Raw genomic sequence first — 114,410 nt, 5'->3', positions numbered from 1 at the left:
ATCAAGACCGCCGGCCTTGCCACCGGCCTGCATATCGAAGCGCGCGACGGGCGTTGGCACCTGCAGGTGCAGGCAGTGCCCGCCGACGCGCTGTGGAACTGGCTGCTGCCCGTGCTGGCCGATCCGGCCATCGAACTGCAGCAGCTGCAACTGACACGCACAGGGGATGCGAACATGCCGGCGGCACGGATTTCCGGAAACATCGTGATGGTGGCCACCGCGGGTGCCCATCCATGAGGGCGATGCGTAGCTTTGCCTGCAGTACCGCACTGGCCCTGATCGTGTGCATGGCCCACGCACCGGCGCTGGTACTGGCGCAGGACGCCCGTGATGAGCCGGTGCAGTTGAACCTGGTCGACACCGATATCGGTGGCGTACTGCGCATGGCAGCGCGCTTCACCGGGCGCCAGTTCCTGGTCGATCCACGGGTGACCGGCAAGATGACAGTGGTTTCCGATGGCCCGGTCAGCCGTACCCAGGCCTACCAGTTGCTGCTGGGCGCACTGCGCATGCGCGGCTTCGCCGTGGTCGAGAACGGCGGCGTCAGCCGGGTGGTGCCGCAGGCCGATGCCAAGCTGCTCGGTGGCCGCGTTGGCAGCGGCGGTGCGGGGGGCGAGGTTGCCACGCGCACCTTCGCGCTGCGCTACGAGAACGCGGCCGCGCTGGTGGCGGTGCTGCGGCCGATGATCAGCCCGGACAATCCGATCACTGCCAATCCGGGCAACAACACGTTGGTGATCACCGACTATGCCGATAACCTGGAGCGCATCGCGCGGGTGATCGCCAGCGTGGATACACCGGCCGGCATGGACACCGATGTGGTGAAGCTGCAGCAGGGCATTGCCGTTGACGTCGCGGCGATGGTCGCGCCGCTGCTGGATGCGCAGGGCGCCGAGCCCACCCAGAAGGTGGTGGTGATGGCCGACCCGCGCAGCAACAGCGTGCTGCTGCGGTCGAGCAGTCCCGGGCGCACCCGCCTGGCTAGGCAGCTGGTGGAGAAGCTGGACCGTGCCCAGGATGAATCCGGCAACCTGCATGTGGTCTACCTGCGCAATGCCCAGGCCAACCAGCTCGCGGGTGTGCTGCGTGGCGTGGTGGCCGGGCAGAGCGATGCACCGGCGATGGGCAGCAACGAAGGCATCACACCACTGCCCGGCGACGCCAGCCGCTCCACCCCCGCGCAGCCGTCGCAGCCGCAGCAGGCCAAGCCCGGAGGCAATGCGCTGGAATCGCAGCGCCTGGATCCGAGCCGCCGTGACCCGATCGATGCAGGAAGCACCGGCTTCAGCCAGAACGGCATCTCGGTACAGGCGGACGTGGCCACCAACACGCTGCTGATCTCCGCCCCCGAGCCGGTGTACCGCAACCTGCGCCGGGTGATCGACCAGCTCGACCAGCGCCGTGCACAGGTGCTGGTGGAAAGCCTGATCGTGGAGGTCAACCAGACCGACGCGGCCGAACTGGGCGTGCAGTGGATGCTGGGCAATGGCCGCACCTTCGGCGGCACCCACTTCGGCGGCACCACCGGTGGCAGCGGGTTGAACACCAACGCACGCACCACCCTGGACGTGCTGCCCAAGGATGGCCTGAAGATCGGTGTGATCGACGGCACCATCAACCTGCCCGGCGTCGGCCAGATCCTCAACATGAAGGCGTTGGCCAACGCGCTGCAGAGCAAGGGCGGTGCCAACATCCTGTCCACGCCGAACCTGATGACGCTGGACAACGAAGCGGCCAGCATCATGGTCGGCCAGACCGTGCCGTTCGTCAGTGGCCGCTACGTGACCGACGGTGGCGGTGGCAGCAACAACCCGTTCCAGACCATCGTGCGCGAGGACGTCGGCCTGAAGCTGCGGGTGCGCCCGCAGATCTCCGAGGGCGGCACGGTGAAGCTGGACATCTACCAGGAAGTCAGCAGCATCGACGCGCAGAGCGCGAACAGCACGGCCGGCATCATCACCAACAAGCGCGCCCTGGATACCAGCGTGCTGCTGGACGATGGCCAGATCATGGTGCTGGGTGGCCTGCTGGAAGACAGCGTCAGCCATGGCCGTGATGCGGTGCCGGGGCTGGGAAAGATCCCGGTCCTGGGCGCCTTGTTCCGCAGCGACACGCGCAAGCGCGCCAAGACCAACCTGATGGTGTTCCTGCGCCCGCACGTGGTGCGTGACCCGGCCGCCGGCCAGCGCCTGACCCGCGACCGCTACGACTACATGCGCAACGCGCAGGCCGGCGCGCAGCCGGTACAGAGCTGGGCCTTGCCGGCGCTGTCGGCACCGCAGCTGCCACCGCAGGACCTGTCTGTACTCGGCCAGGGCAATGCACGCGATGACCAGGGCCAGCCGCTGCAGAACAGCAGCCTGGCGGCGCTGTACCCGTCCGGTGACGGCGATGCGCAGCTGGTGCAGTTCGCGCAGGGGCTGGACCCGGCGCGTGCCAGCCAGGGCGTGGCGCAGGTGCGTGCACTGGGCCTGCAGGCCTATGCCGAAGCGACGCCCGGCGAGAGCGGGCAACGCCTGCGCGTGCGATTGCCGCGCGATCCGGCGACGCTGGACCCTGCGCTGCAGCAGCTGCGCGGGCTGGGCTATACGCCGGAACTGGTGATCGGGCCGTGAGCGCTTCCGCGCCGCTGCCGTACGCCTGGGTGCGCAGCCATGGCGTGATGCTGTCCGAAGTTGGCGGCGAGCCCGTGTTGCTGGGCACCGCCGACACCGCAGCGTGGGCCGTGGCCGAGCTGCGCCGCCGGCATGGCCCGCTGCCGTTCCAGGCGCTGGATGCTGCGACGTGGCAACAGCGGTTGGGTGAGCAGTACCGTGACGGCGGCGATGCCGCTGCCGTGGTGGGTGCCGCCGAAAGCGAAGTCGATCTGGACCGGCTGATGCAGGACATGCCGGAGGTCACCGATCTGCTGGATGCGCAGGACGATGCGCCGGTGATCCGCATGATCAACGCCCTGCTGGCGCAGGCCGCACGCGATGGTGCCAGCGATCTGCACATCGAGCCGTTCGAGACCCATTCGGTGGTGCGCTACCGCGTGGACGGCACCCTGCGCGACATGGTGCAGCCGCGGCGCGCACTGCACGCGGCGCTGGTATCACGCATCAAGATCATGGCGCACCTGGATATTGCCGAGAAGCGCCTGCCGCAGGACGGGCGCATCGCCATCCGCGTGGGCGGGCGGCCGCTGGATATCCGTGTCTCCACGGTGCCGACCGGTCATGGCGAGCGTGCTGTGCTGCGCCTGCTGGAAAAGGATGCCGGTCGCCTGCAGCTGCAGCGCCTCGGCATGGCCGATGACACGCTGGCCATGTTCACCGGGTTGATCCGTCAGCCGCACGGCATCGTGCTGGTCACCGGGCCGACCGGCAGCGGCAAGACCACGTCGCTGTACGCTGCACTTGGCCAGCTCGACAGCAGCACCAGCAACATCCTCACCGTGGAAGACCCGGTGGAGTACGACTTCGCCGGCATCGGCCAGATCCAGGTCAACGCGCGCATCGGCATGAGCTTTGGCACCGCGCTGCGTGCGATTCTGCGCCAGGACCCGGACACCATCATGATCGGCGAGATCCGCGACCTGGAAACCGCGCAGATTGCGGTGCAGTCGTCGCTGACCGGCCACGGCGTGCTCGCCTCGCTGCATACCAACGATGCGATCTCGGCGGTGACCCGCCTGGCCGACATGGGCGTGGAGCCGTTCCTGCTGGCCTCGTCGTTGCGCGGTGTACTGGCGCAGCGGCTGGTGCGGCGGCTGTGCACGCAGTGCCGACGTGCCGATGTGGACGGCGAGGGCCGTGCCGTATGGCGTGCGGTGGGCTGCGCAGCCTGCGCCAACAGCGGCTATCGGGGGCGAACCGGCATCCATGAACTGTTTGTGGTCGACGACCGCGTGCGCGCACTGATCCATGAAGGGCAGGGTGAGCCTGCGCTACGCGAGGCGGCCCGGCGGGCCGGCATGCGGACCCTGCGGCAGGATGGCCAGCGCTGGGTCGACAGCGGGGTAACCACGCTGGAAGAGATCCTGCGCGTCACCGGCGACGATTGAGGCCTGCATGGCACTGTTCGACTACCAGGCTGCCAACGCGCAGGGCCGCATCGAAAAGGGCCAGTTGGATGCCGACAGCCCGCGCGGTGCTCGCCAACTGCTGCGCGGGCGCGGGCTGACCCCTGTGCAGGTGAGTGCGGCGCGCAGTGCCGGCAGTGGCTGGGGCGCTCGCCGGTTGTCCGCCAGCGAGTTGGCCTGGGCTACGCGCCAGCTGGCCAGCCTGTTGGCGGCCAGCCTGCCGCTGGAAGGCGCATTGAGTGCGGTGATTGAACAGGCCGAGCGCCCGCACGTGGCCCAGGCACTCACCGCCGTACGCGCCGACGTGCGTGCCGGCCAGCGCCTGACCGTTGCGCTGGCCGCGCGGCCGCGCGATTTCCCGCCGATCTATCGGGCGCTGGTGGGCGCAGGCGAAGACTCCGGTGACCTGGCGCGGGTGATGGAGCGCCTCGCCGACTACATCGAAGAACGCAACGCGCTGCAGGCCAAGGTACTGACCGCGTTCATCTATCCAGCGGCGATCAGCCTGGTATCGGTGGCGATCGTGATCTTCCTGCTCAGCTACGTGGTGCCGCAGGTGGTGACCGCGTTCGTGCAGGCGCGGCAGACGCTGCCGATGCTGACCCAGGTGATGCTGGCGGCCAGTGCTTTCGTACGCAGCTGGGGCGTGTGGGTGGGGCTGGGCATCGCTGCGCTGGTGGTGGCATGGCGGTTGGCCCTGCGCAGGCCCGAGCTGCGCCTGCGCTGGGACGCGATGCTGCTGCGGGTGCCGATGGTCGGGCGCTTCGTGCTGGGCGTGAACAGTGCGCGCTTCGCCTCGACATTGGCGATCCTGCTGGATGCTGGCGTGCCGCTGCTGCGTGCGCTTGAAGCTGCCCGGCAGACCCTGGGCAATGCGCTGCTGGCGCGCTGTGCCGACGATGTGTCCGCGCGCGTGCGCGAAGGTGCCGCGCTGGGTGCTGCGTTGAAGGTACAGAAGGTGTATCCGCCGATCCTGGTGCATCTGGTGGCCAGTGGCGAGAAGACCGGTTCGCTGGCGCCGCTGCTGGATCGCGCCGCGCAGACCATCTCGCGCGAGATCGAGCGTCGCGCGATGGCACTGACTGCGTTGCTGGAGCCGACCATGATCCTGGTGATGGGCGGCGTGGTGCTGACGATCGTGTTGGCGGTGCTGATGCCGATCATGGAAATGAACCAGTTGGTGCAGTGATGCGCAACGCGCATCACAGGTAGAGTCGACTGTTAGTCGACCAGCGCGGAGATCGAGTGCATTCAGATCGTTCCCGCGTGCGAAAAGCAGTCGACTAACAGTCGACTCTACCCAGTCGATTCGATCCAGCCGATCCCATCGGGTCGATTCAATTCAGTCGATTCAATTCAGTTGATTCAATTCAGTCGATCGGGCGGCGTCGCTGGAATGTGGCATGGGTCGATTCTCCACACAATCCTCCACACCTTTTTTCGATCTTCCACAGGTTTCTTAAGCGGCCTGTCATCGGCGCGGACCAGCATGGACACGTCGCCGCAGAGTGGGCTGGGAGGCCCTCGGCGGCAGCAGGCGTGTAGTGACCGTTCCTCCCTTGGCGTTTCCCTTCGCAGTAAACCCTTCAGGAGAAGATCATGATCAAGTACAAGACCCTGGCCGCGCTGGTTGCCACCGCGCTGCTCGCTACCGTTGGCGCCGCCTCCGCGCAGACCGTTACCGGCGGCGGTGCTTCGCTGCCGGCCGACCTCTACAAGGGTTCGTCCGACAGCATCCTGCCAGCGAACTTCACCTACGCCGTGACCGGTTCGGGCACCGGCAAGAAGGCCTTCCTGGAAAACAACTCGCTGCTGTTCTCGACCACCGGCACCGTGCACTTCGCCGGCAGCGATTCGGTGCTGAGCAGCACCGAGCTGAGCACCTACACCACCAACTTCAACCAGCCGACCAACGCCAACCGCTACGGCGCGCTGATCCAGGTGCCGTCGGTGGCCACGTCGGTCACCATTCCGTTCAACAAGGCCGGTTCGGCGGTGGACCTGAGCGTGGCGCAGATCTGCGGCGTGTTCTCGGGTGCGATCAGCGACTGGTCGACCATCGATGCCAACCGCAGCGGCCCGATCCAGGTGGTGTACCGCCCGGAAAGCAGCGGCACCAGCGAAATGTTCAGCCGCTTCCTGACTGCGGCCTGTGCGGCTGAGAACGCTGGTACCTCGAACCTGGTGGGTGGCAAGTTCGCCATCAAGTCGACCTTCGCCGACCTGTACAAGCGCGATGCCAACGGCAACCTGCCGGCGTTCCTGGTGGCCGCGCCGGCCACCGGTGGCACCTCGCTGTACAACGCTGTCTACGCTGCTGAAGGCCGTATCGGTTACGTTGGCCCGGACGTGATCCCGAGCGTGACCGACGCGACCAAGGTCGCCAAGGTCAAGGGCTTCTCGCCGGATCAGGTGAGTGTGCAGGCGACCCTGGACACCGTCGCTCCGCCGACCGGTACCGCTGCCGAGGACCCCGCCAACTGGGTGCCGGTGTTCGGCAACCCGTCGGCCGGCTATCCGATCGCCGGCTACACCAACCTGGTGATCGGCCAGTGCTACAAGGATTCGAGCGTCGCCACCAGCCTGCGCGGCTTCCTGGCCCGCCACTATCCGGCGACCTACACCGTCGCGTATGAGAAGTCGATCACCGACCACGGCTTCATCCCGCTGACCAAGGCCTGGCGCGATGCGATCCGCAACCGTTTCGTGCTGGCCAGCAGCACTGCCGGCCTGAATAATCCCAGCACCTGCGCCGGCATCGGTCGTCCGCTGTAATCCGCAGCACGGGTTGAATCCTGCTTGACCCGACGCCGGCCCCTGGGCCGGCGTCGCCATTTCCGCGACGGTGCGGCCGCCGCAGTGTTTCGCTGTCGGCTTCGTGTCACGTGAACCGTCTATCAGTGGCAGGGCATGCGTTGCGCGTGCCTCCCCGATCGTCGCCGCAGCCGCGGCCCACCAGGTTGATGAGGTTCCGATGTCGCACCCGCTCCCGTCCGCTGTTCATCCGGCCGCGCCGATGCGCCGCAATCATCCGATGGCGTGGGCCATCGCGGTCGCCTTGGGCAGCATGGTGGCCCCGGTCAGCCAGGCGCAGCAGGCGTTCAGCCCGGGCTGGTTCGCCGAGCGGGGCGCGGCCCAGGGCAGCGCGGCACAGAGCGGCCGGATGCCCAACGGGGTGCCGATCCAGTTCCAGTTGCCGGCCCAGCAGCAGGATGCAGCACGGCAGAAGCTGCAGCAGTCGATCGACAACCTCGGTACGGCGGCGCAGGCGATTGCCCTGCAGCAGCGCCTGCAGGAACAGGCGCGGCAGGCGCGCCGCGAGGCTGGCTTCATCGTTGCTGATGGCCTGGGCAAGGATGGCCTGAGCGTCGACCAGAACCCGCTGACCCGCGGCTGGCTCAATGCGCGCGACGCAATCCAGTCGCAGGGCAGCGACGGGCGGGTGCAGGTTACGGTCGAGCAGACCGCGGACAAGGCGATCCTGAACTGGGAGACGTTCAATATCGGCGGCAACACCACGCTGAACTTCCTGCAGAACCCTGACTGGGCAGTCCTGAACCGCGTCAATGATCCGCAGGCGCGGCCCAGCCAGATCCTGGGCCAGCTGAAGGCCAATGGCACGGTGTTCGTGGCCAACCGCAACGGGGTGGTGTTCGGCAACAACAGCCAGGTCAATGTACGCAATCTGCTGGCGGCTGCAGCACGGATCAGCGATGCGCAGTTCCGTGACAACGGCCTGTACAGCCCCGACGCCAGCAGCAGCGCGCTCAGCGATGCATTTGGCAAGGTGATGGTGGAGCAGGGTGCCCGCATCGCGACCCATGAGCCGACCAGCGCGACGCGCGGCGGTGGCTACGTGCTGCTGGCCGGGCACAGCGTGGAGAATGCTGGCCATATCGAGGCGCGCAAGGGCCAGGTGCAGCTCGCTGCCGGTGACAGTTTCGTGATCCGGCGCGGCGTGGGTACGGCGACCAATACCAGCTCCACCACCCGCGGCAATGAAATCGCGCCGCGCTTCGTCGCTGGCAGCACGGCGGGCAGCGTGCGCAACACCGGTCTGCTGCGCGCCCGCGAGGGTGACGTGACCCTGGCCGGGCGCAACGTCGAGCAGGCCGGTGTGGCCGTGGCCAGCACCACGCTGGCGCAGCGCGGCACCGTGCATCTTCTGGCTTCGGCCAGTGATGCCGGCAGCAGCGTCACGCTTGCCGATGGAGCCACCACGGCGGTGCTGGTCGAGGACGATGGCAAGGCCACGGTGCTGGATACGCAGCGCAACAGCCTCATCAAGGAGTCGGCAGAGCAGGACGCGATCCGCGCCGGCGCGCGCTCGGCGACCTTCGACAATCTGTCCCAGCACAATGATCGCCGGGACCAGTCGCGGGTGGAGATCGTCTCGGGTGGCAACATCCATTTCAGTGCGGATTCGCTGACGGTTGCCACGGGCGGCCAGATCATCGCCGACGCGGCAGCCCGCAGCTACGTAGACGACGCGGCACGCGTGGATGTTTCCGGCGCAGTGGGCGTACAGGTGTCGATGGAAAGCAACAATGTCCAGGTCAAGGTGCAGGGCAACGAACTGCGCGATGGCCTGGACAACCGCGACAGCGGCAAGCTGACCAGCAGCGAGGTCTGGGTCGACCGCCGCAGGCTGGTCCACGTTCCGGCCGGTACCGGGGGCTACGCGGGTGAGCGCTGGTACGCGGCGGGTGGCCTGCTGGAAGTGGGCGGCTACCTTGACAACCAGGGGCACTCGATCGGCGAATGGGCCGCGCAGGGAGGCACCGTCCTGCTGGGCGGCAGGGAAGTGATCACGCATGGCGGCTCACGCATCAACCTTGCCGGTGGCAGCCTGGATGTGCAGAGCGGCGTGATCCGGCAGAGCTGGGTGCGCGGCGTCGATGGCCAGGTCTACCGCCTTGATGACGCGCCGGCGGAGATGCGGTTCGATGGCCTGTACAGCGGCCATGAAGTAAAGCAGGAGCGCTGGGGCATCACCGAGACCTTCCGTGATCCGATTGTATTCGCGGCGCAGCGTGTCGATAACGGATACACGGTCGGCCGCGATGCAGGACGCCTGATCATCTCCGCACCGACCGCGGTACTGGACGGAAAGGTTGAGACGGCTACCTTCCAGGGCGCGCAGCAGAACCGCAGGCCGGATACCGCGCTGGAGGGTTATGCGCAGGCGCAGACGGCGGTCGCGCGCAATGCGCAGCTGTACCTGGGGCGCTACGACGGCCAGGGCCGCAGCGGTGTGTTCGGCTCGGATGTGCGCCTGGATGACAAGGCTCGGACGAAGGCCGCGTGGTCGCTGCTGGCCCCGGTCAACGAAGAGAGGCGTGGCACCGTGTGGCTGGATATCGCAGAGCTGAGTGCCCAGCAGTGGGGACGGATCGACCTGGCGACCGCTGATCGCATCCGCATCGACGGCAGCCTTCGGCTTCAGGCAGGCGGACAGCTTAACCTGACCGGCAGCGAGGTGGAACTGGCAGGCGACATCGGCATCGCCGGCGGCCAGCTGTCGGCGGGCAACCTGCTGGATGTGCAGGGCCGGCCGACGGCGCTGCTGCACGATGGCCGCGCGCGCACCGCCATCGCCGACGGCACGCGGATCGATCTCTCCGGTGAATGGAGCAATGCGTCACTGGCGATGCCGCGCGACGCGAGCGGTGCCTGGACGGATGGCGGCCGCCTGAGCTTGAGCAATAGTCATGACGTGGCCGTGGGCGCCAAGGCAACGGTTGGCGTCGAGGCCGGTGCTGCGCTGGACCTGCGCGGCAAAGCCCATATCGGCAAAGGCGGCAGCGTCAGCCTGCAGGCGAACAGCAGTACGGTGACGACCGACGGCAGTGGCCGGGTGCAACTGGGCGACGGAAGCCGGTTCAGTGGTCGAGGACAGGGCGGTGGTTCCTTCTCGCTGGGGACCGGTGGCCAGGTGCGGCTGGGCGATGCGGACCTGACGGGCACATCGCTGCGACTGGACCCCGGCCTGTTCGGCAGTGGCTTCGCGCAGTACGACATCAATGGCCACCACGGTGTGGAGGTGGCCGATGGCGCGCGGCTGGTCGCTACCCTGCCAGGCCTGCGCCTGACCCAGGACGCGCGGATGGCGACCGACCGGGCGTCCGCACTGGCAGCGTGGGACGCGCCGCTGTACAGCGCCGATCCGTCGAGCGGGCGCGTCAGCCAGCGCGCGGGTGCGAGCATCAGCCTGCGTTCGGAGCGCAACAGCGTGGGCGGTGACCTTCGGGTTGGCAAGGATGCACTGGTGGCGGTCGATCCAGGGCAGACGATCTCGCTGCTCGGTGCAGGCAACATCGATGTTGAAGGCACGCTGCGCGCGAAGGGCGGCCGCATCCTGATCGACGATGTGCGCCCGGAGAACGCGCTGTACGCCGGGCAGCGCACCGAACGCACCTGGCGTTTCGCCGAAGGCGCGCTGCTGGATGCCGATGCAGACGCGATGTCGCTGCCCGATTCCAGCAGCCGCCTGCGCGGGCAGGTGCGCGCAGGTGGGCGCATCGAGATTGGCGGGGCGCTGGACTGGGAGACCACCGCATTCGTCGACAACCGACCACCGGAAGCCTTCGTGGTGGTCGAACGCGGTGCGCGCCTGCAGGCGCGGGGCGCGTCGGCCGAACTGGACATCGATGGCCAGGGCCGCGTGCGCGTGGACAGCGACGGCGGGCAGATCGTGCTGCGTTCGGCCAACGCGCTGTACCTGGACGGCGGGATGGACGCGGCCGCCGGTGGTGCCGGCGCACGCGGGGGCACGCTTGGCCTGGCCTTTGGCGGGAGCATCCACGCACGTGGCGCCAGCGACGAGGTACTGCGAGCGCGTGCGATCAGCCTCAGCCAGCACAGCGCACCGGCGCAGCCACTGCCGGCCGCATTGGAATATGGCCACGCCGCGTTGTCGGTCGAGCAGCTGCAGGCCGGCGGTTTCGACAACCTGTCCGTGTTCGGTGACATCCGCGCGGTCGGCGACGTCGACCTGCGCCTGGCCCAGAGCCTGCGCATCCACGGCCAGGGCACTTCGAGCCTGGGCATGGCCGTGGATGCCGGGCTATCGTCTGGGCTGCGACTGAGTGCGCCCTACGTTCGCCTGGCGCAGGCACGCTGGCGCCAGATGCCGGGCGAGAACCTGCAGGGCACCGCCGCGGTCGCTTCGTCCGGGCCGGAAGATCACGCGCTGGCGGTGCAGGCAGAGCTGATCGACATCCGCGACGTCACCTGGCTGCCGGGTTTCAAGCATGTGGCGCTGGAAAGCCGCAGTGACGTGCGCCTGACCAACGGCATTGCCAGCAGTGGCAACACCAGCGCGTTGATGACGGCTGGTTCGATGGACGTGACCGCTGCGCGCCTGTACCCCACCACAGGCGCGGTTGGCACGCTGGTGGCCGGCGCGTCGGCGCAGACCGTGCAGACCGCTGATTACTGGGCCGATCCGGATGCCGTGCTGCGCATCCACGGCACCGGTGCGGACACGAAGCCGGCGCCGGAATCGGCGCTGGGTACGCTTCGCCTGGTGGCCGCCACGGTGCAGCAGGGCGGCAACGTACAGGCGCCGATGGGCACGCTGCAGCTGGGTGGCCTTATCCAGAACGGAACCGTCGGCAGCCAGGTGGAACTGCTGCCAGGCAGCGTCACCTCGACCAGTGGCGCCGGCTTGTCGCTACCCTATGGTGGCACCGTCGATGGTGTCGACTGGCGGGTCGGTACGCGCAGCCTGGGTTCGCTGACGCCGGCCGGCATCTCCTCGATGGGGGTGACCCTGAAGGCGAATGAGATCGAGGTGGCGCCGGGGGCCCTGCTGGACATGTCCGGCGGTGGTGAGTTGACCGGTGCCGCCTTTGTGTCAGGACGCGGTGGCTCTGTCGACGTGCTGCGAACGGCGTTGGCCGACGCCAATCCGCGCTATGAATTCAGTGCGTCGGGCAACCCGGTGTATGCGATCGTGCCGGGACGCGCCGGGACATTTGCCCCCAGCGGCGAGGAAGGATTCGCCGCACCGGCCGTGGGCCAGCAGATCACCGTGCCGGCGGGCGTGCCCGGCCTGGCGGCAGGCACCTACACGCTGATGCCGGCCAGCTATGCGCTGCAGCCCGGTGCATTCCGGGTTGAGCTGGGCGCCACCGGCACCTCGGGCATCGCGCAACCCATCGCGACCGGTACCGGCACCTGGCGTGTGTCCGGGCAGCAGCGCACGGCGCTGGGCGCGGCAATCTCGCCGTTGCTCACCGACATCCTGCTGACCCCCGCCGCAGTAGTACGCCGGCACTCGGGCTACAACGAAACCTCCTACAACAGCTTCGCGCAATCGGTGGCCGACCGCCGCGGCGAGTCGCGTGGCTGGCAGACCATCGATGCGCTCGGGTTGACCCTTGCGTTGGGCGAAGGCGCAGGTCGTGCAGACACGCCTGCCATCCGCTTCGCCGGCACCGCGCGGTTCGGCGCCGCCACCGACAACGGGCGCGGCGGCACGCTGACAGCCACGTTGGCCAGCCCGGCGGTCGGTTCACTGGAGATCGTCGACGGCGGTGCGCAATCGCAGGCGCGTGATCGCGGTGCCACCTTCAGCGACGACGCGCTCAATGCCTTCCTGCCGGCGCGGATGATGATCGGCGGGCAGTTCAACCAGGAGGCCTCGCAGGTGGCGGTGACCGGCCAGGCGCGCAGCGTGGCGATCCGTTCCGGCGTCACCTTGAACGCACCGGAAGTGCTGGTGGCAGCGGCCTCCGGTGGCAGCGGCGTGCTGGTCGAGGCCGGTGCGACCCTCGATACACTGTCGTTCGCATCCGCCAACGCGAATGCCAGCGCGACCCTGCCTTACCAGGTCTCCGGCGGCCTGCTGGCGGTGTCCAACCAGCGCCTGAACCTGATCACCGGCACCACCGGGGTGGAGGCCGGTCCAGTGGCGATCGACATCGGGGGGTGCCAGACGGCGTGCGACGGCCAGACCCGGCTGGTTTCCGATGGCAGCATCGCGGTAGCGACCGATGGCGCGCTGCAGATGCGCGACTCGGCCAGCTATGGCACCCGTCAGCTCGGCCTGAGCATGGCGGCGCTGAACCTCGGCAGTGCCGAAGCGATCGCCCTGGCCGCTGCGGCAGGGGCGCTGCCCAGTGGCATGACCATGAACCAGTCCGTGCTACAGCAGCTGCTGCGCGGCAATGATGCCACCGGCGCGCCGGCGCTGGACACGCTGAGCCTGGTCGCGCGGGACTCTGTCAACGTGTTCGGCAGCGTCGACCTGGACGCGCGCGACAGTGCCACCGGCCGCAGTGGCCTGCAGACGCTCGTGCTTGGTGCGCAGGCCATCCGCGGCTACGGTGCTGCGACTGACCGGGCGCGCATCCTGGTGGACACGCTGGTCTGGGACGGCTCATTGGCGGCGAGTCAAGCGCCGGGCAGTGACGCGTCGGTGCCGCCGGCCGATCCGATGGTGAACCGGCTCGGCGCCGGGCAGCTGGACATCTTTACCCGCCAGCTGCAGCTGGGGCGGGCGCCATTCAGCCGTCCCAGCTCTGAAGTACCTGCGAACCGGCAGGTGCTCGGATTCAGTGCGCTGAACCTGAGTGCTTCGGAGCAGCTGTCGTTCTCCGCGCAGGGCACGCTGGACGTGTTCCAGCAGCGCGGCGACTATCTGGCCGACAAGGGCTGGCAGTACAGCGGAGGCAGCCTGGGTATCGATACACCGCTGTTGACGGCCGATCCCGCCGCGCGGCTGCGCGTGCGCACCGGCGGCGACTTCCGCCTGCAGGGGGGCACCGGCAAGGCGGGTGGCGATGCACTGGGCAGTGAGCTGAGCATCGACGCCAACCGGATCACGCTGGACAGCACGATCGCGCTGGCGTCCGGACGGCTGTCGGCGAACGCACGCCAGGGCATCACGCTTGGCAGCCGGGCCGCGTTGGATCTGGCCGGACGCAAGGTCTCGCTGTACGACGTGGACAAGTTCAGCTGGGGCGGCGATGTCCTGCTGTCCAGCGACACGGGTGACATCCGCGCCGATGCGGCCTCCCGCATCGATGTTTCCGCCCGCAACAACCGAGGCGGACGCCTGACGGTCACCGCAATGGCCGGCCGAGCCGATCTGGCCGGTGTTCTGCAGGGTGCCGCCACTGGTCGCTACGATGCCGGTGGCACGCTGGTGCCCTACGACGGTGGCGAACTGGTGGTGCGGGCACGCCAGCTGCAGGACTTCGCCGGCCTCAACCAGCGATTGACCGCCGGCGGCGTCGTCGGCGGTCGCAGCTTCCAGATCGGTGAGGGCGATCTGCGGATCGGCGACGAAGTGAAGGCGCGCCGGGTCGATATCAGCGTCGATGCGGGCAGCCTGACCGTGGCCGGCCGCATCGATGCCAGCGGCGAGCAGGTCGGCAGCATCCGCCTGTACGCCCGCGATCAGTTGCAGGTGGACGGCACGTTGGACGCGCACGGTACCGGCCTGCGCGTGGACAGCCATGGCAAGATCATCGACAGTCCAAACCGGGCCACCATCACGCTGGGCAGCGCCGAAGGTGCCGTCGGCCTGGGCAGCGCGGCGCAGCTGGACCTGCGTGCGGGCAGCGATGTTACCGTCGGTGGACGTCCTGGCCAGAACGATGGCACCCCGCGCGGCACGCTGAAGATCGATGTGCCGCGGCTGGGCAGCAACGACGCGGCGATTGCCGCGGCCACCGGCCTGCGCATCGATGGCGCGGCCGACATCCAGCTCAATGGTGTTCGCCGCTACGACGATGCGCCCCTGGCAGCCACCGCTGACGTGCGCGGCAACCGCGCGCAGCTGGTCACCCAGCAGTGGCTGGACCAGGTGGTCGATCCGCACAGCGTGGCCTGGATCGATGCTGCGCTGGACAACGCGGATCTGCAGCAGCGCACGCGGGCGCTGGGCGATGTCCGCCTTCGTCCCGGCGTGCAGGTGCTGGCGCGGCGCAGCGACGCCAACCCGGACGGCGACCTGACCATCGCCGGCGACATCGATCTGTCCGGCTACCGCTACGGGCCCGAAGCCAACCGCGCCGATCCATCGCGGCGTGGCTTCGGCGAATCGGCCTCGCTGGTGCTGCGGGCCGAAGGCAACATCAACGTCTACGGCAGCATCAACGATGGGTTCGCACCGCCGCCGTCCACGCCGGATGAGGGTGGCTGGCAGCTGTATGAGGGTCGCAATGGCAGCGCGGGGCAAACCCCCTTTGGCGGCGGCCTGGTGGTGCCGGTGGACGGAGTGAAGCTGCTGCCCGGCACCGAGTTCCAGGCCGGCACCCGCCTGAACTATGACGTGCCGGTCGAATCGGTAACGCTTCCGGTCGGTACCGTGCTGCCCGCGCCGATGGTGATCTCGCAGAACCTGCGCCTGCCAGCGGGCACGGTGCTGAGTGCGGCGGTGACCACCGACTCCGGGCAGACGCTGGCGGCGGGCACCGTGCTGCAGCAGCCGCTGGTGCTGGCGGCCGGTGCGCGCCTGGGGGCCGGCTTCCGCCTGCGCAGTGCCGTACAGATGGCGGCACAGGAATGGCCCGCCGGCGCGACGCTGCCGGTTGCGTTGCGCTTGGCACGGGAAGTCGAGCTCAAGGTGGGCGCGTACATCCCATCGTTGACCAAGGTGGAGTTGCCCGGCAACGGGCCGGTGAATCTGCGGCCGGCCGATGCCGGCGGCAACCAGGGGCGCAACTGGGCGCTGGCGCCGATGCTGGCCGAGGGCACCACCTCCTGGGACCTGACCGTTGTTGCCGGTGCCGATACCGGGGCAGCCGACCCACGCAGCCGGCGCTGGGGCAGTGAAGGCAGCGTGGTGCTGGCCGACACCCACCAGGGCTCGATCGGTACGGTCAAGACCGAAATCATCTGGGTGGGTGATCGTGCGTTGACTGAGCGGGCATCGCTGGACTGGATCGGCGACACCTCCTATGCAGGCCGTCCGATCGCGGAGCTGGCCGACATGTTCGGCTTCACCGAAGACGAGTTCTGCGCGATGTCGGCCGACTACTGCGGCCCGGCCCCCCGCCAGGTGGCCGCGCAGGGCTCGCTGGATTACTGGGGCGACGAGTCCTACGTAGGCACCCCTGCGAAGGACTTTGCCGCGATGTTCGGCATGACCGAAGACGAGTTCTGCAGCACGGCGCCCACCTACTGCGCCGGCGGTGGCACGCAGACCGAAGTGACCACCTACGGCAAGCGCGCGGGCACGCCGGCCTGGAGCGTGCTGCGCACCGGCAAGGGTGACCTGGAACTGCTCGCTGCCGGTGATGTCGTGATGAAGTCCGGCTTCGGTGTGTACACGGCGGGCACTCCCACCACGCTGGGCGAGGGCCGCGACGCTGCCTTCAATTCGCCCCGTGCAGCAGCCCCCAGGAACACCGCACTGCTGGGGCCGAACCTGGTGCCGGGCAGCTATGATGCTGCGTTGGCCGACTACCGGGCCTGGTATCCCGATCATGGTGGCAACCTGCGCGTCGAAGCCGGGCGCGATATCGTCGGTGACGTCTGGACCGCGCGCGCAGAGTCGGGCACCAGCGAGCGCGACTGGGCGCTGTACTCCAGTGCCGCGGTCGGCAATTGGCTGTGGCGGCAGGGAACCGGCAGCACCACCGGCGTGGAGCCGGTGCCGACCAGCTGGTGGGTGAACTTTGGCGCCTACACCAACGTGTCCGCTGCTGCTGGCGCCTCTCCGCGGATGGTCGGCTTCACCGGTTTCGGCACATTGGGCGGCGGCAACCTGACGCTGGAGGCCGGGCGTGACGCCGGCGTGCGCGATGCGATAGGTGACGCGCTGGACTCGACGATCGCACCGCGCTCGGGAGCGATCATCGCGGCGGTGGGATCGACCGGCCGGGTCAGCGATGGCCAGCTGCACCTGACCGGCGGCGGCGACCTGCAACTGCGTATCGGTGGCGCACTGAATCCGAATCTGCGGGCGACGTTCTCCAGCCTCAATGCCTCCAGGGCGGGACAGAATCTCGACCTCAACGGTACCTTCAGCAATCTGCGTGGCAGCCTGCAGCTGGATGCGGGACGCATCGGTGCAATGGGCGTCACCCTGGAAAGCTACGCGACGCTGGGTCAGCAGCGCGCGGCAGACCTGTTTGCGCCCGACGCCGCCCGCGCGATGGGCGGGCCGGTGCTGGTGCTGGGCGATGCGGTCGCGCAGCTGCAGGCGCGGGGTGACGTCGTGCTCGGCGGCGTCGCCGATGCGGGCCGGGTTCCGCTGGCCAACTACAGCGCGGTGCTGCAGGATGATGGCGCGCGCGCTGCAGGCAGTACGTGGTTCTCCCTGTGGACCGCCAACACGGCCGTGGATCTGTTCAGTGCCGGTGGTGACCTCGCGCCAGGCCTCGCCGGGCCGGAAAACGTGACGGGCAGCAATCTGTGGCGCGAGCAGGTCCAGCTTGTTGTGCGTGGCGGTGATGATCTGCTGAATTACTGGCTCTATCCTTCGCGTTTCAGCGCGATTGCTGCGCAGGGTGACATCAAGCTGGACCGGATCAGCACCACGCCGGGGACGCAGGATGTGATCCTGCTGGCACCCTCGGCGACAGGACGGCTGGACGTCCTGGCCGGTAGCGGCATCTTCGCCCAGCCTGGCGCGACCCAGATCGCGCGCTCGGCCAGTGACGCGCGCCTGCCGGGACCCTTCGACCCGGCATTCATGGGCGAGCAGGGGGATTCCGCAGGTAATGTGACCCGCTCGCGGCACAACCTGTCGGTCGACGGCAACATTGCATCGCCGGACGCGTCGCTTCCGCTGTTTGCGTTCGGTCCGAATACTCCGCTGTCCTCCGTGTCTGCGGCCCTGGCGCCGAGCCGTTTCTACGCGGTGCAGGGCGACATTATCGGCCTGGCCACCGGCGCCCGGCGCACGCTGAATCCCAACGCGGGGCAGCGCACGCAGTTGAACTGGTTCGAGGCCGCCGGCGCCGTGCAACTGCGGGCAGGCCGGGACATCCTCGGGGTGTCGATGACCGCGTTGAACACCGCGCCCACCGACATCACGGTGGCGGCGGCGGGCCGCGACATCGTGCATCTGAACGCGACCATCGCCGGCCCCGGCAACGCCGAGATCAGTGCCGGCCGCCAGCTGCGCCAGGAGGATGCGGGCAGCATCGTCAGCCTCGGTGGCATCGTGCAGGGCGACACCCGTCCCGGCGCCAGCATCGCGCTGACGGCCGGCAACCAGCAGATCGACTTCGCGGCCCTGCGTGCCCGTTATCTGGACCCAGTCAACCTTGCCGATCCCGCGCAATCGCTTGCATCGCAGCCGGGCAAGGCAGTCAAGGTCTACAACCAGGAACTGAAGCAGTGGCTGCAGCAGCGCTTCGGCGTGGCTGCCGACGGCGACGGGGCGCTGGCCGCGTTCGATGCGCTGCCGCAGGAACAGCAGCGCATCTTCCTGCGCCAGGTCTATTACGCCGAGCTGCGCGAAGGTGGACGGGAATATACCGATGCAGAAGGGCCCCGCTTCGGCTCCTACCTGCGCGGGCGCGAAGCCATCGCCACGCTGATGCCGGACAGGAATGCGGCCGGTGCGACGATCGACCGTACCGGCGATATCCTGATGTACGGTGGCTCCGGCGTGCGTACCGAGGCGGGCGGCAACATCGAGCTGATGGCACCGGGCGGGCAGATCGTGGTGGGTGTGCAGGGTGTGGTGCCGCCGGCCAGTGCCGGGCTGGTGACGCAGGGGCAGGGCGATATCCGCCTGTTCAGCCAGGACAGCGTGCTGCTGGGCCTGTCGCGGGTGATGACCACGTTCGGCGGCGACATCCTGGCGTGGTCGGAGCAGGGTGACATCAATGCCGGTCGCGGTTCGCAGACGACGCTGCTGTACACGCCACCGCGTCGCGTCTATGACGGCTGGGGCAATGTGATCCTGTCGCCGCAGGCCCCGGCCAGCGGTGCAGGCATCGCAACGTTGAACCCCATTGCCGAAGTACGACCGGGCGACGTCGACCTGATCGCGCCGCTGGGCACCATCGACGCGGGCGAAGCGGGTATCCGTGTCTCCGGCAACATCAACCTGGCGGCGTTGCAGGTACTCAATGCAGCCAACATCCAGGTGCAGGGTGAGAGCAAGGGCCTGCCGGTGTTGGCCACGGTGAACGTGAATGCGCTGGCTTCGGCCAGTGCGGCAGCGAACAGCGCCAGCCAGGCCGCACAGGATGTGATGCGCAAGAGCCAGGATGATGCACGGCGCAACCAGCCGTCGGTGATCAGCGTGCAGATCCTCGGCTTCGGCAGTGGCACCAGCAGCATCAACCCGCCGGCGCGTGGCAACACTGCCAACAGCGGTTATGACGCCAACAGTGCCTTCCAGTTCCCGCAGGCAAGTCGCGACGAGGGCACGCAGCGCCGCTAGGCATCGCACGATCCCGGCGCGTGCCGACCTTGATCGGCAGTAGATCCACGCCATGTGTGGATGCCGCTGGACTGCAGGAACAGACAGCATCGGGCCAGCCGCCACGGAACGGTGGCGGCCCCAGCCAGGACGGCACGGAGGGCAGGGAGCGGCCATCAGCGGTGAGGACCACCGACACGGCGCCGCCGGGTGCAGGAGAGCACCCGGCGGCGGGCTCGGCAGTAGATCCAGGCCATGCGTGGATGGCTGGACCAGCCTCAGTGCCGACCAAGGTCGGCACCCACCAAAGCAGGCCGGACAGTAGAAGCCGCTCGGCAATAGATCCGCGCCATGCGTGGATGGCTGGGCCAGCCTCAGTGCCGACCAACGGTCGGCACCCACCAGGGCAGGCCGGGCAGTAGAAGCCGCTCGGCAGTAAATCCACGCCATGCGTGGATGGCTGGGCCAGCCTCAGTGCCGACCAACGGTCGGCACCCACCAGGGCAGGCCCGGCAGTAGAAGCCGCTCGGCAGTAGATCCACGCCATGCGTGGATGGCTGGGCCAGATTCAGTGCCGACCAAGGTCGGCACCCACCAGAGCGGGCTTGGCAGTAGATCCACGCCATGCGTGGATGCTCTGCCTGGAAGGAATCCTAAAGCTCCAGCACGCGCCGGTAACTCAACGGCCCACGCCCATCGCGCAGGCCCAACCGCAGTTCCAGCCCGGTGGCCGGCAGCACCTCGCCTTTGCTCGGCAGCAGCGCCCACCCGGCGCCCGGCTGCCAGGCGCGTACCTCGAATCGCTGCACATCCTGCGCCACCGCGATCCCCTTTGACGGATCCGGTGCGGGCAAAGGGTAGCGATCCGTCGCAACGCCACTGGCCCGCCACAGCGTGCTTCCCTGTCGCCACCAGCGAACACGTTGCCAGCGCAACCCGTCGCTGCCCAAGCTGCGGGTGATTTCCAGCGCAAAGCTGCCATCCGGATGCCGTTCGCTCACCAGCGAAGGGGGTAGCAGGCGCTGAGGCTGATCCGCCGGGCGCACCGCGCCGTTCATCAGCGCGTCGTCGGCACGCATCTCGATGTCGCGCTGGAACTGCTGCAGCACGCGCAGCGCCGTCGTGGTCTCGGCATCGGCCCGGCGCAGGCGTTGGTCGCTGCTGGCCACGCTGTCCAGCGCACGCCAGCAGATCAGTGCCAGCACGCCCATGATGGTGATCGCGATCATCACCTCGATCAGGGTGAAACCTGCTGCGGAATGCTTCATTGCGCCACCGTCCACGGCAGCTGCATCCGCGCCAGCGATTGCCGCGGTGCATCTTCGGCCACCACGCTGAGTTCCAGTTGCGGCTGTCCGTCACTCCCTGTGCCGATATGCTGCAGCACCAGGAAACTGCTGCGCCCCTGCACGCAGCGCTGCCGTGCATCCTGCGGCGGCTGCCCGGCCAGGCGCAGCTCCTGCCAGCGGTCCTGCGCACACATCAGTGCCAGCCGACGGTCGCGCAGGCGCGATTGATCATCGGTCGCCACCGCCACCGAACGCATCACCGCCGCCAGCGCAATCGAAACGATCGCCAATGCGATCAGCACTTCGATCAGGGTGAACCCGCGCATGTTCCGCTTCACTGCACGACCTGCAACTGTCCGCTGCCATCATCACGAAGACGCAGCTGGCGGCCCTGCAACGACAGCCTCAGCTCCCACGCCACGCCGATCCACTCCGGGCTCAGTTCAATCGGCGTGGTCGGTTGCACCGCGATGCCCGCCGGTTGCCATTGCTGCGGACGCAGAAGGTCATCGCGCTGCAGGTCAACCCAGCGGGTGCCTTCGCGGCGGCTGAAGCGGTAGCCGGCGGCGTCGGCCTGCCAGCGCAGGGGTCGGCCATCGATGCGCGCCTCGTCGCGCGCCACCTGCAGGCGCTGCGCCAGCCGTTCAGCTTCCTGCCGCAGCTGGCGCGCGGGGTCGAGCAGGCTGCCCAGGCCAAGGCCGATGCCCGCCGTGCAGATGCCGATGATCACCAGCACCACCATCAGTTCCAGCAGGGTGAAACCACGCGGCACGTGCTGCATCGACGTTGCCTCCTGTCCAGGTCGATGCCTGCCAGCGTAGGCCCGCATGATGAAACAAAAGCGTCAGCGGCAGCTGCTAGCGTGGGCAGACACGAACGTGGCGATGGTGCGGAACATGGATGGCAGGCGCTGGGATCGCAATCGCATGTTGACCCTGCTGGCGGCGACGCTGCTGCTGGCGGTGGTGGCCTATTGGGGCGTGACCCTGTCTGCGGTGGCGCCGACGGCGGCGGCCAGAGAAACGCACGCAGAGGCCCCTGCACGCCCCCTGTTCGATGCAGTGGCCAGCCTGCCGCTGGTGCGGTTGCTGTCCCCTGGTGCGGTGCAGACCGAGGTGGTCGTGCTGGGCGTGATGGCCGGCGACCACGCGCCGCTGGCGCTGCTTTCGGTGGATGGCCGTCCTGCCGAAGCCTACGCGCCGGGCCAGCGGTTGGGGCCCTGCACGGTTCTCGCCAGCATCAGCGCCAACGCGGTGGAGCTGAACCAGGCGGGGCAGTTGCGCAGCCTGCCGGTGCCTGAGCTGCCGCCGGTGCCGAGCGATGGCATCGTGCCCGCGGCACCGTAGTGCCGAGCCTACGCTCGGCTGCGTCTGGAAGAACAGTCGAGCCTGGCTCGACTCTACAGAATCCTGCCGAGCGATAGCTCGACCCTTCAAATCCTGCCAGGCGTGGGCTCGGCCCTACGGGCGCGCAGGCTCATCGCGCCGGACGCTGCGGTACCACCGAACGACCAAAGGCATCGCCCATGCGCTGTCGCGTGCCTTCGAGGTTGTACTGCATCAGCTGGTTGCCCGGCTGCCGCATCAGCCGTTCGGCCTCAGGCAATGCCGGTGACTTCGCCGCTTTCGATGCCGGCGCCAACTTGCGCTGCAGGCAGTCCCAGGCCGGAATGCGCTCGCCATTGACCTGTACTTCGATGCAGGGCGCGGCGTCTTCCTGCTTCTTCGCCTCGTCGGCGCGCACCGGGGCCAACACCAGCAGCAAGGCAAGGGCGAGGGCAGCGCGCAGTTCCACCATCAATGATTCACGCATCTCGAATCTTCCGCAGCAATCGACGTTCTGCAATGAAGACGTGTGGAGAAGGCAGGGTCCGCCTGCGTGCGTTGCGGTGCCGTCAAAAGATGACAGTGCTGTCACAAAACTGTTGGCGGTTTTGACGCGACGTACACGTCCTGTTGGTAGACCCACGCGCCGCTCCATGGCCCTTTCCTTCGATACGACGCGATGCCTTCGATGACTCCTGTTCCGTGCCGAGCTGTCCGCCTCCCGCTGCGCCTGCATCCGCTGGTGCTGGCCCTGGCGGCGCTGCCGCTGCCGCTGTCCGCGCAGGAGGCGGCGCCCGCGCCCAGCGTGAACATCAATGAGTACATCGTGCGCGGCAACACCGTGCTCGATCCGCGCCAGATCGAACGCGCGGTCGAGCCCTTCCTCGGACCGGGAAAGACCCTGGCCGATGTCGAGAAGGCACGCGATGCCGTCCATGCGCTGTACCAGCAGGCGGGCTACCAGTCGGTCTACGTGGAGCTGCCCGAGCAGCAGGTCAGCGGTGGCGTGGTGCTGCTGAAGGTACAGCAGACACCGATTGGCCAGCTGCGGGTCGTGGGGACGAAGCACGAATCGCCCGAACGCATCCGCGAACGCGTACCGGCACTTGCCGAGGGCAAGGTGCCGGACTTCGACCAGGCGCAGAAGGAACTGACCGCACTGAATGAGGGCGGGCGTCGCCAGGTGATGCCGCTGGTGCGCGAAGGCCAGGTGCCGGGCACGATGGATGTGGACCTGCAGGTCGAAGAGAAGTCGCCGTGGCGTGCCAGCGCGTCACTCAACAACGACCACAGCGCCGACACCGAGAAGCTGCGGCTGAGTGCGTCGCTGGCCTACGACAACCTGTGGAAGCGGGGGCACAGCGCCAACATCGGCGTGTACCTGGCGCCGGAAGATACAAAGCAGGCCAAGGTGTTCTCGGCCTCGTACACGATGCCGTTCGAAGGCACGCCGTGGAGCCTGGAAGCCTCCGGCTACAAGTCCGACAGCCGCGTGCTGAACGCGGGCGGACAAGTCGGTACCGGCACCGGAACCAATGTGATCGGCAACGGCCATTCGATCGGTCTCAAGCTCAACTATCGACTGGCCGGCAGCAGCCAGTGGTGGCGCCAGCTCAGCCTCGGCGTGGACTTCAAGGACACCGAGGAAGACACGCAGATGGGCAAGGAGAGCCTGAAGACGCCGCTGAAGTACGCGCCGATCACCCTGGGGTTTGTCGGTGTGCGCCAGGGCGAGCAGGATCAGTTGAGTATCAACACGCAGCTGGTGGCCGGTACCCGTCGTCTGTTCGGCTATGGCAGTGATGCCATCGGGTTCGGGCAGAAGCGCTACTGGGCAGACCCGAGTTTCGTCGCGTTCAAGGCGGACGTCGCCAACACGCACACGTTCAGCAGCGACTGGCAGTGGTATGTACGCGGCTCGTTGCAGGTGACCGATGCGCCGCTGGTGTCGGCCGAGCAGTTCGCCGCTGGTGGCATGTACACCGTGCGCGGCTATCTGTCGGCCGAGGCGATCGGCGATTACGGCGGCCTGGCCAGCCTGGAATGGCGCACCCCGGCATGGTCGCCGTGGAGCGGCACGGATCTGCGCGTCTACAGCTTTGCCGATGCCGCCTACCTGCGCCTGCGCCAGCCGCTGCCCGAACAGCGTGACAAGTACAACCTGGCCTCGGTGGGCCTGGGCGCGCAGCTGCGCCTGGGTGAACACCTGCAACTGCGCCTGGACTACGCCTGGCCCTACGCCGATGGCCCGGTCACGCGCAAGGACGACCCACGCCTGCATTTCAACATCAGCACCAGTTACTGACCCTTCCCTTGAACATGCGTTCTCCGGAGACCCTTCGCATGGACCGTTTGCTTTCCCGAGTGTTGTTGCTGCTGGCCGCGCTGGTTGCGCTGCCGGCCGCTGCGGCCGATGCCAATTGGTGGCAGGCCGAATGGAAGTACCGCAAGCCGATCACTGTCGACGCCGGCCCGCAGGGCGCGGGCCTGGCCGGTGATCCGGGTCGCACGCCGCTGCTGCTGCGCCTGCACACCGGCAACTTCGGCTTCGACGGCACCCAGGATGCGGGCAACGACCTGCGCTTTGTCTCGGGTGATGGCCGCACCGTGCTGGCCCACCAGATCGAACAGTTCGATCCCAAGCTGGGCCTGGCGCTGGTCTGGGTGGACGTGCCGGCGGTCAGCGCTGCGGCACCGCAGACGATCTGGATGTACTACGGCAATGAAAAGGCCCCCGCCAGCGGCAACGGCCAGCAGGTGTTCGATCCGGACTATACGCTGGTCTACCACTTCGCCGAGGCCAATGCGCCGGCACGCGACACCACCGCTTATGGCAACAATGCCGGTGCCGTGGTGCCGCCATCGGAAGGCTCGGTGATCGGCCGCGGCGTTCAGTTGGGTGCAGCCCCGCTGCCGCTGCCGGCCAGCGCATCGCTTGCGCAGGAGGCGGGCGCGCCGCTCACTGTTTCGGCCTGGATCAAGCCAGGCAGCAACAACGCTGCACAGGCGATCTACGCGCGTCGCGACGGTGCGTCCGAACTGGTGCTGGGTATCGAAAACCGGGTCCCGTTCGTGCAGCTCAATGGCCAGCGCAGCACGCCGGCGCAGCCGGTTCCGGAAGGGCAGTGGGCGCATGTGGCGCTGACCGCAGAGAAGGGTGCACTGCAGTTGTACCTCAATGGCCGCGTGGTCGCCCAGCTGAGCGGCGAGCTGCCGGCGCTGACCACCGCGCCGGTGGTGGGCGCCGATGCGCCGGGCGCGGTGCAGCCGCTGGCCAGCTTCGAAGGCGCGCTGGATGAGCTGCGTATCTCGCGCGTGGCACGTCCGGCCGCGCTGCTGCTGGCCGATGCCACCGCGCAGGGCGCCGACTCGCGCCTGATCAGCTACGGCGCCGACGAGCAGTCCGCCGGGCAGAGCCACTTCGCCTTCATCCTCAAGGCGATGCCGTTCGACGCCTGGGTGGTGGTCGCCATCCTCGGCCTGATGATGCTGCTGTCGTGGGCGATCATGATCGCCAAGGGGCGGCACTTCGGCCGTACCAGCAAGGCCAATGCAGTGTTCACCGAGAGCTTCGGCAAGCTGTCGGGTGTGCCGCTGCGCACCCTGTCCGACATGGACCGCCAGGGCAAGGCACCCACCGCGATGCACGACGGTTCGCTGTGGCGCATCTACCAGGTGGCCATCGATGAAATGCAGCAGCGTCACCAGCGCGACGGCAATAGTGGCTATCTCAGTGGTGCCACCATTGCGGCGATCCGCGCCTCGATGGATGCGGTGATGGTGCGCGAGCAGGAAGCGATGGCCCGGCGCATGAACTGGCTGTCGACCACCATCGAAGGCGCGCCGTACGTGGGCCTGTTCGGTACCGTGATCGGCATCATGCTGGTCTTCGTGGTGGCGGCAATGGCTGGCGCGGTGGACATCAATTCCGTGGCGCCCGGCATGGCGGCGGCGCTGCTGTGTACCGCTGCCGGCCTCGGCGTCGCGATCCCGGCGCTGTTCGGCTACAACTACCTGGGCGCGCGTGCCGAAGCGATCGGCGCGGACATGGCGGTGTTCATCGACGAGTTCGCCGCACGCCTGGCCGAAGAGCAGGACGGGCGCGGCCCGGCCGCGGTCCAGGGCTGAGGGGCGCGCCATGGGCCAGAAGGCGAAGTTCGGCATCAAGAAGCGCGAGAAGGGCATCAACGTGACGCCCTTCGTCGACGTGCTGCTGGTGGTGCTGGTGATCTTCATCCTGACCAGCAACGCCTCCATCCCCGGCATCGAGGTCAACCTGCCGAAGGCCAGCAACAGCGTCGCGCTGGAGAAGCCGAAGACCAAGGCGATCACCATCGACCCCAGTGGACAGGTGTTCCTGGATGCCTACCCGGTGACGATGGCCGAACTGGAAGACCGGCTGCGCACCGAGCGCGCGACCACGCCGGATTTCCCGGTGATCGTGCGCGGTGATGCGCAGGTGCAGTACGCCCGCGTGGTCGAGGTGCTGGACCTGCTGCGGCGGCTGGAGCTGGCCCAGGTCGGCCTGGTCACCGGCAAGGCGCAGGGCTGAGGCATGACGGCCCATCAACCCCCTCGGCCGGAGCCCGGCATGCGCGGTCGCCAGTTGCTGGTGACCGTCGCGCTGGTGCTGGCCGCGTTGCTGGTGCTCGGCATCGCCGTGTGGTGGATGCTGTTCAGGGACACTGCCAGTACCCGTCGGCCGGTGGTGCAGCCGCCGATGCTGGCGCTGCCGCCGCCCCCTCCGCCGCCGCCGCCACCGCCGGAAAAGCCGCCGGAACCCGAAACGCCGCCGGAAGAGACCATTCCCGAGCCGGAGCCGCTGGATCAGCCGACGCCGGCCGAAGAGCCGACCCCGACTCCGGACAATGCCGACCCGGTAACGATGGATGCCGATGCGCAGGCCGGTGGTGACAACTTCGGTATCCAGTCCGGCAGTGGCGGCGGTTCGTCCGGCGTTGGCCGTGGTGGCGCCGGCAACGCTACCTACGGCCGCTACCTGGGCTACCTGATGCAGCAGGCGATCTCGCGCGATGACAAGGTCAAGCGCCTGGCGTTCCAGCTGCAGGTGAATGTGTGGCTGGCCAACGATGGCCGCCTGGAAAAGGTCGAGCTGGTGCGCGGCAGTGGCAACGAGGAGGCCGACGCGGCCGTGCTCGATGCGCTGCGACGCATCGGCAAGGTCGACCAGGCACCGCCGCCGTCGCTCGATTTCCCCGCCCGCGTGCTGATCCAGGGCCGCCGGCCCGGGGCCTGATTCCCGACCTCCGTGATTTCCCTTCTTTCGATGAGAACCGTGATGAACGACCACGTCCGCGCACGAACCGACTCCCGCCGCCTGCGGCCGGCCCGACGGGCGCTGCTGTGCTGCGCCGTGCTGCTCAGCCTGGCCGCCCCGGCCGGTGCGATGGCCGCCGAAACCACCATGGTCAAGCTGATCAAGGGCTTGATCGCCAGTGGTGCGCTGAAGCCCGAAGACGGCCAGGCACTGCTGGTGCAGGCGGAGGCCGAAGCAGCGGCCGCCCAGCGCGGTACAGTCGCCGCGCCCTCGGCCGCCAGTGGTGGCGTGGCCCTGGAGGCCGGTGACGTGCGCGTGCCCTACGTGCCGCAGAGCGTGCGCGACGGCATCCGTGATGAGGTGCGCCAGGACGTGATGGCGCAGGCGAAATCGGAAGGCTGGGCGGCACCCAACGAAGTGGCCGAGTGGACCAAGCGCATCAAGGTCACCGGTGACATGCGTGTGCGCAGCGAGTCGCGCTTCTACTCCGAGCGCAACAGCGACATCGTGAGCAACTGGTCGTCGATCAATTCCGGCAACGGCTTCGACACCAACACCAACACCAACCTGCAGCTGCCGCCGCTGCTGAACACCCGCCAGGACCGCCGCAACCTGTGGCGCATCCGCGCCCGCCTGGGCATCGAGGCCACCATTGGCCAGCACACCACGGCCGGCGTGCGCCTGGCCAGCGGGAGCAGCAATGGCCCGGTGTCGACCACCGAGCAGCTGGGTGGCGGCCTGAGCAAGAAGGACGTGTGGCTGGACCAGGCCTGGCTGGCCTACAGCCCGGCGGACTGGGTGACGGTGCGCGGTGGCCGCTTCGGCAATCCGTTCTGGACCAGCGACACGCTGTTCTCCAACGACCTCAACTTCGATGGCCTGGCCGCGAACCTGAAGTACGACTTCAACGGCGGGGATCTCGATCTGTTCGGCAACCTCGCGGTGGTGCCGCTGGAGTACACCTCCGACAGCTCGCCCAGCCAGAGCCGGGTCAAGACCCCGAATGAGAACAAGTGGCTGTCCGGTGCGCAGGTAGGTGTGAACTGGCGCTTCAATGACGAGAATACGTTGCGCGCTGCATTGGGCTACTACGACTTCAAGAACATCAGCGGCCGCCTGTCCTCACCGTGCGCCCTGTACGCGGGTGCGGTGGGCTGTGACACCGACTGGTCGCGCCCGGCGTTCATGCAGAAGGGCAACACCCTGATGCTGATCCGCGACATCGCGCGCAATCCGCTGGACCCGGCCAACACGCCGACCCCGCAGTATGTCGGCCTGGCCTCGGCCTTCCGCCTGGCTACCTTGAACCTGCGTTGGGACACGCAGCTGGCACAGGGCGTCGGTCTGCGCCTGGACGGCGATTACATCCGCAACCTGGCCTACGACAAGCAGGCCATGTTCAGTCGCGCCCAGAACGGCATCGTCAACAACTACGGCGCCGGCGGTACCGCCAGCATCCACACCTTCCGCAGCGGCGACACCGCCTGGATGGTGCAGGCCACCTTCGGAGCCACCGAGCTGAAGGAGAAGGGTCAGTGGCAGGCGCTGCTGGGCTACAAGCACATCGAGGCCGATGCGCTGCCGGACGCCTACAACGATCCGAACTTCCACCTGGGCGGTACCAACGCCCGCGGCTACTACGTGGGCGGTGCCTACGCACTGGACGCGCGCAGCTGGATCAGCGGCAAGTGGATGGCGGCCAAGGAAGTGTCCGGTGCGCCGCTGTCGATCGACGTGTTCCAGCTGGAGTTCAACACCGGCTTCTGAGTGGCGGCGTGATGCGGATCACGTAGTGCGTGGCGGGGGCGCAGCGATGCGCCCGTCTAAGGAAAGGAGACCACGCGTTGTTCAAAAGGAGGAGTGGATGAGCCGTCGCAAGCTGTTCGAGAGTCCCGAACCGTCCAGCCAGATGCTGGGTGTTGGGCCGGCCTATGTTTCCGTCGAGGGCCTGCGCCAGCACCTGGCCGAGTTCCTGCTGTATGCAGGCCGGCCGGTGGTGATCATGCGCGGGCGCAGCGAGGTGGGCTATTTCCTGCCGGCGCGCTGCTGGCGCCAGCGTGACGATGATCCGCTGGCCGCCGCTGCCGCCGACCAGCTGCTGGAAGCGGCCGGTTTCCAGGCCGAAGACATCCAGCAGGTGGAGCAGGAATTCAACGCGATGCGCCAGCGCACCGTGCTGCATTCACGGCGCTGAGCTTTCGCCTCTACAGTAGATCCACGCCATGCGTGGATGGGGTTACGCTGCAGCCCCACGCTCACTGGTGATGCGCGCACCCTCGCGCATCACCAGGGTCACCGGGGTCTTTTCCACCACCTCCAGCAACCGCTGCCACTGCGCATCGCTCAGCTCGGCGCTGGCATGCAGCACGCGGTGCACATGGAAGCGACCATCCGCGTCACGTTCCGAACGCAGCTCGGCATGGAACTCGCCCAGTTCCCAGCCCTTGCGCTGCGCGTACATGCGCAGGGTGATGGCGGTGCACGCCGCCAGCGAGGCCAGGTACAGGTCGAACGGTGCGAAGCCCTTGCCCTGGCCGCCCAGTGAGGCGGGCTCGTCCGCATCCACAGCGAATGTGCCATTGCTGATGTGGTGCAGGTAGTTGTCGGCGGTTGAAACAATGCGTGCGTAGGCCATCACGTTCTCCATCTATCTGTGGCGTCGAGCCATGCTCGACTGCTCCAAAAGGCGGCGCCAGCCGGGACCGGCGCCGCCACCCAATCACTCGGTACGATCGTACGAGAACTGGATGCCTGCCGTACCACCGGTTTCAATGAAGAGGTTCATGAAGGCCGGCACCGTTTCCGAACGGGCCCAGTCGCGCTGCAGCTCGCAGAACAGCTGCGGCACGCTGATCAGCTCGCCACCGGCCTGTTCGATGCGGCGCAGTGCCGCATCGTGCGCGGCCAGCGAGGTACCGCCGACGGCGTCGGCCACCACATACACCTCATAGCCTTCCTTCAACGCATCCAGGGCCGGGAAAGTCAGGCACGCCTCGGTCCACAGCGCGGTCATGATCAGCTTGCGGCGGCCGGTGGCTTCCACCGCCTTGCGGAACTCGATGTCCTCCCAGGAGTTGATGGTGGTGCGGTCGTAGGTGGGGTAGTCACCCAGCACCTTGCGCAGCTGTGGAATCGGCGGCTTGTTCAGGCCGGTCTTGACGTTTACCGTCGAATGCACGATCGGCAAACCATAGGCGACGGCGGCTTTGGCGGTGCCGACGATGTTGTTGACCAGCAACTGGCGGTCCATCGAGGCGATGGAGTTCACCTGCACCGGCTGGTAGTCGATGATGATGAAGGCGGAATTCTGCGGGGTCAGCAGATGATCGCTGGCCGGGTCGCGGATCGGTTCACTGGACATGGTGGGTCTCCATTGCAGGAGCGGCGCGAGGCCGCGGGGGAATGCCCGGGGGCGGGCAGGGGCAGGATGGCAGGGCAGGGGACGCGGCTATTCGGCGTCCAGGGCGCCGCTGTCGTGGACGATGCGGCCGCCGACCAGGGTGAGCAGCGAGCGCAGCGAGTGGATGCGACGGGCCGGCATGGTCAGGTAGGGTTGGTCGAGCACAGCAAGATCAGCCAGCTTTCCCGCGGTGAGAGAACCGCGCTCGTCTTCGGCAAACGACAGCCAGGCCGCATTGCGGGTGAACAGGCGCAGTGCCGCATCGCGGGTGATGAGGTTGTCCTCGCTGCGGCGCACGCCTGCCGGTGGCTGGCCGTCAACGTGGTACTGGATGGCCTGCCAGACGCCTGCCACGCCGATGCGGGTGGAGTCGGTGCCACCCGCCACCGGAACGCCGAGCGCCATCGCGGCCCGCACCGGGGCGCTGGACGCCGCAACCTGTGCCGTGTTGGCGGCATGGATCGCGGTGGTTTCGAAGTACGGTCCCATCTGTACGCTGTAGGCCAGCCCGAGCCGGGCCATGCGCTGCAACGTCCGCTGTGACCCGGTGTTCAGGTGCGCGATCGCCCAGCGCAGCGGCCGCAGGTCATGATCGCGCGCCACCACCTCGAAGGCGTCCAGGATGGCATCGGCGGCATCATCGGTATATGCGTGGATCTCCAGCGGGATGCGCCGCTCCGCGGCCAGCCGGGCGACCTCGATCAGCTCCTGCCGGGCCTCGGCCGGCGGATCGAAGCCAGGCCCCATCAGGACGCCGTCGTTCATGGCGGTGACCAGGTTCTCACCCAGGCCGAGGAAGGCGATGTCGCCATCGTCGTGCCGGTTCGGACGGAACGCCATCACGTTGCGGAACCACTCGGCTTCATCACCGTGGATGCCGGCCGGAATGCGGTAGCCGGCGCGCAGCGTCAGCCCGCCCTGGTCGCGTAGCTTGAACAGGGGTTCGTAGGACGATGGTGGGCCGGCGGACGGATCGATGAATCCGGTCACGCCCTGCGCGTTGAGGGCAGCGAAGAAGGTCCGCAGGCTCTTTTCGTGATCGGTGCTGGCACTGATCTGCGCGAACAGTGCATTGAATGGACCGATACCACCGGACAGGCGGCCGGTGGCCTGTCCGTCATTGTCGCGCTCGACGATGATGCCCGGGGGCAGGCGGGGCTGCTCGCCCTGCAGATCCAGCGCTGCGATGCCGGCACGGTTGAGCAGGGCGTAGTCGTACAGATGCTGCACGTAGACCGGCCTGTCCGGCAGGGCGGCATCGAGCTCGGCGCGGGTCGGGGCCCGGCCCTCCGCGAACTGTTCGGGATGCCACGCACCGACCACGGCGGCCCATTGCCCGTCAGGCTTGCGCTGGGCATCGCGCTGCAGCCGCTGCAGCGCCTCGGACAGCGTGGGAGCGTCGAACCAGTAGGTTTCGAAGGTGAACGTCTGGCCGCCACGGATTGCGTGGATGTGCGTGTCGATCAGGCCCGGAACGACGGTGCGCCGTTGCAGGTCGATGACCCGGGTGCTGGGGCCGATATGACGTTGCATGGCGCGGTCACTGCCGACCGCCAGGATTCGCTCGCCGCGGATGGCAAGCGCGCTGGCGCGTGGCGTATTGCTGTCCTGGGTCAACAGCAGGCCATTGCGCAGCACCAGGTCGGCCGGCTCGGCCGCTGCCGCCACGGTTGGCAGCACAAGCATGAAGAGGAGGAGCAGTACGCGCATGGAAGTGTCTCGCTCTGGGGGGAGGGGGCAATCGCCGCGGGGCGCTGGGGTGGCGGAGGCATCCAGTGCTTCCCCGGTGATGTGGATCCGCCATCGGCGGGTTGTTGGGGCGTCGCGGCCTCAGTAGCGCCAGAGCGCCTCAAGGCCGATGAAATGGACGGTGTCGGCGCGCCCGGTGTCCCGGATGAAGCGACCCGGCCTGAAGATCGAATAGGCCGCTTCGACGCTGAGCTGGCGGGAGATCTCGCGCCCCAGCACCAGATCCGCCTGCGTGCCGATGTACCGGGCGCGGCTGTTGCCTGCCGGCCGCAGCAGGTTTCCGGCAACGCCATACACGCCGTCGCGCACGCTCTGCCGCCAGTAGAATACGGCTGCACTGGCCAATGACCAGCCACCACCCAGATCCAGTTCCAGCGAGGGGTGCAGGTTGATCAGGTTGCTCGGGCCGACCTGGCCGCTTTCGCCGAAGTACTTGCCCTTCGGGAACATCATGTTGAAGGTCTGCAACGCGCGATCGTCGGGGTCACGGTCGCCGCTGATGATGTTGGCCTTCAGGCCGAGCCGTGGCGACAGCGGCCACGCATCGAAGCGATGGCGCACATCGCTGGCGACCGACCACGCACGTACCGGCGCGCCGGCGAAACTACCGTACTGGAAGAATCCCTCCAGGTCCCAGCTCCATCCGTTGCGACGACCCGACCAACGGCTGCCAAGCGTATTGCGGGTTTCGGCACCTTCTCCCTGATCGTAGCGGGCGTGATCGCTGGACAGGCCCAGGTAGTAGAGATCCAGGCCGGTATCGCAGTGGTTTCCGGGGTCCTGGAAGGTGGTGTACACGCCCCACACGCGCCGCTGCGGATCACCACGGTCATTGAAGGAACCCATGGCATTGCGTACCGGGCGCAGCAGGAAGGCTTCGGTACGGGAGTGCGACGTCAGCCACGCGAGCAGGCCACCATCGAATGCGCGCAGGACATTGGGTCCATAGCGCACCGAAACCAGGCGCTCGCTGCCGTAGGCCAGTACCTGCCGGCCCACGCGCAAGGTCGCACCTGCGTCGCGCGAGGGCAGCGAAAGATCGACGAAGCCCTGCAGGACCTCGGCGCCGGTATCGTCCACCGGGCCGATGGTGCTGTCGTCGCGACGGGCATGGGTCAGGTTGAGTTGGGTGAATACCCTCGCATGCTCGTTGAGCTTCAGATCGGCGTACGGCAGCGCACGATAGAGCGCACTGCCGTCGCGCTTGACAGGTGCGTGCCCGAACTCATTACGGGTGTAGTGCTCGTAGCGCGCACGCAGCTCGGCGCCGACGGTCAGGCTGCCGGATGCACCGAACGGCATCCATTTTCCCTTCTCCCACCAGGCGCCGGAACGGAAGGCCGGATCCTGCAGGTAGCGGTAGTCTTCGCTGTAGCGCCACGGATCGATGGCGGGTGGTGACGGCACGATCTCTTCCGCGCCGGCCGCAGCGGCGAACAGGGCGGCAAGCGCGCCCATCGAACGCGCCGCGATGCCTGCTGCAGGGAAACCTGGCCAACGCATGATCGCCTCCTATGCAGGCTGGAAGAAGGAAGGGCAAAGCAGGGCGGCGGCGCTGCGGCGCACCGCCCCGCATGGCGTCAGCTGCGCTGCGAATCCAGCTGTTCGTGGTTCTTCTGCACGTCCTGCGCCTTCAGGTAGCTTTCGATCAGCAGCTGGTAGTTCGGGAAGATCTTCGTGTAGACCTCGGCCCACTGCTGGGCATCGTCGCGGTTCCAGGTGCGCTGGATCTCCGAGGCCACCGCGGCGGTGTCCATCGGCACCACGCCTGCCTGCACCACGCGGGCCAGGGTGATCTCCTCGGCCATCTTCGAGTAGGTGCCGGACGCGTCGATGACTGCGAACACCTGGTAGCCATCGGCAACGGCGGCGATCGACGGGAAGGCCATGCACACGCTGGTGATGGTGCCGGCAATGATCAGCTGCTTGCGGCCGGTGGCCTTCACCGCGGCAACGAATTCCGGGTTGTCCCAGGCGTTGATCTCACCCTTGCGTGCCACGTACTGGGCATGCGGGGCCGCGTCGTGGATCTCCGGGATCAGCGGGCCGTTCGGGCCCTGCGGAACAGAGGCGGTGGTGATCACTGGCATCTTTGCCAGCGTGGCCATCTTCGCCAGCGCGGTGGCGTGGGCGCGCACGCTGGTGAACGGCATGTCACCGATGGTCTGGAACAGGCCGCTCTGATGGTCGATCAGCAGCATCGCAGCGTTGTCCGGATCGATCACCGGGCGGGCACCGTTGAAGTTGGCGGGGGTACTCATGGTCAGTCTCCTGGAGAAGGTGGGCGATGGCCCGGAAGGTGCGGCGGGCCAATGCCCGCCGCACTGAAACGATCAGTGCGCGATCTGGCCGAAGCGGCCGCTGTTGAAGTCGTTGACCGCCTGCGCGATCTCGGCTTGGCTGTTCATCACGAACGGGCCATAGCCCACCACCGGCTCGTCGATCGGTTCACCGCTGAGCAGCAGCACGGTGGCGTCGCTGTCGGCGTCGACGAACACGTCCTCGCCGCTGCGGTCGAAGGTGACCAGCTGTGCCTCGCCGACCGGCTGGCCGCCGTTGATCCGCACCGTGCCCTTCAGCACCACCAGCGCCAGCGTGCGGCCATCGGCCACCGGCAGTTCGGCGTGGTGACCCTGGCGCAGGCGGATGTCCCAGACATCCATCGGCGTGTGGGTGCGGGCCGGGCCGGCATGACCGTCGAAGCGACCGGCGATGACACGCACGCGGCCGGCGCCTTCAGGCAGTTCAACCGAGGGGATCTGTGCGTCGAGCAGGGTCTGGTAGCCCGGTGCACCCATCTTGTCCTGCGCCGGCAGGTTCACCCACAGCTGGACCATGTCCAGCGTGCCGCCGCGCTTGCTGAACTCCGGTGTGTGGAACTCCTCGTGGAGGATGCCGGAGGCCGCGGTCATCCACTGCACGTCACCCGGGCCGATGGTGCCGCCGGCGCCGGTTGAATCGCGGTGGGCGACCTCGCCCTCATAGACGATGGTGACGGTCTCGAAACCGCGATGCGGATGCTGGCCGACCCCGCGCGGGGTATCGCTGGGGGCGAAGGTATAAGGGCCGGCGTAGTCCAGCAGCAGGAACGGGCTCAGGTGCTGGCCGTGGGTGTTGTAGGAAAACATCGAGCGGGCGGGGAATCCGTCGCCCACCCAGTGCGGGCGCGGGGCGCTGTAGGTACCGGTGACACGCTTCATGGCGATCTCCTGGCCGGGGCTGCCGGCCGCTGTTCTTCGTTGCAGGAGACGATATCGCCGCGACAATTGGGCCGGTAGACGCCAATATTTGCCGTCATAGTCCTATCTGGTGAACAATGGGTGCGCGCCTTGCGCCACAGGAGATCGCCCCGTGTTCATCGCTGATATCCGCCGTTGCGACCTCAACGACCTGTTCTACTTCGCCATGGTGGTCGAGCACGGCGGCTTCTCGCAGGCCGGCCGGGCGCTGGCCATGCCGAAGTCGAAACTGAGCCGGCGCATCGCGCTGCTGGAGGAACGGTTGGGCGTGCGCCTGATCCAGCGCTCGACCCGGCGTTTCTCGGTCACCGAGGTCGGCCAGGACTACTACCGCCACTGCAAGGCGATGCTGGTCGAAGCCGAAGCGGCCGAAGAAGCGATTGCGATGTCGCGCGCCGAGCCGCGCGGCACGATCCGCCTGGCGTGCCCGATCGCGATCCTGCATGCGCGCATCGGCACGATGCTGGCCGACTTCCTGGCCCAGCACCCGCAGGTGACGGTGCAGCTGGACGCCACCAACCGGCGCGTCGACGTGGTGGGCGAGGGTGTGGACGTGGCGATCCGCGTGCGGCCGCCGCCACTGGAGGACAGCGACCTGGTGGTACGCGTGCTGGCGCGTCGGGTCTGGTGTACCAGTGCCAGTCCGGCGCTGCTGCAGCGGCTGGGCACGCCGCAGGTGCCGGCCGACCTGGCGATGATGCCGACCGTCGATCTGGCATCGCCCAGCCAGCAGCATGTATGGGAATACACCGGGCCGGGCGACGTGCTGGCCAGCGTGCATCATCGCCCGCGGCTGGTCAGCGATGACATGATTGCGTTGCGCACCGCTGCGGTGGCCGGGGTGGGGTTGCTGATGCTGCCGCGGATGATGATCAGTGACGAACTGGCCAGTGGCGCGCTGGTGCCGGTGCTGCCGGAGTGGGTGCCCAAGCATGGCATCGTGCACGCGGTGTTTCCGTCGCGACGCGGCCTGTTGCCGGCGGTGCGTGCACTGATCGATTACCTCGCCGAACGCTTCGAGGCGCTGGAGGAACCCTAGCTCTTCCATCCACGCATGGCGTGGATCTACTGGACCTGTGCCTTGGTAGATCCACGCCATGCGTGGATGAAGCTCTCGGCCGCGGCTTGCCGCCTGCGACCGCGCAGCCCACAATCCACGTCCGGACCGTCGCCATCACGCCCATCATTCCCCGGTCCGGCCTTGGCACCTATGTCTCCCAATGCCCTGGCGCTGGTCGAGCTGCTGATCCGCGAGCGCCGTGCGTTGTCTCGCTTCATCGCGCGCTATCTCGACCCGGCCAGTACCGAGGACACCCTGCAGAACCTGTACCTGAAGGCCAGCAGCGTGCCCGGCGATCCGCCCATCCTGGAGCCGCGTGGCTATCTGTACCGGATGGCCTACCACCACGCGCTCAACCGCAGCCAGTCCGACGCCCGCGAGCGGCATGCGATGGCCGAGTACGCCCTCGACATGGCCGAGGCGGGCCACGACGGCGAGGCGCATGCGCTGGACCAGGCACAACTGCGCGAGATCACCCGGACCATCCTCGCGCTGCCGGCGCAGGTGCGTGAGTGCTTCGTGCTCAACCGCTACCTGGGCCTGAGCGAGCGCGAGATCGCCACCCGGCTGGGTATTTCCAAGAGCCTGGTCGGCAAGCACGTGCTGCGCGCGGCACTGTTGATCCAGCAGCACCAGCAGGGAATGCATCGATGAGCGGCGATTGCCGTGGGCAGATCGCGCCCGCCGTTGTCACAACAGGAAGGCGCACCCGTTCGTGGTGCGGCAGGCCACAACCATGACCACGTCCGAACCCTCGCCGCGTCAGGCCAGGCAGGCGTTGCGCTGGGTGATCCAGTGCAGTGCAGGCCCGCTGCCGGAACGCCAGCAACGAGCCCTGCAGCGCTGGCTGCAGGCCGATCCGCGCCATGCGCTGGCCTGGCGCCAGCAGCAGGCCTTCTGGCAAGGGTTGGATGCCGCCGGGCCCGAAGTGCTGGCCGCGCTGCCCGGGCTGACCGCAGATCGGCAGGGGCTGCGCCCGATCGCACCGCGCCGCCGCCTGCCCTGGCTGCTGGCCAGTGCCGCGGGGGTGGTGCTGATGGTTGCCGCTGCGCCACACGCGCTGTTGCTGGCACGCAGTGACGTGCGCAGCAGCGATGCACCGCGCGTGGTGCAGCTGGAGGACGGCAGCACCGCCGTACTCGATGCGGGCACCGCATTGGCGGTTGCGTTCGATGGCCAGCAGCGGCACCTGCGCCTGCTGCGCGGCCAGGCCTGGTTCCAGGTGGCCCATGAGGCGCGACCGTTCCAGGTCGAGGCGGCGGGCGGCCTGGTCCGTGACATCGGTACCGCCTTCAGTGTGTCGATGCTGGATACCACGGTCACCACCCAGGTCAGCGAGGGTGTGGTCGACGTGCGTCCGGGCGATGGCAGCGTACAGCGCCTGCATGCGGGGCAGTCACGCGTGTTCCGTGACGGTCGCTGGCTGCAGCCAATGCAGCTGGAAGAAGCCGAGACCATGGCGCCGTGGCGGCGGGGCGAGGTGGTGATCGACGATCAGCCGGCCGCGCAGGCCATCGCCGATCTGGCGCGCTACCGTCGTGCCCCGGTCTGGGTACTGGGCGGGCGGGGCGCAAGCGTACGGGTCAGTGGCCTGTTCCACCTGCAGCAACCAGAGACGGCCATCGATGCGGTGGCCGCGCAGGCAGGACTGCGCGTGCAGCGCTTGCCCGGCGGCGCGCTGGTGCTGTGGTGAGGCCCGCGCAGCACCCCGGATGAACGAGTCGCATGAAAAAAACATGAAAAAACCGTGGGCACCCGCAGTGCCCCGCTGTCTTTAGAGGTATAGCCAGAGCGAAACACCGTTTCTCCTCAAGCCAGACATGCCACCGGCACCGGATGTGCCCGTGGTTCCGCCACGCTTGAGGAGTTCCCGTCCATGCCGTCCACGGCATCCGCCTGTCATCGTCGCGCCACCGCTCTGGCCCTGGCTGTTTCCACCGCATTGCTGCCGCTGGCCTGGGTGCCGGCCGTGCAGGCGCAGCCGGCGATCGTCGCGCCGGTGCGCCAGTACACCATTCCGGAGCAGCCGCTGGCTGATGCCGTACGCGCCTTTGGCCGCCAGGCCGATGTGCAGGTGGTGTTCCGCAGCGACCTGGTGGACGGCCGCCGCTCCAGCGCAGTGAAGGGTGAGTACAGCCAGATGCAGGCGCTGCAACAGCTGTTGCGCGGCAGCGGCGTGCGTGCACAGCGCGGCATGGACGGTACCTGGAGCCTGCGGGCCGCAGCGGAGGCGGGTGAGGGCGAAGGGGTGCGGGTGACCGAAACACTGGACGTGGCCGGTCGCCTTCAGTCGGAAGGGGGTGAGGCCCGCGATCGGCGTGGCTACGACGATGTGTTCGCGCTGGACATGACCACGGCGTATTCGGGGCGCGACCGGGTGGAGCGTTACCGTGGCTCCAATCCGGCCGACGTGGTCAAGGATCTGGTCGGTGTGTTCAGTGGCGATGCGCGCAACAGCGGCGCGCTGGACGTCAACATCCGTGGCATCCAGGGGCCCGGGCGGGTGCCCGTCAGCATCGACGGCGGCGAACAGGCGCTCACGGTCTGGCGTGGCTACAACGGCGTCAGCAACCGCAACTACATCGATCCCAACCTGATTGGTGGCATCCAGGTCATCAAGGGGCCAGGGCTGGTGCGCGATGTGCACAGCGGGATCGGTGGTGCGCTGGTGATCAAGACCATCGACGTTGACGACATCGTTGCTGCCGGCGAACGCTTCGGCGGGGAGCTGAAGATCGAAGGCAGCAGCAATGCGGTCGCGCCACGCCTGCCGCGGCTGCACACCGGCGAGGATTACCGCACCGTGCCGGGCTTCCCGCAGGGCTCGCCGAACTCACCCTACGACGACCGCACCCTGGTGGTGCCGGTGAAGTCGCGCAGTGGCAACAATCCCTTCGATGGCGAGGACCAGGCCTGGCGCCTGGCGCTGGGCGTGCGTGGCGACAACGTCGACCTGATGGCCGCCTACGCCTGGCGCAAGCGCGGCAACTACTTCTCCGGGACCCAGGGCAGCGCCTACTACGAACAGAACCGGCGCGAGCAGTTCGAGTACCAGGGCATCGACTACATCACCACGCTGGCGCGCTACTTCAAGCCCGGCGATGAAGTGCCCAATACCTCCAGCGAACAGGAGTCCTGGCTGGTCAAGGGCAGCTGGCAGATCAACGATGACCAGCAGTTGAAGGCGACCTGGCGGCGCACGCTGTCGCACTACGGCGAGATCATGCCGTCGCGCATCCTGTCGGCCCCGGACTACGGGCGCATCCAGTGGCCGCTCAGCCGGGTCGATTCGGATGCGTGGAACCTGGAGTACCGTTTCCAGCCCGCCGGCAGTCGTTGGCTGGACCTGTACGCCAACCTGTGGCGCACGGAAACGGAAAGCGATACCTACAGCGCTGGCGGCTTCCCGAACTTCGCAGTGGGTAATCCGGCATGGAATCCGGACGCCAGCCCGATCCTGCGCAATACCGCGCTGGCCAACGCGCGCAATGACCGCACCGGCCTGATCCTGAGCAACCGCTTCGCGCTGCATTCGACCCTGGACCTGACTGTGGGCGGCAACTGGCAGTACGAGAAGCTGGGGTCCCGCGATCCGTACTTCGGCACCACTGATGGCTGGCGCATGTTCCCGCGTGCCGGGCGCCGCCAGGAGGGTGAAGGCTACCTCACCCTGGAGTGGCGGCCGGTCGACTTCCTCACCCTCAATGCAGGCGTGCGCTACAGCCGCTACTGGGCCTTCGACGATTTCCTCGAGGCGCACCCCGAGCTGCTGACCAAGGGCGTAGGTGGCAAGGAAGCGCAGTACACCGTGAACGAATTGCCGCCCCGTCCCGCCAATCTGCAGGCCCGCATCGACGCGTTGGAAGCACGCCGCGCCGTATGGGAAAAGCGCGGCATGGGCTGGTTCATCGACGACAGCATCCGTGCGTTGCTGGCACCGTACGAGACGCCGCGTCCGGTCCGGTACACGCGGCCCTGGCTGCCCGATGCCGATGGCAACTACACCCGCGCCGGCAATCCCTGCCTCAATGGCGAAGTGGCGGCCATTCCCGGCGTGCAGCCGGTGTTCGCCGGCAGCGACCAGGTCTGCAACATCGGCAACAGCGTACAGTCGCAGCCGGTCGATGGACGCAACAGCCGCCGCCGCGACCATGCCTGGCTGCCGACCTTCTCGGCCACTGCACACCTGTCCCCGGCCGCCCGTGCCTACGTGCGTTACAGCGAAGCGGTGCGCTTCCCGAGCATGTTCGAAAGCACCATCGCCTTCTCCGGCAGCCTCAATCCGCTGCATGCGCTCAAGCCCGAGCACGCCTACAACTACGAAGTGGGCTACGTGCACAACCTGTCGGCCCTGTTCGGCAACACCGCCGATGCCGACGTCAAGCTGGCGTACTACGTGCACAAGACCCGTGACGTGATCGAACGCGATGGCAACTTCCTGTTCGACAACATCGACAAGCAGACCATCCGTGGTATCGAACTGCAGGCCCGCTTCGACAACCGGCGCTTCTTCACCGATATGGGCATCACCCGCACGCTGGAAAACGAGGTGTGTGACGAGAGCACGGCGGTGCTCCTGGACGCGAACCGCGGGCTGGTGCCGAACTGCGTGCAGGATGGTTTCGTCGGTGGCTACCTGCTGACCCAGGCCATCCCCAGGCTGTCGATCAACGGGTCGCTGGGCACGCGCCTGTTCGATGAGCGCCTGGAGCTGGGCAGCCGCATCGTGCACTACCAGCGGCACGAGAACCCTGACCTGCAGGCCTACCGTGACCGCCTGCTGAGCGGCGGCAGCGGCCTGCTCTGGCAGAACGTGCCGTTCACCTGGGGAAACATCACCACCGTCGATGCCTATGCGCGCTGGCGCTTCAACGAACATGCCAGCGTCGAACTGGTCGGCAGCAACCTCGGCAACCGCTACTACGTCGATCCAGCCACGCGGTCCACGCTGCCAGCCCCGGGTCGCACCCTGAAGCTCGGCGTCACCGCGCGCTTCTGATCTCCCATCTTCAAGCGTTGTACCCGTAGTTCCCTCAACCAAGGAGCAATACCATGAAAATGATCTCCCGTTCGGTGCTCGCCGTTGCCGCCTCGCTGGCTCTGGTCGGTGCCGCGCATGCTGCCGATATCGTCGGTGCCGCCAGTGCCAGGACCGATGCCGAGCTGTACGTGGCGGTTGGTGAATCGCAGGTCAATGGCGGCCCGCACCGCGCTGGCAAGGCCGGCATCGGTGTCGGTACCGTGTCCCAGGCCAAGCCGGTGGACTTCCAGGGCCTGAGCGCCTACTCGGCACCCACCACCGTCAATGGCGTGACGGTACGTACCCTGGCCATGCCGATCACCGGCGCACCGGGCAGCCACGCCGGCATGGGCCACTTCAACTTCGTCAAGGTCGGCAGTGGTGATGTCTGGTTCGGCGAATGGTCCAAGGATGGCGCCGCCGGTGGCTTCAACAACCGCCAGGTCTACTTCGTTGGTGACCGTGCCGGCACCACGCTGCCCGCCGGCGTGGCGTCCTACACCGTGGCCGGCCTGAACAAGTTCAACGGCAGCAACCTTCTGAGCGGCACCTTCGACGCCGACTTCGGCGCCGGCACCCTGGATGGTGCGCTGTCCGGCAATGGCCTGACCCTGGCCATCGTTGCCAACATCAACAGTGCCGATGCATCGTTCGCCGGTTCGGCCAACGTCAATGGCAGCGTCAACGGCACCACCCAGGGCCAGTTCTTCGGCGCCAACGCTGCCACCCTGGCCGGCATCGCCACCTTCGCCGGCAACAGCCAGTACGACACCGCCTTCGGCGGCAGCAAGAACTGATTGCCACGCCCCTGACGGGGCAGGGCAGGGACAAGCCGCGATCCGCCAGTCCCTGCTTCGGCCCGCTGCATGCACCGCCACGGATTGACCATGCGCCATCCCATCTTCCTTGTGATCCTGTTGCTGGCGGCTGCCGATGTGCGCGCCCAGCAGGATGATCTGCGTCGTGTGCTGGAGCAGGGCAGCGAGCTGCGCCACCAGCAGCAGGACCAGCAGCGCCTGCAGCAGGCCGAGTCGGCGCGACCGACCATCACCATCGACGGCCAGACCCTGCGCGTGGAGCGCACGGTCGACGATCTGGGCCAGGCGCTGTACCTGTCGCTGCAGCATCAGCAATGGGGCGCAGCGCAGCGCTTCCTGGACGAATACATCGAACTGCCCGGCCACGACCCGCTGCTGCGCCACTACGCGCAGGGCGGCCTGGCGCGGGTGGCCGGCAATCACCGCCGCGCGGCCAACGAGTACGAAGCACTGCTGGCGGCGCAGCCGGATTTCCTGCCGGCCCGCCTTGAGCTTGCACGTGTCCATGCCGAGGACCAGCGCGACCGCGATGCGGAGGCGTTGTTCACGGCCATCGCCGGTGGCATCAATGCCGACGACCCCACTACCGCAGGTGTACGCGGACGGGTGGACGCCTACCTGGCCGCACTGCAGGCGCGCAGGCGTTGGAAAGGAGCGCTGGCAGCCGGCCCGGCATGGAGCGACAACATCAACCGCAGCTCGGCCAGCCGCACCTGCCTGTTCGGAGTGGGCGACACCTGCATCATCCAGCGCAATCTTCCCGATGCCCAGCGCGCCATGGGCCTGGACTACGACGGCAACCTGGAGCGTCGCTGGGCATTGGCCGGTCATCACGGCGTCTATGTGCGCGCGCTTGCGTTCGGCCAGGCATGGCGCGGGCACAGCGCCTACAACGAGCTCAATGCGAGCGTGCAGGCGGGCTATAGCTGGCGCAGCGCACGGCATACCCTGCAGATCGCGCCGAGCTATGACTACCAGGGCCTGGGCAACCGGGCTCTGCAGGGCGGCAGCGGGCTGCATGGCGAATGGCAATATGCATTGGATGCGCGCAGCCTGCTCAGGCTGGAGGCCGACTGGAAGCGCCAGCGCTATCGCCAGCGCGGCCTGGCCAGCAATTACGACGGTGAGCTGGCCGCGGTGTATGCCACCTGGTTCCGTGCGCTCAACCCGCGCTGGACCCTCTTTGCCGGGCTGGACCTGAGTGGCAGCCGCGCCGCCAATCCGGCCAACGGTTACCGCCAGCGTGGACTGCGCCTGGGGGCGGCGCGCCAGTGGACGGGCACCACCGCCACCGTGTTCGTGTCGTTGCGCGAGCGCGACTACGATGCGTGGAGCCCGCTGCTGGAGGCGCGGCGTGAGGACAGCGAACAGAACCTGATTGCTGTCGTGCGCAGCGAGCGCCTGGCGGTGGCCGGGCTGGTGCCCAGCCTGAGCCTGCGCTACGCGCGCATCGACAGCAACGTCGGCTGGCTGTACAGCCACGACCGCAGCCTGCTCAGCCTGAAATGGGAACGGGCCTTCTGAACGCGCCGCTGCGCTGCCACGGTGAACGCGCCGTCGCCGCGATCTTCATTCATCATCACGCGCTCTTGTAGCCCGTTTCGCGCATCCTTCGGGTGTTGCGGCAGAGCTGGGCCGCGTGTATCGAGGAGCGCCGGTCGTGCTGGAAGCGGGCAACAAACCAGAGGGCCTGAAAGGGCTGCGTGTACTGGTGGCGGAGGATGAATTCGCCATCGCGATGTTTCTGGTCGACTATCTGGAGCTGAAAGGCGCACAGGTGGTGGGGCCTGCCGGTGACCTGCAGGCGCTGGGGCGGCTGGTGGATACCCATCCCATCGATGTGGCATTGCTGGACATCAACCTGGGCGGTGAGCAGGTCTATCCGCTGGCCGATCGGCTGGCCGAGACGGGTATCCCCTTCCTGCTGACCTCCGGTTACGACGACAACCTGCCCAGCCGCTTTGCCAGCGCGCCGCGCTGTACCAAGCCTTATCACATCGAAGCGCTGGTGCAGCAGCTGGCCGCGCTGGTGGCGGCGCCGCAGGTCTCTGCGGGCATTGCCTGATTGCGCGGCATGTCGCGCCGTCCTGAAGACATCCACGCCGCCAAGCTGCGTGGCCAGATGCCACCTGCACCGCAGCTGCATGTGCGCCACGATGGCATGGCCGCGCGCATCGCCCGCCACGACTGGTCATCCACGCCGTTGGGTGCCTGCGAGCAGTGGCCGCCCCACCTGCGCGCCACCGTCGACCTGATGCTGGCCCATGGTTTCCCGATGATCGTGCTGTGGGGTGAGCAGCTGGTGCAGCTCTACAACGATGGCTATGCCGAGATTCTGGCCGACAAGCATCCCGGCGGGCTCGGCCAGCCGACCCGCGAGTGCTGGCCCGAGGTCTGGCATATCAATGGGCCGATCTACCAGCGCGTCTGGCAGGGCGAAACCATCACCTACGAGGACAAACTCTATCCCCTGGCGCGCCGCGGGCGGTTGGAGGATGTCTGGTTCACCATTACCTACAGCCCGATCCGTGGCGAGGAAGGGCGCATCAACGGCGTGCTCGTGACCATGTTCGAGACCACAGCGGCGCATGTGGCCCAATCGGCACGCGAGCGCGAAGAGCAGAAGCGGCGGGAGGCGGACCGGCGCCTGGCATTGGCCTTCAAGGTGCTGCCGGTGGGCGTCTGCATTGTCGACACCGAAGGGCGCCTGCAGCTGTCCAACGACCAGATGCGTGCCTACCTGCCCAGCGGCAAGGTGCCCTCCACGGATGAGGTGAACCTGCATCGCTGGCGTGGCTGGCATGCGGACGGCAGCGCCATCGGGCCGGAGGATTTCGCCATCGCCCGTGCGATGCGCGGCGAGACCGTGGTGCCGGGGCTGGAGTTCCAGTATCTGCATGACGATGGGCGCGCGCGCTGGACCCGGGTCGCGGCCGCGCCCCTGCGCGATGGCGACGGTGAGGTCAGCGGCGTATTTGCCATCGCCGTGGACATCGACGATCTCAAGCGTGCCACCGAGCGCCAGTCTGTATTGCTGGCCGAACTGCAGCACAGGGTGCGCAACATCATGTCGACCATCCATGCCATTGCCTGGCGGACCCGCGAGTCGGTCAGCAGCGTGGATGAATACGCTGAACGGTTGTGCGGGCGACTGATGTCGCTGGCGCGCACGCAGAGCCTGCTGACCCGCGGCGCCAATGCCGGGGTCTGCCTGCGTGGCATGCTCGATGAGGAGATCGCGGCGCAGACGCCGGCAGCGGCGGCCTACCGCCTGCAGGGCGAGGATGTGCTGCTGCCGCCGAAGGCGGCTGAAGTACTGTCCCTGGCGATCCACGAGTTGGCGAGCAATGCCCTGCGGCATGGCGCACTGACCCATGAGGATGGCCGGATCGAGGTGACCTGGGATCTGCAGGTTCAGGCCGGCCAGCCATGGCTGGGTCTGCACTGGTGCGAGCGCCATGCCGAAGTGGAGGACTGGGAGCAGCCCCGGCAGCGTGGCCTTGGCCGGGCGCTGATCGAGCAGCGCGTGCCCTACGAACTCGCCGGCAGCGGCGAGCTGCGCTTTGGCCCGCAGGGCCTGGATGCCTGGATCCGCTTTCCGCTTCGCGAGCGAGACAGCCTGCTGCAGACCGATGCTCCCGGCGCGGCGGCGGGCGGTTCCGGCAGGTAAAGGCCCATTTATCCCCAATTGGGCCAAATTGGGCATAATGGCCTCAACTGTCCCCGTCTGGAGCCGTGCCATGACCCTGCCGCTGGATCTGCCTGGCCTCGAAAAGGCCCCCGCGTCGTCGGTGAAGACCCGTGGCTGGCCGAGCCTGATGCGCACCGTGCGCGAGAAGCAGGCGCTGGTCATCACCAACCACAACCACCCCGAAGCGGTGATCGTGGACATCCGCACCTACCAGGAACTGCTGGCCAAGGCCGCTGGCGGCGATGCCGGTGAGCGCAGCGAAGAACTGCTGCGCCTGCGCGGTGAGTTTGACCAGACCCTGGCCAGCCTGCAGCGCGGGGAGGGGCTGGGCAAGGTGCTGGGCCAGCCGATCCGCCGCGGTCGCAAGGTCACCCTCGGCCGTCCGCTCTGACCGATGGGGCGGATCCTGGTGCTTGCCGGCGTCAATGGCGCCGGCAAGAGTTCGCTGCTGGGTACCTGGCTGGAAGCCGAAGGGCTGGGCTGGTTCAACCCCGATTCGTTCACCCGGCGCCTGGTGGAGGCCGGCTGGCCGCTGCCCGATGCCAATGCGGAGGCCTGGCAGGAAGGCACCCGCCGCCTGCGCCAGGCCATGGCTGATGGCACGGACTTCGCCTTCGAGACCACGCTGGGCGGCAACACCATTCCAGGCCTGCTGCGCGAGGCCTGTGAGCAGCATCATGTGGCGGTATGGTTCTGCGGCCTGGCCAGCGTCGAGCTGCACATCGCCCGCGTCGCTGCGCGGGTAGCGGCCGGTGGCCACGATATTCCGGTGGAAAAGATCCACGCCCGCTTCGATTCGGCGCGCGAGAACCTGCTGGACCTGCTGCCACACCTGGCCGAGCTGCATGTCTACGACAACAGCGCCCCCGCCGACGCCGACGGCTGCGTCGAGCCGCTGCCGGTGCTGGCGATGGCGCATGGCCAACTGCAGTACCCGGTCTCGGTGGCCGAGCTGCTGCATACGCCGGATTGGGCCAAGCCCATCGTGATGCGTGCGATGGAGTTGAACACCTCGGATTAGATCCACGCCATACGCGGATACCTTTCACACATCGCGCGAAACCGCGCCGTGCACGACTGGACGCCACCGGAGCTGCGGTTAGACTGACCGCACACTCAAGGAGGATGACATGCACGGACCTGCGACGTTCCGCTCCAGTTCTATCTGCCTGGTGCTTGCCGCGCTGGCGCTGTCCTGCATGCCGACGATGGCAGCGTCGCCTGCCGCCAAGCGACCATCGCCGCCCAGCCTGGTGCAGGCCTTCCACGCCGCCGAAGCCAACCTGCGGCTGATTCCCGGCGGCGACATTGAATCCGACTTCCGCCCGGTTTGGACCGCTGTTGCCGATCTCGATGGCGATGGCCGTGCCGAGGTCGTGTATTTCTACACGTCCGACTATTCCGGCGGCAGCTTCGCCCAAAGCAACGTTGTTGCGGTGATGACGGCGCTGACGGCAAACGATCCGCGCGGCCAGGAGAACCCGAACAGCCTGTCGCCGGTGGAAGCAGAGGACTATGCCGCCATCCGCAGGTATGGCTATGCTGACGACGCGGCTGAACAGATTCCAGGCGCCATCCGTGCCATCCGCATCCAGGGTGATCGCATCGTTGTCGATTTCACCGTCAGTGCCGGGGCGACGGTCTGCGAATGGAAGAGCCCGAACCGCCACGTCTGTCCGCCGGACGGAAACTACACATGGACGCTGCGTTGGACGCCGGGGAAGCTGACTCACATCAAGGAATAGCGCCAGTGGCGCCGGGCGTATTCGCCCGGCGCCACTGGCCCCGTAGGTCCACGCCAAGCGGGGACCGCGTTCTGCGGCCAGCCTCAGGCCGGCTTCACCTGCTCAGGCTCCGCAGCCTCCGGCAGTGGCGGCAGACTCGGGTCCACCGTTACCGGCACATCGCTCTTCAACAACGCAGCGGCTTCCCTGTCGCTGCCCACTGCCGGCGGTGAGCCACGCAGCGGCAGGCCGGCGGTCTCCTTCACGAACAGCATGGTCACCAGCCCGATCACCGCCGCGCCCAACAGGTAATAGGCCGGCACCAGCGGGTCTCCGGTACGTTCCACCAGCCACGCGGTCACCAGTGGCGTGGTGCCACCGAACAGCGACACCGACACGTTGAATGCGATCGACAGCGCGCTGTAGCGCACCGGCGTATAGAACAGCGCCGGCAGCGTGGACGGCATCGAACTGGTGAAGCACACCAGTGCCAGGCCCAGCAGCATCAGGCCAAGGAAGATCAGCCCGTCGTTGCCGCTGCCGACCAGCAGCAGGCACGGAATCGCCAGCACCAGCAGCGCGATGCAGGCACCAATGATCATCGGTCGGCGGCCCAGCCTGTCACTGAACAACCCGCCGACGATGTTCAGCGGCATCATCACCAGCATCACGATGATGATCAGCAGCAGGCCCTTGCTCTCGGCATAGCCCATGGTGACGCTGAGGTAGCTGGGCATGTAGGTCAGCAGCATGTAGTCGGTGACGTTGAACACCAGCACCAGGCCCATGCACACCAGCAGTTGGCGACCATGCACCTGGAACAGTGCGCCCAGCCCCGGCCGGTCGTGCTCGCGCTTCTCGGCTTCTTCGGCGAAGGCGCGGAACGCCGGGGTTTCCTCCAGCTTCATGCGCATGTACAGGCCGAGCAGGCCCAACGGGCCGGCCACCAGGAATGGAATGCGCCAGCCCCAGTCCAGCATCTGCTCGCTGCTCAGCAGCATGTGCAGCGCAGTGACGGTACCGGCGCCTGCGATGTAGCCGCCCAGCGTGCCGAACTCCAGCCAGCTGCCCATCAACCCACGGTTGCGGTCGGTGGAATACTCGGCGATGAAGGTGGCCGCACCGCCGTACTCGCCACCGGTGGAGAAGCCCTGCACCACGCGCGCCAGCAGCAAAAGCACCGGCGCCCAGATGCCGATGCGCTCGTAGGAAGGAATCAGGCCGATCGCAAACGTGCCCAGCGCCATCAGGATCATGGTGAACGCCAGCACTTTCTGGCGCCCATAACGGTCGCCGAGCGGGCCGAACACAAGGCCGCCGAGCGGACGCACCAGGAACGCCACGGTAAAGGTGGCGAAGGCGGCGATCACCTGTGCGGTGGGGTTGCTGGACGGGAAGAACACCTGGCCGATGGTGACGGCCAGATAGCCGTAGACACCGAAGTCGAACCACTCCATAGCATTGCCGAGTGCGGCCGCGCCGACGGCGCGCTTGAGCATGGGCGTGTCGACGACGGTGATCTCATCGACCTTCAGGTGACGGCGGCGTTTGAACCAGCCGAAATGGGCATGTGCCTCGGGTGTGTCCTGCATGGGGGCTCCCTGGGAGGTTTGAAATGGAGAAAACGGCCGCATGCGTGGATGCACGCGCACGGCGAGGCACCGCCGTTTCGGCGGAAGCACGGCAACGGGATCACGACGGCCGCGCGGTCAGCGGCCGGGAATCACAGCGATGCGGGAGATGCAGGCGAAGTGCCTGCGGGCGTCATCCGCCAGGATCCAGCGCGAGGCGATGGATGGGCGGAGCAGGAACATGCGTGGCAAGCGAAGCGCCGGTCGGCAGTGCTTTCCACGTAACAGGTGCGCCCGTCACGTAGTGGGTCGTGTCGATCATCGGTCCATCATAACGGCACGCGCGTGAGCGTGCAGCGAAGCGCAGTTGTCTGCACGCTGTGTTCCATCATGCCTGTTCATCTGCAAAGCAATGATGACGTGCATTGAACGGAATCTGGTCGTGCTGCTCACATGCCGCCCTCTACGTTGTGGGCGAACGCAACAGAGAAGGAGCATCGCATGACCCGTCGCATTCCCGAAGGTACGCTTGTGGTTGTCGCCGATGGCGGTTCGGCCCGTGTATTCACCAATGTCGGCAGCGATCACCAGCTGGCCTTGAAGCAGGAAGGCGAACTGCGCCTGCAGGACATCAGCGAGCAGGGTGTATCCGGGCAGGGGCCTGCGGGTGCAGTGCCGAAGGACATGTCGGTATCCCAGCTCAACGAGGCGACGTTCGCCAAGCAGGTGGCGGAACAGCTCAACGAGGATGCGTTGAAGAACCGCTATGCACACCTGGTGTTGATCGCTGATCCGACCACGCTGGGACGCATCCGTCCGCTGCTGCACAAGGAAACCCAGGCCCGCCTGCTGGGCGACATCGCCAAGGACCTGACCAACGCGCCGTTGGCGGATATCCAGAAGGCGCTGGCGGCGTAGCGCGGATGCCATTCATGCGCGATCACCTGTCGGCGGAGCCCGACCGCTTGGATGTGGAGGCGCAGGTCGGCTGGCTGCTTCTCGAGTTTGGCGCGCCCTGGTGTGGCCACTGCCAGGCCGCGCAGCCCGCGTTGCAGGTCTTTGTCGAAGCGAACGATCTGCCGCACTGGAAGATCGAGGATGGCAAGGGCAGGCCCCTGGGCCGAGCGTTCAAAGTGAAGCTGTGGCCGACGGTGGTGCTGCTGCACGATGGAGAAGAGGTCGCGCGGGTAGTGAGGCCGCTGGACAGCGCGGACCTCATGTCGTTGCAGGGCGCGCTTCCCGATTGAGGAGTGAACCGGGCGCGGCACGCGGGGCAGTCGCACTGCAGCATGCGGCGTGACAGGCCCGGTGCTAGCATCCGGCTATCACCTGAATCGATCCAAATGCCGATGCCCACGCTGGACCGTCGTCTCCTGATCGCTGTCGCCGCCGCGGCGATGCTCGCTTCCGGCCTGGCTTCGGCCGCGCCTGCCAGAACCGCCGCCGACAAGGCCTATGCATCGGTGGACCCGTTCATCGGCACCGGTGGGGAAGGTCACACCTATCCGGGTGCGACGGTACCGTTCGGCATGGTCCAGCTCAGCCCGGATACGCGTATCCAGCCGCGCGAGAAGGCCTACGGTTGGGCGGCCGGCTACCGCTACGACGACAGCAGCATCGTCGGCTTCTCGCACACCCATTTTTCCGGCACTGGCCATTCCGATCTGGGCGACATCCTGCTGATGCCGTTCACCGGCAGTCCCGGCCTGGAGCGTGGCGATCCCGAGAAGCCGCGCAGCGGCTATGCCTCCCGCTTCCGCCATGATGACGAGAAAGCGGAGCCGGGCTACTACGCGGTCACGTTGGACGATTACAAGGTGCGTGCCGAGCTGACCACCAGTACCCGCGTGGGCGTGCATCGCTATGCGTTCCCCAAGGGCACCGACGCCAAGGTGCTGCTGGACATGCGCACCAGCATGTACGACTACCCGGGCAAGGTGTTGTGGTCGCGGGTGCGGGTGCGTGCCGACGGCACGGTGACCGGCTTCCGCGAGACGCGCGGCTGGGCGCCGGGCCGCCAGCTGTATTTCGCGATGCGCTTCTCGCGCCCGCTGGCCGGGCATGAGCTGCACAACACCGAGCAGAACATCGTCTACAAGGGCTTCCCGCCGCCGGGCGAGAAGGATCCGTCCCAGCGCGCACAGATCGAGGGCCGTCAGCTGGTCGGTACCTTTGCATTCGGCAAGCTGGACGCACCGCTGGTGGTCAAGGTTGCCATCTCGCCGGTCAGCGAGGCCGGCGCCATTGCCAACCTCGACGCGGAAGTGGCCGACTTCGATTTCGACCGCGTGCGTGCGCAGGCGAAACAGGAATGGACGCAGGCGCTGTCGGTGCTCGATATCGATGCACCCGAGCACGCTCGCCGCAGCGCCTATACCGCGCTGTACCACACACTGTTGGGGCCGACGCTGTTCATGGATGCCGATGGCCAGTATCGCGGTTCGGACAATGCCGTGCACAAGGCCGATGGTTTCACGAACTATTCGACGTTCTCGCTGTGGGATACCTACCGTGCGTTGCACCCGTTGCTGACCCTGGTGCAGCCGGAGAAGCGCAACAGCGACTTCGTCAATTCGATGCTGGCCCACCATGAGCACAGCCCCTACGGCATGCTGCCGGTGTGGTCGTTCCATGGCCTGGAAGACTGGTGCATGATCGGCTATCACGCCGTGCCGGTGATCGCCGACGCCTACGTGAAGGGTATTCGTGGCTTCGACGCCGACAAGGCATTGAAGGCGATGGTCGAGACCGCCAATTACGGCCCCTATGACGGTATCGCACAGTACCGCGAGCTTGGCTACGTACCGATCGACGAGGAAGGTGAAGCGGCCAGCAAGACGCTGGAATACGCCTTCGATGACTGGACCATCGCACGCATGGCGCAGGCGATGGGCAAGGGCGATATCGCGGCGACCTTCGACAAGCGCGCGGCCAACTGGCGCAATGCGTTCGACAAGGACACCGGCTTCATGCGCGCACGCAAGCGCGACGGCAGTTTCCGGACCCCGTTCGACCCCAGCGCCAGTGGCTACGGTACCGACTACACCGAGGGCAACGCCTGGCAGTATTCCTGGTATGTGCCGCAGGACGTGGCCGGCCTGGCGGCAGCGCACGGTGGCAGCGACAAGCTGCTCGCGCGCCTGGACGAGGTGTTCAACGCCAAGGTGGATCCGTCCATCTTCGAGCACATGGAAGACATCACCGGGCTGATCGGCTGGTATGCACATGGCAACGAACCCAGCCACCATGTGGCCTACCTGTACTCGTACGCTGGCCAGCCGTGGCGCACCCAGGCGCGCCTGAAGCAGATCATGGACACCCAGTACGCCGACCGTACGGATGGCCTGGCCGGCAACGATGACGTCGGCCAGATGTCGGCGTGGTATGTGTTCACCGCGCTGGGCTTCTATCCGGTGGCACCGGGCTCGGGCGAGTACATCCTGGGTCGCCCGTTCCTGCCGAGGACCGCGATGCGCCTGCCCAACGGCAAGACGTTCACCATCGTGGCCGATGGCCTGGATGACAGGCACACCTATGTGGGCAGCGTGAGCCTCAACGGCAAGCCGCTGCAGCGCACCTTCCTGCGCCACGACGAGATCCTGGCCGGTGGCGAGCTGCGTTTCAGCATGCAGGCCGAGCCGAACAAGGACTGGCCGGGGCAGGGCGCGCAGGCGCCGTACTCGATGAGCCGGTGATGCGGGGCGGCGCCGCATTGCCGCCGTCATTGCCCCGCACCTGGTAGGTGCCAACCTTGGTTGGCACGCGGCACGTCAGCGACGGAACCGCAACCCCACCCGCGCGCCACCGATCGGGGCGGTATCAATCATCAGGATCGCGCCATGTCGCTGCGCGATCTCGGCCACAATCGCCAACCCCAGCCCGCAGCCATCGCCTTCGCTGCTGGCCCGGTAGAAGCGTTCCGTGACGCGCGTGCGTTCGGCTTCGGCAATGCCGGCGCCGTCATCGTCAACCCATGCCTGCACGCCTTCGGCCTCCTGCCGAACGCCGAGGGTGATTACGCCGGGCACGGCACCGTAGCGCAGCGCGTTGTCCAGCAGGTTGCCCAACGCTTCGCGCAGCAGCTGCGGATCGCCCTGTACCTGCACGCCGTCGTCTGGCCCCTCGTAGCCCAGGTCAACGCCCGCCGCCAACGCACGGTCGGCGTAGCGCTCCACCACCCCGCGTGCCAACGCAGCCAGGTCCACCGGTTGCAGCGGCAGTGCACTGCCATGCGGATCTTCCGAGCGGCTGAGCATCAGCAGCTGGTTGACCAGATGCTGCAAGCGGGCCAGCCCGGCCAGCGTGCCGGACAGCGCCAACTGCTGGGCCTGCGGGTCGTGCTGGCGCAATGAACTCTCCAGTTCCACCTGCATCGCCGCCAAGGGCGTGCGCAGCTGGTGCGCGGCATTGCTGACAAAGCGCCGCTGGGCATCCTGCATCGCGTCCAGACGCTGCAGCAGCGCGTTGTAGGCCTCCACCGCCGGCCACAGTTCGCGCGGCGCCTCCTGCGCGGGGTCCAACGGTGCCAACGGATCCGGCCGCGGGCTGGCCAGCTTCCGCGCAACCAGGTTGGCATGGCGAGCGGCAGCGCCTGTACCGGACCAGGCCAGCCACGCCGCCAGTGCCAGGATCGCGGCCTGGAAAGGAACGCTGGTCAGCAGCAGCTTGCGCTCCAGCCGGTGGCGTTTGCGAAGCGTCTCAGCCACGCGCAGCCGGATGTCATGGCCCGGTCCGGCGCTGACCACCACTTCGACCATGCGCACCGGTTGACCGCGCACCCGTGCATCGTAGTAGACGGCTTCGTCATCATTTCCCGCTGCGATTGCGGGGCGTGGCAGGGCTTCGGGCAGGTCGCCATACAGACGCCCACCCTCGGCATCGACCACCTCGCCATGCACTTCGTCGGCGGTGTCCCAGCTGAACATGCGCGAGACGGCTGGGGTGATCTCGATCGAAGCGCGACCATCCTGCACCGTCACCAGCTCGGACAACGACATCGCCGAATCCAGCAGCCAGCGGTCGTAGACCTGGCCGGCATAGAACCGGGCCAGCGCAAATGAACCCACTGCGCTGCACAGCAGCAGTACCAGCAGCGGTAGCCAAAGGCGCCTGAGCAGCAGGTCACGCAGGCTGTGCACGCGCTCAGTCACCCACGGCCTCCAGCCGGTATCCAAGCCCACGCAGCATGCGGATGCCGACGCCGGCGCGCGCCTGTTCCAGCTTGCGGCGCAGGCGGCTGACATGCACCTCGATCACCGACAGGTTGGCCTCGTGGTCCCAGCTGTACAGCGCATCGAACAAGCGCTGCTTGGTAACCGTGCGGCCGGGATGCTGCATCAGTGCCTCGACCAGCGACAGCTCGCGCGCGGTCAACTCGATGCGCTGGCCTTCAACCTGCACTTCATTGCGGATGCTGTCGAAGCACAACCGGCCCAATCGCTTCTGAGCCGGTGCATCGCTGCGGCGGCGCGACAGTGCACGCAGGCGGGCTTCCAGCTCACCGAGTGCGAACGGCTTGGCCAGGTAATCGTCGCCACCGCGGTCGAGGCCGAGGATGCGGTCCTCCACACCATCGCGTGCGGTCAGGATCAGCACTGGCAGGGTGGCGCCGTCATTGCGCAGGCGCGAGAGCAGGTCCAGGCCATCGACGTCGGGCAATGAAAGGTCCAGCACCATCACGTCATACGGTGCGCTGGCCAATGCCGCCGGCGCGTGCAGTCCACGCGAGAGGTGGTCGCACAGATGACCGGCACCCTGCAGGGCGCGGATCAGTCCATCGGCCAGAGCGGCGTCGTCTTCGATCAGCAGGATTCGCATTGCAAGCTTCGTGCAAGGTTGGGGCAAGTTTGGCGCAAGTGCATCACCTTACCGTGACGTGCATGAATTTCTCCTCTCGTCTTGCGGCCGTGCTGGCCACGCTTCTGTGCGCGCCTGCGGCTTCGGCGCTGTCCCTGCAGGAAGCGCAGCGCGCAATGGAAGCACACAACCCGGACCTGCGCGCGGCGGCACTGGAGCTGCGCGGTGTGCAGGGCGATGCGCAGACGGCGGCATTGCGCCCGGCCACCGAGCTGTCGATCGGCACCAGCAAGATCAGTCCCAAGCATGGTATCGGCCCTGGGCGCTGGCAGGACAAGCGGGTGGACAGCACCGTGGGCCTGGGCTGGACCTGGGAACGTGGTGGCAAGCGCGCACTGCGCATCCGTCAGGCAGACGCGCTGCTGGAAGTGGCCGGGCTGGAGATGCTCGATGCGCGGCGCCGCCAGCGGGTGGCCCTGCATGAAACCTATTTCGGCCTGAAGAGCGCGCAGGAGCGGGCGCAGATCGCCGATGCCAACCGCCAGAGTTCGGCCGAGCAGATGGCGGCGGCGGACAAGCAGGTTGCGACAGGGGCGATGGCGCCGGTCGACCGCGCGCGGCTGGCGGTGGACGACCTGGCGGTGGCCGATGCGGCGCGCGAGGCGGCGCTGGATCTGCGCGATGCGCGGCATGCGCTGGGACTGCTGCTCGGCCGCGACGAGAACCATGACCTCAGCGCCGATGATCCGTGGCCAGACCCCGCGGGCAGGGCCGATGCGCGTGCGTTCGACCCGCAGCAGCGCGCCGACCTGCGTGCCGCGCGTTCGCGCCTGGCTGCGGCCGACGCGGGCGTGGCGCTGGCGCGCAGCGAGCGCCATCGCGATATCCAGCTGGGTGTGGAGGCTGAGCGCGAGCCGACCGACATCAGCGGTGTTACCTGGGGCGTGTCGTTGACCATTCCGTTGGGGGGACCGTCACGTGCACGCGGCGCGATCCAGCGTGCCGAGGCCGACCGTGACAGCGCCGCGCTGGAGCTGCAGGTACTGCAGCGCGAAGCACGCGCCGAGCTGGACCAGCTGCAGGCCAGCGCGCAGTTCGCCGCACAGCGCCGCCGCGACTACGAGGGGCTGCAGTCCGACGCCGCACGCAAGGCGGTGCAGGGCATCGAACTGGCGTACCGGCGCGGCGCCGCCAGCCTGACCGATCTGCTGGATGCGCGCCGCAGCTGGCGCGACTTCGAGGCCGCGCTGATCGAGGCGCGCACCGACCATGCCATTGCCCTGGCGCGCTGGGAAGCGGCCACATCCGTTGCTGAAGGAGAGTCCCGATGAAGTCCACCGTCGCCCATCGCCCGCGGGCGCGACACGCCGTGCTGCCGGCCTTGCTGGCGCTGGCCCTGCTGGGCGGCTGCGGCCGTGAGCCGGCGTCCTACACCGAGGATGCGCCGCAGATCAGTGCCGGCCAGATCCAGTTTCCTGCCGGCAGCCGCCAGCTGGACGTGCTGCGCAGCGAGGCGGTGACCGCCGGCGCCAGCGCCAGCCTGCAGCTGCCGGGCCGGGTGGTGTGGGACGAGACCCGATCCAGTGCACTGCGCACGCCATTGCCGGGGCAGGTGGCGCGCATCGAGGCGCAGCCGGGCCAGAAAGTGAAGGCCGGCCAAGTGATTGCCTGGATCACCTCGCCCGAGTTCGGCCAGGCCCAGGCGGAGGGCGTGCGTGGCCGCGCCGAGCTGCAGCAGGCGCGCAAGGAGCTGGAGCGCACCCGCGAGCTGCATGCTGCGGGTGTGGCGTCGGGCCGCGAACTGGACGAGGCCGAGGCCAACTTCGCCGGCAGCCAGGCCGATCATGCGCGTGCAACCGCCTTCGCCAAGGCATATGGCAATGGCCAGCGCGTCGACCAGCGCCTGCCGCTGCGCGCGCCGATCGATGGCGTGCTGGTGGAGCTACGGATGAGCCCGGGCATGGCGGTCAGCCCGGACAGCGAACAGCCGTTGGCGGTGATTGGTGATCCGGACCGCCTGTGGTTGCTGCTGGATGTTCCCGAGAGCCTGGCCGGACGCATGAAGGCGGGCATGCAGGTGAGCGTACCCGGTGCCGCTGGCCAACTGCTGCAGGCGACCCTGCAGCACGTGGATGACTTCGTCGACAGCGAACGCCGCGTGGTGCAGGCGCGCGCCGAGCTGGACAACCGCGCGCGCGGCTTCAAGGCGGGACAGTACGTGCGCGCCCAGGTGGCGTTGCCGGCCGAGGGCGGTGTCTCGCTGCCCGATGCGGCCGTGCTGCTGATCGACGGCAAGCAGGTGGTGTTCGTGGAGGAGGACAAGGGACGCTACGTGCGCCATGCCGTGCACGCCGAGGAGCTGGGCGATGGCCGGCTGTGGGTTCGTGAGGGCCTGGCCGCAGGCGCCAGGGTGGTGGTCGAGGGCGGCCTGCTGCTGCAGCAGCTGGCGGACAGCGCACCGGCCGCCGCCAGCACCGGCACGGGGCACGCCGCCCCATGATCGATCGCCTGATTGCCTACTGCCTGCGCCAGCCATTGATGGTGATGCTGGCACTACTGCTGTTCATTGGCGCTGGCATTGCCGCGTTCCGCGTACTGCCGGTGGAGGCCTTTCCGGATGTGTCCGATACCCAGGTGACAGTGGTATCGCTGCACCCCGGCCGGGCCGCCGAAGAGGTGGAACGCGAAGTGACGATGCCGCTGGAAGTGGCCTTGTCCGGCATTCCGCATTCGGTGCGGGTGTTCTCGCATACCCAGTTCGGCCTGTCGATGATCATCCTGACCTTCGACGACAAGGCCGATGACTACTTCGCGCGCCAGCAGGTGCTGGAGCGCCTGCAGGGCGTGGAGCTGCCGGAAGGGGTGACCCCGGAACTGGAGGCGATGAGTTCGGCGGTGGGTGAGATCTACCGGTACGTGCTGAAAGGCCCGTACATGACGCCGACCCAGCTGCGCACCGTGCAGGAATGGACGATGGAGCGCAGCCTGCGCACCGTGCCGGGCGTGGCCGATGTGATCAGCTTCGGCGGCTTCGCGCGCACGTTCCAGGTCAAGCCGGACCTGGACAAGCTGCGTGACCGCGGCATCAGCCTGGGTGAGTTCGCCGAGGCCCTGGAGAAGGGCAGCTCGAATGCCGGCGGCGGCTACGTGGAGCGCGGCCAACAGCAGTTCCTGATCCGCGGCGTAGGCCTGATGCGTTCGCCGGCCGACATCGGCAACGTGGTGGTGGCGCAGCGCGGGGGCACGCCAATCCTGGTGCGTGACCTGGCCGGTATCGCCGACACCGGCCTGCCCCGGCAGGGCCTGGTCGGCCAGGACGGCAATGACGATGCGGTGTTCGGCATGGTGCTGATGCGCAAGGGCGAGAATCCGTCCGACGTGCTCGACGCCCTGCATGCGCGCATCGCCGAGATCGAGGCCAACCAGCTGCCGCACGGGGTCAGCATCGAGCCGTTCTACGACCGCTCGTGGCTGGTCTCGACCACGCTGAAAACCGTCTTCAGCAACCTGCTGGAAGGCGCGGTGCTGGTGTTCCTGGTGCTGTGGCTGTTCCTGTACAACGCCCGCGCCGCACTGATCGTGGCGGCGATGATGCCGCTTGCGCTGCTGTCGACCTTCCTCGGCCTGCACCTGTGGGGCGTGCCGGCCAACCTGCTGTCGTTGGGTGCGATGGACTTCGGCATCATCATCGATGGCGCAGTGATCGTCACCGAGCACATCGTCTCGCGATTGTCGAAGCTGCCCCCTGCGGCCGACCGGAAGACACGGTTCTCGACCATTCTTTCAGCCGCATCGGAAGTGGGGCGGCCGACGTTCTTCTCGATGTTGATCATCATCGCCGCACACATCCCGATCTTCACCCTGCAGCGCCAGGAGGGCCGCATGTTCGCGCCGATGGCTTATTCGGTGACCTCGGCGTTGATCGGTGCCTTGATCCTGGCGCTGACCGTGGTACCACTGTTCTGCTACTGGTGGTTGCGGCGCGACCGCATGCGCGACGGCAATCCGCTGATGGACCGCCTGACCGGCTGGTACCGGCCGATCCTGGAGCGCGCTCTGGCTCGCCCGCGTGCGGTGGTACTGACCGCGGTTGCGCTGCTGGTCGGCACGCTCGCACTGGGCACGCGGCTGGGTTCGGAGTTCCTGCCCGAACTGGACGAGGGCTCGATCTGGCTGACCGCCACGCTCGACCCGAGCACCAGCCTGGCCGAGGCGCAGCAGCAGTCGCGGCGCATCCGTGAGTTGGTCGGCACCTTCCCGCAGGTATCGACGGTGGTGGCCAAGCTGGGGCGGCCGGAAGACGGCTCCGATGCCAAGGGCGCGAACCAGATCGAGGCGCTGGTGGCGTTGAAGCCGGAGAAGGAGTGGCCGAAGGGGGTGGACAAGCGGCAGCTGGTCAGCGACCTGCAGCGCACGCTGGAGCAGCGCATTCCGGGGCCGGAGTTCTCGATCTCGCAGCCGGTGCGCGACAACATCCTGGAGAGCATCTCGCAGATCAAGGGCCAGGTGGTGATCAAGGTCAGCGGCTCGGATCTGGATGTACTCAACCAGCAGGCGCAGGCGATCCTGGGCCAGGTGCGTAGCGTGGAGGGCGTGGAGAGTGCCTTCATCGACCGTGACGGCTCACTGCCGCAGCTGCAGATCGAAATCGACCGCGACCGTGCTGCGCGCTATGGCTTGAACGTCCGCGACATCGACGAGGTGATCGAGACCGCACTGGGCGGGCGCCAGGTCGGCGAGTTGTGGGAGGGTGACCGCAGGTTTCCGATCACGCTGCGCCTGGACGATGCCGACCGTGACCTGCAACGGCTGCGTACGGTGCCGGTCGGCATCGGTGATGGGCACACGGTGACACTGTCCGACGTGGCCGACTTCCGCATGGCCAGCGGTGCGATCAACATCTCGCGCGAGAATGCACAGCGGGTCAAGGCGGTGAGCATCTTCATCGCCGGGCGTGACATGGGCAGCGTGGTGGCCGACATGCGCAAGCGCGTGGACGCCAGCGTGCAGTTGCCGGAAGGCTACCGGCTGGAATGGTCCGGGGAGTTCGAGAACCAGCAGCGTGCGATGAAGCGGCTGGGCTGGGTGATCCCGCTGTCGGTGCTGATCATCTTCGTGCTGCTGTTCGATGCCTTCAAGGACATCAGCAGTGCGGCGCTGATCCTGGCCAACGTGCCACTGGCGATGATCGGCGGCATCCTCGCCCTGTGGTTGACCGGCATCCCGCTGTCGGTGTCTGCGGCGATCGGTTTCATTGCATTGTTCGGGCAGGCGGTCTTGAACGGGGTGGTCATGCTCAGTCGCTTCGCGCAGCTGCGCGAGCAGGGCATGGACCTGCTGCAGTCGGTGGTGCAGGGCTCGCTGCAACGCCTGCGCACGGTGCTGATGACCGCATTGCTGGCGATGTTCGGCCTGCTGCCGATGGCGACCTCGCATGCCATTGGCGCCGAGACCCAGAAGCCGCTGGCGGTGGTGGTGATCGGTGGCCTGCTGTCGGCGATGCTGCTGACCCTGCTGGTACTGCCCACGCTGTACTATTGGGTGCATCGCCGCCGCGAGGCACGCACGGGCTGACGGCGATATCCGGTTCTCCGCCCGGTAGATGCCAACCTTGGTTGGCAGACGGCGAAGCGCCCACCAAGGTGGGCGACTACCGGTGCGCAACGGCCGCGAACTACACCATTCCGCCGTTGGCGCGCAGCACCTGGCCGTTGATCCACCCGCCATCGGCACCGGCCAGGAAGGCAACCGCACCGGCGATGTCCTCCGGCGTACCCAGCCGCTCCAAGGGGTTCATCTTCGCCAGCCGCTCGATCAGTTCCGGCGACTTGCCGTCCAGGAACAGGTCGGTGGCGGTCGGGCCGGGCGCCACTGCATTCACGGTGATGTTGCGCCCGCGCAGCTCCTTGCTGAGGATCGCGCCCATCGTCTCCACCGCCGCCTTGCTGGCGGCATACACGCTATAGTTCTCCAGTCTGATGCCGACCACGCTGGTGGACAGGGTGATCAGGCGGCCACCGTCGCGCACCCGTCGCGCGCTCTCGCGCAGCACGTTGAAGGCGCCCTTGAGGTTGATGCCGATCACCCGCTCGAACAGGGCGTCGTCGGTATCGGCCAGCGGCGCCAACTGCAGCACGCCGGCACTGTTCACCACTACGTCGATACCGCCGAAGCGCGCCTCGATGGCATCGAACAGCTGCCGCACCGCCTGCGGATCGGCGACATCGGCCTGCAGCGCGATGGCCTGCGCGCCGGCCGCGCTGAGTTCGGCCGCCAATGCTTCGGCGTCGTCGCGGCGGCCCGCATAGTTGATCGCGAGCGCGTGGCCATCGGCGGCCAGGCGGCGGGAGATGGCGGCGCCGATGCCACGGGAACCGCCGGTGACCAGGGCGACAGAGCGGGCGGGGGAGAGGGTCATGGTGGCTTCCACTGGGGCGCGCCGAAGTGGCGCAGGGCCATCTTCGCGAGATTGTCCTTTCGGATAATCCTGCATAATCCGTCAACATCATCCGGACAGCCGAACAATGGATCGTTTCACGGCCATGCGCGCCTTCGTCCGCATCGTCGAGCGCCGCAGCTTCACCCGGGCCTCCGAGGACCTGGGCCTGCCGCGGGCCACGGTGACCGACGCGATCAAGGCGCTGGAACAGCGGCTGGGCGTGCGCCTGCTGCACCGGACCACCCGGCTGGTGGTGCCGACGCTGGAAGGCGAGGCCTTCTATGGCCGTTGCCTGCGCCTGATCGCCGACATGGACGATGCCGAGGCTGCGTTCCGTGATGCCCCGCCACGCGGGCCGCTGCGCATTGAAGTGCATGGCACGCTGGGCCGGCACCTGCTGTTTCCGCACCTGCCGGAATTCCTGCAGCGCTACCCGGAGATCGAGCTGGACGTCAGTGAAGGCGACCGCTATGTCGACCTGCTGCGCGAAGGCGTGGATGCGGCGTTGCGGGTGGGGACGCTGGCCGACAGCAATCTGGCGGCGCGCCGGTTGACGATGCTGCGCGAGGTCACGGTGGCCGCTCCGGGTTATGTGCAGGCGCACGGCCTGCCCGATACCATTGAATCGCTGGAGCAAGGCCATCAGATGGTCGGCTACCGATCCAGCGCCACTGGCCAGCTGATCCCTCTGGAGTTCCAACAGGCGGGACAGGTGCGCTACGTGCCGCTGCAGGCGCGGGTGCGTGTTTCCGGCGCGGATGCATTCCTTGGGGCCGCGTTGGCGGGCTTGGGCATCATCCAGGCACCGCGCTACCGGATGGACCCGTATATCGCGCGCGGGCAGCTGGTCGAGCTGTTGCCTGAGACGCCGCCGACGGCAAGCCCGTTGAGCCTGGTCTACCCGCGCAACCGCACGCCGTCGCCACGCTTGCGGGTGTTCATCGACTGGGTGGCCGGGGTGTTCGAGCAGACCGGGGTTGCCGGCCAGCGGCCGGCACTACCGGCCAGGGGCGCGCGCGGTGGGTAGTGCCGGCCGCTGGCCGGCAGCACCAAAGCAACGTTCCTGAGACGCTGCCACGGGCTGGCTGTGCAGGGTAGTGCCGGCCGCTGGCCGGCAACTGCAATGCGCTTGATGTACCAGGGGTGCCGGCCAGCGGCCGGCACTACCGGGCGGCTGCACTCGGCAGCACCAGCTCGAACACGGTGCCGGTGTCATCCGACACAACACTCACACTACCGCCATGGGCCTGTGCAATCGCGCGGGTGATCGCCAGCCCCAGTCCGGCACCTTCGTGGCGGCCGCGCTCGCCGCGGTAGAAGCGATCGAACAGGCGCGGCAGCGCTTCGGCGGCAATCGGCGTGCCAAGGTTGTGCACGCTGACCCTGCACACGCCATCGGCCTCGAGCAGCCGCACCCGTACTTCGCTGCCCACGGCTGCGTGCTTCAACGCGTTGGACAGCAGGTTGGCGATCGCACGGTGCAGCATCAGGCGGTTGCCTTCCACGCTCGCCACACCGTCGCGGCGCAGGGTCAACTGCCGGTCCTCGGCCAGCAGGTCGTAGAACTCGAGCAGCGAATCCACCACCCCATCCAGCGCCACCGGCTCGCGTGAGGGAAGCGCGCCCGGCGCCTCGGCCTGCGCCAGGTACAGCAGGTCGCCCACGGTCTGCGCCAGCTGCTGCAGTTCCTCGGCACACGACGCCAGCGTCTCGCGGTAGGCCTCGTTGCTGCGCCGGTGCGCCAGCACCACCTGTACCTGGGTCAGCATGTTGGTGATCGGGGTGCGCAACTCGTGGGCGAGATCACCGGAGAACTCGGTCAGCCGCGCGAAGTCGTGCTGCAGGCGTGCCAGCATGCCGTTGAGGGTCTGCGCCAACTGCTCCAGTTCGGCCGGTGCACTGCGCGCGCTCAGGCGGCGCTGCAGGCGACCGGCGGTGATCTGCCTGGCCTCATCGGCCAGCGTGCGCAGCGGCCGCAGCGTTCGCCGCACCACATAACCGCCGAGCAGGCTGCTGGCCACGGCGGCGCCGATGATCGCGATCGCCAGCAGGTGGCGGAAGCGCTGCAGGAAATCGGCATGGCGGTCGTCATCGATGGCCAGCAGGGTGACCAGCTGGCTGCCGTCGGCCAGGGTCTGGCGCAGGTGCAGGGCATGCATGCAGCGGCCATCGGCGAGGATCCAGTCGTGCCGCCGTGCCGCGGCGTCGATCGGCTGGCCGCGTGCATGCTCGCGCAGCAGCGCCGGTGCGGTCGAGAACAGCACCGCGCCACGCCCATCAACAACGTGGAAGGCGATATCCGGATGATGGCCCAGCGCCTCTGCCAAGCGCTTCCCGCGTGCGGATGCAGGTCCATTGCCGGCCAGGTCACGGATCAACGCGACCTTGTTCTCCAGTTCGACGAAGTCCTGGGCGACCAGGTCGTGGCGGGCACTGACATAGATCGCCACGCCCAGTGCCGCCAGCACCAGCGTGGCCACGGTGGCGAACAGCAGCGTCAGCCGCACCGCGATGGAACGGCGCAGGCTCATCCGCCGGGCGTGGCGCCGCCGTCCGGCGCCTCCATCACATAGCCCATGCCGCGCACGGTGACGATCAGCTTGGCATCGAAGTCGTCGTCGATCTTCGCGCGCAGGCGGCGGATCGCCACGTCGATCACGTTGGTGTCGCTGTCGAAGTTCATGTCCCATACCTGGGAGGCGATCAGCGACCGCGGCAACACTTCGCCACGGCGGCGCGCCAGCAGCTCCAGCAGGGTGTACTCCTTCTGGCTGAGGGAGATGCGCTGGCCGCCGCGTTCCACCCGGCGGCGCAGGGTATCCACCACCAGGTCGGCAATGACGATGCGTTCGGCCTGCGGCACGGCCTGGCCGCGACGCAGCAGGGTGCGCACGCGCGCCAGCAGCTCTGCGAAGGCGAATGGCTTGGCCAGGTAGTCGTCGGCGCCCAACTCAAGGCCCTGCACGCGGTCGGCGATGCTGCTGCGCGCGGTCAGGAACAGCACCGGCACCTGCCAGCCGGCCTCGCGCAGCCGCGACAGCACGTTCCAGCCATCCAGGCCGGGCAGCATCACGTCCAGGATGACCAGCTGGTACTCACCGCTGCCGGCCAGGTGCAGCCCGTCGACACCGTTGCAGGCGAGATCGACCACGTAGCCGGCCTCGATCAGGCCCTGGCGCAGGTAGTTGCCGGTCTTGGGTTCGTCTTCGACGATCAGCAGTTTCATGATGCGCCCATCATCGCAGCTTGGGCCCGTACCGGAACGGATCGGTCATGCCAGTGGGTCCAGCGTGCCAAGCACCGCGACGCAGGCCAGCACCAGCAGCGCCAGCACCGATTCGCAGGCCAGGCTGTGGCGGAGCGAGCGCAGCGGCCTGGGTTGCCAGCCGCCACGGATGGAGACCGCCAGCGCCGGCACCAGCCGCCAGCGATGCAGCGCGGCCAGGCCCAGCATGCCACCCACCAGTGCCAGCTTGAGCAGCAGCCAGCGTCCATGCGCGGCGCCGGTCAGGGTCTGTAAGGAACCGCCGAGATCGACATAGGTATAGGTGCCGGTCATCGCCAGCAGGGCGACGATGATCGTGCCGGGCAGGGCGAAGCCGTGGGCGGCCTGCCACAGCTCGCGGGTGCGTTCGCGCAGGCGCAGGCCCTGCGGACGCAGCGCCAGCTGCAGGATGGCGGCGATCGCGCCGACCCAGGCGCCGGCGGCCAGCAGGTGCACGATGCCGGCCACCAGCCGCAAGGTGCCACCGAATCCATCTCCGGCGGCGGCATGGCCGTTCCAGGACAGGCTGGCCAGGGCGATGGCGGACAACGCGAGCAGCGCCAGGCGGCGTAGGCCCCGCAGCGGCGTAACGGATGCCAGCAGGGGCAGCATTGCCAGCACCGCCACGGTGCGCAGCAGGCCGGCCTTACCCACCGGCGTGCCGGTGAGGAACCAGTGCGCCGTTGCTGGGTCGATGTCGGCTGCCGGGATGCCAAGCACGCCGGACAACCGGTTCACGGCATCGATGACGACCAGGATGAGCGCAACCACGGCGAGCGTCAGCGAGATGCTGCGCGGCAGTCCGGGGCGGACGAACAGCATCCGCCCGAACAGCAGCATCAGCACCAGGTACAGCGCCAGCCGCAGCGCATACGGCGAGAGCTCGGCCACGACGGCAGCCTTACTTCACCGTGAAACGGTACGTACCAGTGATCGGGTGGCTGTCCTGGCCGACCGCGCGCCATTGCAGTGCGTAGCTGCCGGCGGGCAGCGGCTTGGCGAAGCGCGCACGCAGCGTGTGCCCATCTTCGGAGAGGTCCTGCGCGGTGGTGGGCATGGCCATCTTCATGCGGCCATGGTCCATGCTCAGTTCGATGCGGGTGGCACGCGGCATCACCTTCTCACTGAACTGCAGCGTGATCTCGGTCGCCGGGGCCATGGTGGCGTCGGCGGCCGGCGTCGAGCGCACCAGGCTCGGATGGGCCAGCGCCAGCGGCGCAACCGCGAGGCCGGACAGGAGAAGCGCCAGGGAGGCGGAGCGGCGAAGGGAACGGGTCATGCGCGGGACACCTGTGGAAGACGTGGCGCACAGGGTGGAGGGCAGCGCCTTTCGCTGCCCTGACCCGAACATTACCGATCTGTAATGTTCCGTCCACGCACAGGTGGTGCCGGCCGCTGGCCGGCATCACAGTGCTGCCAACGGACCCTGCATGCGATGGAAACTGCCATCGGTGGCGGTGAACCAGGCCAGCGAACGCCCGCCGACGAAGTCATCGACATGCACGACCGTTGCGCCATCGGCTTCCTGCCACGAAATGGCATAGACCCCCCTCGCTGATCTGCTGCCACTCGCAGGTGGCTTCGCCCTGCGCACCGGCGTAGGCGCCGGAGACGATGGCGTACTGCACGTGGCGGCCATCGGCGCTGTAGACATTGTCGGCGGCCAGGCCGTCATAGCTGACGCGGAAGCGGTGGCCGGCGAACAACGGCAAGGCGGGAGCTGTGTTCATCGGATCGCCACCGGGTTGATGTTGACCTGGGTCGAGCCGACGTAAAGCGGCTGGCCGAGCACGAACAGGAATTCCCAGGCCTTGTCGCGCACCAGGGCACGGCTGTCGATCAGCTCCAGGTTGTAGATGCCGCGCTTGGCCAGCATGTACTGGTTGATCGGAAACTCCTCGGCACCGTTCGGGTTCGGGTAGACCTCCGAGGCCCAGGTGTCGCCACCGAAGGCGACGATGCCCTGGTCGGCCAGCCACTTCGCGGCCTCCATGCCGATACCCGGCTCCACTTCCAGGAACTGCGTGTTGTCCTTGCCGATCAGTTCCAGCCAACCGGTGTTGAACAGCACCACGTCGCCCTTGCGCAGGCTCAGTCCCTGCTTCTTCAGCACGGCCTGGATGTCTGCCACGGTGAACTCGGTGCCGCCGGGCACGATCGCCTTGCCGTAGTACGCGGTCATGTCCAGCACGACGCCGCGGGTGACCATCGGCGGCACCTTCTCGACGCCGAGCTTGCGCACGCCGTCCACGGTGACGAAGTCGGCGGCCTTGTTGCCGTTGTAGTAGACGTTGTCGATGCCGATATGGCCGATGCCGTTGAGCTGGGTACCAACGCCGGTCCAGGCGTTCACCAGTTCATCGTTGAAGGTGAACTTGTTGGGGCCCAGCGACTTGCCAGCCTGCTGGCCGACCTGCACGTTGTACAGGCGGAAGCTGCGGTGGCGGAACGCGGGCAGGTTCTTGTCCACCGGCACCGCCAGCGGATAGGTCTTGCCGGTCCTGACCAGCGAGACCGCGTGCTTGACCACGTCAGCGGTGAGCAGGTTGGCCGCGCCGATCTCGTCGTTGGCGCCGTAGGCAGAGGGATACCACTCCTCGGCGGTGGCCTGGAAGGACAGCGGCAGGGTGGCCAGCGCAAGCGCGGCCAGGGTCTTCATCTTCATGGCAAAGCTCCGGTAACTGTCAGGCCGTCGCGGCGGCGCCGGCATGGGCCGGGAAGTGCGGGAGCACGTACTCGGCGATTTCGTGGAAGGTTTCGGCCAACGGCCGTTCGTTGCGGCGGAACTGCAGGCCGATGTGGTCGACACCGGCCGCCTGCATGGCGTGCAGCTCGGCCAGCAGGGCGTTGCGGCCGCCACGCAGGCCGAAGCGCCAGCGCTGCAGGGGGGCATCGGCATCGTCCACCAGGTCCAGGTGGATGAAGCTGGCATACGGCTTGTTGCCGGCCACGGCGCGCCACGCCGCCACGCGTTGCGCATGGTCCTGCGGCGCGCCCGGGTAGGCCAGACAACCGTCCATGTGCTGGCCGATCCATGCCGGTTGCTGCTGGGCCAGGCCGGCCACGAACAACGGCAGGGCCGGGCCATCGGCGGGCAGCACGTCCAGGCCCTGCGGCAGGTGCGCGGCGGCGCCTTCGCGCAGCAATGCGATCTGCTCGCGGAAACGGCTGCCACGGCTGTCGAAGTCGCGGCCGAACAGCGGGTACTCCACCGGGCGGTCGCCACTGGCCACGCCCAGCAGCAGGCGGTCACCGCTCAGCCGCTGCACGCTGCGCGCCGACTTCAGGGTCAGCAATGGCTCACGGATCGGCAGCACCACCGCACCGGTGCCCAGCAGGATGTCATTGGTGATGCCGGCCAGGTAGCCGAGGTAACTGAAGACCTCGAACACCTGTGCGGCATCGCCGAAGGCCGGGTCGTACACCGGCACGTCGCGTACCCACAGCGCACGGAAGCCGAGGCGGTCGGCCAACCGTGCCAGTTCCGCATGGCGCTGCAGGTCCGGTTCACCGGGCAGGCGTCGTGCGGCGCGTCGTGCCTGTTCGCCCAGCGGCGTCCAGTCATTGTCCAGCGGTGCTTCGATGCCGATGCTGAAACCACCGGCCTGCAGCCGCGCCAACGCACTGCCCATGGCCAGGCTCCTCAGTCCCAGGCCGGGGCCAGGCCCGGCGGATCGACTTCGCGGCCGTTGCGGTCAAGTGCAGCGATCGCGGCCATGTCATCGGCATCCAGGTGCAGGTCCTGGGCGAGCAGGTTGCTGGCCAGGTTCTCGCGCTTGGTCGAGGACGGGATGACCGAGTAACCCAGTTGCAGTGCCCACGCCAGCGCGACCTGGGCCACGGTGGCCTGGTGCTTGTCGGCGATGGCGGCCAGCACCGGATCCTTCAGTACCTTGCCGTAGGCCAGGGTCATGTAGGAGGTCACGGTGATGCCCTGGTCCTGCAGGAAGGCGGTCAGTGCCGGGTTCTGCAGGTAGGGGCTCAGTTCGATCTGGTTGGTGGCGATCTGGCCGGCACCGACCACCTCGATGGCCTGCCGTGTCAGCTCGATGTTGAAGTTGGACACACCGATCTGGCGGGTCAGGCCCAGCGTCTTGGCTTCGGCCAGCGCGGTCATGTACTCGCGCAGTTCAACGCCATTGCCCGGCGCCGGCCAGTGGATCAGCAGCAGGTCGACGTAGTCGGTGCGCAGCTTCGCCAGGCTGTCGCGCAGGCTCGGGATCAGCTTGTCGGCGGCGTAGTTGTCCACCCAGATCTTGGTGGTCAGGAACAGCTGGTCGCGCGGAACGCCGGATTCGGCGATGGCCTGGCCGACTTCGGCTTCGTTGCCGTAGATCTGCGCGGTATCGACCGCACGGTAGCCAACCTCGAGGGCGTTGCGCACCGAGTCGATGACGGTCTGGCCGGTCAGGCGGAAGGTGCCGACGCCAAAGGAAGGAACGCTCATGATGGACTCCAGGGACTTCGTTGAGAGCCGGTGGGCTCGGGACAGGGCGAAGTGTGGGCGCTTTACATTTGTTGATTAAGCCGTGTATACGGGAAACGCTTTTGCGCCGAGGTAAAAAATGAAAACCACCCTGGATGAGCTGAAGGCCTTCGTGGCCGTGGTCGACAGTGGTTCGATCACGGCGGCGGCCGAGGCGCTGGAACTGACCATCTCCGCCACCAGCCGCACCCTGGCGCGGCTGGAGGACAAGCTGCAGACCACGCTGCTGCGACGGACCACGCGGCGGCTGGAACTGACCGAGGAAGGCGCGGCGTTCCTGGAGTACGCGCGTACGATCCTGGCCACGGTGGACGAGGCCGAGGAACAGATGGCCGCGCGGCGGCTGCAGCCGGTCGGGCGCCTGCGCGTGGACGCCGCCACGCCGTTCATGCTGCACGTGATCGTGCCGCTGCTTGAGGGGTTCCGTGAGCGCTACCCGCAGGTGGAGCTGGAGCTGAATTCCAATGAAGGCATCACCGACCTGATCGAGAAGCGCACCGACGTAGCATTCCGCATTGGTGTGCTGCGCGACTCGACCCTGCATGCGCGGCCGATCGGCCACAGCCGCATCCGGGTGGTGGCCAGCCCCGAATACCTGCGCCGCCACGGCACGCCCACGCGCGTGGAGCAGCTGCGCGAGCACGACCTGCTGGGCTTCACCCAGCCCAGTTCGTTGAACGAATGGCCGCTGCAGGATGCCGATGGTGGGCCTTTCGTGATCGAGCCGGCCATCGCTTCATCCAGTGGCGAGACACTGCGGCAGATGGCGGTAGCCGGGCTGGGCATCGCCTGCCTATCTGATTTCCTGACCCGCCAGGACCGGCGTGATGGCCGCCTGGTGCAGCTGTTCGCCAGGCAGACGCAGGAAGTGCGGCAGCCGATCAACGCGGTGTACTACCGCAACACGGCGCTGGCCGCGCGCATTACCTGTTTCGTCGACCACGTGACGCAGACGCTCGGCCAGCGTCCGTTTGACGAATAAGGAGGGGTAGAGCCGGCCGCTGGCCGGCTGCCGGGTCCCCGGCGCTGCCGACCCGCGGCCGGTGTCAGCGGGTGCGCAGCGCGCGCCGGTTGCCGATGTGCGCGCATGCCAGCAGCACGCCACCGCTGGCTGTCGCCACGCCATGCCAGAGCAGCGATTCCTTCAGCGGCAGATACAGCGAGGCCGACAGCAGCAGGATGGCGCCGGCGCAGGCCAGCCGCACCGGCCGCCAGCGCCCGTGCCGATGCACCCCGGCCGAGGTACTCGCCAAGGCCAGCGACGAGGCCAGCAGCGCGAACAGCCATTCCCAGCGCGACATCATCAACAGCAATGTCATCGCGCCATGGCCGGGATGCTGGAACGAGCGCAGCGCCATCATCGCTGCCGGCACGAAGGCCAGCAGCAGGGGCAGGGCGATGCAATGGGCGGCGCAGGCCAGGGACAGCCAGGCACCGGCAAGATCGAAGCGCGGGTGCCAGCGTGCCGAAGTTGGCGGCTGGGGCAGGGCCCTTGCGGGCGTCGTGGGGATGTGGTCCATAATGTTACATAGTAACAATTGGAGCCTCCCCCATGAAGCGTTCTGCTGCTCTTTTCCTGCTGCTGGCTGCCTGTGCCGCGCAGGCCCATGACATCCGCCAGCACGCACCGCACGTGCACGGCCAGGCGACCGTCGATGTTGCGCTTGACCAGCAGACGCTGGAATTCGCCCTGCAGGCCCCCGGCATCGGCATCCTCGATTACGAGCGACCGCCGGCCAATGCAGCCGAGCAGGCCGCGCTGGCACGGGCTACGACAGTGCTGAAGGGCGGCAGCTGGGTCACCTTGCCCACCGCTGCGGGCTGCCGTCTGGCCACCGGTAAAGCCGATGCAGAGGGCTTCGACGCGACGGCCGCCGCGCCGCCGCCGGGACAGCACCGGCACGCGGGGTTCAGCGCAACGCTGCAGTACCACTGTGCCAAACCTGCCGCGCTGCGCGCCATCGTCGTGCGCCTGCCCGTACTATTCCCCGGCCTGCACGAAGTCATCGTCAACAGCGCAACCGCCAATGGCCAGAACCGCAGCGTGCTGACGCCCGACAACCTGCGCGTGGTGCTGGCACCGTGAGCGCGGCACCGGTGATCTCGCTGGAAGACGTGCAGTTCGGCTACGGCATGCAGCGGGTGCTGGACATCCCGCGGTTATGGGTCGAGCAGGGCAGCAGCGTGTTGCTGCGCGGAATCAGCGGTGGCGGCAAAAGTACCCTGCTGGGCCTGCTGGCGGGAGTGCTGCTGCCCGGCAAGGGCCGTGTCGAAGTGGCCGGCCACGCGCTGCAGGCGATGCGCGGTGCCGCGCGGGACCGCTTCCGCGCCGACCACCTGGGCGTGATCTTCCAGCAGTTCAACCTGCTGCCGTTTCTCAGCGTGCGCGACAACATCGCGCTGGGCCTGCGCTTCTCGCGCCTGCGCAGCGCGCGCATCAGCGGCCCGCTGGATGCCGAGATCGCCCGCCTGCTGCAGGCCCTGCAGCTCAACCCTGAGCTTATGCAGCGGCCGGCGGGTACGCTCAGTGTCGGCCAGCAACAACGCGTGGCGGCAGCACGCGCCCTGATCGGTCGTCCGGCATTGCTGCTGGCCGATGAGCCCACCTCGGCGCTTGACCGCGACGCGGCGACCGCGTTCCTGAAGCTGATGTCCGCGCAGTGCCAGGCGGCCGGCACCACGGTGCTGGTGGTCAGCCATGACGACAGCCTGCAGCCCTTGTTCGACCGCACCATTTCACTGTCCGAGATCAACCAGGCAGGCGCCGGTCATGCTTGAGCTTGCCTGGGCCAGCCTGCGCAGCCGCGCGTTGAGTGTCGGACTGACCGTGCTGGTCATCACCCTCAGCGTGGTGCTGCTGCTGGGCGTCGAGCGTGTACGCACGCAGGCGCACGAGGGGTTTGCCAGCACCGTATCGGGCACCGACCTGATTGTCGGTGCGCGTTCGGGACCGGTGAACCTGCTGCTGTACTCGGTGTTCCATATCGGCGACCCGACCAACAACGTGTCCTGGCAGTCCTACCAGGAGCTTTCCGCATTGCCGCAGGTCAAGTGGTCGGTGCCGTTGTCGCTGGGCGATTCGTGGCGCGGCTACCGCGTGGTCGGCACCAGCGCTGGCTATTTCGAGCACTACCGCTACGGCGCCGGGCACGCGCTTGCGTTCGCGGACGGACGGCCGTTCGATGATCTGTACGACGCGGTAATCGGCGCGGAGGTGGCACGCGCGCAGAAGGTCGGCCTCGGCGATGAGATCGTGCTCGCGCACGGCACGGGCGCGGTCACGCTGGCCACGCATGCCGACAAGCCATTCCGTGTTGCCGGCATCCTGCAGCGCACCGGCACGCCGGTGGATTCGTCGCTGCTGGTTTCGCTGCCGGCGATCGAAGCGATCCATGTCGACTGGCGATCGGGCGTGCAGCTGCGCAGCCAGCGCGTCAGCGCCGAGCAGGCGCGCCACCTGGATCTGACCCCGACCAGCATCACCGCCTTCATGCTCGGCCTGAATACGCGCATCGCCTCGTTCTCGGTACAGCGCAGGATCAACGAGTATCCGGACGAGGCGATGCTGGCGATCCTGCCCGGCGTGACCCTGCAGCAGCTGTGGCAGTCACTGGGCACCGCCGAGCGGGCGTTGCAGCTGATCAGTGCGATGGTGGTACTGCTGGGCATGGTCTCGCTGGTGGCGCTGCTGGTCTCGACCCTGCAGGAGCGGCGGCGTGAGATGGCCATCCTGCGTGCCACCGGCGCGCGACCGGGTTACATCGCCGGCCTGCTGGTGGTGGAGGCGGTGGCGACCAGCGCGGCGGCCTGCGTGCTGGCGCTGGTGCTTCTGGTGGCCGCCAGCGTTGCCGGGCGCGGCTGGGCCCTGGCCACCTTCGGTCTGTCGATCACCCATGTCTGGCCGGACGGCCGCGAGCTGGCGTGGGTGGCAGGCGTGCTGGCGATCAGTGCGGTGGCTGGGCTGGTCCCGGCGTTGCTCGCTTACCGGCGCACCTTGGCCGATGGCCTTTCACCGGGAGGCTGAGCATGCGCTGGATGCTGTCGCTGCCGATGGTACTGGCCCTGGTTGCCTGCGAGCGGCCGGTGGATACCGGTGTGCAGGCCCTGCCACCCGCGCCGGTTGTCGACCGCGCTGACGCTACGGATGCGGCAGAGCAGGAGCTGGACTGGCTGCAGATGATGCCCAAGGACGAGCTGGCCGCGCTGGAACGCGGCGAGGGCCCGGAGGTCGAGCACAACGGCAACCGGCGCATGCCGCAGTTCGGCACCTTCCGCACCGTGGACACGGTGCTGCAGCGGCCAGTGCGCCTGCCGGGCTACGTGGTACCGCTGGCCAACGCGCAGGACGGGCGGCTGACCGAATTCCTGTTCGTGCCGTACTACGGCGCCTGCATCCACGTGCCACCACCGCCGCCGAACCAGATCGTGCACGTGGTGCTGCCGCGCCCGATCGACATGCCTGACATGTACTCGCCGTTCTTCCTGGCCGGCACTCTGCGTGCCGAACGGTTGGACGACGATCTGGCCGGTTCGGCCTACACCATGCGTGACGCACAGTTGAGGCCCTATGAACCGTAGTCACCTGTTGCTGGCGTTGGGATGCCTGTGGTTGGTGGGCTGTACGGCGCCTGGCGGCGATGCGGTGGGGGTCACGCCGCAGGACAAACCGGCGCCCTCCGCCACGGCCGAAGCCCCCATCGACCGTTGGGACGCGTTGCGACCCGACGAAGTGACCTACCAGCGACCGCCGCCGCAGATCGGCCTGTCACGCAATGGCATGGACGGCGTGGGTGGCCTGATTGACGACACTGGTTCGGGCACGCCGCCGGGGCAGGAAATCGACCATTCCAGCCCGGATCGCGCCAAGCAGTTCGGCTCTTCGCGAGTGGTCGATGCTGTCGATGGTCGCGCGGTGGATCTGGATGGCTACGTTGTGCCGCTCGGCACCAACGATGCAGGATTGGTGGATGAACTGCTGTTCGTACCGTTCTACGGGGCCTGCATCCATGTTCCACCGCCGCCGCCCAACCAGATCATCCACGTGACCCTGGCGACACCGATCGCGCTGGGCGATCTCTGGGATCCATACCGGCTTGCCGGCCGCCTGCAGGTGAAGCGTTTCGACGCGGACATCGCCAGCGCGTCCTACGATGCCGCTGCGGCCACGCTGACGGCGATCCGCAACTGATGCGCAGGCGATGGCTCATGGCTGCCGGGGTGCTGCTGAGCGCGGTGGTGCTGCTGTGGTGGCAGCGGCAGCGCGCACCCATCGCGCCGCCTGCGGTCGCGTTTCCGGCGCCGACGTCCAATGCCAGCCAGCGCATCGAACAGCGCCTGGGTGACGACCACGCATTCCGCAACGACGTGCTGTTCCTGCTTGCGGCAACAGTGCGCGACCGCTGCCAGCCAGCGCAGGCGGGACTGCTGGCGCGCATGGCCAATCGTGCATCGCTGCCGGTGCTGGCGGCAGTCAGCGCGGTGACCCGGCAGGATCCATCGCTGGACCGGCCGATCTACCAGTACATCCAGCACCGCGCCGATGTGACGCAGTGCGGGCAGCCGCTGCAGATGCCGTTGGCCGGTGGGCGCAGCATGGCGGTGGATATCGAACAGTACGCGCGCACGTTCCCGGACAGCTACTTCGACCCGCAACGCAGCAGCGAACCGCGGGATTTCGGTGGGCTGTCGCTGCAGCAGCGCGCCGGCAACGCCTGCAACAGCGTGGTGTACTCGGTGCTGCCGCTGGGTGGCACCGACTGGCGGTGCAGCAGCCTGCGCGCGAATGCCCGTGCGCGCGTGCGCGGCCTGTGCGAGGACGAACTGCGGCGCCAGCATGGTGACATTGGTGGCGAGCTGGACGCCGCCGTAGGGCAGGGGATGCAGGCGGCGGTGGTATCGGCGATCGCCGCGCTGCCGGAGGACTGCCGGTAATCGTTCACCAGTAGAGCGAGGCCATGCCTGGCTGGCGGTCCGACGAGCAGGCTGTCCGCTACAAAAGCTGAATCGGCTGGCTACCGAGGCCATAACTATACAGGACATCCGGTATAGTTATGGCTGTACTCCACCCCCACCAGGTCCTCCCATGGCTTTGTCCCAGCCCTTGGCCGGTGCTCCGGCCCTGTCGCGTGCCCGCCGCTGGGCACTGTTGTTTACCGTCGCCGCTGGCCTGCTGCTGGTTACGCTCGACAACTCCGTGCTCTACACCGCACTGCCGACGCTGACCGAGGAACTCTCGGCCAGTGCCGGACAGGCGCTGTGGATCATCAACGCCTATCCGCTGGTGATGGCCGGCCTGCTGCTGGGTGCGGGCACGCTGGGCGACCGCATCGGCCATCGCCGCATGTTCCTGATCGGCCTGGTGGTGTTCGGCGTCGCCTCGCTGGCAGCGGCGTTCGCCGACACCGCAGCGCAGCTGATTGCCGCACGTGCCTTCCTGGCGGTCGGTGCGGCAGCGATGATGCCGGCCACGTTGGCGCTGATCGGCCTGAGCTTCCACGAAGAGCGCGAACGCAACATCGCCATCGCGATCTGGGGTTCGGTGGCCATCGTCGGCGCGGCGCTCGGACCGATCATTGGCGGCTGGCTGCTGCAGCACTTCTGGTGGGGCTCGGTGTTCCTGATCAACGTGCCGGTGGTGGTGGTCGCGTTCGTGGCCACGCTGCTGTTGGCGCCGGAAGGCCAGCGCGACACCTCGCGGCCATGGGATCTTGTGTCCTCGGTGCTGGCATTGGCGGCACTGTCCGGCCTGGTGCTGGCGATCAAGTCGCTGATCGCTACGCCGCCGTCGTATGCGCTGGGCGCGGGCGCGCTGCTGTTGGCCGTCATCAGCGGCGCGGCGTTCGCGCGCCGCCAGCAACAGCTGCCGTACCCGCTGCTGGACTTCGCGATCTTCCGCAACCCGGCGTTCCTGGCCGGCACGCTGTCGGCGGTGTTCACCCTGTTCGCGATGGCCGGCCTGCAGCTGGTCACCACCCAGCGCTTCCAGCTGGTGGCAGGTTTCACGCCGCTGCAGGCCGGCCTGCTGGTCTCGGTGGCGGCACTGGGCAGCCTGCCCAGTGCGCTGCTGGGCGGCAGCATCCTGCATCGGGTGGGCCTGCGCCCGCTGATCTGTGGCGGCCTGGCCGCAGGTGCGCTGGGCGTAGGCGTGGTGGCGTTCGGCTTCCCGCACGGCCTTGGCTGGGTGGTGGCTGGTATGGCCATCACCGGCTTCGGCATGGGCTCGGCCATCTCGGTGGCATCCACCGCCATCCTCAACAATGTTCCGGCACACCGCGCGGGCATGGCCTCGTCGGTCGAAGAGGTGTCCTACGAATTCGGCGGCCTGCTGGCGGTGGCGATGCTGGGCAGCCTGAGCGCCGCGATGTACAGCGCCTTCTTGCCAGTCTCGGTGGACATGCCCGCGCTTGCCCGCGAAGGCTTCACCCAGGCGCTGCACGTGGCACGCGAGAGTGGGCATGGCGAGTGGTTCGCACTGGCTGCGGCCGCGTATGACCGTGGCTACCAGATCGTGCTGCTGGTGATCACGGCGGTGCTGGCGATGGGCGCGACGATCATCGCGCGCCTGCTGCGCGGCCGCGTTGGCAGCCGCGAAGGTGCGGCCGATCGCGTAAAATGAAGCGATGAGAACCAGCAAGCGCGACCGCATCCTCGACGCCGCCGTCAACGTGATCAATCGTGACGGCGTGCGTGCGGTGACCTTCGAGTCGGTGGCGGCCGAGGCCAAGCTGACCCGCGGCGGCCTGCTGTACCACTTCCCGTCGCGCGAGGCGCTGCTGCGCGGCATCGACGAGCACCTGGTGCAGGCCTGGGAGGCGTCGATGGAAACACTGCTGGGCAAGCGTGCGGATGAAGCGACGGCACTGGAGCGCTACCAGACCTTCGTGCGTGTCTCGGCGCAGAGTGCCACCCGTGCCGAACTGATGTTCATGCTGGAATCGGCCGACCCGGAGGCGGGCGAGCGTCCGTGGGGACCGGCGGTACGGCGCTGGGCACCATCCGCGCCGGAGGCCGGGAATGTCGATCCGACGACGCTCGACAATTTCGTGGCGCGCCTGGCCGCCGATGGCCTGTGGATCTACGAGGCGATGTACGAAGGCCAGCTGGACGAAGGCGTGCGCGCCCGTGTTGCCGAGCGCATCGCCGGGTTGTTGGCGAAGTCTGACGGGTCACCGCACTCGTAGCGTCGAGCCATGCTCGACCGCCTTCCGGTCAGGCCACGAAAATGCCGCTTCGGTAGAGTCGACTGTCAGTCGACTGCTCTTCGGTCAGGCCACGAAACCCCGCGCTTCGCGCGCTAGTCGACTGACAGTCGACTCTGCCCCTCGCGCGTCTGCCCAGCCTGCGCGGCGCTCGCGGCCAGCCACGCCCTGGGCGATGCCCCCAACCGCTTGCGGAACGCCTTCGACAGGGAGGCGGTATCGGCAAACCCCACCTCGATCGCCACCTGCTTGACCGCCACGCCTGCCCGCAGCTGCGCGCAGGCCAGGCTCAGCCGCCAGTCGAGCAGATAAGCGGCCGGCGTTGCCTGCATCACCTCCTTGAACACGGCCGCGAACGCGCTGCGCGACATGCCGGCAGTCGCAGCCATCCGCGGCAGCGTCCATTCGTCCTGCGGCGCCTGGTGCATCGCCACCAGCGTACGGGCCAGCCGCGCATCGGACAGCCCGCGCATCAGCCCATGGCTGACGCCCGCCGCATCCGGGTGGTCCACCACCCAGCGCAGGATCTGGATCAGCGCCACCTCGAACAGGCGGTTGGTCAGCAGCCGTGAGCCGCAGCGCTGGCGATCGGCCTCGGCGAACAGCAGGTGCAGGGTGTCATCCAGTTCGCCGATCGCCGCCAGCGGCACCACCATCACCGGTGGCAACGACTGCACGATCGGATTGCGCGCGCCGCCATCGAAGTCCAGCGTGGCGCAGGTGAAATCCGGGCCATCCAGCGGTGCGTTGAAGAACACATGGTGCAGCGGCTGCGGATACAGCAGCAGGCTGGGTGTGTTGATCTTCAACCGGGGCAGCGCAATATCGCCCCCGGGATGACGGACTTCCATTTCACCCTGGCGCAGGATGTGCAGGAAGGCACGACCGGGCTGCGGCTCGAAGACATGGCGCCCGCACAGCGGACCACTGTGGAACAGCGCGGCCTGCACCCGGAAGCGTTCCAGCAGGGAGGAGAGGCGGTCGGGTGCGGAAGTGTCGGCGGACACGTTCATGGATGAATGGACAACATGTGTGGTTTATTGCGCCTGATTCGTCCATGGAGTCTACCTAGGATGAGCGGGTCGTCCAATTCCGGGCGCTTTCCCAAGGAGATCCACCATGTCCCGTGTCCCCCTGATCGATGCCGCCAACACCACCGCCGACCGTCAGGCCCTGCTGGGCCAGGTCCACGCCGCCTTCGGCGCCACCCCGGCCATGTTCCGTGCCGTAGCCAACTCGCCGGCCGCGCTGCAGAGCATGTGGGGTTCGTTCGGCGCGCTGGGCGGCGGTCGCCTGTCGCCGCTGCTGGGCGAGCAGATCGCCGTGGCCATTGCCAACCGCAATGCCTGCGAGTACTGCCTGGCCGCGCACACCGCGCTGGGCCGCAAGGCCGGCGCCAGCGGCGAGCAGATGGCCGCCGCGCAGATCGGCCAGTCCAGCGATCCGGCTACCGCCGCTGCACTGGACTTCGCGCTGAAGGTGGTCGAGCAACGAGCGCAGATTGCCGATGGCGATGTGCAGGCGTTGCGTGCGGCTGGCTTCGATGATGAGCAGATCGTTGAGATCCTCGCCCACGTCGCGCTCAACCTGTTCACCAACTACATCAACGTAGCATTCGACGTCCCGGTGGACTTCCCGAAGGTCGCGCTGCGCTGAGATCTGGCCTGGCCCGGGTGGCAGTGGTCGCCCGGGCCGGTCTGATTGGAGCCGACCGGGTAGAGTCGACTGTCAGTCGACTATCGCGCGCAGCGCGGGGTTTTCGGGGGGGCTGAACGAAGAGCAGTCGACTGACAGTCGACTCTACAACGTAGCGTTTGACGTGCCGGTGGACTTCCCGAAGGTGGCGTTGCGCTGAGATTCGGTTCGGCCCGGGTGGCAGTGGTCGCCCGGGCCGGTCTGAATGGAGCCGACCGGGTAGAGTCGACTGTCAGTCGACTATCGCGCGCAGCGCGGGGTTTTCGGGGGGGGGCTGAACGAAGAGCAGTCGACTGACAGTCGACTCTACCCAGTCGACGACTACCCAGTCGATGCTACTTGTCGTCTGCCTGCAGCCGCTCGGGATGGGTATACACATTGAACCCGCTCTCCCGCGCGAACCCGACCAGGCACAGGCCGGCGCTGCGGGCCAGGTCGATCGCCAGCGCGGTCGGCGCCGAAACCGCCGCCAGCACGCTGGCTCCCGCACGCGCTGCCTTGCTCACCATTTCGTAGCTGGCCCGGCTGGAAATCACCAGCAGCCCACCCTCGATCGTGTGTTCATTGTGATGCAGGGCGCCGATCAGCTTGTCCAGTGCATTGTGGCGACCCACGTCCTCGCGTACCCAACCGATGCGCCCACTGGCGTCGGCCCAGGCCGCGGCGTGGACCGAACCGCTTGCCGCATTCATCGGCTGGTGCTGCGCCAAGGTCGCCACCGCCCGCTGCAGGGCGGTGGCGGAATAGCTGCGGCGTTCGCGGATCTGCGGCAGCGGTCGCAGCACTTCTTCCAGCTGGCGCGTGCCGCACAGGCCGCAGCCACCACGGCCGGGCAGCAGGCGCCCATTGGCGGGGTCCAGATCGGCACCGGGTGCCTCCTCGGCCACGGTCATCTGCAGTTCGATGCCTTCCAGCTGTGGGCGGATGTCGATCGACAGCAGCTGCGAGGGCGTAGCAATCAGTCCCTCGCTGAGCGAGAACCCAAGCGCAAAGTCCTCCAGGTCGCAGGGCGTGGCCATCATCACCGCGAAGGCGGCGTCGTTGTAACGCAGCGCCACCGGCACTTCCTCGGCCACCACGTCGACCAAGGGCTGTCGCCCCTCGCTGCGCCAGCGCTGCAACGGGCGCTGCGCCGTGCCGGCAGGCGGGGTGTGCGGTGGGGTCGAATCAGGCATGCAGCGCGTCCGGACAGGGGAGATGCGCAGGTGGTGGACCACCCACGCCATCGAGAATAGCGCAGTGGCCATGCGCTGACGCAGGTGTAACCGTTGTCATGGCAGGCTGCGCTGAAAACAGCGCGCACCCACTGGCGAAGCCGTGCAGGCCGTGTTTGACTGTGGGGCTGGCTGTGCGTTCGAAAGCGCCGCCGGACCGCGTTGTGCCCATTGTTGCTGCGTTCCTCCCGTCAGGTTCCCGAACATGTCCGAGCAGAAGCCGCCGCGTTACAAGCCCTACAACCAGCCCGCCGGTGGTTGGGGTGCCGCCGGAGCCACCGCCAAGGTGCTGCTGCAGCAGAGTGTGATCGGCAAGGGGTCGAAGGCGTTGCTGGCGATGAATCAGCCCGGTGGCTTCAAGTGCCCCAGCTGCGCCTTCCCCGATGCCGACGAACGCAAGAAGCTTGAGTTCTGCGAGAACGGCGCGAAGGCACTGGCCTGGGAAGCCACCCAGTTCCGTGCCGGTCGTGAGCTGTTCGCCCGGCATACCGTTACCGAGTTGATGGCGCAGACCGACTACTGGCTGGAGATGCAGGGCCGGTTGACCGAGCCGATGCGCTACGACGCGGCCACCGATCACTACGTGCCGTGCAGCTGGGACGATGCCTTCTCACTGATCGGCCGCCACCTGCAGGCGCTGGACAGCCCGCACCAGGCCGAGTTCTATACCTCCGGACGCACGCCCAACGAAGCGGCGTTCCTGTATTCGATCTTCGTGCGCGAGTTCGGCACCAATAATTTTCCGGACTGCTCGAACATGTGCCACGAGCCGACCAGCCGCGGCCTGCCGCCGGCCATCGGGGTGGGCAAGGGCACCATCGTGCTGCAGGATTTCGAGCACGCCGAGGCGATCTTCGTGATCGGCCAGAATACCGGCACCAATTCACCGCGGATGATGAGCAACCTGGTCGAGGCGCGCAAACGCGGCATTCCGATCGTGGCGGTCAACCCGATGCCCGAGCGCGCGCTGATCCGCTTCGCCGAGCCGCAGGACATGGTGCAGATGGCCACGTTCGGTTCGACCGAGATCACCAGCGAGTTCGTGCACATCCGCATCGGCGGCGACCTGGCCCTGATCAAGGGCATGATGAAGGTGATGTTCGAGCGCGAGGCGCAGGGTGAGCGTGTGCTCGACCATGCATTCCTCGCCGAACACACGGTGGGCCTCGAGGCGCTGCGCGAAGACGTGATGGCGCAGGACTGGGACGAGATCGTGCAGGTGTCCGGCATTTCGCAGGCGCAGATCCGTCGCTGTGCGGAGATCTACATCCGCTCCAATGCCACCGTGATCTGCTACGGCATGGGGCTGACCCAGCACCAGTACGGCTCGCGCCTGCTGCAGCAGGTCGCCAACCTGCTGTTGCTGCGTGGCAACTTCGGCAAGCCCGGTGCTGGCATCGGGCCGATCCGGGGCCATTCCAATGTGCAGGGCGACCGCACCGTCGGCATCGACGAGAAGCCCAAGCCGGCCTATCTCGACCGCGTGCAGCAGGTGTTCGGTTTCGACCCGCCGCGCGAGCATGGCCACCATGTGGTCGAATCCATCGAGGCGATGCTGGAGGGCAGTGCCAAGGTGTTCATCGGCCTGGGTGGCAACTTCATCCATGCGGTGCCCGATACGCCGCGCGCGTACGAGGCAATGCGTGGCCTGGACCTGACCGTGGGCATCGCCACCAAGCTCAACCGTGGGCACCTGGTTCATGGCCGCGATGCGCTGATCCTGCCGGTGGTGGCGCGCTCGGAGCGCATCGTCACGCCGGCCGGCGACCAGTTCGTCACCATCGAGGACGCGATGTCCAATGTGACCGCCTCGCGCGGCGTGCTCGAACCGGTCAGCGCCGATGTGTTGCCCGAGGTCGAGATCGTCTGCCGCATGGCGCTGGCCACGCTGCCCGACAGCAGGGTTGACTGGGCCAGCTGCATGCACGACTACGCATCCATCCGCGAGCTGATTGCTGCGGTGTATCCGGAGATCTACACCGGCTTCAACGAGCGCATCCAGCAGCCACACGGTTTCCATCTGGACATTCCGCCGCGCCGCCGGGTGTGGCCCACGCCGAATGGCAAGGCCAACATCCTGGTGATGCCTGGGCTGGACGTGGACGATCCCGTACATGATCCGGACATGCTGCGCTTGGCCACGGTGCGCTCGCACGATCAGTACAACACCACCATCTACAGCTACAACGACCGCTACCGCGGCGTGTACAACGATCGCATGGTGCTGTTCATGAACATCGAGGACCGGCTGGCACGCGGGCTGGAGAAGGAGGCGCTGGTCAGCCTGGAGACGATCAGCAGCGATGGCGTGCAGCGGCGCGTCGAGGGCCTGACGGTGCTGGACTACCCGATGCCGCGCGGCGCGCTGGCCGGCTACTACCCCGAACTGAACCCGTTGTTGCCGCTGGACTACTACGATCGGGTCAGCGGTACCCCAGCGGCCAAGTCGATCCCGGTGCGGATGAGTGCAATGGCGGCGGTCGCCTAGCAGTGAATGAATCCAGTCCTATGGGCCTTCGGCATGTGGGTTGGGTTCATCCAGAGCAAAGGAGCAACGGAAATAGTTGGCCGTATCCCGCCAAGCGCCAACGATCGGTTCCTGGATCTGCGCCAGCAGTTCACGGGCCTTGACGGGATCATTGGCCTGGCAGGCGAAGTACGCGAATGATTGCAGGTTCCATGGCGAGGGATAACGTGACAGCACGTCTTCGAAGCCGCGTTTCATGGTCGGCCAGTTCACTTTCGAATCGGTGAACAAACGGTCCTCGTACTCCCGCTGCGAGGCAACCCAGTAGATACGGGCGTACAGCATGTATTGGTCCTGCGGTGGGGCCGCGGCCATGACCCTGCGAGCATAGGCTTCCAGGCCAGCCGGATCGCCGCCCCACTTCGGAGCGAAATAGCGCACGGCAGCAAAGTAGAGCGGGAAGTAGCCCGGATAGCGCGCGATGCCTTCGTCATGCAATGCGAAAAAGCGGTCTGCATCCCAACTCTGTTCGATCGCCCGGTGTTCCATCGACTCGTACCAGTACGGGTCCGTGCTGGCGATGCCCTTGTATTTCAGCAGGTAGTCAACGGCCTGCTGCTGCAGCGCCTTGAACGGTGCCCAGTCCTCTTCCTTCACCGTATTTGCATAGCCGGGGCCGCGGATGCTCCAGCCTTGGCGGCTGAGCATCTCAGCCATGGCCAGGCGCGCCGACGGCGACCTGGGGTAGCGCGAGATCCACGCCTGCACGAGCTTCTCGCGACCCTGCCAGTAGGCCGGGTCACGGTTGCTCATGCTGAAGGCATAGCCGATGCCTACGTAGTACGCCGAAAGCTTCCAGACACCACTGCTGAAGTAGCGATCCGTATCCCGGTAACGACTGGCGAGTTGCTCCAGTCTGGCGAAATCCTGCTTCTCCAGCAGTTGCTGTGCCTGCCGGGAGACTTCAGCGCGTTCGCTTGCTTCATCTTCGCTTGGTTCTTTGGCGTGGGTGATGGTCGCGCACGACAACAGCAGCACCACAAGCAGTGTTCGCATGAATCCATTCATGAGGGGAACTCCGTGTCGGGGACAGGGGCAGGGGCGTGGCAAGGCAGGGTGGCACGATTGCCATCTCGCCATAGCAAGGGGCGTCGCGCAAGTCGACCGCGTGGTTGTCAAGCTGTCAGGGTCGTTGCCAGCCCACTGAGGGCGCCTGCATCGGCTATCATCGGCGTGTGAACCTGCCTGGCCTGCTGCTGCGTTGGATGTTGCTTGTCGCCCTGGTGCTGAATGCACCGGCGCTGGCGCTCGCTGCATCTTCGTACAGCGGGCCGTCCAGCCAGGAGCATTGCGCTGCACCGCACTCAGCCGCGATGGCTGCGGCCGGCTGCTGCGATGATGCGGCCCCGGCGGCCTGCCAGAGCGGTGAGTGCGAATGCCCGCCGGCCTGTCTTGGCATGCTGGCGACATTGAACGGAACACCGGCCTCGCCCTGGCGCGAGGCGCCTGTTCCGGCCAATACCCAGCAACGCGCACCGCCGCCGATACTCGATCCGTTGCGGCCCCCCATCGCGTGATTTCCTGCAGGCCTCACGCGCCTGCCGTAGCTGCTCGACTTCTTCTCGACTCTGCCCGCGCCTTCGATGCGCGGGCGGCGGGCTACGTTGCCCGCCTCTGCAAAGGAATCACTCAATGAACCGTACTCTCTCCCTCGGCCTGCTGCTGGGCACCGTGCTGGCCACCACCGCCTGCGCTCGTGCCGCCGAAGAATCCTCCGCGGCACCGGTCGCCAGCGAAGCACCGGCACCGGCCCAGGCCAGCCCGGCCAAGATCGATCCAGCCTTGCCGGTCGCCATCGTGCACAAGACCGCCAGCTGCGGTTGCTGCGGCATCTGGGTCGACCACCTGAAGGCCGCCGGCTTCCAGGTCGATGTGCGCGACACCGATGACATGAATCCAATCAAGGTCCGCTTGGGCGTGCCGGTCGGCAAGGCCTCCTGCCATACCGCCGAGATCGGCGGTTACGTGATCGAGGGTCACATCCCGGCCGAGGACATCAAGCGCCTGCTGGCCGAACGCCCGGCCGCGCGCGGGCTGGTGCTGCCCGGCATGCCGGCCGGTTCGCCGGGCATGGAAATGCCGGATGGCTACGTGCAGCCGTACACCGTCGAGCTGGTGCGCAACGATGGCATCACCGAACCGTTCGCCCAGCACGGGCAAGGTGGCTGACAGCCAGTGGTGGTGCCGGTCGGTCTGACCGGCACCTTTCCTCGCGGCCGACTTGCTCTTTGCAGAGTCGAGCCGTGCTCGACTGCTCTGCGGCTCCGTCGAGCAAGCTCGACGCTTCGGAATCAGCGGGTCCCGGCCGTTTCCCTGGCCAACTGCGCGTCGAACTTCTTCTCGGCCGCATCCGCGTAGGCGTTGCAGGTCAGTGCCTCGGCGCTGGCCTTGCTGCCGACGGCGTAGTTCCAGTTGCTGGCGCCCGGATGCGGGGTGAGCAGCAGATCGCAGGGCAGCGCCCGTACCGTTGCGAAGCTGCGCTTGTAGTCCTCGATCAAGCGCGGATAACGGGGATTGCCCTTCAGCTGGTAACCCGGTGCACTCAGGCTGTCGGCGTAGGCGATGCGCACCGGCTTCCCATCGCGGGTGTCGGTCCAGGTCCAGGCGGTGCTGCCCGGGGTGTGCCCCGGCATGAAGTGCGCGGTGAATGCGATGCCGCCCACCGTGACCACTTCGCCATCCATGATGATGCGGTCGGCGCTGGCCGGCGGATAGGTGATGCCGTCGCCAAAGTGCAGGTCGTTGCTGCCGCCGCGCGCCAGCAGCACCGCCGTTTCTGCATTGGCCGCCAAATGCGCGCCGGTGCGACGCTTGAGCTCGGCGACCGGGCCGGCGTGGTCGGCATGCGCATGGCTGAGCAGGATCAATCGCAGGTCCTGCGGGGCCACGCCGCGCAGCTTCATGTTGTCCAGCAGGTGACCGGCCATCTGTGGCATGCCGCCATCCAGCAGCACTGCGCCCTCGGCGGTCTGCACCAGCAGCGCGGTCAGGTCCTCGGTGCCGATCTGCCAGGTGTGGTCGGCAACCTGCAGCGGCGCTATCGGCTGCAGCCAGGACGCATCCACGGTATAGGCCCGCAGTTGTGGCAGCGGTGCCTCGGCGGCGCTGGCGTGGGCGGCAGGAAGAGCGACGGCCAGGGCGAAGGCGAGCAGGGTAGAACGCATGATTCACGTCCGCTTGAAGGAGGCCCAGAAACTAGCATGGGCCTCCTTCATCGCGTCTCGCATAGATTTCATGGCTCCCATAAGGACGCCATGGATCAGTACCGGTACTGCCATCCCAGCGTCAGCACCCGGCCGCGGCCGGAGAAATAGCTCGGGTTCGACGGCGTGGTCTGCGAGTAGTAGCTGATGTACTGCTTGTCCGCCAGGTTCTGCACGCCCAGCGTGAAGGCATGCTTGCCCAGCGTATAGCGCGCGACCAGATCCACGGTGGTGTAACCCTTGAACTCGGCCACCCGCGCGCCACGCAGGACGAAGTCGCGGTCGAAGGCATGGCTGGCCTGCAGTCGGGTGCTCAGCTGCGGCGTCCAGCTCTGTTCCCAGAACGCGGTCAGCCGGTTCGGTGCGATGTTGACGCCGGCCAGGTCGCTGTCGAGGCGACCGTCGATGTTGGCGTCGTAGCGGCCGTTGGCGCGTGCATAGCCCAGTCCGAGGTGGCTGTTGCCCAGCCGCAGGCGCAGGTTGCTTTCAAAGCCTTCCACGCGGGTGGCCTGGCGCTGCACCGCATAGGCATCGATACCCGGATCGTAGATCAGTACCGAACCCAGCTTGGATTCGGAGGTGTAGTAGGCAATGTCACCGCTGAAGCGGCCATCGTCGTACTCCAGGCCGATCTCGCGGTTGTCCGACACCACCGGTGACAGGTCGATGAGGCTGTCCACGCGCTGGCCGTCGCGGTTGATCGCGCGCAGCACGCGGCCGACGTCGGCCACGGTGTAGCCTTCCGAATACGAGGCATAGGCGTTGAGGCGATCGTTGATGTACCAGACCGCGCCGAAGTTGGGCAGGGTCTCGCTCATGGTCGGCTTGCCACCGGCCACCTTGCGTGCGCCGTAACGGGGCAGGGTGGTGTAGTCGCCTACTTCCAGCTCGCCCTTTTCGTAGCGCAGGCCGCCGGACAGCATCAGGTGATCGGTCGGCCACCAGTGCAGCTGCAGCAGCGGTGACAGGCTCTGGTAGGTGGTCTGCGGCACCCAGTTCATGCCACTGGCCAGCAGCACCTGGTGGGTGCGGTCGCGCAGGCCGTCCAGGCCCAAGGTCACGTCCAGCGTGGTGTCGGCGATGCGGCTCCAGCTCTGGGTCAGCTTGAAGCCGCGCTTGTCCGATTCGTTCTGGGTCTGGTCCCAGGCGGCATTGGCGCCGGTGTTGCCCCACGGGTCCCATTGGCTGGCACCGTAGCGGCCTTCGAAATCCACCGCGAAGGCCTGCGCCTGGAAACGGCCACCGAGCAGGTCGGCGGCGCTGTAGTCCAAGGTGAGCGAACGCGAGCGGTTCATCGGCGGATCGAGCGGCGTATCGCCGGGAACCGAAATGGTCGGGCGACCGGTCCGGTAGTCACCGTTGATGGCCAGGTAGTTGTCCAGCCCGCGCAGTTCGTAGCGGTTGGCCATGACCTGCAGGCGGTGGCCGTCGGCAATGTTCCAGCCCAGCTTGGCAAATACGTTCGATGAGGTCGAGTCCATCAGTTCGCCCTGCGCGTTGGTGCCGATCGATCGGCCCTCGCCGTCGTGGTACAGGCCCTGCTTCTCATAGGCCAGGCCAGCGACCAGGTCGAACTGCTCGCCGCGCACGCCCACCAGGGCCGAGCCGCGCTGGCCATTGTCGTCGTGGCGGCTGGGCACGGCAGCGCTGTAGCTGACATTGGTGTCGAGCAGGAACGCGCCCGGCTCATTGGGCGCACTGCGGGTGATGATGTTGACGATGCCGCCGGTACCGCCGATGCCCTGCAGCGCGTTGGCACCGTGGATGACCTCGATGCGTTCGATCATCGCCGGGTCGATGGTGTGCGAATCACGCGAGCCATCGCGCAGCGGCGTGGACTGCGGCACGCCGTCGACCATGTACAGGATGCCGCGGCCGCGCATGGTTTCGCCGTAGTTGGACATCTTCTCGCGCGCCGGGGCAAACGCCGGGATCTGCGACGACAGCACCCGCGACACATCCGAGCCCAATGCCAGCTGCTGGGCGATGTCCTCGCGGGTCAGCACCGTGATGGTATTGGGCATGGCGGTCTCGCCCTGCGGCATGCGCGCGGTCGAGGCCGAGACCGTGACGCGGGCCAGCGACGTCGTCGAGGCGGATGACGGCGCCGATGATGCGGCCCGGGCCGGGATGCGCGGCTTCGCCGGCGCTGGCGCGGCACTCACCACGAACACCCCTGGCGAACGTTCCTGCATCGCCAGGCCTTGGCCTGCCAGCAGCCGCTGCAGGGCCTCACGCGGGGTGTAGCGGCCATCAACAGCCGGGGCGCTGCGGCCGCTCACGCTGTCGGCGGCGAACAGCAGCTGGATGCCACTCTGCCGCGCCAGCGCAGTGAGCGAGGCCTGCAACGGGCCGGCCGGCAGGTGCAGCTCGACGGGCGCGGATGCAGCGGTCTGCGCCGTGGCGGGCAGGGCCGCACAGAGGCAGGCAGCGAGCAGGGTAGGGGCCAGCCGGCGCAGGGCGGCAGGCGGAACAGGGCGGGTCATGCGGGGGTCCTTCGGAAGGGTTCAAGCACTTGCCGGATGGGACGACGCGCAACCCACCCTCGGTGTGGCATTCAATCGCGGGCGCGCAGATGCAGGCTGCCATCGGAAGCGGTGTGCACCTGTACCGGCAGGATCTCGGGCAGCAGCGCGAGTACGGTTTCGGCGCGGTCGGCATCGAAGACGCCTGACACCTGCAGCGGCCCCAGTACCGGGTCGTCCAGCACGATGGGACGGTCGTGATAGCGCTGCAGGATGCGCAGCACCTCGGCCAACGGCATGCGGTCGAACTGCAGCCGCCCACGGGTCCAGTCGGCTCGATCCGGGTCCACCGCTTCCGGCGGAGACAACGATCCTGGCTGGGCCAGCACACGCTGCCCCGGCTTCAGGCGCTGCTCTGCGCCCCCGCCATCCACACGCACGCCCACCTCGCCGCGCCACAGGGTTACCTCGCTGAGGCTACCCTGCCGGTCAACGTCGAACACCGTGCCATAGTTGCGCACATGCACCGCCCCGGCCTCGACCTCGAACGGGCGCCAGGTCGAGTGCTGCACCTGGAAACGGGCCTGGCCCTGCACCAGCACCACCTGCCGCGATCGGATGTGCCTGCGAACCTGCAGATGGGTACCGGCGTCGAGCAGCAGATGGCTGCCATCGGGCAGGCGGATGCTGCGGCGTTCGCCCACCGCGCTCCGATAGTCGTGCACCTGCCATGCCGGGTCGGCAATGAACACGCCCGTGGCCGTGATCAGCAGCAGCGGCAGGACAATCTTCGCCGCACGTCCACCGCGACGACGCTGCAGCGCATCCGCGCTGGGCATGGGGAAGCGTTCCTTCAGGGCATCGCGATGCTGGTCCAGCACCTGGTCGGTGGTTGCGGGTTGGACCGGCGGTTGCGGTGGGGACGGCGGCGGTTGTGGGCTCATCGCAGGCCAGCCGACCGTTGGCAATCGGCCATGGCCAGGCGCAGGTGGCGCTCCACCGCCTTCTGGCCGATACCCATGCGGCGGGCAACCTCAGCCTGTGGCAGTTCGTGGATCTTGTGCAGGATGAAGACCTGCTGGCGGCGGCAGGGCATGCGTTCGATGGTGGCGCCCAATCGTTGCAGTGCCTGCTGTCCCTGCGCCTGCTGCTCAGGCCCGGGGCGCGGGCAGGCGTCATCGGGCAGCTCGGCACGCGCCTCCACCCAGTGCCGGCGCAGATCCTCGGCGCGGCAACGATCCACCGCCGTATCGTGCGCGATCCGCCGCAGCAGTGCGATGGGTTGCCGTGCATCGTAGGCGGCCGGGCGTTCCAGCAGGCGCACGCAGACATCGTGCACCACCTCACGAGCCAACCCCGGCGAGCGGAAACGGCGGCGCAGGTACTCCACCAGTTCCTCGTAATGGCGCACCAGCGAGGACACCAGCGGCAGCGCGGGAGGGGGTGGGGAAGGCAGCTGGGACATCCGGACCGGAAGCAAGGGCAAGGGGCGCGCGCGGGGGAGGGCATCCCTGCGCGATGACACAATACTAATGGGAACCGTTCGCGTTTGCCATGTGGGGCGCGGGTCGGGATTGTTCGTCGGAACTGGAAAGTGAAACCACGATCATCGTCTGGAGCGCAGAATCGGCCGCGGCTAGCCTGCAAGCAGGCTCAAGGAGATGGACCATGCACGTGCTTCTGGTGATGGTGGGTGGGGTGTTGTTGTTGGGGGTATTCCTGCTGTTCGGGCGGCTGTGGAGCGTAGGCCAGTCGCAGCTGCCCACGGCCCTGCTCGCGTTCATCGCCACCTGGCTGCTGGTGACGCTTGCCAACATGTGGGTGGGCGTGAGCAAGGCCGGCTACGCCGTGCGGGAGGAACTGCCGATCCTGCTGCTGGTGTTCGCGGTGCCGGCCCTGCTGGCTGGACTGCTGTACTGGCGCCTGGCGCGCTGAAGGACGGCCATGAGCACACGACTGAGACTGCCTGCCCTGCGCCAGCGCGATGGGCACCACGCCCGCGTGACCTACGAAGAGCTGTTCTTTGATCTGGTCTACGTCTTTGCGGTTACCCAGCTCAGCCACCATCTGCTGCATCACCTGGACCTGGTCGGGGTGATGCAGACGCTGGTGCTGTGGTTCGCGGTCTGGCTGGGCTGGCAGTACGCCTGCTGGGTCAGCAACTGGTTCGATCCCGAGGCGCCACGCATCCGCAGCCTGCTGTTCGTCACCATGTTGCTGGCGCTGCTGATGTCCTCGTCCATTCCCGAGGCCTTCGCTGAACGCGCCTGGGTCTTCGCGGGGGCGTACGCCACCATGCAGGTCGGGCGCACGGTATTCGTGCTGCTGGAGGTCGGTCGCAGCCATCCGTTGGCGCCCAATTTCCGACGCATGCTGGCGTGGGTGAGCGTGTCGGCCTGCTTCTGGCTGGCGGGCGCCGCCGCCGAGGGCAACCTGCGCCTGGCGTTGTGGGCGGTGGCGGTGGCCTGCGAATACATCTCGCCGATGTTCGGTTTCGCGTTTCCGGGCCTGGGCCGGTCGCACACCCGCGAGTGGACCATCGAAGGCGGGCACCTGGCCGAGCGTTGCCAGCTGTTCGTCATCGTCGCACTCGGCGAGACGCTGCTGGCTACCGGTGGCGTGCTCAGCGAGGTCGAGCAGTGGAGTGCTGCGGTGGTGTCTGCGGTGCTCGCCACCTTCGCCGGCACCATCGCCATGTGGTGGCTGTATTTCGGCATCTCAAGCCGAGACGCCACCGCGGCGATCACCCATTCCGAGGACCCCGGGCGGATGGGCGCCAATTTCCACTACGTGCATGCGTTGCTGATCGCCGGCATCATCGCCACCGCGGTGGGCAACGACCTGGTGATGGATCACCCGGAAGCGGCGGTGACGCCGGTCTATGCAACGGTGCTGGTCGCCGGGCCGTTGATCTACCTGCTTGGCAGCGCCCTCTACAAGCGCGTTGTGTACGGGCGCGCCCCGTATTCGCATCTGTTCGGTGCCGTGGCGCTGGTCGTGTTGGGCGTGGTCTTGCCGCACACCCATCTGCTGGCCGCTGGCTGGCTGACCAGTGCGGTGCTGCTGGCCGTGGGCTTGATGGATACGCAGTTGAAGCGTCGCCTGAAGCGGGCGTGATCCGTTGCGTCAGCAAAGCGCTCCAGCCGCCATCGAACGCAAGCGCTGAGCAGTCGATTGACACTCGACTTCAGCACCGCTGCACAAGAAATGCTGGCAGGCTAGGCCAGCGCGGCGGCCATCGCTGCAAGCTTGCCCACCGTGTTCATGTTGCGGGCAGTGCCTTGCTGGGCATAGGACATCCGCAGGCGCGAGTCGGCCATGCCGGCACCGTAATGAACGAAGATCTCGCGCGTGCCGAGTGCAAGCTGTTCATCACTCCGGCCGGTCACGCCGTCCAACGGATCGGCGGGGAGGCTGGCATCGAGGAACAATGCCACCACACGGTTACCGGCGGCCTGCGGAAACGGATTGCGCGCCACCACGTCGGCGATCTCGCTGGCCGATCGCACCAGCACGCCTACCGGCTTGCCGGCGTAGGCCTGCAGGCGTCGGGCGAGGGCCTCCCGCACGGCGGCTTCATCAAGCCCGCTGCGGAATACCGCGTTGCCACTGGCGATGTAGGTGCGGGTGTCGGAAAAGCCGGCGTCCTTGCACATTGCCACCAGTTCGCGCATCGGCAGCTTGCCGGTGCCGCCGACGTTGACCGCGCGCAGCAATGCGACGTACGCGTTCATGCCGTGCCCGTCTGCAGGCGGTCATACATCCGCACCAGATCGACCAGGGTGCGCGCGCCCATCTTGCGCATCACCTGCGCGCGGCGCACCTTCACCGTGATCTCGCTGACCCCGAGGTCGCTGGCAATCTGCTTGTTGAGCCGGCCGCGTACCACGCCATCGACCACCTCGCGCTCGCCGGCGTTGAGGGTGTCCCAGCGCAGTTGCAGTGCGCCGAGTGCCTCGCCGTCGCGGCGGCGCTGGCGGTCGATCTCGATGCCCTTGTGGATGGCATCGAGCAGCTCCTGGTCACGGAAGGGCTTGGTCAGGAACTCGATGGCACCGTCCTTGATCGCGTTGACGCCCATCGCAATGTCGCCGTGGCCGGTGATGAACACCACCGGCAGCTGCAGGCCGTGGCTGCCCATGGTGCGATGGAATTCGAGGCCGCTCTGGCCGGGCATGCGCACGTCCAGCACCAGGCACGCTGGCGCGTCTTCCAGGTCGTGTTCGAGGAAGGCCTGGGTGGAGGCGAAGGCCCGCACCTGCAGGCCCATCGAGGCCAGCAGGTCTTCCAGTGCGGCGCGCACCGACGGATCGTCGTCGACCACGTAGACGATGGGCGCTGGGTCGATGGCTGGGGCAGCGGGCTTACGCATGTTGAACGTCCGAGGCGATGGGCAGGTCGAACACGAAGCAGGCACCGCCGCCTGCCGGTCGTTCGGCGCGGATCTGGCCGTCATTGGCTTCGATCATCGAACGGCTCAGGCTGAGGCCCAGTCCCAGCCCATGTGACTTGGTGGTCCAGAATGCATCGAATACACGCTCGGGATGATCGGCGGGCAGGCCCACGCCCCGGTCGCGCACGCTGAGACTGACCTGCTGGCCGTCACGCCGGGTCAGTAGTGACAGGCGACGGTCGGCAGTGGGCACCGCTTCCATTGCATCCACTGCATTGAGGATCAGGTTGCCGATCACCTGCTGCACCTGCACGCGGTCGGCGTGTACCGGCGGCAGGTCGGCGTCCAGCAGCAGCGCCACGGCCACGCCGTGCTGGTCCAGCTCGCTGCGCGACAGCGCCAGCATTTCCTCCACCGCCTGGTTCAGGTCGAAGGCGCGTCGTTCCGGTGCCGCGCCCTGGGTCAGGCCGCGGATGCGGGCGATCACGTCACCGGCGCGGTGCGCGTCGGCCAAGATGCGGGCCACGGTCTGCCGGGCCTTGTCCACGTTCGGCGGGTCCTGTGCCAGCCAGCGCTGGCAGGCTTCGGCGCTGCTGGCGATGGCGGCCAGTGGCTGGTTGACTTCATGGGCGATGGAGGTGGTGAGCTCGCCTACGGTGGAGGCGCGTGCCACCCTCAGCAGGCGGCCCTGCGCTTCCTGCACGGCGGCCTTGGCCGCTTCCATGTTCAGGGCGAGATAGGTGGTGATGCCGATCACCAGCATGCCGATGACCGAATTGACCAGGCCGATGCGGTAGGTGCCGAAGCGGGTCAGGAAGAAGCTCAACCCGGTCAGCGCGATGCAGGCGATGGCCAGGGTGATGAGCCCGCGCGCACCCAGCACGCGCGACGCCGCGAGGATGACCGCTGCGTAGAAGCAGGCAGCGGCAACCGCGTAATCGGTGACGGTGTCGATCAGGAAGATCGCCGCCATCACGACGATCAGGGCCAGCAGCACCAGCGGGCGGCGGGGCGACAGCGATGGCATCGGGGAGCTCCCTGGCGTGGGGGAAAAGGATAGCAAAGCCGGCATTGGTGGATGCCGACCTGGGTCGGCGTGCTCTTGTGCTGTGGGTGCCGGCTCCTGGTAGGTGCCGACCGTTGGTCGGCACAGCAATTGAATGGCGGGGGCGATGAGGGTTTGTGCCGACCAACGGTCGGCACCCACCAAAGCGATGCACGGTGCGTCCGGGGATCATGGGGTTGCCGGCCAGCGGCCGGCACTACTCCTCCAGGCTGGCGTTCCAGAAGCCCTGCAGCACACCGGGCGTGGTCGCCAGGGTGGCCAGCACGGCATCGAGCTCACCGGCATCCACCGTGGTGGCATACAGCACCGCTTCGATCTCCACGTCGCGCTCGCCGAACGGGCGCTGGTCCACCGCGCGCACCGGGTAATGCGCCTGCTCAAGCAGCAGCAACAGCTGGTCCAGCACCTCGGCCTGCTGCTCGCGCTGGCAGACCACGTTGATCGCATAGGTCGCCTCGCTGAACGCTTCCGGCAGCGGCTGCCGCTGGATGCGGTTCACCACCGGCCGCAGCAGGGTATTGGCGGCCAGCACGAACACCGCTGCCAACACCGCCTCCGGCAGCAGCTTGATGCCGGCACAGGCGCCCACCGCCGCCGATCCCCACAGGGTGGCGGCGGTGTTCAGGCCGGACACCTGCGCGCCGTCCTTCATGATCGCGCCGGCGCCGAGAAAGCCGACGCCGGAGATCACGTACGCAACCACATGCAGCGGCGAGGGTGGTCCGCCGTACAGATCATGGAAGCGCACGGCCAGATCGACGAACACTGCCGCCCCCACCGCCACCAGCGTGTTGGTACGCAGGCCGGCGGTGCGTTGGCGCAGCTGCCGTTCCAGGCCAATGACCGTGCCCAGCACGAACGCCACCGACAGGCTGATCAGCGAGCTGAGCGTGGCCCCGGCGTTGAACGCCGGCAGGTTCGGATTGATGTCCATTGTGTTTCTCCCTGGACAAAGCGGCGGGCGCCTACTGCCAGCCGTAGCGACGGATGTAGAACTTCTTCAGCGCGGTGGTCAGCACCGCATAGCCGAACAGGATCGCCACCAGGAACGGCCAGTAGCCAGCCGGAAGCGCCTGCAGCTTGAAGTAGCCGGCCAGCGGGCTCATCGGCAGGGCCACGCCGATTGCCATGATCAGGCCGGTCATCAGCAGCAGTGGCGGCGCGGCGATGCTCTGCAGGAACGGTACCTTCGGCGTGCGGATCATGTGCACGATCAGGGTCTGGGTCAGCAGGCCGACCACGAACCAGCCGGACTGGAACAGGCCCTGGTCGGCCGGCGTGCGTGCATCGAACACGTACCACATCAGCGCGAAGCAGCTCAGGTCGAAGATCGAGCTGATCGGCCCGAAGAACACCATGAAGCGGCCGATGTCCCCCGGGTTCCACTTCAGCGGCTTGCGTACCAGCTCCTCGTCCACGTTGTCGAACGGAATAGCGATCTGCGAGATGTCGTACAGCAGGTTCTGCACCAGCAGCTGCAGGGGCAGCATAGGCAGGAACGGCAGGAAGGCCGAGGCCACCAGTACCGAGAACACGTTGCCGAAGTTGGAGCTGGCGGTCATGCGGATGTACTTCAGCATGTTGTTGAACGTGCGCCGGCCCTGGATGACGCCTTCCTCCAGCACCATCAGGTTCTTTTCCAGCAGGATGATGTCGGCGGCCTCCTTGGCGATGTCCACCGCACTGTCCACGCTGATGCCGATATCGGCTGCGCGCAGCGCCGGCGCATCGTTGATGCCGTCACCGAGGAAGCCGACCACCTTGCCCTGCGCGCGCAGCTCGCGCACCAGTCGCTCCTTGTGCAGCGGCGTCAGCCGGGCAAATACGCGATGGTGGTGCAGCGCCCGCGACAGCGCGCCGTCGTCCATGCGCTCGATCTGCGGGCCGGTCAGGATGGTGTCGGCGTCCAGCCCTACCTGTGCGCAGACACGGGCGGTCACCAGTTCGTTGTCGCCAGTGAAGACCTTGACCTCGACACCGTGTGCGGCCAGCGCCTGCAGCGCCTGCGCAGCCGACTCCTTCGGCGGGTCCAGGAAGGCCACGTAGCCAACCAGGGTCAGGCCGCATTCGTCGGCCTGCGAATAGGTGGTCTGGCTGGCAGCGGTCTCCTTCATCGCCACCGCCACCACGCGCAGGCCCTGCTCGTTCAGTTCCTCGGTGGTCTGCCGCACGCGGGCCAGGCGCTGCTCGTCCAGCGGCATGTCCTGGCCGTTCTCGCGCACGGTGCTGCACACCGCCAGCATCTCCTCTACCGCCCCCTTGCAGATCAGCTCGTGGTGGTCCTCGCGCTCGGACACCACCACCGACATGCGGCGGCGCTCGAAATCGAACGGGATCTCATCCACCTTGTGGTAGTCCTGCGACAGCCGCAGCGAACTCTGCAGCTCCACGTGCTCCAGCACCGCGCGGTCCAGCAGGTTGATCAGCCCGGTCTGGAAGTGGCTGTTGAGATAGGCGAACTTCAGCACGTCTTCCGAATCGTGGCCGAACACATCGGTGTGACGCTCCAGTGCGATCCTATCCTGGGTGAGGGTGCCGGTCTTGTCGGTGCACAGCACTTCCATGGCGCCGAAGTTCTGGATCGCATCGAGGCGCTTGACGATCACCTTGCGCCGCGACAGCAGCACCGCGCCCTTGGCCAGGGTGGAGGTGACGATCATCGGCAGCATTTCCGGCGTCAGGCCCACCGCCACCGACAGCGCGAACAGGAACGCCTCGGTCCAGTCACCCTTGGTCCAGCCGTTGATCAGCAGCACGAACGGCACCATCACCAGCGCGAAGCGGATCAGCAGCCAGCTGACACTATTGACGCCGGCCTGGAATGCGGTCGGCGCACGATCGGTGGCCGTGCTGCGCTGGGCCAACGTGCCGAAGTAGGTGCGGTTGCCGGTGGCCAGCACCACGGCGGTGGCCGTGCCGGACACCACATTGGTGCCCATGAACAGCAGGTTGTGCTGTTCCAGCAGGCCGGCCAGGCCATCGCCCGGGTGCGCGAACTTTTCTACCGGCAGCGACTCGCCGGTCATCGCCGCCTGCGCCACGAACAGGTCCTTGGCGGTCAGTACGCGGCAATCGGCCGGAATCATGTCGCCGGCCGACAGCACGATGTGGTCGCCGGGCACCAGCTCACGGATCGGCAGGTCCAGCAGGCGAGCGGGGCGACGGCTGTGCAGGTGCGCGCCGAAGTACTGGTCGGCCACATCGGCGGCCTCGGTACCGGGATTGCGGCGCAGCACGCGCGCGGTATTGCCGACCAACGCCTTCAGCCGCTCGGCTGCACGGTTCGAACGCCCCTCCTGCACGAAGCGGATCAGCGTGGACAGCAGCACCATCGCACCGATCACCACGGTGGCCTTGATGTCCTCGGTTAGCCAGGACACCGCCGCCAGCACGGTCAGCAGCAGGTTGAACGGGTTGCGATAGCACTGCCACAGATGGCGCCACCACGGCAGCGGCCTTTCGTGATCCACCTCGTTGGGGCCGAGCATGACCAGTCTCTCCTCGGCCTCATGCGGGCTGAGGCCATCGGCATGCGACTCCAGTGTGGCCAGCAGCTCGGCTTCCTCCTGCTGGGCGAGGGTAACCAAGCCGGTGGTGAGCGCGAACGGCGCGGCCTCGGCGCTGCCCGGACCGAAGCCGGCTTCGGGCATCGCACGGCGGCGGAACAGGTTGCCTGCGCGACGGCTGCGCAGGAAGGCGTTGAACCAGGCGTTGAGCAGGCTCATGGGACGCTCCTCGAATGTCAGAGCCGGCCGCAGCCGGAACACGAACGGAATGGGTGAGACAGTTCAGGCGTGGCGCATGGCCAGCACCGCCGGCGACCACGGCTGCATGTGCAGGCGCTGGCTGCCGCCGATGCATAGCGGCTTCATGGCATCGCGCAGGGGATAGGGCAGGTGGCGAAGCACGGTGATGCGCTCGCTGATCGGCAGCAGCGACAGCGCGTCGGCCACCACGCGCGGCGAACCGAGCGACAGCGAACGGGCGAACATGACCGGGCCGTGCTGCAGCAGCTGGCTGCGCAGGGCGGCAACATCGCGCTCGCCGATCAGGCGGCGCAGGGTGATGTAGAGGATCTTGTAGGACATGGGGGCGATCTCCAGGCAAGCGGCGCCTGGCGGTCCCCCGTCACTCAGGCAGGCAGGGACCGGCGGGCAGGCGCCAGGAACAGGCGGATTGTGGGCATCGGGGGCGCGGTGCGCCCGGCAGGGTCGGGGTCCATCTGCGTCTCCATGAGGGGAGGGTGCCGGCCAGGGTTGCCCTGGCCAGTGCCGCTATTGTCCGCCCCTGAATGGGGCTGGCCTAGAGGCTCGTGGGTTAGCTGGGCTATACCTTGGTATAGCTGGGTGGTGTGACTGGCACCTGATACCCGGCCCCGTAGAGTCGACTGTGAGTCGACTATCGCGCGCAGCGCGGGCCTCGAAGCAGTGTCGCCAACAGCAGTCGACTAACCGTCGACGCTACTACCCTCGCACGGTGGGATGCCGGCCAGCGGCCGGCACTACCCACCTGTTCAGAAGCGGTCGGCAAAGGCATCTGTCGCGCGCACGAGCGCGTCGACCGTGGCCGGCTCGTTGGCGCTGTGGCCGGAGGTCACCATCTCCAGGCGCGCTTCCGGCCACGCCTTGGCCAGGTCCCACGCGCTGCGCGGCGGACAGATGATGTCGTAGCGTCCCTGCACGATCACGCCGGGCAGGTGGCGGATGCGATCAATGTTGCGCAGCAGCTGGTCCGGTTCCAGGAAGATGCCGTTGCGGAAGTAGTGCGCTTCAATACGGGCCTTGGCCAGCGTATCCAGCGGATCATCGGTGGATTGCGCATCCACGTCGTGCTGCAGGGTGGCGGCGTTGTCTTCCCAGCCCAGCCAGGCCTGCGCGGCTTCGATGCGGGTTGCCTCATCCGGGCCATCCATGCGCGTCCAGTAGGCCGCAATCATGTCGCCACGTTCGGCGTGCGGAATATAGGCCTGATAGCGGTCCCAGCGCTCCGGGAAGATCCAGCGCGCACCCCCATCGGCCTCGGCGAACCAGCGGTTCTCCATTTCGCGGCCGAGGAACACGCCACGCACGATCAGGCCGGTGGCGCGCTCGGGATGCGCCTGCGCGTAGGCCAGTGACAGGGTCGAACCCCAGGAGCCGCCATAGACCAGCCAGCGTTCGATGCCCAGATGCTCACGCACCTTCTCGATGTCGGCCACCAGGTCCTGCGTGGTGTTGTCGCGCAGTTCGCCGAACGGCGTGGAGCGGCCGCTGCCGCGCTGGTCGATCAACACGATGCGGTAGCGCGCCGGGTCGAAGAAGCGCCGATGGGTCGGCGAGATACCGGCGCCCGGGCCACCGTGCAGGTACACCACCGGAATGCCCTCCGGCGTGCCGCACTCTTCGATATGAAGCGTGTGCAGATCGCTCACCGACAGGGTGAATTCGCGGTAGGGCTCGATGGCCGGGTACAGGGTGCGCATGGCGGGTGTCTCACAAGCAGGGGCGGCCAGCATAGCGCCGCCACCTGCGGCTTGCAGCCGTGGCCTCCTGCGTGGCGCTGGAAATGCGCTGGCCGATGCGCATAAGCTTCCGCGATGCAAGCGACCACGACCGGGACGTCCACGTTCAACCTCACCCTCGGCAGCGGCGCGCGCGAGCTGCTGAAGTGGATCGCGCTGCTGGCCATGACCGGCGACCACGTGGCCAAGGTGGTCTTCGGCGGCTACGTGCCGGTGGTCAGCGAACTGGGGCGTATCGCCTTCCCGCTGTTCGCGCTGGTGATGGCCTGCAACCTGGCCCAGCCGGGCGCCGACCTGCGCAAATCGATTCGCCGGCTCGCGCTATGGGGGCTGATCGCGCAGCCATTGCACGCACTGGCGTTCGGTTCCTGGCTGCCGCTCAACATCCTGCTCACCTTCACCCTGGCGGTGGTGGCCGTGCATGCGCTTGCGAACAATCGGCCTGTGCTGCTGTTGCTGGCTGCCGGCGTGCTGCCGATGTTCGTGGACTACCAGTGGGCCGGTGTTGGCGCCGTGCTGCTGGCCTGGATCGCGTTCCGGCATCGGGCGTGGTGGATGTTGCTGGTTGGGCTTGCAGCGGTGTGCGGGGTCAACCACAACGGCTGGGCAGTGCTGGCTGTTCCGGTGGTCGCGCTGGCGACGCGGGTGCCGTGGCAACTGCCGCGCTGGCGCTGGGTGTTCTATGGGTACTACGTGGGGCATCTGGCGGTGCTGGTGGTGGTGGCGCGCGTGCTTTCGTGATCAGTGCGTGCGTGGTCGTGCCTTGTGTCGGTAGATCCACGCCAGGCGTGGATCCCGTTGACAGTTTGTCGTCCGGCTCAGAAATCCATCGTCGCAGAGAGCAACACCGTCCTCGGCGCACCCAGCGCCAGGCTTGAAAGCAACGGCATGCCCCAGTACGCCTTGTTGGTCACGTTGTTCACGCTGGCCCGCAGCGCAAGCGGTCGACCCGCCACGGTGGTGCTGTAGCGCGCGCCCACGTCGAACAACGTACGCCCCGGCACCGACAGGCTATTGTCGGCACTGATGTACTGCTTCGACATCGCCGTGGCATTGCCGGTCAAGGTGAGGCCCTGCAAGGTCGGCACATCCCATTCCACGCCCAGCTTGGCCTGCCGCTGCGCCACGGCGGTGGCGATGCGTCCTTCATTCACGCCGCCGGCCGTGCGGGTCAGCTTCGGCTGCACATAGGCCACGCCACCGAGCAGGCGCACGCCGTCCATCGGTGCACCGAAGAAGCCCCATTCCACGCCGCGGTTACGTTGTTCGCCACCAAACGAGAAGATATTCGTGACCGGATCGGTGTAGCTGCTCGGTCGCTTGATCTCGTACACGCTGAAGGTGTGCGCGAAGCTGCCCAGGTCCAGCTTCAGGCCCAGCTCCTTCTGCTTGGTGCGGAACGGTGCGAACACATCGCCGGCGTTGGCTGCGGTCATCGGCGCGGTGGCACCCTGGCTGAGGCCTTCGACGTAGTTGGTGTAGAGGGAGAGCGTGTCGGTGGCTTTCACCAGCAGGGCTGCTGCCGGGGTGGTGGCGCTCTCGTCGTAGCGCGAGGTGCGTGCACCGGTAGCGACGCTGAAGGTCTCGCTGACCACCTGCTGGCGACGCACACCCAGCGTCAACTGCACGCGCTCATCGGCGAAGGAGAGGCTGTCGGCGACGCCGATGCTGTCCAGCTTCAGCTCGGTATGCGAGATGTGCGGTGCCACGAACGGCGCGGCCGGGCCCCACACCGGGTTGTACAGATTGGTGGTCCAGTCCCAGCCGGGCACGCTGCGCCGGCCGTAGTCGTTCTGGGTGTGCTGGTAATGGGTCACGTTGGCGGCCCACTGGTGGCCGACGCTGCCGGTGTGGAACGAACCGCGCAGGCCGGCATCTCCGGACTGCTTCTTGATGTCGAAGGCGAGCTGGCCGATAACCGTGGTGAAGTCGCCGGCTGGATTGAGGATCTGTGCGCTGATCGAGCCGTTGTAGCGGTAGTCGGTCTTGGTGGTGCCGTAGGCCAGGTAGGCCATCAGACTATCGTTGATATCCAGCTCGCCGCGCAGCATCGCGCCCTTGTCCTGGCTGTCCACGTAGGCCCAGTCCGGGTTGATCAGCGTATCGCCGCGTGGCGGACGTGGAATGGCGACGCCCGGTGCCAGGCCGACGCCACGTGCCGGGCCGTCAACGCGGTCGTCGGCGCTGTACAGATCGGCCGACAGCCGCGCACGTTCGCCGCGCCAGTCCAGTGCCAGCGAACCGAGCTGTACCTTCTTGCGCTGCTTGCCGACGGCGCCGTCACCATCACGGTAGGCACCGTTGAAGCGGATGCCGAACTGCTTGTCGGCACCGAGGCGGCGACCCATATCCACGTGGGTGCCGAACTGCGCATCGGAGGCGAAGTTGGCACTGACCCGCAGCAGCGGTTGCTCGCTTGCGCGCTTGGGCGCCAGGTTGACGCTGCCACCGACCGAACCGCCCGGCGGCATGCCGTTGAGCAGCGCGGACGGACCCTTCAGCACTTCGATGCGCTCGAACATTTCCGGCGAGGTGCGATAGTACGGCGCCATGCCGCTGAGGCCATTGAACGTGGTGTCGCTGGTGTTGGAGGCGAAGCCGCGGATCGCGTAATTCTCGCTCCAGGAACCGGTGACGCCGTTGCTGAACACCGTGGGGTCGGTAGCGGCGATGACGTCGGTCAGGTCCTTGGCCTGGCGATCGCGGATGAAGGACTCGGTGTAGCTGACCGTACTGAACGGCGTGTCCATGAAGTCCTTGTCACCGAGCAGGCCGACGCGGCTGCCGGCAGCCACTTGCCCGCCCGCATAGTCTGCGGTGACCCGGCGCTGTTCCTGCACCTGCACGGAGGGTAGGGTAGACGGTGCGGTGTCGGCCAGCGCGGCAAACGAGGCCAGCAGCCCCAGCGCGAGGGCTGACATCCGGTAGCGCAGGGGCATGCCTGGCGGATGCATCAGATCGGAGAATGCGGCGGCAGCACGATGCTGTGCAGAAGTGAAGTTGTAAACGGTCATGCCAGAGTCCTGTGAATCGCAGGCGCGAGCGCGCCTGGCGCGCTGCCGACGGCAAGCACGGGGAGAGGGCGCAGCGCAGGGTTGTTGGCTGGGTGGGGACCTGGCGGGAGGTGAGCCATGGGCTCGATCACGGGCAGCGTGCTGGACGCCTTCCCAATTAGTTGAATAAGTTAAACTAAATCAATCGAAGCGGACAAGAGGGTCCCTTTGCTGGCACCCTCAGCAGGGTATGAGCACTCACCCCGATCCGACGGCGCCGACCCGTGGCCGCCCGCCCACCATCACCCCGGAGCGCCTGGCCGACATCGGCATCCGCCTGGGCCTGCCCAACCTGACCATGGCCAACGTAGCCGCCGAACTGGCGGTGACCCAGGCAGCGCTGTACAAGCGCGTGGCCAACCTGGAGGCGTTGAAGCGCCTGGTGGCGGAGGCGGTGTTCCAGCGCTGGCAGATTCCGTGCGCGTCGGTCGACGCACCGGGTGGGCTGGAGGCCTACCTGATGGGGTTCGTGGAGTCGCTGTGCGAGGTGGTGAAGGCGCATCCCGGGCTGCCGCCGTACCTGCTTCGGCGCACGGTGGCGACCGCGCCGATGCTGGAGAAGATCGCCTCGCACCAGGCGCACGTGGCCGAGGTGTTCGGCCTGCCGGTGGACAAGGCGCGCTGGCTGCTGGCCACGATCGCGTTCTACTGCATCGCCGGCGCCGACACCATCTACGCGATTGCGGACGACGAGGAGGGGCAGGTGATCACCGAGTTCAAGCAGGGCATGCGGGCGCTGGTGATCGGTTCTCTGGAGGTATCGCGGCTTCGGTAGATCCATGCCATGCGTGGATGCCGTTGCACGGTTCGCCAAGGCCCCATCTACGGATGGCGTGGATCTACAATGCGGCCATGCCTGCCACGCCCACCCTTGATGACCTTCGCCGCTACGCGGTGGCGCGCACCCTGTTCAAGCCGACCACGCTGCTGGCCGCGATCCGGCGGTTGGGCTTCGTGCAGGCCGACCCGATCCGCGCACCCGCACGCGCGCAGGACCTGACTCTGCGCCACCGGGTGAAGGATTACCGCGCAGGCGATCTTGAGCGGCGCTACACGCGTCTGCCGGTGGAAGAGGATTGCCTGGTGAACTACGGCTTCCTGCCGCGCGAGCATCTGGCACTGATGCACCCGCGTGTGTCCAAGCGCGAGTGGGACGCCGAGACCCATCGCCGTGCGGCCGACGTGCTGGCCTTCGTGCGCGAGCGCGGCAGCGTGCACCCACGCGAGGTCGACCAGGCGTTCGCGCATGGGCGGGTGACCAACTACTGGGGCGGCACCAGCAATGCAAGTACCCATCTGCTGGACGGCATGCACTACCGCGGCCTGCTGCGCGTGCAACGGCGCGATAGCGGTACGCGCATCTACGCGGTGGCCGATCATGCCGAGCCCGATTCCAGCGAACAGGCGCAGATCGAACGTGCTGCCGCCCTGATCGATCTGGTGGTGCGCAAGTACGCACCGCTGCCTTCGGCCAGCCTGACCTATCTGGTGCGCCTGCTGGGCTATGGCGCTCCGCACCTGGCCGAGCAGACCCGCAAGGCATTGGCATTGGCCAAGCAGCAGCTGGCCAGCTGCACGTTGGAGGGCACCACCTGGTACTGGCCGGCGGACGAAAATCCGCGCTCGCGCCGCCATGCGCCGGACGAACAGGTGCGCCTGCTGGCGCCATTCGACCCGGTGGTGTGGGACCGCCGCCGTTTCGAGTTGCTGTGGGATTGGGTGTACAAGTTCGAGGCCTACACGCCCGCACCGAAGCGTCAATACGGCTACTACGCACTGCCGGTACTGTGGCACGACCAGGTGGTGGGCTGGGCCAACCTGAGCATGCGCGAAGGTGAGTTGGTGTCGAACGTGGGCTATGCCGGCAGGTCGCTGGCCCGCGACAAGGTATTTCGTGGCGCGCTGGACGACGAGCTGCAGCGCATGGCGGAGTTCCTGTAGCGCCGAGCGGCGCATGGGTAGCCATCGCGCCCGGTAGTCGCCAACCTTGGTTGGCGCTGGCTTCCATCGGTGCCCACCAAGGTGGGCATCTACCGGTCAAGCGGCGTCCTTGTGGTCCGCATCGTCCATGCCGGGGCTGACTCGCCGGCCGATGTCCTTCAGCCGCGCGAGCTGATCCACCATCGACGGTGCATCGTCCAGGCTGCCGGCGAAAGTCCACAGATAGGTCATCACCGCGTAGACGTGACCGGGGGTAACGCCATCGGTGGTGGCAAGGCGGCCGATGGTCAGTGCGAACAGGGCTGCTGCCGTCGCGCCGACGGCCAGCACGGCGCCGGCTTCGCGATCGGAGAGCAGGATGCGCAGGCGTGACAGCGTGGTGTAGTGACGGCGCAAAACCGAGGGACTGACCCGGTCCACCAGTCGGATTTCCTGTTCCAGGCGGTTGTTGAGGCGCCCATGCAACTGCTCGTTGCGACGCGCGAACGACGGCAGCAGCAGGAGAGCACCGAACAGCGCGAGGAGGGCGGCACCACCGACCAGCGGTTCAATTGCTAGGAGCATGACCGCAGCGCCAAACATGGATACGTGGGCGGTGGCGATGATCGGCACGTGCTTTTCGAAGAAGTCGACGAACTCGCGGGCCAGAACGACGCGGGCCGCTGAAGTGGAAGTCGCCTGGCCCAACCGGCGCTGCGCCTGTACCACGCTCACTGCCAGATCGGCATAGATGCGGGTGAACGTCCGGGTATCGACCGCACGACGGGCGGCACCGACCAACCAGAACAGCAGCACTATGCCGGCGTAGGAGATGGCATGGCCGATGTTGCCGCTGATGATCGCGTCTACCGCGAAGCCGGCGAACAGCGGATAGGCCAGCAGCAGCGCGTTTTCCAGTGCCACCAGCGAGAACGTGCCGGTGAGCTGCCAGGGGTAGGTGCGCAGGATGGCCTTCAGGGTGGCGGCCGCATTCTGCTGGCCGATGCTGCCGGCGGCGGCCGCTGGATCATGGGGGTGTTGCATGGGATCCCTGGGTGGGTCGGGGGTAGAGTCGACTGCTGGTCGACTGCTCTTTGCGAACTGCTGGAAGAACCCGCGCTTGCGCGCGCAAGTCGCCTGACAGTCGACTCTACCCAGGCAGTTCCGGCATTTCGGGCTTTCCAGGGCAGCGATGGCCCTCAACGACGCGCGTGCACCGGCCAGCGGATCTCGAACGCGCTACCACCGCGTTCGGTCGCCCTGCATCGCGCCGTTCCGTGATGGGCCACGGCAATCGCGCGCACCACCGCCAGGCCAAGCCCGGAACCACCACTCTGCCGCGAGCGCGACACATCGGTGCGCTGGAAGGCTTCAAAGATGCTGTCGCGAAGGTCGTCCGGCACACCGGGGCCACCATCCTCAACCGTCACGGTGCAATGGCCCTCCGCCAGCGACACGCGGACCTGCAACGGACAGGGAATGGCGTGGCGCCGCGCATTTTCCAGCAGCGCCAGCACCGCCTGGCGGATGCGCGCCGGATCGCAGTCGGCCAGTGAAGGCCGTGCCTCCAATGTCACCGAGAAGCCACTCTCGGTCAGCGCCTCGGACATCGCGTCCACCACTGCCGCCACCTGCACGCGGACATCGCTGCGCTGCAGGCGCAGATCCAGGTGACCGCTTTCGGCAAGGCTCACCACGCGCAGATCTTCGATGATGCGGGTCAGGCCCTCCAGCTGGGTGAGCATGCTGTTGAACTGCTCGGGGCCTGGCTCGAACACGCCTTCGGCGATGCCCTGCAGGCGGCCGCGCAGGATGGTCATCGGCGTGCGCAGTTCGTGTGCGATCGCTGCATTCCAGAACACGCGGTTCTCGGACATCCGGCTGAGCCGCTCGGCCATGGAATTGAAGTCGCTGACCAGTGTGGCGGCCTCGGTCATCGAGGTGTCGCCGCCGCGCGCACGCGCCTCAAGATCACCGCTGGCGACGCGACGCAGGCTTTCGGCCACCGAGTTCAGCGGGGTGATGATGCGCCGGGTCAGGCGCGAGGCGATCAACGTGGCCAGTGCCACCACCACAGTGGCGGTCAGGCCGATCCACAGCCATTCCAAGCCCGACGGCATGATGGTTTCCGGCTCGTCATACCAGCGTGGATAGAACACCTCCATGAGGTAATAGAACAGGTAGAAACCGCTGATCGACAGTACGGTCGAGCACAGCGATGCGACCGTGATGGACAGCGTGATCTGGCGCCCGATGCTCTTGCCTTTGCGGTTCATCGGTTCAGTCCAGGAAGCGGTAGCCGACACCGCGGATGGTGGCGGGAATGCCGATGATGCCGACGTCCTCCAGCTTGCGGCGCAGCTTGCTGACGTGGCTGTCCACGGTGCGCTCCTGCGCATCGCCTTCCGGCAGGCAGGTCTGGAGAAGATCCAGCCGGCTGTGCACCATGCGCGGTGCGCGCGCCATGTGCACCAGCAGACGGAACTCGGTGAGTGTGAAATTCAAAGCGTGCACATGGTCATCAGTGCGCACGGTGACCTCATGGCTGCGCAGGTCGATCTCGAACGGGCCCTGCCGGATCAGCCCGTTGGGTTCTTCTGCCATGGGCTTTGCGCTGCGGCGCAGCACCGCCTGGATGCGCGCAACGATCTCGGCCGGATTGAAGGGCTTGGCCACATAGTCGTCGGCGCCGACGCGCAGGCCGGTGAGCTTGTCCACGTCCTGGTCCAGTGCGGTGAGCATGATCACCGGGGTGTTGCCGCGCCGGCGGAGCTCACTCAGGACCTGCCAGCCATCCAACTTCGGCATCTGCACGTCCAGCAGCACCAGGTCGGGGCGCAGCTGGCGGTGGCTGGCGAGGGCGGCTTCGCCGTCGGCGGCGCGGGCGCTGCGCAATCCGGAGCGGGCCAGGTAGGCGCCGAGAATGTCAGCGATTTCGCCTTCATCCTCGGCAATCAGCACCAGGGGCGCCTGGCGCGTGCGTGCATCGGTCTTCATTGAACGCTGCAGTTTCCAGTGCGAGATGGGGAGTGCCGGCGGCGGTGTCATCGTGGCCGTTCCAGGGTCTGTGCTTCTTCGTGGGCGGCCCAGGCGAGGGTGGCCAGCACCAGCGTGTGCTGCATGGCGGGCGCCAGCGTTGCGGTCCCGCGCAGGTGCTGTGCGAGCAGGGCCGATACGGCCGCAGGCAGCTTGCTCCACCGTGATTGCATGCCCGTTGCGTCCACCCGGTCCTGCAAGCGCCGGGCCATGCGGACCAGGGCCCACAGGCGCAGGGCAAGCAACGTCGCCACCAGGACCGCTGCTATCCCTGCAGGCATGAGACTCAGGCCAGCGCTGGAGGCGGACCAGGCCGCGAAGCCGATCAGCACCAGCGACGCCAGGGTGCCCGTGCGCGCCGAATGGGCGGGGCCTTCGCTGCGGAAGCACACCAGCGCGGCGGCACCGGCGCCCGCCAGCAGGGGCGGCGCCGGGTTCGCGCTGGCAAGCATCCAGGCGCTGGTCGACGCCATTACCAGTGCAAGCAGCCACGGCGAAGGCGCGCACCAGGCGAGGTAGGCGCGGCGGACATCGATGGGAGGCAGGTCAGGAAACGGGAGGTACACGGCGGGAACGCAGTCGGCGAGGCCGACAAGGCTAGGGGCCGTTGATGGAGACTTGGTCGAGATTGTGTCGAGATTTCATGGACGCGATCCGTGCCGTTCAGGAGCGGACGCCGTGCCTGAACGGATGTGCGGCCTCCATGCAATCTCCACAGTGGCTCCAAGAAACATCCACCACCACCTCCCAGACTGCGGCTTCTGCGGTCACATCCGGTGGCTGCGTGCATGCGAGCCTTCCGATGAACAACCGCAGGACCTGGATCATTGCCGCAATCGTTGCGCTTCTTGCGGGCGGCACCGGCTGGTGGCTGTTTGCCGAAAGTGATGATGCCGCGCTGATCACGGCCCCGGCAAGGGTGGCGGACCTGGAAAAGACCGTGCAGGCCGTTGGCCGGGTCAACCCCAAGGAACTGGTGGCGGTGGGTGCGCAGGTATCGGGCCAGGTCAAGCGCCTGCATGTGGTGCTGGGCCAGCGTGTGCACGCTGGCGATCTGATTGCCGAAGTGGATTCGCAGCCGCAGCGCATCGCCCTGCGCAGCGCCGAAGCGGCTGCCAATGCGCTGCGTGCCCAGCATGCCGCCAGCCAGGCGCGCTACGCCCAGGCCATCCGCGTGCATGAGCGCCAGTCGCAGCTGGTGGCGTCGCGGCTGGTTTCGCAGGAAGGTTTCGAGTCCGCGCGGGTGGCGCGCGAAGCGGCGCGCTCTGACGTCGCCGCGCTGCAGGCCCAGATCGAGCAGGCGCTGACCCAGGTGGAGACGGCGCGGATCAACCTGGGCTACACCCGCATCGTCTCACCTTCCGACGGCTACATCGTGGCCATCGTCACCAAGGCCGGGCAGACGCTGAACTCGATGCAGACTACGCCGACCATCGTAATGCTGGCACAGATGGACACGATGACGGTTCGCACCGAGATCGCGGAGGCCGACGTGGAGCTGATCGCGCCTGGCCAACCCCTGTGGTTCTCTACGCTGGGGCCGGGCGGACGCCGCTACGAATCGCATCTGCAGCAGCTTGAACCTGCGCCATCGTCGATTGCCGATGTGGCCACCGGCAACACCGGTGGATCGGCGCAGACGCCGAAGGCGGTGTACTACGCCGGGCTGTTTGACGTACCCAATCCGGGCCTGAAACTGAAGCCGTCGATGACGGTGAAGGTGACGATCCAGCTGGCGCGCGCCGCCAACGCGCTGCAGGTGCCGTTGACAGCAGTGTCCGAGAGCGATGACAAGGCGGGCAACCGCGCGACCGTACAGGTGATCGACGCCAAGGGCCGTGCCCGCGAGCGCGCGGTGACGACCGGCCTGCGCACAGCTACTGCGGTGCAGATCCTGTCCGGCCTCAAGGCAGGCGAGAACGTGGTGGTCGGGCAGGCGCCCAGTGGCGCGGAAGCCGAGCCCACCAGCCTGCTGGGGATGTGAGCATGGCCGACGCGCTGCTGGAACTGCATGGCGTATCGCGCGCCTACCGCTCGGCCGCCGGCGAGGTGGTGGTGTTGAAGGACGTGTCGCTGCGCATCGCGGCGGGCGAGTTCATCGCCATCATCGGCCCGTCCGGTTCGGGAAAATCCACGCTGATAAACATCCTGGGCTGCCTGGACCGGCCAACCGAAGGCAGCTACCGCGTGCACGGCGCCGCAACCGAGCAGATGTCGCCCGATGAACTGGCGCACCTGCGTCGCGAGCATTTCGGTTTCATCTTCCAGCGCTACAACCTGATGGAGAACCTGAGCGCTACCGAGAACGTGGCCTTGCCCGCCGTCTATGCCGGGGTGGAGGCCGATGCGCGCACCACGCGTGCCCGCCTGCTGCTGGAAACGCTTGGCCTGGGCGAGCGGACCGCGAACCGGCCCAGCCAGCTGTCCGGCGGCCAGCAGCAGCGCGTTTCCATTGCGCGTTCGCTGATGAACGGCGGCGCCATCGTGCTGGCCGACGAGCCGACCGGCGCGCTGGATCATGCCAGCGGCAGGCAGGTGATGGCCGAACTCAAGCGCCTGCATGCTCAGGGCCATACTGTGATCCTGGTGACCCATGATGCGGCGATTGCCGCGCACGCTTCACGCGTGATCGAGATCGCAGACGGCCGGGTCGTATGCGATCGTGGTACGGGTGATCCCGCCGTTGCACGCAAAGCCGTCGCGCCCGAGCGCAGCACGGAACCGGGCGCCGAACGCCGCGCGCGCCTGGATGCGATCAGGGAAGCTGCACGGATGGCGGTACGTTCAATGCTGACCCATCGCCTGCGCACCTTGCTGACCATGCTGGGCATCATCATCGGCGTGGCTGCGGTGATGACCGTGGTTGCGTTAGGCAAGGGCGCACAGGCGCAGGTCGAGTCACAGATCAACGAACTGGGTGCCAGTACGCTGGAGATCTTCCCGGGTGCGGATTTCGGCGACCCGCGCTCGGCCGAGATTGAAACGCTGGTCGTGGACGATGCCGATCACCTGGCCGCATTGAGTTACGTAGACAGCGTAAGCCCCAACCTGAGCAGCTCGGTGGCCGCTCTGCAGGGCAACCGGCGCGCCAATACACAGGTCCTTGGCGTGGGCGCTGATCTACCGCGCGTGCGCGGGCTGCGCCTGAAGGCGGGCCGGTTCTTCACCGATGCCGAGGTGGAGGCGCATCGCGCGGTGGCCGTGCTCGACCAGAAGGCGGCCAAGGCATTGTTCAACGGCAATCCGATCGGCGGCACGGTACTGCTGGGCGGCATGCCGGTGGACGTGATCGGTGTGGTGGGTGCCAGTGCATTCGCAGGCGGCGCGACGCCCACGGTCTACGTGCCTTACACCTCGGCGGCCTCGCGCCTGCTTGGCAGCCAGCGGCTGGAGAGCATCACCGTACGCGTGCGCGATGACGTACCAACCCGTGCAGCTGAGGCCTCGCTGGGTGCGGAACTGCAGCGGATGCATGGGCGCCGCGATTTCTTCATCTACAACTCGGACCAGATCCGCAAGGCAGTGATGAAGTCCAGCCAGACCATGGCGGCGCTGGTCTCGGCGATTGCGGCGGTGGCGCTGGTGGTCGGTGGCGTGGGCGTGATGAACATCATGCTGGTGTCGGTGAAGGAGCGCGTGCGCGAGATCGGTGTGCGGTTGGCGGTGGGGGCTCGGCAGGGCGACATCCTGCGCCAGTTCCTGATCGAGGCCGTGCTGATCTGCCTGTTAGGTGGGGTGCTGGGCGTGTTGTCCGCGTTGGGCGTGGGAGCCTTGTCCAGTCTGCTGTCACTGGGGGTGCCGTTCCTGTTCACGCCTGGGCCGGTGCTCGCCGCGCTGGCATGTTCGTCTGCAATCGGGCTGGGTTTCGGCTACTTCCCGGCCCGCAATGCCGCACAGCTGGACCCGATCCAGGCATTGGCGGCGGAGTAGCGTCGTCCGCGGTGGCACCGTAGAGCCGGGCCCGCGCTCGGCTGCTCTCCATTCAGACCGCGATGCACCTGCGCTACGCGCAGCAAGCCGAGCATGGGCTCGGCGCTACAGCGACTCAGCGCGCCTTGCCTTTGATCGACACGCTTCCTGGCAGCTGCGAATAGCCGCTGTCGCCCCAGTGCCGGGTGATGCGCTGGAAGAACAACGAGTTGGGCACGCGCAGCAGGCAACCGCGCGCGCCTTCGCCACGATCACTCAGCGTGGTGTAGATCAGGTTGATGTCGACCACCTGACCACACAGGCCCGGTTTGTCCACGCTTTCCAGCACTTCGATGGTGTCATTGATGCGGAACGGGCGCGTGGCGACGATCAGGAACGAACAGAACAGGTTGGACAACACACTCCATGCGGCGAAGAACGCCACCGCACCGACCGCCATGAACCCGGTCAGCGCGGTCCACAGCACCGAGCGCGAAACGCCCAGCCGCTCCAGTATCAGCAGCGCAGCCGCCAGATACAGCAGCAAGGCACCGCCGCGGCGCAGGCCCACATGAAGCTCTGGAGCCAGCCTGCCGCGCTGCCGGGCCTGCACCAGCAGCCACGCCAGCGCACGCACCATCACCCATGCGACGCCGAGGATGGCCAGCACCTCGGCCACCGGCACAACCACGGTCAGCCAGTCCTCGATCCATGCAGGCAATCCGGTCATGGAGGCTACAGCGTCGCCGCGCCGCCAGAAATGGTCAGCAGTGCACCAGAGGTATAACTGGCGCTGTGCGAAGCCAGCATCACATAGGCCGATGCAAGTTCGGCTGGCTGGCCGGGGCGGCCGAACGGCGTCTGCGAGCCGAACTGCTCGACCTCCTCGGCGGCCATGCCTGCCGGAATGAACGGCGTCCAGATCGGGCCGGGCAGCACCGCATTGACGCGGATCTGATGCTCGGCCAGCAGGCCCGCCAGCCCCAGTGTCAGGTTGGCCACCGCGCCCTTGGTCGCGGAGTACGGAAGGATGTTCGGGGTCGGCCGCTTGGAATTGACCGATGCGGTGTTGATGATCGCGCCGCCACCGCGCAGGTGCGGGACGCACAACCGGGTCAGATTGAACACGGCATGGACATTGGTATCGAACGTCCGCTTCCAGTCATCCAGGGTGATGTCGTCGAAGTGCTCGTAGTAGCGCTGGTAGGCCGCGTTGTTGACCAGGATGTCGAGGCCGTCCAGTTCGCTGGCCACGCGGTCCACGAGCGCGCGCGCCTGTGCCGGGTCGCTGATGTCACACGGCACGAGCACGGCCTTGCGCCCGGCCTGTTCGATCTGCTGCTGCACATGGCGGGCATCGTCCTGCTCGCCATCGAGGAACGCGATGGCAACGTCGGCGCCTTCGCGCGCAAAGGCGATGGCCACGGCTGCGCCGATGCCGCTGTCACCGCCGGTGATCAGTGCCTTCTTGCCCTGCAGCAAGCCATGGCCGCGGTAGCTGTCTTCGCCGTGGTCCGGACGCGGTTGCATCTGCGTGGTCTTGCCGGGGAAGGATTGCTGTTGGGCGGGGAAGGGCGGGCGTGGGTAGTCGGGCAGGGCCATCGTCACTCTCCGGAAGGAAACCGGCGCCAGTCTCCCTCCATACGGGTAAACGGCCGGAGGGCGCGGTGTCGTTGCAGCGTGGACGCCTGCGCGGAGGACTTCACAACGGATGGGCGATCGTGGTCATGATGCTGTTGGCCGGTTGCCGTGAATCCAGCCGCGTGTGCTGGACGATGATCGGCTGGTCGGATTCAACAAGCGTGGCAAAGCCGGTGCCGCGCGGCACCGGCGCCGGATCCTGCAGGTCGTTGAAGCGCAGGTGACAGGTGCGTCGCGCCGGCACGGTGACCCGGTAGGGGCCCACCGGATCACGGTCTTCGAAGTAGAGGGTGAGCGTGACATGCGCGGGCTCGTCGCCGGCATTGAGTACGCAGCAGGTTTCGTGACTCTGCATCTCCGGCGACGGGCCGTTGCTCCAGGCTGGAATGTAGCCCTCGGCGATAGCCCAGCGTCGATGCCCGATGCAGGAAGCGTTCGTTTCCATGACGCGGTTTTAGCTGGAGGGATGTTGCCATCGCGTCCAGTCCCCGCACGGAATCCGTGATGACCATCGGCTACCACGCATCGCATGAGCAGTTCCCGCCCGCCACCTTGCTGGGCCTGGCGCTGCGTGCCGAACAGGCGGGATTCGAGGCCGTGATGTGCTCGGACCATTTCCACCCATGGACGACTGCGCAAGGGGAGTCCGGCCACAGCTGGGTGTGGGCCGGTGCGCTGGCGGTGCAGAGCGCGTTGACCCTGGGCATGGTGACCTGCCCGATGCTGCGCCAGCACCCGGCATTGGTGGCACAGGCAGCGGCGACGCTGGAGCAGTTGGCGCCGGGACGGATCTGGCTGGCGCTGGGTACCGGCGAAGCCCTGAACGAGCGCATCACCGGCCAGCCGTGGCCAGCCAAGCGGGAGCGGCAGAAGGCACTGCGCGATGCGGCCCAGGTGATGCGGCGGCTGTGGGGTGGCGAGCAGGTCGACCACGAAGGTGGCTTCCAGGTGCGCAAGGCACGCCTGTACAGCCGACCGGCGCTTCCCCTGCCGCTGCTGGGTGCAGCGGTCACGGAGGAGACTGCACGTTGGATGGGGGC

General features: G+C 67.4%; 96 protein-coding genes (2 of these 96 only partly in view). 51 read left to right on the top strand and 45 right to left on the bottom strand.

The window, feature by feature from the left end; translation table 11 throughout:
• The 6 genes from gspM to JLDANKMP_RS13130 form a co-directional block, all read left to right on the top strand.
• Window positions 1-237, top strand: partial view of a type II secretion system protein GspM gene (gene gspM, locus JLDANKMP_RS13155; protein ID WP_212561355.1) — the 3' portion only. 291 nt of this gene lie to the left of the window's left edge; only the last 237 of its 528 coding nucleotides appear in the window; the start codon falls outside the window, past its left edge; the stop codon is at window positions 235-237.
• Window positions 234-2,615, top strand: coding sequence for a type II secretion system secretin GspD (gene gspD / locus JLDANKMP_RS13150; RefSeq protein WP_212561354.1), 2,382 nt, complete (start codon window positions 234-236; stop codon window positions 2,613-2,615). The genes gspM and gspD overlap by 4 nt, the downstream gene beginning before the upstream one ends.
• Complete coding sequence (gspE, locus tag JLDANKMP_RS13145; RefSeq protein ID WP_099526991.1) at window positions 2,612-4,045, top strand: type II secretion system ATPase GspE; 1,434 nt, start codon at window positions 2,612-2,614, stop codon at window positions 4,043-4,045. The genes gspD and gspE overlap by 4 nt, the downstream gene beginning before the upstream one ends.
• A gap of 7 nt (window positions 4,046-4,052) precedes the next feature.
• Window positions 4,053-5,252, top strand: coding sequence for a type II secretion system inner membrane protein GspF (gene gspF, locus JLDANKMP_RS13140; RefSeq protein ID WP_212561353.1), 1,200 nt, complete (start codon window positions 4,053-4,055; stop codon window positions 5,250-5,252).
• Between the two features lie 410 nt (window positions 5,253-5,662).
• Window positions 5,663-6,838 carry a substrate-binding domain-containing protein gene (locus JLDANKMP_RS13135; protein WP_005409883.1) on the top strand — a complete coding sequence of 392 codons (1,176 nt, stop codon included), beginning with the start codon at window positions 5,663-5,665 and terminating at the stop codon, window positions 6,836-6,838.
• A 199-nt stretch (window positions 6,839-7,037) separates the two neighbouring features.
• Entirely contained in the window at window positions 7,038-19,421 is a 12,384-nt protein-coding gene (locus tag JLDANKMP_RS13130) for a filamentous haemagglutinin family protein (RefSeq protein WP_212561352.1), read from the top strand.
• Window positions 19,422-20,053: 632 nt separating this feature from the next.
• Here JLDANKMP_RS13130 and JLDANKMP_RS13125 read toward each other — a convergent pair.
• From JLDANKMP_RS13125 to gspH, 3 genes are read right to left on the bottom strand one after another with little or no spacing between them, the layout of a single operon-like run.
• Window positions 20,054-20,668 (bottom strand): prepilin-type N-terminal cleavage/methylation domain-containing protein, encoded by a 615-nt coding sequence (locus JLDANKMP_RS13125; protein ID WP_212561351.1) that lies wholly within the window; start codon window positions 20,666-20,668, stop codon window positions 20,054-20,056.
• On the bottom strand, window positions 20,665-21,015 hold the full coding sequence (gene gspI, locus JLDANKMP_RS13120; protein WP_249336910.1) for a type II secretion system minor pseudopilin GspI: 351 nt from the start codon (window positions 21,013-21,015) through the stop codon (window positions 20,665-20,667). Before gspI ends, JLDANKMP_RS13125 begins: the two co-directional genes overlap by 4 nt.
• 8 nt (window positions 21,016-21,023) lie before the next feature.
• Complete coding sequence (gene gspH / locus JLDANKMP_RS13115; protein WP_049470211.1) at window positions 21,024-21,470, bottom strand: type II secretion system minor pseudopilin GspH; 447 nt, start codon at window positions 21,468-21,470, stop codon at window positions 21,024-21,026.
• 103 nt (window positions 21,471-21,573) lie between these two features.
• Here gspH and JLDANKMP_RS13110 point away from each other — a divergent pair, with 103 nt between their 5' ends.
• Window positions 21,574-22,035: a general secretion pathway protein gene (locus tag JLDANKMP_RS13110; protein ID WP_192576940.1), complete on the top strand. Its 462-nt coding sequence runs from the start codon at window positions 21,574-21,576 to the stop codon at window positions 22,033-22,035.
• 130 nt (window positions 22,036-22,165) lie between these two features.
• Here the strand turns inward: JLDANKMP_RS13110 and JLDANKMP_RS13105 are convergent, their stop codons facing one another.
• Window positions 22,166-22,501 (bottom strand): hypothetical protein, encoded by a 336-nt coding sequence (locus JLDANKMP_RS13105; RefSeq protein WP_049396083.1) that lies wholly within the window; start codon window positions 22,499-22,501, stop codon window positions 22,166-22,168.
• Window positions 22,502-22,702: 201 nt separating this feature from the next.
• Here JLDANKMP_RS13105 and JLDANKMP_RS13100 point away from each other — a divergent pair, with 201 nt between their 5' ends.
• The 6 genes from JLDANKMP_RS13100 (at window position 22,703) to JLDANKMP_RS13075 (ending at window position 29,486) form a co-directional block, all read left to right on the top strand.
• Entirely contained in the window at window positions 22,703-24,319 is a 1,617-nt protein-coding gene (locus tag JLDANKMP_RS13100) for a ShlB/FhaC/HecB family hemolysin secretion/activation protein (RefSeq protein WP_212561349.1), read from the top strand.
• Window positions 24,320-24,357: 38 nt separating this feature from the next.
• Complete coding sequence (locus JLDANKMP_RS13095; RefSeq protein ID WP_049454606.1) at window positions 24,358-26,142, top strand: MotA/TolQ/ExbB proton channel family protein; 1,785 nt, start codon at window positions 24,358-24,360, stop codon at window positions 26,140-26,142.
• Between the two features lie 10 nt (window positions 26,143-26,152).
• Window positions 26,153-26,566 (top strand): biopolymer transporter ExbD, encoded by a 414-nt coding sequence (locus JLDANKMP_RS13090; protein ID WP_005409874.1) that lies wholly within the window; start codon window positions 26,153-26,155, stop codon window positions 26,564-26,566.
• A gap of 39 nt (window positions 26,567-26,605) precedes the next feature.
• Window positions 26,606-27,271: a cell envelope integrity protein TolA gene (locus JLDANKMP_RS13085; protein WP_059034588.1), complete on the top strand. Its 666-nt coding sequence runs from the start codon at window positions 26,606-26,608 to the stop codon at window positions 27,269-27,271.
• A gap of 42 nt (window positions 27,272-27,313) precedes the next feature.
• The gene (locus JLDANKMP_RS13080) at window positions 27,314-29,059 is read left to right on the top strand and encodes a putative porin (RefSeq protein ID WP_212561348.1); all 1,746 of its coding nucleotides are present in this window, start codon (window positions 27,314-27,316) and stop codon (window positions 29,057-29,059) included.
• Between the two features lie 97 nt (window positions 29,060-29,156).
• Window positions 29,157-29,486 carry a hypothetical protein gene (locus tag JLDANKMP_RS13075; protein WP_212561347.1) on the top strand — a complete coding sequence of 110 codons (330 nt, stop codon included), beginning with the start codon at window positions 29,157-29,159 and terminating at the stop codon, window positions 29,484-29,486.
• 42 nt (window positions 29,487-29,528) lie between these two features.
• Here JLDANKMP_RS13075 and JLDANKMP_RS13070 read toward each other — a convergent pair whose 3' ends face one another.
• The 6 genes from JLDANKMP_RS13070 to JLDANKMP_RS13045 all read right to left on the bottom strand — a co-directional run bounded on the left by JLDANKMP_RS13070 (window position 29,529) and on the right by JLDANKMP_RS13045 (window position 35,641).
• Window positions 29,529-29,927 (bottom strand): OsmC family protein, encoded by a 399-nt coding sequence (locus JLDANKMP_RS13070; protein ID WP_005413631.1) that lies wholly within the window; start codon window positions 29,925-29,927, stop codon window positions 29,529-29,531.
• A gap of 84 nt (window positions 29,928-30,011) precedes the next feature.
• Window positions 30,012-30,653, bottom strand: coding sequence for a hydrolase (locus JLDANKMP_RS13065; protein ID WP_212561346.1), 642 nt, complete (start codon window positions 30,651-30,653; stop codon window positions 30,012-30,014).
• A gap of 87 nt (window positions 30,654-30,740) precedes the next feature.
• On the bottom strand, window positions 30,741-32,402 hold the full coding sequence (locus JLDANKMP_RS13060) for an amidohydrolase (protein ID WP_212561345.1): 1,662 nt from the start codon (window positions 32,400-32,402) through the stop codon (window positions 30,741-30,743).
• Window positions 32,403-32,522: 120 nt separating this feature from the next.
• Window positions 32,523-33,944, bottom strand: a complete 1,422-nt coding sequence (locus tag JLDANKMP_RS13055) for an alginate export family protein (protein ID WP_212561344.1) — start codon at window positions 33,942-33,944, stop codon at window positions 32,523-32,525.
• Window positions 33,945-34,021: 77 nt separating this feature from the next.
• Window positions 34,022-34,702: a hydrolase gene (locus JLDANKMP_RS13050; protein ID WP_005409868.1), complete on the bottom strand. Its 681-nt coding sequence runs from the start codon at window positions 34,700-34,702 to the stop codon at window positions 34,022-34,024.
• A gap of 72 nt (window positions 34,703-34,774) precedes the next feature.
• Window positions 34,775-35,641, bottom strand: a complete 867-nt coding sequence (locus JLDANKMP_RS13045) for a pirin family protein (protein ID WP_005409867.1) — start codon at window positions 35,639-35,641, stop codon at window positions 34,775-34,777.
• Between the two features lie 151 nt (window positions 35,642-35,792).
• Between JLDANKMP_RS13045 and JLDANKMP_RS13040 the strand changes: the two genes are divergently transcribed.
• The 11 genes from JLDANKMP_RS13040 (at window position 35,793) to JLDANKMP_RS12990 (ending at window position 48,014) form a co-directional block, all read left to right on the top strand.
• Window positions 35,793-36,719: a LysR family transcriptional regulator gene (locus JLDANKMP_RS13040; protein ID WP_044570309.1), complete on the top strand. Its 927-nt coding sequence runs from the start codon at window positions 35,793-35,795 to the stop codon at window positions 36,717-36,719.
• Window positions 36,720-36,890: 171 nt separating this feature from the next.
• Window positions 36,891-37,394: an RNA polymerase sigma factor gene (locus JLDANKMP_RS13035; RefSeq protein WP_212561343.1), complete on the top strand. Its 504-nt coding sequence runs from the start codon at window positions 36,891-36,893 to the stop codon at window positions 37,392-37,394.
• Between the two features lie 82 nt (window positions 37,395-37,476).
• Entirely contained in the window at window positions 37,477-38,433 is a 957-nt protein-coding gene (locus JLDANKMP_RS13030; RefSeq protein ID WP_212561342.1) for a FecR domain-containing protein, read from the top strand.
• A 183-nt stretch (window positions 38,434-38,616) separates the two neighbouring features.
• Complete coding sequence (locus JLDANKMP_RS13025; protein ID WP_212561341.1) at window positions 38,617-41,739, top strand: TonB-dependent receptor; 3,123 nt, start codon at window positions 38,617-38,619, stop codon at window positions 41,737-41,739.
• Window positions 41,740-41,792: 53 nt separating this feature from the next.
• Window positions 41,793-42,557, top strand: coding sequence for a Slam-dependent surface lipoprotein (locus tag JLDANKMP_RS13020; RefSeq protein WP_024956511.1), 765 nt, complete (start codon window positions 41,793-41,795; stop codon window positions 42,555-42,557).
• Between the two features lie 90 nt (window positions 42,558-42,647).
• Window positions 42,648-44,102 carry a porin family protein gene (locus JLDANKMP_RS13015; RefSeq protein WP_212561340.1) on the top strand — a complete coding sequence of 485 codons (1,455 nt, stop codon included), beginning with the start codon at window positions 42,648-42,650 and terminating at the stop codon, window positions 44,100-44,102.
• 136 nt (window positions 44,103-44,238) lie between these two features.
• Window positions 44,239-44,643: a response regulator gene (locus JLDANKMP_RS13010; protein WP_024956513.1), complete on the top strand. Its 405-nt coding sequence runs from the start codon at window positions 44,239-44,241 to the stop codon at window positions 44,641-44,643.
• Window positions 44,644-44,652: 9 nt separating this feature from the next.
• On the top strand, window positions 44,653-46,248 hold the full coding sequence (locus tag JLDANKMP_RS13005) for a PAS domain-containing protein (protein WP_005409859.1): 1,596 nt from the start codon (window positions 44,653-44,655) through the stop codon (window positions 46,246-46,248).
• A 70-nt stretch (window positions 46,249-46,318) separates the two neighbouring features.
• On the top strand, window positions 46,319-46,660 hold the full coding sequence (locus JLDANKMP_RS13000) for a type II toxin-antitoxin system prevent-host-death family antitoxin (RefSeq protein WP_005413623.1): 342 nt from the start codon (window positions 46,319-46,321) through the stop codon (window positions 46,658-46,660).
• Window positions 46,661-46,663: 3 nt separating this feature from the next.
• Window positions 46,664-47,290 (top strand): AAA family ATPase, encoded by a 627-nt coding sequence (locus JLDANKMP_RS12995; RefSeq protein WP_024956515.1) that lies wholly within the window; start codon window positions 46,664-46,666, stop codon window positions 47,288-47,290.
• A gap of 109 nt (window positions 47,291-47,399) precedes the next feature.
• Window positions 47,400-48,014 (top strand): hypothetical protein, encoded by a 615-nt coding sequence (locus JLDANKMP_RS12990; RefSeq protein WP_212561339.1) that lies wholly within the window; start codon window positions 47,400-47,402, stop codon window positions 48,012-48,014.
• A gap of 83 nt (window positions 48,015-48,097) precedes the next feature.
• On the opposite strand, the gene proP is transcribed toward JLDANKMP_RS12990, so the two are convergent.
• Window positions 48,098-49,585 carry a glycine betaine/L-proline transporter ProP gene (gene proP, locus JLDANKMP_RS12985; RefSeq protein ID WP_212561338.1) on the bottom strand — a complete coding sequence of 496 codons (1,488 nt, stop codon included), beginning with the start codon at window positions 49,583-49,585 and terminating at the stop codon, window positions 48,098-48,100.
• Window positions 49,586-50,065: 480 nt separating this feature from the next.
• Here proP and JLDANKMP_RS12980 point away from each other — a divergent pair, with 480 nt between their 5' ends.
• The 3 genes from JLDANKMP_RS12980 (at window position 50,066) to JLDANKMP_RS12970 (ending at window position 53,259) form a co-directional block, all read left to right on the top strand.
• Complete coding sequence (locus JLDANKMP_RS12980) at window positions 50,066-50,482, top strand: host attachment family protein (protein WP_005409854.1); 417 nt, start codon at window positions 50,066-50,068, stop codon at window positions 50,480-50,482.
• A gap of 5 nt (window positions 50,483-50,487) precedes the next feature.
• On the top strand, window positions 50,488-50,811 hold the full coding sequence (locus JLDANKMP_RS12975; protein ID WP_032965894.1) for a thioredoxin family protein: 324 nt from the start codon (window positions 50,488-50,490) through the stop codon (window positions 50,809-50,811).
• A gap of 96 nt (window positions 50,812-50,907) precedes the next feature.
• Window positions 50,908-53,259 carry a GH92 family glycosyl hydrolase gene (locus JLDANKMP_RS12970; protein ID WP_212561337.1) on the top strand — a complete coding sequence of 784 codons (2,352 nt, stop codon included), beginning with the start codon at window positions 50,908-50,910 and terminating at the stop codon, window positions 53,257-53,259.
• A gap of 75 nt (window positions 53,260-53,334) precedes the next feature.
• On the opposite strand, the gene JLDANKMP_RS12965 is transcribed toward JLDANKMP_RS12970, so the two are convergent.
• A complete protein-coding gene (locus tag JLDANKMP_RS12965) occupies window positions 53,335-54,714 on the bottom strand; it encodes a sensor histidine kinase (RefSeq protein WP_212561336.1) in 1,380 nt (459 codons plus the stop codon).
• Window positions 54,707-55,381, bottom strand: a complete 675-nt coding sequence (locus JLDANKMP_RS12960; RefSeq protein WP_005413615.1) for a response regulator — start codon at window positions 55,379-55,381, stop codon at window positions 54,707-54,709. Before JLDANKMP_RS12960 ends, JLDANKMP_RS12965 begins: the two co-directional genes overlap by 8 nt.
• Before the next feature lie 62 nt (window positions 55,382-55,443).
• Between JLDANKMP_RS12960 and JLDANKMP_RS12955 the strand changes: the two genes are divergently transcribed.
• Genes JLDANKMP_RS12955 through JLDANKMP_RS12945 form a run of 3 tightly spaced genes read left to right on the top strand, consistent with a single transcriptional unit; the run spans window position 55,444 to window position 60,934 of the window.
• A complete protein-coding gene (locus JLDANKMP_RS12955) occupies window positions 55,444-56,691 on the top strand; it encodes a TolC family protein (protein ID WP_212561335.1) in 1,248 nt (415 codons plus the stop codon).
• Window positions 56,688-57,860, top strand: a complete 1,173-nt coding sequence (locus JLDANKMP_RS12950; protein WP_212561334.1) for an efflux RND transporter periplasmic adaptor subunit — start codon at window positions 56,688-56,690, stop codon at window positions 57,858-57,860. Before JLDANKMP_RS12955 ends, JLDANKMP_RS12950 begins: the two co-directional genes overlap by 4 nt.
• Window positions 57,857-60,934 (top strand): CusA/CzcA family heavy metal efflux RND transporter, encoded by a 3,078-nt coding sequence (locus JLDANKMP_RS12945; protein WP_212561333.1) that lies wholly within the window; start codon window positions 57,857-57,859, stop codon window positions 60,932-60,934. Before JLDANKMP_RS12950 ends, JLDANKMP_RS12945 begins: the two co-directional genes overlap by 4 nt.
• Window positions 60,935-61,034: 100 nt before the next feature.
• Here the strand turns inward: JLDANKMP_RS12945 and JLDANKMP_RS12940 are convergent, their stop codons facing one another.
• The gene (locus JLDANKMP_RS12940) at window positions 61,035-61,778 is read right to left on the bottom strand and encodes an SDR family oxidoreductase (protein ID WP_151356475.1); all 744 of its coding nucleotides are present in this window, start codon (window positions 61,776-61,778) and stop codon (window positions 61,035-61,037) included.
• Between the two features lie 106 nt (window positions 61,779-61,884).
• On the opposite strand from JLDANKMP_RS12940, the gene JLDANKMP_RS12935 reads away from it, so the two are divergent.
• The gene (locus JLDANKMP_RS12935) at window positions 61,885-62,826 is read left to right on the top strand and encodes a LysR family transcriptional regulator (protein WP_212561332.1); all 942 of its coding nucleotides are present in this window, start codon (window positions 61,885-61,887) and stop codon (window positions 62,824-62,826) included.
• A 136-nt stretch (window positions 62,827-62,962) separates the two neighbouring features.
• On the opposite strand, the gene JLDANKMP_RS12930 is transcribed toward JLDANKMP_RS12935, so the two are convergent.
• From JLDANKMP_RS12930 to dkgB, 8 genes are all read right to left on the bottom strand, one after another.
• Window positions 62,963-64,330, bottom strand: coding sequence for a heavy metal sensor histidine kinase (locus tag JLDANKMP_RS12930; RefSeq protein ID WP_212561331.1), 1,368 nt, complete (start codon window positions 64,328-64,330; stop codon window positions 62,963-62,965).
• A complete protein-coding gene (locus JLDANKMP_RS12925) occupies window positions 64,327-65,025 on the bottom strand; it encodes a heavy metal response regulator transcription factor (RefSeq protein ID WP_212561330.1) in 699 nt (232 codons plus the stop codon). Before JLDANKMP_RS12925 ends, JLDANKMP_RS12930 begins: the two co-directional genes overlap by 4 nt.
• A 45-nt stretch (window positions 65,026-65,070) precedes the next feature.
• Window positions 65,071-65,955: a copper homeostasis membrane protein CopD gene (copD, locus tag JLDANKMP_RS12920; RefSeq protein WP_212561329.1), complete on the bottom strand. Its 885-nt coding sequence runs from the start codon at window positions 65,953-65,955 to the stop codon at window positions 65,071-65,073.
• Window positions 65,956-65,965: 10 nt separating this feature from the next.
• The gene (copC, locus tag JLDANKMP_RS12915) at window positions 65,966-66,343 is read right to left on the bottom strand and encodes a copper homeostasis periplasmic binding protein CopC (protein WP_212561328.1); all 378 of its coding nucleotides are present in this window, start codon (window positions 66,341-66,343) and stop codon (window positions 65,966-65,968) included.
• 211 nt (window positions 66,344-66,554) lie between these two features.
• Window positions 66,555-66,794, bottom strand: coding sequence for a hypothetical protein (locus JLDANKMP_RS12910; protein ID WP_249336908.1), 240 nt, complete (start codon window positions 66,792-66,794; stop codon window positions 66,555-66,557).
• A complete protein-coding gene (locus JLDANKMP_RS12905; protein ID WP_005413604.1) occupies window positions 66,791-67,729 on the bottom strand; it encodes a cyclase family protein in 939 nt (312 codons plus the stop codon). Before JLDANKMP_RS12905 ends, JLDANKMP_RS12910 begins: the two co-directional genes overlap by 4 nt.
• A gap of 19 nt (window positions 67,730-67,748) precedes the next feature.
• Window positions 67,749-68,696 carry a TIGR03571 family LLM class oxidoreductase gene (locus tag JLDANKMP_RS12900; protein ID WP_212561327.1) on the bottom strand — a complete coding sequence of 316 codons (948 nt, stop codon included), beginning with the start codon at window positions 68,694-68,696 and terminating at the stop codon, window positions 67,749-67,751.
• 11 nt (window positions 68,697-68,707) lie between these two features.
• Window positions 68,708-69,511 (bottom strand): 2,5-didehydrogluconate reductase DkgB, encoded by an 804-nt coding sequence (dkgB, locus tag JLDANKMP_RS12895; RefSeq protein ID WP_212561326.1) that lies wholly within the window; start codon window positions 69,509-69,511, stop codon window positions 68,708-68,710.
• Window positions 69,512-69,629: 118 nt separating this feature from the next.
• Here dkgB and JLDANKMP_RS12890 point away from each other — a divergent pair, with 118 nt between their 5' ends.
• Complete coding sequence (locus JLDANKMP_RS12890; protein WP_005409836.1) at window positions 69,630-70,532, top strand: LysR family transcriptional regulator; 903 nt, start codon at window positions 69,630-69,632, stop codon at window positions 70,530-70,532.
• A 64-nt stretch (window positions 70,533-70,596) separates the two neighbouring features.
• On the opposite strand, the gene JLDANKMP_RS12885 is transcribed toward JLDANKMP_RS12890, so the two are convergent.
• Window positions 70,597-71,070 (bottom strand): MerC domain-containing protein, encoded by a 474-nt coding sequence (locus tag JLDANKMP_RS12885; protein WP_212561325.1) that lies wholly within the window; start codon window positions 71,068-71,070, stop codon window positions 70,597-70,599.
• A 32-nt stretch (window positions 71,071-71,102) separates the two neighbouring features.
• On the opposite strand from JLDANKMP_RS12885, the gene JLDANKMP_RS12880 reads away from it, so the two are divergent.
• From JLDANKMP_RS12880 to JLDANKMP_RS12845, 8 genes are all read left to right on the top strand, one after another.
• Window positions 71,103-71,636 carry a DUF2796 domain-containing protein gene (locus tag JLDANKMP_RS12880; protein ID WP_212561324.1) on the top strand — a complete coding sequence of 178 codons (534 nt, stop codon included), beginning with the start codon at window positions 71,103-71,105 and terminating at the stop codon, window positions 71,634-71,636.
• Complete coding sequence (locus tag JLDANKMP_RS12875; protein WP_049403352.1) at window positions 71,633-72,328, top strand: ATP-binding cassette domain-containing protein; 696 nt, start codon at window positions 71,633-71,635, stop codon at window positions 72,326-72,328. Before JLDANKMP_RS12880 ends, JLDANKMP_RS12875 begins: the two co-directional genes overlap by 4 nt.
• Window positions 72,321-73,574, top strand: coding sequence for an ABC transporter permease (locus JLDANKMP_RS12870; protein WP_212561323.1), 1,254 nt, complete (start codon window positions 72,321-72,323; stop codon window positions 73,572-73,574). Before JLDANKMP_RS12875 ends, JLDANKMP_RS12870 begins: the two co-directional genes overlap by 8 nt.
• 2 nt (window positions 73,575-73,576) lie before the next feature.
• The gene (locus JLDANKMP_RS12865; protein WP_212561322.1) at window positions 73,577-74,128 is read left to right on the top strand and encodes a DUF3299 domain-containing protein; all 552 of its coding nucleotides are present in this window, start codon (window positions 73,577-73,579) and stop codon (window positions 74,126-74,128) included.
• Window positions 74,118-74,738 carry a DUF3299 domain-containing protein gene (locus JLDANKMP_RS12860; RefSeq protein ID WP_212561321.1) on the top strand — a complete coding sequence of 207 codons (621 nt, stop codon included), beginning with the start codon at window positions 74,118-74,120 and terminating at the stop codon, window positions 74,736-74,738. The genes JLDANKMP_RS12865 and JLDANKMP_RS12860 overlap by 11 nt, the downstream gene beginning before the upstream one ends.
• A complete protein-coding gene (locus JLDANKMP_RS12855; RefSeq protein ID WP_212561320.1) occupies window positions 74,738-75,481 on the top strand; it encodes a hypothetical protein in 744 nt (247 codons plus the stop codon). The genes JLDANKMP_RS12860 and JLDANKMP_RS12855 overlap by 1 nt, the downstream gene beginning before the upstream one ends.
• A 151-nt stretch (window positions 75,482-75,632) precedes the next feature.
• The gene (locus tag JLDANKMP_RS12850) at window positions 75,633-77,165 is read left to right on the top strand and encodes an MFS transporter (protein ID WP_212561319.1); all 1,533 of its coding nucleotides are present in this window, start codon (window positions 75,633-75,635) and stop codon (window positions 77,163-77,165) included.
• 4 nt (window positions 77,166-77,169) lie between these two features.
• The gene (locus JLDANKMP_RS12845; protein WP_212561318.1) at window positions 77,170-77,730 is read left to right on the top strand and encodes a TetR/AcrR family transcriptional regulator; all 561 of its coding nucleotides are present in this window, start codon (window positions 77,170-77,172) and stop codon (window positions 77,728-77,730) included.
• A gap of 113 nt (window positions 77,731-77,843) precedes the next feature.
• Here the strand turns inward: JLDANKMP_RS12845 and JLDANKMP_RS12840 are convergent, their stop codons facing one another.
• On the bottom strand, window positions 77,844-78,761 hold the full coding sequence (locus tag JLDANKMP_RS12840; RefSeq protein ID WP_212561317.1) for an AraC family transcriptional regulator: 918 nt from the start codon (window positions 78,759-78,761) through the stop codon (window positions 77,844-77,846).
• Between the two features lie 106 nt (window positions 78,762-78,867).
• Between JLDANKMP_RS12840 and JLDANKMP_RS12835 the strand changes: the two genes are divergently transcribed.
• Window positions 78,868-79,404 (top strand): peroxidase-related enzyme, encoded by a 537-nt coding sequence (locus JLDANKMP_RS12835; RefSeq protein ID WP_212561316.1) that lies wholly within the window; start codon window positions 78,868-78,870, stop codon window positions 79,402-79,404.
• 374 nt (window positions 79,405-79,778) lie between these two features.
• On the opposite strand, the gene fdhD is transcribed toward JLDANKMP_RS12835, so the two are convergent.
• Window positions 79,779-80,618 carry a formate dehydrogenase accessory sulfurtransferase FdhD gene (gene fdhD, locus JLDANKMP_RS12830; protein ID WP_212561315.1) on the bottom strand — a complete coding sequence of 280 codons (840 nt, stop codon included), beginning with the start codon at window positions 80,616-80,618 and terminating at the stop codon, window positions 79,779-79,781.
• 244 nt (window positions 80,619-80,862) lie between these two features.
• On the opposite strand from fdhD, the gene JLDANKMP_RS12825 reads away from it, so the two are divergent.
• The gene (locus JLDANKMP_RS12825) at window positions 80,863-83,145 is read left to right on the top strand and encodes an FdhF/YdeP family oxidoreductase (protein WP_212561314.1); all 2,283 of its coding nucleotides are present in this window, start codon (window positions 80,863-80,865) and stop codon (window positions 83,143-83,145) included.
• Between the two features lie 18 nt (window positions 83,146-83,163).
• Here JLDANKMP_RS12825 and JLDANKMP_RS12820 read toward each other — a convergent pair whose 3' ends face one another.
• Window positions 83,164-84,165: a DUF4034 domain-containing protein gene (locus JLDANKMP_RS12820; RefSeq protein WP_343237740.1), complete on the bottom strand. Its 1,002-nt coding sequence runs from the start codon at window positions 84,163-84,165 to the stop codon at window positions 83,164-83,166.
• Window positions 84,166-84,816: 651 nt separating this feature from the next.
• On the opposite strand from JLDANKMP_RS12820, the gene JLDANKMP_RS12815 reads away from it, so the two are divergent.
• Window positions 84,817-85,353, top strand: a complete 537-nt coding sequence (locus tag JLDANKMP_RS12815) for a DUF411 domain-containing protein (protein ID WP_212561312.1) — start codon at window positions 84,817-84,819, stop codon at window positions 85,351-85,353.
• Between the two features lie 122 nt (window positions 85,354-85,475).
• Here JLDANKMP_RS12815 and blaL1 read toward each other — a convergent pair whose 3' ends face one another.
• The 4 genes from blaL1 to JLDANKMP_RS12795 form a co-directional block, all read right to left on the bottom strand.
• Window positions 85,476-86,348, bottom strand: a complete 873-nt coding sequence (blaL1, locus tag JLDANKMP_RS12810) for a L1 family subclass B3 metallo-beta-lactamase (protein WP_212561311.1) — start codon at window positions 86,346-86,348, stop codon at window positions 85,476-85,478.
• A gap of 95 nt (window positions 86,349-86,443) precedes the next feature.
• Window positions 86,444-88,873 (bottom strand): TonB-dependent receptor, encoded by a 2,430-nt coding sequence (locus JLDANKMP_RS12805; protein WP_212561310.1) that lies wholly within the window; start codon window positions 88,871-88,873, stop codon window positions 86,444-86,446.
• Window positions 88,874-88,944: 71 nt separating this feature from the next.
• Window positions 88,945-89,796, bottom strand: coding sequence for a FecR domain-containing protein (locus JLDANKMP_RS12800; RefSeq protein ID WP_212561309.1), 852 nt, complete (start codon window positions 89,794-89,796; stop codon window positions 88,945-88,947).
• Entirely contained in the window at window positions 89,793-90,317 is a 525-nt protein-coding gene (locus tag JLDANKMP_RS12795; RefSeq protein ID WP_212561308.1) for an RNA polymerase sigma factor, read from the bottom strand. Before JLDANKMP_RS12795 ends, JLDANKMP_RS12800 begins: the two co-directional genes overlap by 4 nt.
• A 203-nt stretch (window positions 90,318-90,520) precedes the next feature.
• On the opposite strand from JLDANKMP_RS12795, the gene JLDANKMP_RS12790 reads away from it, so the two are divergent.
• Window positions 90,521-90,787, top strand: coding sequence for a hypothetical protein (locus JLDANKMP_RS12790; protein WP_088429971.1), 267 nt, complete (start codon window positions 90,521-90,523; stop codon window positions 90,785-90,787).
• A 9-nt stretch (window positions 90,788-90,796) separates the two neighbouring features.
• Window positions 90,797-91,969 carry a low temperature requirement protein A gene (locus JLDANKMP_RS12785; RefSeq protein WP_212561307.1) on the top strand — a complete coding sequence of 391 codons (1,173 nt, stop codon included), beginning with the start codon at window positions 90,797-90,799 and terminating at the stop codon, window positions 91,967-91,969.
• A gap of 101 nt (window positions 91,970-92,070) precedes the next feature.
• Here JLDANKMP_RS12785 and JLDANKMP_RS12780 read toward each other — a convergent pair whose 3' ends face one another.
• From JLDANKMP_RS12780 to pip, 7 genes are all read right to left on the bottom strand, one after another.
• Window positions 92,071-92,586, bottom strand: coding sequence for a DUF1697 domain-containing protein (locus JLDANKMP_RS12780; RefSeq protein WP_212561306.1), 516 nt, complete (start codon window positions 92,584-92,586; stop codon window positions 92,071-92,073).
• A complete protein-coding gene (locus JLDANKMP_RS12775) occupies window positions 92,583-93,224 on the bottom strand; it encodes a response regulator (RefSeq protein WP_212561305.1) in 642 nt (213 codons plus the stop codon). The genes JLDANKMP_RS12780 and JLDANKMP_RS12775 overlap by 4 nt, the downstream gene beginning before the upstream one ends.
• Window positions 93,217-94,272 carry an ATP-binding protein gene (locus JLDANKMP_RS12770; protein ID WP_212561304.1) on the bottom strand — a complete coding sequence of 352 codons (1,056 nt, stop codon included), beginning with the start codon at window positions 94,270-94,272 and terminating at the stop codon, window positions 93,217-93,219. The genes JLDANKMP_RS12775 and JLDANKMP_RS12770 overlap by 8 nt, the downstream gene beginning before the upstream one ends.
• Window positions 94,273-94,507: 235 nt before the next feature.
• The gene (locus JLDANKMP_RS12765; protein ID WP_012511185.1) at window positions 94,508-95,245 is read right to left on the bottom strand and encodes an MgtC/SapB family protein; all 738 of its coding nucleotides are present in this window, start codon (window positions 95,243-95,245) and stop codon (window positions 94,508-94,510) included.
• 31 nt (window positions 95,246-95,276) lie between these two features.
• Window positions 95,277-98,036, bottom strand: a complete 2,760-nt coding sequence (mgtA, locus tag JLDANKMP_RS12760; RefSeq protein WP_212561303.1) for a magnesium-translocating P-type ATPase — start codon at window positions 98,034-98,036, stop codon at window positions 95,277-95,279.
• A gap of 63 nt (window positions 98,037-98,099) precedes the next feature.
• Window positions 98,100-98,399, bottom strand: a complete 300-nt coding sequence (locus JLDANKMP_RS12755; RefSeq protein WP_005413574.1) for a hypothetical protein — start codon at window positions 98,397-98,399, stop codon at window positions 98,100-98,102.
• 425 nt (window positions 98,400-98,824) lie between these two features.
• Window positions 98,825-99,772 carry a prolyl aminopeptidase gene (pip, locus tag JLDANKMP_RS12750; RefSeq protein ID WP_212561302.1) on the bottom strand — a complete coding sequence of 316 codons (948 nt, stop codon included), beginning with the start codon at window positions 99,770-99,772 and terminating at the stop codon, window positions 98,825-98,827.
• A gap of 114 nt (window positions 99,773-99,886) precedes the next feature.
• Here pip and JLDANKMP_RS12745 point away from each other — a divergent pair, with 114 nt between their 5' ends.
• Window positions 99,887-100,552 carry a TraX family protein gene (locus tag JLDANKMP_RS12745; RefSeq protein ID WP_212561301.1) on the top strand — a complete coding sequence of 222 codons (666 nt, stop codon included), beginning with the start codon at window positions 99,887-99,889 and terminating at the stop codon, window positions 100,550-100,552.
• 77 nt (window positions 100,553-100,629) lie between these two features.
• On the opposite strand, the gene JLDANKMP_RS12740 is transcribed toward JLDANKMP_RS12745, so the two are convergent.
• Window positions 100,630-102,825, bottom strand: coding sequence for a TonB-dependent siderophore receptor (locus tag JLDANKMP_RS12740; protein ID WP_212561300.1), 2,196 nt, complete (start codon window positions 102,823-102,825; stop codon window positions 100,630-100,632).
• 229 nt (window positions 102,826-103,054) lie between these two features.
• On the opposite strand from JLDANKMP_RS12740, the gene JLDANKMP_RS12735 reads away from it, so the two are divergent.
• Window positions 103,055-103,639: a TetR/AcrR family transcriptional regulator gene (locus JLDANKMP_RS12735; RefSeq protein WP_212561299.1), complete on the top strand. Its 585-nt coding sequence runs from the start codon at window positions 103,055-103,057 to the stop codon at window positions 103,637-103,639.
• 77 nt (window positions 103,640-103,716) lie between these two features.
• Window positions 103,717-104,805: a crosslink repair DNA glycosylase YcaQ family protein gene (locus tag JLDANKMP_RS12730; RefSeq protein WP_212561298.1), complete on the top strand. Its 1,089-nt coding sequence runs from the start codon at window positions 103,717-103,719 to the stop codon at window positions 104,803-104,805.
• A 96-nt stretch (window positions 104,806-104,901) separates the two neighbouring features.
• Here JLDANKMP_RS12730 and JLDANKMP_RS12725 read toward each other — a convergent pair whose 3' ends face one another.
• The 4 genes from JLDANKMP_RS12725 to JLDANKMP_RS12710 all read right to left on the bottom strand — a co-directional run bounded on the left by JLDANKMP_RS12725 (window position 104,902) and on the right by JLDANKMP_RS12710 (window position 108,293).
• Window positions 104,902-105,828 carry an ABC transporter six-transmembrane domain-containing protein gene (locus tag JLDANKMP_RS12725; protein WP_212561297.1) on the bottom strand — a complete coding sequence of 309 codons (927 nt, stop codon included), beginning with the start codon at window positions 105,826-105,828 and terminating at the stop codon, window positions 104,902-104,904.
• 155 nt (window positions 105,829-105,983) lie between these two features.
• Window positions 105,984-107,060: an ATP-binding protein gene (locus JLDANKMP_RS12720; RefSeq protein WP_212561296.1), complete on the bottom strand. Its 1,077-nt coding sequence runs from the start codon at window positions 107,058-107,060 to the stop codon at window positions 105,984-105,986.
• Between the two features lie 4 nt (window positions 107,061-107,064).
• On the bottom strand, window positions 107,065-107,781 hold the full coding sequence (locus tag JLDANKMP_RS12715; RefSeq protein ID WP_032965890.1) for a response regulator: 717 nt from the start codon (window positions 107,779-107,781) through the stop codon (window positions 107,065-107,067).
• Between the two features lie 47 nt (window positions 107,782-107,828).
• Window positions 107,829-108,293, bottom strand: a complete 465-nt coding sequence (locus JLDANKMP_RS12710; protein WP_212561295.1) for a hypothetical protein — start codon at window positions 108,291-108,293, stop codon at window positions 107,829-107,831.
• Window positions 108,294-108,622: 329 nt separating this feature from the next.
• Between JLDANKMP_RS12710 and JLDANKMP_RS12705 the strand changes: the two genes are divergently transcribed.
• Together JLDANKMP_RS12705 and JLDANKMP_RS12700 are read left to right on the top strand one after the other, a co-directional pair.
• Entirely contained in the window at window positions 108,623-109,804 is a 1,182-nt protein-coding gene (locus JLDANKMP_RS12705; protein ID WP_111117699.1) for an efflux RND transporter periplasmic adaptor subunit, read from the top strand.
• 2 nt (window positions 109,805-109,806) lie between these two features.
• Entirely contained in the window at window positions 109,807-111,750 is a 1,944-nt protein-coding gene (locus JLDANKMP_RS12700) for a MacB family efflux pump subunit (protein ID WP_212561294.1), read from the top strand.
• Window positions 111,751-111,865: 115 nt separating this feature from the next.
• On the opposite strand, the gene JLDANKMP_RS12695 is transcribed toward JLDANKMP_RS12700, so the two are convergent.
• The 3 genes from JLDANKMP_RS12695 to JLDANKMP_RS12685 form a co-directional block, all read right to left on the bottom strand.
• Window positions 111,866-112,459: a mechanosensitive ion channel domain-containing protein gene (locus tag JLDANKMP_RS12695; RefSeq protein WP_212561293.1), complete on the bottom strand. Its 594-nt coding sequence runs from the start codon at window positions 112,457-112,459 to the stop codon at window positions 111,866-111,868.
• Window positions 112,460-112,464: 5 nt separating this feature from the next.
• Window positions 112,465-113,331 (bottom strand): SDR family oxidoreductase, encoded by an 867-nt coding sequence (locus JLDANKMP_RS12690; protein ID WP_212561292.1) that lies wholly within the window; start codon window positions 113,329-113,331, stop codon window positions 112,465-112,467.
• A gap of 100 nt (window positions 113,332-113,431) precedes the next feature.
• Window positions 113,432-113,815, bottom strand: a complete 384-nt coding sequence (locus JLDANKMP_RS12685; RefSeq protein ID WP_005409793.1) for a sensory rhodopsin transducer — start codon at window positions 113,813-113,815, stop codon at window positions 113,432-113,434.
• Between the two features lie 59 nt (window positions 113,816-113,874).
• On the opposite strand from JLDANKMP_RS12685, the gene JLDANKMP_RS12680 reads away from it, so the two are divergent.
• On the top strand, window positions 113,875-114,410 hold the 5' portion of the coding sequence (locus JLDANKMP_RS12680) for a TIGR03885 family FMN-dependent LLM class oxidoreductase (protein WP_212561291.1). The gene runs 451 nt beyond the window's last position; 536 of the gene's 987 nt are visible here — the first part of the coding sequence; it begins with the start codon at window positions 113,875-113,877; its stop codon lies beyond the right edge, outside the window.

Source organism: Stenotrophomonas sp. PE591 (assembly GCF_018320795.1).
In the GTDB taxonomy this organism is placed as follows: Bacteria; Pseudomonadota; Gammaproteobacteria; order Xanthomonadales; family Xanthomonadaceae; genus Stenotrophomonas; species Stenotrophomonas maltophilia.
The sequence above is the reverse complement of the archived record's forward strand: the minus strand, read 5'-3'. Positions and strand labels throughout refer to the sequence as shown.

Bases quoted from the DNA above. Each gene is read 5' to 3' on its own strand.
- JLDANKMP_RS12740 (WP_212561300.1), bottom strand. From the start codon at position 102,825: ATGACCGTTTACAACTTCACTTCTGCACAGCATCGTGCTGCCGCCGCA.
- JLDANKMP_RS12975 (WP_032965894.1), top strand. From the start codon at position 50,488: ATGCCATTCATGCGCGATCACCTGTCGGCGGAGCCCGACCGCTTGGAT.
- JLDANKMP_RS12700 (WP_212561294.1), top strand. From the start codon at position 109,807: ATGGCCGACGCGCTGCTGGAACTGCATGGCGTATCGCGCGCCTACCGC.
- copC (WP_212561328.1), bottom strand. From the start codon at position 66,343: ATGACCCGTTCCCTTCGCCGCTCCGCCTCCCTGGCGCTTCTCCTGTCC.
- JLDANKMP_RS13090 (WP_005409874.1), top strand. From the start codon at position 26,153: ATGGGCCAGAAGGCGAAGTTCGGCATCAAGAAGCGCGAGAAGGGCATC.
- JLDANKMP_RS13070 (WP_005413631.1), bottom strand. From the start codon at position 29,927: ATGGCCTACGCACGCATTGTTTCAACCGCCGACAACTACCTGCACCAC.
- blaL1 (WP_212561311.1), bottom strand. From the start codon at position 86,348: ATGCGTTCTACCCTGCTCGCCTTCGCCCTGGCCGTCGCTCTTCCTGCC.
- JLDANKMP_RS13030 (WP_212561342.1), top strand. From the start codon at position 37,477: ATGACCACGTCCGAACCCTCGCCGCGTCAGGCCAGGCAGGCGTTGCGC.
- gspH (WP_049470211.1), bottom strand. From the start codon at position 21,470: ATGCAGCACGTGCCGCGTGGTTTCACCCTGCTGGAACTGATGGTGGTG.
- gspI (WP_249336910.1), bottom strand. From the start codon at position 21,015: ATGCGCGGGTTCACCCTGATCGAAGTGCTGATCGCATTGGCGATCGTT.
- JLDANKMP_RS13000 (WP_005413623.1), top strand. From the start codon at position 46,319: ATGACCCTGCCGCTGGATCTGCCTGGCCTCGAAAAGGCCCCCGCGTCG.
- mgtA (WP_212561303.1), bottom strand. From the start codon at position 98,036: ATGAGCCTGCTCAACGCCTGGTTCAACGCCTTCCTGCGCAGCCGTCGC.
- JLDANKMP_RS12800 (WP_212561309.1), bottom strand. From the start codon at position 89,796: ATGAGCCCACAACCGCCGCCGTCCCCACCGCAACCGCCGGTCCAACCC.
- JLDANKMP_RS13100 (WP_212561349.1), top strand. From the start codon at position 22,703: ATGACTCCTGTTCCGTGCCGAGCTGTCCGCCTCCCGCTGCGCCTGCAT.
- JLDANKMP_RS13025 (WP_212561341.1), top strand. From the start codon at position 38,617: ATGCCGTCCACGGCATCCGCCTGTCATCGTCGCGCCACCGCTCTGGCC.
- JLDANKMP_RS12865 (WP_212561322.1), top strand. From the start codon at position 73,577: ATGCGCTGGATGCTGTCGCTGCCGATGGTACTGGCCCTGGTTGCCTGC.
- JLDANKMP_RS12840 (WP_212561317.1), bottom strand. From the start codon at position 78,761: ATGAACGTGTCCGCCGACACTTCCGCACCCGACCGCCTCTCCTCCCTG.
- JLDANKMP_RS12845 (WP_212561318.1), top strand. From the start codon at position 77,170: ATGAGAACCAGCAAGCGCGACCGCATCCTCGACGCCGCCGTCAACGTG.
- proP (WP_212561338.1), bottom strand. From the start codon at position 49,585: ATGCAGGACACACCCGAGGCACATGCCCATTTCGGCTGGTTCAAACGC.
- JLDANKMP_RS12745 (WP_212561301.1), top strand. From the start codon at position 99,887: ATGCAAGCGACCACGACCGGGACGTCCACGTTCAACCTCACCCTCGGC.
- JLDANKMP_RS12910 (WP_249336908.1), bottom strand. From the start codon at position 66,794: ATGAACACAGCTCCCGCCTTGCCGTTGTTCGCCGGCCACCGCTTCCGC.
- JLDANKMP_RS12770 (WP_212561304.1), bottom strand. From the start codon at position 94,272: ATGCCATCGCTGTCGCCCCGCCGCCCGCTGGTGCTGCTGGCCCTGATC.
- JLDANKMP_RS12870 (WP_212561323.1), top strand. From the start codon at position 72,321: ATGCTTGAGCTTGCCTGGGCCAGCCTGCGCAGCCGCGCGTTGAGTGTC.
- JLDANKMP_RS12970 (WP_212561337.1), top strand. From the start codon at position 50,908: ATGCCGATGCCCACGCTGGACCGTCGTCTCCTGATCGCTGTCGCCGCC.
- JLDANKMP_RS13080 (WP_212561348.1), top strand. From the start codon at position 27,314: ATGAACGACCACGTCCGCGCACGAACCGACTCCCGCCGCCTGCGGCCG.
- JLDANKMP_RS12850 (WP_212561319.1), top strand. From the start codon at position 75,633: ATGGCTTTGTCCCAGCCCTTGGCCGGTGCTCCGGCCCTGTCGCGTGCC.
- JLDANKMP_RS12775 (WP_212561305.1), bottom strand. From the start codon at position 93,224: ATGCGTAAGCCCGCTGCCCCAGCCATCGACCCAGCGCCCATCGTCTAC.
- JLDANKMP_RS13105 (WP_049396083.1), bottom strand. From the start codon at position 22,501: ATGCGTGAATCATTGATGGTGGAACTGCGCGCTGCCCTCGCCCTTGCC.
- JLDANKMP_RS13005 (WP_005409859.1), top strand. From the start codon at position 44,653: ATGTCGCGCCGTCCTGAAGACATCCACGCCGCCAAGCTGCGTGGCCAG.
- JLDANKMP_RS13035 (WP_212561343.1), top strand. From the start codon at position 36,891: ATGTCTCCCAATGCCCTGGCGCTGGTCGAGCTGCTGATCCGCGAGCGC.
- JLDANKMP_RS12960 (WP_005413615.1), bottom strand. From the start codon at position 55,381: ATGCGAATCCTGCTGATCGAAGACGACGCCGCTCTGGCCGATGGACTG.
- JLDANKMP_RS12980 (WP_005409854.1), top strand. From the start codon at position 50,066: ATGACCCGTCGCATTCCCGAAGGTACGCTTGTGGTTGTCGCCGATGGC.
- JLDANKMP_RS13065 (WP_212561346.1), bottom strand. From the start codon at position 30,653: ATGTCCAGTGAACCGATCCGCGACCCGGCCAGCGATCATCTGCTGACC.
- JLDANKMP_RS12930 (WP_212561331.1), bottom strand. From the start codon at position 64,330: ATGAGCCTGCGCCGTTCCATCGCGGTGCGGCTGACGCTGCTGTTCGCC.
- JLDANKMP_RS13060 (WP_212561345.1), bottom strand. From the start codon at position 32,402: ATGCGCGTACTGCTCCTCCTCTTCATGCTTGTGCTGCCAACCGTGGCG.
- JLDANKMP_RS12935 (WP_212561332.1), top strand. From the start codon at position 61,885: ATGGATCGTTTCACGGCCATGCGCGCCTTCGTCCGCATCGTCGAGCGC.
- JLDANKMP_RS12725 (WP_212561297.1), bottom strand. From the start codon at position 105,828: ATGCAACACCCCCATGATCCAGCGGCCGCCGCCGGCAGCATCGGCCAG.
- JLDANKMP_RS13085 (WP_059034588.1), top strand. From the start codon at position 26,606: ATGCGCGGTCGCCAGTTGCTGGTGACCGTCGCGCTGGTGCTGGCCGCG.
- dkgB (WP_212561326.1), bottom strand. From the start codon at position 69,511: ATGAGCGTTCCTTCCTTTGGCGTCGGCACCTTCCGCCTGACCGGCCAG.
- JLDANKMP_RS12815 (WP_212561312.1), top strand. From the start codon at position 84,817: ATGAACCGTACTCTCTCCCTCGGCCTGCTGCTGGGCACCGTGCTGGCC.
- JLDANKMP_RS12805 (WP_212561310.1), bottom strand. From the start codon at position 88,873: ATGACCCGCCCTGTTCCGCCTGCCGCCCTGCGCCGGCTGGCCCCTACC.
- JLDANKMP_RS12835 (WP_212561316.1), top strand. From the start codon at position 78,868: ATGTCCCGTGTCCCCCTGATCGATGCCGCCAACACCACCGCCGACCGT.
- JLDANKMP_RS12790 (WP_088429971.1), top strand. From the start codon at position 90,521: ATGCACGTGCTTCTGGTGATGGTGGGTGGGGTGTTGTTGTTGGGGGTA.
- JLDANKMP_RS12730 (WP_212561298.1), top strand. From the start codon at position 103,717: ATGCCTGCCACGCCCACCCTTGATGACCTTCGCCGCTACGCGGTGGCG.
- JLDANKMP_RS12995 (WP_024956515.1), top strand. From the start codon at position 46,664: ATGGGGCGGATCCTGGTGCTTGCCGGCGTCAATGGCGCCGGCAAGAGT.
- JLDANKMP_RS12785 (WP_212561307.1), top strand. From the start codon at position 90,797: ATGAGCACACGACTGAGACTGCCTGCCCTGCGCCAGCGCGATGGGCAC.
- JLDANKMP_RS12860 (WP_212561321.1), top strand. From the start codon at position 74,118: ATGAACCGTAGTCACCTGTTGCTGGCGTTGGGATGCCTGTGGTTGGTG.
- JLDANKMP_RS13110 (WP_192576940.1), top strand. From the start codon at position 21,574: ATGGTGCGGAACATGGATGGCAGGCGCTGGGATCGCAATCGCATGTTG.
- JLDANKMP_RS12715 (WP_032965890.1), bottom strand. From the start codon at position 107,781: ATGAAGACCGATGCACGCACGCGCCAGGCGCCCCTGGTGCTGATTGCC.
- JLDANKMP_RS12755 (WP_005413574.1), bottom strand. From the start codon at position 98,399: ATGTCCTACAAGATCCTCTACATCACCCTGCGCCGCCTGATCGGCGAG.
- JLDANKMP_RS13020 (WP_024956511.1), top strand. From the start codon at position 41,793: ATGAAAATGATCTCCCGTTCGGTGCTCGCCGTTGCCGCCTCGCTGGCT.
- JLDANKMP_RS12695 (WP_212561293.1), bottom strand. From the start codon at position 112,459: ATGACCGGATTGCCTGCATGGATCGAGGACTGGCTGACCGTGGTTGTG.
- JLDANKMP_RS12710 (WP_212561295.1), bottom strand. From the start codon at position 108,293: ATGGCGTCGACCAGCGCCTGGATGCTTGCCAGCGCGAACCCGGCGCCG.
- JLDANKMP_RS13095 (WP_049454606.1), top strand. From the start codon at position 24,358: ATGGACCGTTTGCTTTCCCGAGTGTTGTTGCTGCTGGCCGCGCTGGTT.
- JLDANKMP_RS12905 (WP_005413604.1), bottom strand. From the start codon at position 67,729: ATGAAGATGAAGACCCTGGCCGCGCTTGCGCTGGCCACCCTGCCGCTG.
- fdhD (WP_212561315.1), bottom strand. From the start codon at position 80,618: ATGCCTGATTCGACCCCACCGCACACCCCGCCTGCCGGCACGGCGCAG.
- JLDANKMP_RS13075 (WP_212561347.1), top strand. From the start codon at position 29,157: ATGAGCCGTCGCAAGCTGTTCGAGAGTCCCGAACCGTCCAGCCAGATG.
- JLDANKMP_RS12705 (WP_111117699.1), top strand. From the start codon at position 108,623: ATGAACAACCGCAGGACCTGGATCATTGCCGCAATCGTTGCGCTTCTT.
- JLDANKMP_RS12855 (WP_212561320.1), top strand. From the start codon at position 74,738: ATGCGCAGGCGATGGCTCATGGCTGCCGGGGTGCTGCTGAGCGCGGTG.
- JLDANKMP_RS12690 (WP_212561292.1), bottom strand. From the start codon at position 113,331: ATGGCCCTGCCCGACTACCCACGCCCGCCCTTCCCCGCCCAACAGCAA.
- JLDANKMP_RS13050 (WP_005409868.1), bottom strand. From the start codon at position 34,702: ATGAGTACCCCCGCCAACTTCAACGGTGCCCGCCCGGTGATCGATCCG.
- JLDANKMP_RS12720 (WP_212561296.1), bottom strand. From the start codon at position 107,060: ATGAACCGCAAAGGCAAGAGCATCGGGCGCCAGATCACGCTGTCCATC.
- pip (WP_212561302.1), bottom strand. From the start codon at position 99,772: ATGCGCACCCTGTACCCGGCCATCGAGCCCTACCGCGAATTCACCCTG.
- JLDANKMP_RS12940 (WP_151356475.1), bottom strand. From the start codon at position 61,778: ATGACCCTCTCCCCCGCCCGCTCTGTCGCCCTGGTCACCGGCGGTTCC.
- JLDANKMP_RS12990 (WP_212561339.1), top strand. From the start codon at position 47,400: ATGCACGGACCTGCGACGTTCCGCTCCAGTTCTATCTGCCTGGTGCTT.
- JLDANKMP_RS12925 (WP_212561330.1), bottom strand. From the start codon at position 65,025: ATGAAACTGCTGATCGTCGAAGACGAACCCAAGACCGGCAACTACCTG.
- JLDANKMP_RS12880 (WP_212561324.1), top strand. From the start codon at position 71,103: ATGAAGCGTTCTGCTGCTCTTTTCCTGCTGCTGGCTGCCTGTGCCGCG.
- JLDANKMP_RS13045 (WP_005409867.1), bottom strand. From the start codon at position 35,641: ATGAAGCGTGTCACCGGTACCTACAGCGCCCCGCGCCCGCACTGGGTG.
- JLDANKMP_RS12735 (WP_212561299.1), top strand. From the start codon at position 103,055: ATGAGCACTCACCCCGATCCGACGGCGCCGACCCGTGGCCGCCCGCCC.
- JLDANKMP_RS13130 (WP_212561352.1), top strand. From the start codon at position 7,038: ATGTCGCACCCGCTCCCGTCCGCTGTTCATCCGGCCGCGCCGATGCGC.
- JLDANKMP_RS12900 (WP_212561327.1), bottom strand. From the start codon at position 68,696: ATGGGCAGTGCGTTGGCGCGGCTGCAGGCCGGTGGTTTCAGCATCGGC.
- JLDANKMP_RS13135 (WP_005409883.1), top strand. From the start codon at position 5,663: ATGATCAAGTACAAGACCCTGGCCGCGCTGGTTGCCACCGCGCTGCTC.
- JLDANKMP_RS13055 (WP_212561344.1), bottom strand. From the start codon at position 33,944: ATGCGTTGGCCAGGTTTCCCTGCAGCAGGCATCGCGGCGCGTTCGATG.
- gspF (WP_212561353.1), top strand. From the start codon at position 4,053: ATGGCACTGTTCGACTACCAGGCTGCCAACGCGCAGGGCCGCATCGAA.
- JLDANKMP_RS12885 (WP_212561325.1), bottom strand. From the start codon at position 71,070: ATGGACCACATCCCCACGACGCCCGCAAGGGCCCTGCCCCAGCCGCCA.
- JLDANKMP_RS12955 (WP_212561335.1), top strand. From the start codon at position 55,444: ATGAATTTCTCCTCTCGTCTTGCGGCCGTGCTGGCCACGCTTCTGTGC.
- JLDANKMP_RS12950 (WP_212561334.1), top strand. From the start codon at position 56,688: ATGAAGTCCACCGTCGCCCATCGCCCGCGGGCGCGACACGCCGTGCTG.
- JLDANKMP_RS12825 (WP_212561314.1), top strand. From the start codon at position 80,863: ATGTCCGAGCAGAAGCCGCCGCGTTACAAGCCCTACAACCAGCCCGCC.
- JLDANKMP_RS13015 (WP_212561340.1), top strand. From the start codon at position 42,648: ATGCGCCATCCCATCTTCCTTGTGATCCTGTTGCTGGCGGCTGCCGAT.
- JLDANKMP_RS12890 (WP_005409836.1), top strand. From the start codon at position 69,630: ATGAAAACCACCCTGGATGAGCTGAAGGCCTTCGTGGCCGTGGTCGAC.
- JLDANKMP_RS12945 (WP_212561333.1), top strand. From the start codon at position 57,857: ATGATCGATCGCCTGATTGCCTACTGCCTGCGCCAGCCATTGATGGTG.
- JLDANKMP_RS12765 (WP_012511185.1), bottom strand. From the start codon at position 95,245: ATGGACATCAATCCGAACCTGCCGGCGTTCAACGCCGGGGCCACGCTC.
- JLDANKMP_RS12795 (WP_212561308.1), bottom strand. From the start codon at position 90,317: ATGTCCCAGCTGCCTTCCCCACCCCCTCCCGCGCTGCCGCTGGTGTCC.
- JLDANKMP_RS12780 (WP_212561306.1), bottom strand. From the start codon at position 92,586: ATGAACGCGTACGTCGCATTGCTGCGCGCGGTCAACGTCGGCGGCACC.
- JLDANKMP_RS13125 (WP_212561351.1), bottom strand. From the start codon at position 20,668: ATGAAGCATTCCGCAGCAGGTTTCACCCTGATCGAGGTGATGATCGCG.
- JLDANKMP_RS12685 (WP_005409793.1), bottom strand. From the start codon at position 113,815: ATGGAAACGAACGCTTCCTGCATCGGGCATCGACGCTGGGCTATCGCC.
- gspD (WP_212561354.1), top strand. From the start codon at position 234: ATGAGGGCGATGCGTAGCTTTGCCTGCAGTACCGCACTGGCCCTGATC.